Here is a 115,343-nt window from a genome sequence, read left to right as displayed (position 1 = left end):
TGTTTCGCTGCAAGTGCTTCAGACTCCTTGTTAGAGCCGCTGTTACAGGCAAATAGAAAACAAATTGCGCTGAAAATTAAGACGATCGATTTCATAGTATAGATTTTAGGTTACTCAATAATCTATATTAAGTCCTAAAATCATGCCAGCAGACTGCGATACGGAGCGAGATTGCCACGGAAAAAAACTATTTGAAGATTTGTAGCAATTCGTTTACGCATTTTTCAGCTTTTCGATGTCGAGTTTTTTCATCCCCATTACCTGCTGCATGACACGTTTCGCCTTCCCAGGATCTGAAATCAATTGTGGAAGTATGGCAGGAATAATTTGCCACGAGAACCCGAATTTGTCTTTCAACCAGCCGCACATGCTTTCTTCACCTCCATCTGCGGTCAAAGCCTCCCAGTAATAGTCAATTTCCGTTTGGTCCTGACAGTTCACAACGAAGGATACTGCCTCACTGAATTTAAAGTGCGGTCCACCATTCAGACCCATCACCCGGTTTCCATTTAATTCAAAAGTAACTACCATCGGCGTGTCGTCAAGTATTTTTGAATTTTTGAAAACGGAGCAGTAAAACTCAGCTGCGGCTTTTGCATTACCGTCGTACCACAAACAGGGATATATCTGATTATTCATTTTCATTTTGTTTAAAATACTTATTGATACAAGTTTATAGACTTATTCCGAAAAAAGAGGGGGGATAAAACGACTTTTTTAGGGGGAATTAAGACAAACCTGCCGTTAGCTCAAAACAAAGTAGATAAAACTAAGACGTTTGAGACGCTGCTTCGCTTATCGGAAATTTTTGTGGCTAACTGGCTGATTTTACGGTAAATAAGTAGTGTGCGACTTTTCAGGAATTTTAATTACTTCTTCTTTCTTTTGATATAGGTTTGGCGTACCACCTTTTTCAAAGATAACGAAATGTTAAAAGCTCTGATCAAATTTGATTTGGATCACGTCTCACAACGACCCCTTGTAAATTCGTCTTTTTCCGGATTTTATAAAAAAGGGGAGGCTGTAAATATTGCCAGCGCAAGATATGAGGAGAACGAAAAGTTATGGTATGTTCTCGAAAATGGTATCCAGATTGACTCCCATTTTGTGGAAGTCGAGCCTTATTCGGGCTTGGGGGAACAGGATAAAATCCAGTTTTTTCTCTGTTACAGAAATCTTGATGAGCATAATAATCCATCGCTGGATGACGAAACCGCGCCGGATCAACTGTATTTTGCACAGATTACCACGCCAAGCGATTCCCGTAGGTTTCTGGTAAATCATTGGGATGAAAACACCTTTGTTAACGCAGTGATGAATGCTGTGAAGCCGTTAGCGGCTGAAAGAAAACATGTGTTTATTTATATCCATGGTTTCGATTGGGAGCCTGGACTCAAACTGGATCTTCCGTCAACTTTCGTTCAGAGTTATATGAACCATTCTGCAAACTCGATAGCCAAGATCATCTATTTTGGATGGCCATCTACAGGATGGCGAACAAAGGCGGATGATAAAGCGATACAAGCGGGGGAGCATTTTACGAAAAAAAACTTTTTCAATTATTTCAAACAGCTTTCTGATGCTTTGAAGGCGGAGGGTAAATGTCTAAATCTAATTGTACATTCTTTTGGCCATCAGTTATTAAATGGAATGATTAATCCAGGCGCGGATCATGTCAAAAACATTCCGGAAGGAATTTTTGAACACATCTTTTTGATGGCTCCCGACATCACCCACCTTGCGGTTCAAAAGGATGGCGTTATACTCAGGAATATTAAAAAAACCAGAAAAGGGAAACATTATACTTACAATTTTACACCGTTAACAAAACTTGCTTCAAAAGTTCATATTTTCTATAACGAGCTTGATTATTTACTATATCTGAGCACGCAAAAATTCAATGGTAATAAGTCAACGGGTATTTTTAATTCAAAACCTGACGCAAAGGGTATTACCACCGACTATCGCAACCTGGGCAACTATGGCAGAGCATTATTTGATAAGCCTGGTTCAGGTCTGACCCCGGGAGATGGGTTTAATTTTGTTGATGTACAGGACCTTGTTAAAACGGAAATGGCCGCAGATCCATTATACTACCCATTTCAAAATCTCAAAGACGAAAGCAGGCTACGGGCAATTAAAGACATTAGGGAGAATTCCAACTACGAGGGGCTGGCACTACTGGACACTTTTTGGAACAGACATTTTCTGATGACCCACCACCAGTATCTGTTTACCTGTCGTCCAGTCGTGGATCACGTGCTTTCGCTGCTAAATAAAATATCCGAACCCGAACCGTCTGTGCAGAATCTTGTTGTTTAGCCTTTCCGAAGCCTTATTAATTCAAATAATGTCACAAATAGCTATTTGTGACAGAACTTTAGTTTGGGAATCGAACAGAAAATCGAAGCCAGATTATTGCGTTTTCTGAACATCTGCTATGGGATACAAAGCTCTTAAAGCGTTAAAGACGGCCTGGTGCGTTACTGTTGCGTGATCTTCATGCGGGAGATAGTCGAAATAGATCTTAACACGCGGACTTTTACCTTTTTTTAATTTCTCGGCCAGCAGATTTGCATCGACTTCCATCACATGAGGTGTATCACTCGGGGCAAGTCCTTCTTTCCCGACGGCAATATAAACGTCTGTTTTTGTGTTAAAGTTTTCCTGCAACAGCACCGCCGACTGTTTTAGCAGCGAGCCATTATCCCACCAAAGACTTGGACTTACGATAACATATTTGTTGAAAAGTAATGGCTTTTTTAGTAAAATTTCCGTAGCAAGCAGACCGCCTAACGATTGTCCAATCAGTGTTCTGGAACTGTTTGTTTTAAATTTTTTCTCTATATAAGGCCTTAATTCCTGCTCTAAAAATGTGATAAATTTTTCGGATTGGCCTGTGCTAGGAAATCTTTTTTTATCTGAATCTACTGTTGTTGGGAAAGTAAAATCCCGTTTACGGTCAACGTTTGCGATGCCAACAATAATGGATTTAGGTACGCGATTGATCCATGGAAAACTATTAAACTGAAAAAGGCCGGTGATGTGAATAAAGTCTTCGTCCGCTGCGCCATCGAGCAAATAAACGACTGGATATTTTGTCGTGTCGTTTTTACTGTAACCTTCCGGAAGATAAACATTGATTATTCTTTTTTCTGACAAGACGGTGGATTGGATTTCCTCGATGCTGCCCAGTATGAAAGGCTTGCTACTGGTTTGTCCGGAAATTTCAGTCTGGCCGTAAGAGGAAAAGGTTAGAAAAGTAAGGAATAAATAAGCAGCTAAAATTTTCATTCGGTAAGTTTGAGTGGTATCTGACTCAAAAGTATAAAATAATACCGTCCTGATGAAAACCCTTTATTGGTTTCATTTTGCTGACTTCATTGCCTTGACAACTTTTATTTCCTTGCTGTTGACGAATTTTTCATACTCTCTGGTCCCAAATGCATACATTGCAATTTTTCCATCCTTATCATGGTGAATGCCCCATCCATATCTTTTAGTAAGCGGAGATGCTCGTAGACAGGCCTGTCCCTTGGAAAAGAAATCCTTTCGGGCTTCTTCCAGCTCACTTTCAGTGAGATCTTTTCGTTCTGCATAAACATGAAACAGAACATCGTCAGAAGTAAATTTGTAAGGATGCTTGCTGACCATGTCGAACTGGATATTCGCTACCGTTTTTTTATCCTCTTTCACAGGGGGGATTTCTCCTTTGTTTGCAGTTGAATCTTCTGCAATTTCGATAAATGTATTTTGATAATTGGTGGTGTGTTGTTTCATGACATTGAAATTGGATCAAAATTTTGTCAACAGGCGAAGATACTTTACAAAAGCCAAAATGCATTGTTAGATAAGCTGCTAAGGCGCAGAAATGTGAAATTTTATACGGCTATCGTAGTCGGTATAATGTACATATTTTTTATTTTCCATCCACAACAGGACTGATTTATCACCAGGCTTTTTGTATCTGGGTATTGTAGGGCGAACATTGTCAAGTTTTGAGTTTCTGGTAACCGGGGTTATTTTCCAACTATTTCCCATATCACTTGTCTGGCCTTTTGAAATTTCGAACACACCGTTGATCTCATGTGAAAAGTAAACAATCGAGGGATCAAGTGGATCGATTGTAAAACCTCCCGAATAGTTTTGTTCTCTTTCCATTTTACCTTCCGGTGTTTGCGGAAACCAATTTCCGGAATCGATCAGGTAGTGGTCATTCCATTTTTTTCCATCGTAAACTGCGTAATAATATTGATGATTATCATTTGTAGGGTACCTTGTATATGCGACAACCAGGTTTCCTTTTTTGTCTACAACGATATCAAAAATCCATGCTTTTCCTGTCGTTGGGGTTGCTTGATAAACAATTGTGGCGTCAGAAGGATGAAAAGGCAATTGCTCAATCGTTGCAATTTTTGAACCGTCAGCCCGCCAAAAAGCACCATTTTCGTAGAAACAATAATAAACCGAATTTAGCGGTTCAGCATTGGGATGACCGTCAGTAAAAATTAAATGTATCCGCGATTTCCCATCGGAAAAATATTTTACATAGGGACGATTATTGGTATTAAGTTCTTTGGAGGTAATGATAACGACCGGGTCTGACCAGGTTTTGCCGTTATCAGTCGAAGTGACAAAATTAGGTTTGAAGCCAATCCATCTGCCAAAACTGTACAGTTTGTTATTTTCTGAACTCAGTAAAAAAGGATTCGCGTAGGTATAGGTTTCCCGTTTGAATCTGTCCAGAAGCTTTTGATTCGTAGGTTTTAAAACAACTGAATCTGAAAAAGTGCTGACTTTTGGTCCCTGGGTTGTTACGTTTTGGATAACACCCATCCCTTGTGCGCTGCCTCCATGCCAGGTATATTGGGTAAGAATTCGTCTGTCGGGCAACTCGAGAAATGCAGGATTATCATGGTCGTCCTTTTCCAGATTCGTGTATAATTTTTTCTTCTCTATTCTACCGTTTTTTATATCCAAAGAAGCCGCCATAATATCGCCCGAGCTTGTAACCCAGCCTGTGATCACCTGGCTATTTTTTTTACTTGAATAAATGGCTCTCGGATCGCTGAACCAGCACCATGCGCCATCTTCGGTCAACGTACCCGCTGACTGTCCGAAACCGGGCGTATAACAAATCAAAAAAACGTGAAAAATGGCCAGAAGATTTTTCATGATCATGCTGCAAAATTTTTCGCCTCCCTTCAAATGGAAGAGAGGCGAAAGAAAATAAGTTTTAAATACCGAAATTTTATTTTATTCCTTTGCCTGTAGCTGCCCAGTAAATACCTCCGTAAAGGTGGTCTAAAAATGACTGGTCGGAATATACAAGTCCAATATGCCCCAGGCCGGTATAAAATGCACGGCCTCCGTCATACTTATGATACCAGGCCATCGGGTGAACATCTCCCATGCCTTTTCCTTCATTCTCACCCCATTTGGTTTTGGCATCATACGTTTTTTCATCCAGTGTGATAAGGAATTTAAGGTCATTGGATTTATAAGGCTTTTGGTATTCATACCACTCGTCTGTCCACAACATTCTTTTTGGGAAACGTTCAAGTCCGGGGAAATTGCTATCGACAACATCCAGAAAGGCGGTTTGCTGCGCAGGATGAATTTTGAACATCATACCAACCATTTTTGTATACCAAGGCCATTCGTATTCGGTATCTGCCGCAGCATGTATACCAACCCATCCTTTGCCGGATTGGATAAATTTCTCAAAGGCGGCTTGCTGCTCCTCATTAAGAATGTCACCGGTTGTGTTTAAAAAAATTACCGCAGCATAATCTTTCAGCTGTTTCTCATTAAAAACCGAAGCGTTTTCCTGCCAGTCGACGGTGAAGTTATGTCTAGCGGCAAGGTTTCTTACGCCATCAACCCCCTCATGGATCGACTGGTGGTGAAACCCAGCGGTTTTTGTGAAAAGTAAAACTTTGAACTGCTGGGCGTTAGCGCAGGCTGCCGTGAAAATGACAAATAGAAGAGCCAGTGATTTTTTAAGCATGTTACTTTAAATTAGGTTTTATTTAATAAACGATTTTCAATGTACTAATTTCAATGAGATCTGTACCCTTGTGGAATTACATATCGGTCTATTTAATCAGTTATTCTTTGGCAATGCAATGGAAATATCACTTGCCCATTACCAGTCTGGTTTGCGCTCCGCCTCCTTCTGCATCAAGTAACTGAATTTTGAGGTTGGATTGCTTTACCAAATTTCGATCAAGTGACAGCGTCACTGCATGAATTCCCTGGGAAAGATCAGCCGTCAGGCTTTTATCGCCGAGTTTTCCGGCCTTCCCGTCTACCCATGCCTGAATTCCGGTTGCGTTGTTGAACGATAAACTTACAATGCCCTTGGTTACAACTTCTATTTCAAACCGAATGAAGCTAAACTTTTTACCGCCATTCAGTTCAATGACAGGAATTTCATTCAGGGGTAAATCGCCGGCCACCTTGCTGTAAATAGGATCAAATACAACTTTTGAACTTTCTTTCGCCAGGTAACTTACGCCTTCCGCTGCAAGCTTTTTTACGAGTTCCTTGTTTGAAGAGACAGTACTCCAACGACGAACAAACCGCGTAGTCGGAACACGGAAATTTCCCGATTCTCCTAATTTTGACAGAAATCCGATCAGGTTAATAAATTCCTGCTGGTCCAGTGATGCGGTCAAGCCAGGAGGCATTAAAGATCCTGGGACTTTTTCCGTCAGCTCAACCTGGCTTTTGGGTATTGAAATTTCTTTACCCGTAACGTCGCGGATCACGATTTCTGACGCTCCGTCACTGGCCAGATATCCCAGCATTTCACTGCCGTCTTTTTTCAATACGCGTTTTAGGTCATAACCCTCTTTAATAGATAAATTTGGATAAAGGACCGACCGAATAATCGTTTCGGCAGGTGAACTTGTCCCTAGGCTGCTAAGGTCGGGGCCTATGCGACCGCCTGCGCCACCGATTGCATGACAAGAGGTACAATTTACCTCAGCTTTTCTAAAAATCAGTTCGCCTTTTTCTGGATCTGCTTTTTCGCTGATTACTTTCGCCAGACCTGCAATATCGCGGTCATTAAGTTCCTGCGACATCTTCGCCGCAGGCATTGCTCCACCAGATTCTTCAAGCGCTTCTTTAAGCGCAAGCACGTCGGTCTGTCTTTGCCGGGTCCACATTACCCGGGTCTGTACAAGCTGCCGGCCTTTTTTTGCAATAACTTCCGGGATCTTTTTAGAATTGATTGCCGCAGTTAAGGCTTCTGTTCCGGCTTTGTTCCCAATTAGAGCAATGAAAATGTCAGACATATCTACATCCACAGGCAATGTTCTCATCAGTTCTGTACCGATACGGGCAGCTTCCGTAGGGTTGAAAGCAGACAATTGTGCGGTAGAAATGACTCTTACTTCCGGCGTATTTTTTGGGCCAGTCATAGTGGTAACCAATTGTAGTGCCTTTGCCTGGTCAATCGATGCCAAAGATGACAGTGCTGTTTTTTTCGAAGCGATATTTCCTGTTTTGATAAGATTTGTGAGACGTTCACTGAGTGATTCGAGTTTCCATAAGCCAATCAAGCGGATTGCTGCCAAACTTACGGTCTCGTCTTCATTCTCAATTAGTGTTGCAATGCGATCAGGATTTTTATCTGGTTGTAGTTTTCGTTGACGGGCAGCGTCTTCCAGTGCGTTCAACTGCAAGATCAAACTTTTATCTTTATTTTGAATTGCAAAATCCAATAGCATATTCAAATCTGCGACAGTGCCTGATTTGGCGATAGCGCTGACAACGTCTTTTTGATACTCCGAAGGAACCAGGCGTTTCTGATAAATTTTAATTAGCAAGGAAACTGCTTCGGGTGTACTGACCGATTTTAAAGCAAAAACGGATTTTTTCGCATCGGCAAAAAAATCGGGTTCCGCTTTCAATCTTGCCATCCATTGCGGCTGCAGGTCGCGAACCGTTTGCCAAAGGGCAAAGTCCAGAAATTCGTCCATCGGAAGGTCAAGAGCCTTTAATGCTGTACGGGAGGCTTCGGCCGTTTTCAATTTGCGAAGTGCGATAACAGCTTCCAGACGTACCTGGGCATGTTTGTCGCTCACCATTTTTTCAAGTATTGCGGGAACGTTGGCAATTTTTTCACCCCAGGCCTGGAGCGTGCGTAATGCAGAGGAACGGGCATTATGACTTTCAGCGTTTAAAAGGCTGGTCAACAGCGGTTCGTTTACCGTGTCAAGTGCTTGAAAGACCCATAGGGCTTCCAGTAAATTGTGCTCGTAGTTCGCCTCTTTCTTATCCAGATTGTCAACCCACTGTTGCAAGCCGGAAATGACCTGCTTTGCTCCGCGCTCTTTGAGTACCTGCTTCGCATTGGAACGGGTCAAATCCTCAGAAGCTTTCAGCGCCTCAAAAAGTGAAGATAGGGGAGCATTGTTCAGTTTCTGCACCTTCGTCAATGGACTTTTTTTGGCGGTTACGCGCCAGATCCGACCGTGCTCCTGATCACGTCTTGGATCAAAAAAGTCAACTTCACCATGCTGGATGATTGGGTTGTACCAGTCTGCAACATAAATTGCGCCATCCGGGCCAACATTGATATCAACCGGACGAAATGCGACGTTGTCGGTCCACATCAAATCTTCCATTTGTTTTGATGCATAGCCGCTACCTTGTTCTTCCAGCTTGAAACTGTTGATGCGATTCGCCCTGAAATCATTTGTGATCATTCTTCCCTGCCATTCCTTCGGCAAATGGCTTCCCGATACCACGTCCAGGCCACTATGTTTCGGTTGCCCCGGATTAAGGCCACGAATAATTCTTTCCGCACCTTGGGTTGCCGCAAACGCAGCGCCCGGAAAAGCATAATTAATCCCTTCCCCGCCAGCTCCATCCGTTAAAAACGACTGCCCCCAACGGTCAAATTGTAACCCCCAGAAGTTGATGCCACCCCTGGCATAGACATCCAGTTCAAGTGATTTCGGGTTTAGTTTCCAGACTCCACCAGCTTCCAGACGTTTCACACCAAATGGTGTTTCTACGTGGCTGAAAATATATATAGACTGATTGAAGTACATTCTTCCTTCTGGTCCCCAGCGAAACGTATGGATCAAATGGTGAGCATCACCCGTCCCGAAACCATGTAATATTCTACGTTTTTTATCAGCTTTACCATCTCCGTCTGTATCAGAAAAGTGTAGTATTTCCGTGGAATTGGCGACATAAACTCCTCCGTCTCCCGGTAGAATTCCTGTCGGAGTAAGAAGGCCTTCTGCAAAAACAGTAGTTTTGTCCGCCTTGCCGTCACCGTCAGTGTCTTCAATAACAAAAATCTTGTCGTTGGCTTCTTCGCCCGTTTTCAAATGCGGATAGGCGGTGCTGCTTACAACCCATAAACGTCCGTCTGCATCCCAGTTCATCTGAATTGGTTTGGCAACAAGTGGCTCTGCCGCCCAAAGTGTAACTTCGAACCCGTCTGCGACTTGGAAGGAAGCAAGTTCTTTCTGAATGTCGGGATCAGGATCTTCTTTTATAGATGCCTGCCGGACGGATGAAGTTGTGAGAAGAACCATGGGAATGATAATGGTTCCGTAAAGTGCTTTGGTAAATTTTAATGACCTCATATGTTTTGCTATTAACCGCGGCGAAATGTCCCGGCGTTGCTTTATTTAAAATAAATAGTGACTGTCTCCCGGAGACTTTTTGGTCTGAAACTTTCTGGTCATTTCAAAACGGAAAATTGATATACATGAGATTTGGGTAACCGTTCCAGGGCAATCTGACTTTCCAGGAATTTGATCAGAATGCTTTGATCGTCAAGATCTTTAACATGTTTCCCTTGTTCGTAAGCTCTGAATCCTATGATATAAGTTTCATTTATCGGCCGGTATTGAAAAAAGAAAAGGTCATTTTTTTTCTCAATCATTTCTTTTAAAAGGTTGGCCTGATTGAAATCAGCCCCGTTTCTAACTGCAACCCCTTTTTCCCAATCTTTTGCCGAGGCAGTGACCAGATCAAACCCATCTTCCTTAAGGGTATAAAATCCTTTTTTCAGACCCGAAATTCTAAATAACTGAGGCGTGTCACTTACTTGTTCTCCAGATTTCGGTGCAGGCAAGGGCAGGTAAGGCTGATTAATTGTGAATTTCAGCGCGGCGAGTTCATTTGTTTCGTTCAGCTTTTTGATGTTTGGAGAAGTTTCAATTGTCTGCTTCGAGAGAATAATTGAAACCGGCGTTTGGTTGGATTTCAACCCCAGACCATTTTCAAGAATTTTAGCCAGATAATAATATCCTGCTTCGTTGAGATGTATTCCGTTTTCTGTGATGACCGATTGCTTACTTATTTGAAGAATGGGATTGTACAAATCAACAAATTGTTTTCCCCGCTGTGAAGCAATCTTTGTGATTTCAGAAGCATACAATTCGATGTCAGCGTTACGTTTGGCCGCTCTAAGGGAAGAATCCGTACTCATGACGGGTATAGGTGAAAGTAAAATGGTTCTTGCCCCCAAAGAATCTATTTTATTAAGTAGGTTATTTAATCCGTCCTTAAAACGAGCGAGCCCTGCCTGGCCCTCCTGCGCTTCCACACCACCATAAGCCAGAAAGACGACTGTTGGCTGCGTTTTGACAATATTTTGAATTAAATGCTGATAAGCCGTCGGCGGATTTGTAAATGTACTCCTGGCATCTCCGAACACATTGTCTCCCGTCCAGCCTAAGTTTCTGAACGTTACAAATTTATCTGCAAAACGGGTTGTCAACGCGAGTTCCAGGTATCCAAATTCAAAGTCATTTTCAAAAACGGAGTTTCCCAGGAAAACCACCCGATCTCCATCTTTCAAACCGAAAGTAGAAACTGATTTTTCTCCCTGAGGTGAGGGCTTATTTTGGGCAACAACCGGCCCGACCAGCAGTGATATAAAAACTAGAAAAAAACAAGCAGAAGCGGTCGGAACTCTTACGTGTGTCATGCAAGGAAATTTAAATGTAAACTTTCGGCGAAAAAATAGAGAAACTAAAATATTTATACACAGCCAAAAGCCTTCATGATTATAATTCCTACTGTCAGGATTATGCCGTTTAACAAAATACAGTTGATTTGGAACTTGAATTTGTTCGCATAGACTAGCTAAAGTGATATTTAACAATTCAATAATGTTTGTAGTTAATGCTGTTCATATCCGGATTGTACATTCGCAGACCAACTACGAATAAAAACATGCTTTCCTATTTTACGAAAAACAGGTATAACAGACTCACGGTATGTGCTTTGTTTATTTTGGTCTTTTTCTGGACAAGTTCAGGATCAACCAGCGGTTCGGCATCCAGCCATTCCATTAAAGACTCAGCCCTGAAAAGCGCGGAAGCAGGCGAATTTTCAGTAATTACTTACAATGTGGCAGGGCTTCCAGGAATTATTTCCAGCGCCGTCACAGAACGATCTTCAAGCATTGCAGAAATCGGAAGGATTCTTAACAGGTTTGATATCGCGCATGTACAGGAAGATTTCAACTACAATAAATATCTATACGAAAAAGGAAATCTTCATCCGTTTCGAACGAGCACAAAAGGGAAAATTCCATTCGGTGACGGGTTGAATACGCTTTCGAAATATCCGGTGCATAAGGTCAGACGCATTAAATGGCAAGACTGTACGGGAGCTGACTGCTTCACACCTAAGGGCTTTTCGTACAGCAGTATTGAAGTGGCCAAGAACGTTTTTATTGATTTTTACAACGTACATGCGAACGCCTACAACCATCGTTCCGCCGCTGAGGCACGCAGAAAAAATATGCTGCAATTATCGGCCTATATCAAAAAAAATTCCCCTGAAAACGCTGTGGTCGTCATGGGCGATCTCAATGCTCATTATAGTTATTTCTATGATAACGTTGGAATTTTAAATACTGAAAATAATCTTGAAGATGTCTGGCTTTTAAAAAAGAACAGAAGTATATGTCATGAAATTTCGCGTGCGTTCCCCAATGATGATATTCTGTCAGTAACTGATTCCTGCGAAACCATTGATAAAATTCTCTTTCGGGGTAGTAAAGACCTGATCCTTAGGATACGGGATTACAAGCTCGAGAACATTTTATTTACCAACAAATCCGGTCAGCCCCTTTCTGATCATCATCCTGTCAGTGCCAGATTTCAATGGAGTCTGATTAAATCTGACGCTGTAAAAATCGATCCTTTACTGGCAGTGAAAAAGTCGGAGAGTTCTACGATTTTATCGGGTTTTTGACGTTTTTTATTACATAATCAGTTAAAATTGCAACACAATCCTAAATCCTTAAAAAATGGCTGTGCAATTTAACATGACTTATTCGTTTTTGGCAGAAAACGAAACAATTCCCCGAGGCTTCCATCCTGAATTCCTCAATCTATTTCGGTGACTAGAAACGGGCAGCGAGTCCGTTATATGGGACACAATTCGACGCTGGTAGATCACTTCGCAACGATATTAACAGAACGCCACGGCGCAAATCGGAAATATTTCGCAGACTGTGAAAGACTGACCTTCGTTTTGTCCATTCCCTTTCATCTTATCAGCATAAATTCACGATGATGTCCATGTACTGAGGTAAAAGTTTCGTCTTGATAAAAGTGCTAGCTGAGAGTCATTTTAAGCAGACATCTGGCTATGTAACATTTTAAAGAAATTATTAAAGGAAAAGTATGTTCAATATTTTGGGTTTGAGTAAAAAATATATTGGTGGGCTCATTCTTCTTATCATTCTACTGGGCTCAGGCTTTATCCTGACGGCTTACACCGATAAAAATAATTCAGGTACTGTACATGCAGACTCACTGCAACTTAATCCTTTTGTTGAGCCGGATTTTCCGTTCATTTCCACATCGCTTGATGCTCGAAAACTGGGTTCTCATTTCCCAAATGATAATATTTCAGCCCGGTCGCTAGCCTTACAGCTTGGTGACAGCGCGTATGCTTGCTTTGATACTGATCTGCTTCGCTGGTCTGTCGGCTGGACGGGCAAATTTCTCCCGATGGTACTGATGGCGCAGATTTCTTATAAAGACTTTTTTAATAAAAACAATAAAATAACGACCGTTACAGGAGACCCGAAAATCGCGACGGGTTCCTATGCAGGATGGTCTGAGGGGAAACCTGATTTTAAAGACCCTCGAGAGGAACCCGAAATAGCCAATGAAATTAAATGGGGCGCTATGCCTCCCGAAAAAGCGCGGTGGAACGGTGTGTACGTATATGGTAGAAAATCGGTACTTCACTACAATGTGGGAAAGGCTTCAATCTTTGAAATGCCAGAAAGTATGCGTTTTGAAAACGAAACGGCTTTCGTGAGAAAAATTCAAATTGAAAATGCGGATAAGGAGTTATATCTAACAGCCGCAGAAATCACTGACGCGTCTGCCGGTGAAGTAAAGGGGAAGATTGCATTCATCTATCACGGGTCCAGCAAAGATACGGTTACGGCTGTGGCAGTGCTTGGGAAGGGAAGTCTGGATATGCAGCCGGAGGTAAATAATAACCGCTACCTCACCGTTCGGATCTCATCAGCGTCTAAAAAAGAAGAGGGCACGATCCTGATCTGGAAGGGACCAGCCAGTAAAAAAAAGGCATTTGAAAAATTATGTAAAAAGAAACATACAGCGTTTCCCGATTTTAAAAAGGGCGGGCAGCCCCACTGGGCTCAAACGGTTACGACCTCGGGCGAAAGTGCTCCGGACACTGCCGCTTATGTTACAGATAAGCTGACACTTCCGCTGAATAATCCATGGAAAAGGAACGTCAGGCTGGCCGATATTTCGTTTTACGACAGTGGTCATGCCGCTGGGGTAACTTTTGAAGGAGATGTCTGGATGATTGAGGGGATCGATAAAAATTTGAAAAATATTCGCTGGAAAAGATTCGCTTCCGGACTGCACGAGCCGATGAGTATCGAGGTTGTGCGTGATACGGTTTATGTTTTTGGCAGGGAAGGAATTGTGCGGCTTCATGATTTGAATAATGATGGGGAAGCAGATTATTATGAGAACTTTTCAAATGTTGTTGTCCAGTCGCCCGAGTCTCGTGAATGGGCGGCGGATATGGTTTATGGACCGGATGGTAGTTTTTATGTTGCCAAAGGCGGGACCCAAAGTAATGGACCGGGGGTAACCTCACAGATTGCGAAAGGATTTAGGGCCGGCTCCAAACACAATGGAACGATACTGAAAATTTTGCCCGACGGACGAAGTTTTGAAGTTATAGCTACGGGTTTAAGAGGCCCGTACATTGGCATGCATCCGGAAAAGGGAACACTCACGGCATCGGATCAACAAGGTAATTTTGTACCGTCTACACCTATTTATCTAATAAAAAAAGGAGACTACTATGGTGTTCCAGCTTCGGCGCATCGAAAAGACAATCCACCCATTGCTCCGCCTCTGACCTGGATTCCTCACAGAGCAGACCGGTCAAGCATCAGTCAGGTGTGGATTACGGGAAATAAAATGGGACCATTGAATGAAAATCTGATCCATTTTTCATTTGCTCATCCGGGTCTTTTCCGGGTGCTGATCGATAGTGCGGCTAAAATCACACAAGGTGGAGTTAGTTTTATTCAGGCAGATTATCCTGCTCCGACGTCAAAGGGAGCGATGAATCCGGTCGACGGACAGTTGTATGTGACCGGATTTAACCTTTGGGGATCAAGTTCAAAAGGGATCAGCGCACTGCTGCGGCTTCGGTATACAGGAAAACCAATGTACCTGCCCAATCAGTTTCAGGCGGCCAGACAAGGGATTGTGCTCGGGTTTGATACGGCGCTGGACGCGAATTTAAGTGTCTCGGATTTTGCTGTTAAAAGATGGAATTACAAAAGGACCGAAGAATATGGTTCGGGACATTTTAAACTGGACGGAACTTCCGGCGAAGAAACACTCGATGTTGCAGGTGTCTACCTTTCTTCGGATCGTAAAAAGGTGTTGTTACTGGTGCCGGATATGCAGGAAGTTATGCAAATGGAAGTGGCCTATCGGATAAAGGCTTCCGATGGCAAAATAAGCAGCGATCGTTTCTGGTTTACCATTAATAATTTGTCCGATTTAAAGGCACAGGGAGGTGATTTTAAAAACGTCGACCTCTCGCTTCTGGAAAAGAAAAAAGGTCAGCCAGAGCCAGAATCAAGAAAAGAACTGACTGCTTCGGTGGAAAACGGAAAAGATATTTTTCAGAAAATGGCTTGTGCGGGCTGTCATTCTGCAGGACTTGTCACGAAGGGAATGTATGGACCTCCGTTTCAAAACCTTTATAAATCCGAGCGGCATTTTGAGGATGGATCCATCGGTATCGCTGATGAGAAGTATATAAGAGAATCTATTTTGACTCCTTCTGTGAAAATCGTGAAGGGGTATAACGAGGAAATGCCTTCGTTTGTCGGGATACTTTCTGAAACAGACATCGAGTCAGTGACTTTATATATCAAATCATTAAAAAAGCAGGACCCTGAGAAACGTTAAAATGTTAAATTAAGAAAGGCATGGTCATCAGGGCTTATCCTCCTGGGCAGCGCTCACATGCCGGTACTGAGACGGAGAAATTCCTTCCGACTTTTTAAATTGCCGTCCAAAATAATTCAGATCGGAAAAACCCAGTTGATAACATACATCTGAAATGGTCGCACGCGAATCAGATAAGAGAGATTTTGCCTTCTTAATTTTTTCTTTTAATATAAACTCAACCGGACTGATATTGAACTCCCTTTTGAAAGCCCGGTAAAACGAGGCTCGGCTCATACATGCTTTTTCACTGAGGTCTTCAACCTGAATTTTCTCTCCGATATTTGTCCTGATATAATGGATTACATACGCCAGCGGATTGTCGTGCTGTTGATAGGAGCTGTCCTGTACTGAATATAAATTCTGGGTTTGAATGATATGGACAACAAGCTCCTGAAGCGTCAGATCTGCCAGAATATCTTTTCCTAAGGAATTCCCCGAACAGATGTGGATCAATTTATTGATACTCTGAGCCAAATCAAGATTGTTCAGAAAATGATACTGATTGTGTTGCAATTGCCAGAATTGATCCTGCCCCTCGCGCGGATACTGCTCGTTAAGTCTGTCGACAATCTGTTGTATTTTGGCCTGATCAAGCGCCAGCGCAATACACTGTGTCGGGTTTGATTCAGTGGCTTCCGGAAAATCAATTTTCATAGTCACATGGGCAGGAACCAGAACCGTTTCTCCCGGCATATAGTCAAACCCGGGCTGGTCAAATAAGTGCATAACTTTTTTACCCCTCAGCATACTGGTCACTACAAAATCTGAAAAAGTAAGCGGGACCAGGGCCGATTCCTGCAAAGTTTCGAATACGTTCAATTCACAATTTTGAAGCGTGAATGCGCGCCGGTTTTCCACCAGCGTCTTCATCGACTTTTGAGGAGATATTTCAATTTGGTTTAACTTAAATCCGGATGGCATAGTTTGTAGAAGTGATGTAGAGAACAATTAAAATCAAAAAAGTGCTGATGCTTCCTGCGGTCACTGTGTATTTAACGCTGGGTAATTAAGTATAAATATAACAGAAATTTTATTTTTTTTGAGATTATTATCCTATTATTTGAAACAATAGTTCCAGTCCGGAATGGTAATCGAAACTAAGTTTGTATCAGTTATTAACGAATTAAAATTGATATATCTATGGATACGCTGGAAGTTGAAAACAAATCAGATAGTAGTTCAACCCTTGCCCAAAGACCTGCTTTTAAGGCACAATATGAGAATTATATCGGCGGGAAATTTGTCCCACCGGTAAAGGGTGAATATTTTGATAATCTTTCACCGATCGATGGGAAGGTATTTACCAAAGCGGCCCGGTCAGGAAAAGAAGACATTGAGCTGGCATTGGATGCGGCACACGAAGCATTTAAAACCTGGGGCAAGTCGGCAGCAACATACCGGAGTAATATTATGCTGAAAATTGCTCAGGTAATCGAAGACAACCTAGAGTATCTTGCGGTTGTGGAAGCCATTGATAATGGAAAGGCAATCCGTGAAACCAGAGCAGCAGATCTTCCGCTGTGCGTTGACCATTTCCGCTATTTTGCCGGGGTAATCCGAGCAGAAGAAGGGGGCATTTCTGAGCATGATGAAAATACTGTTTCTATAAATCTGCATGAGCCTCTGGGCGTTGTTGCACAAATCATCCCATGGAATTTCCCGCTTTTAATGGCGACCTGGAAAATAGCTCCGGCACTTGCTTCGGGTTGCTGTGTGGTTGTCAAACCCGCCGAACAAACGCCGACGTCGATTATGTGTTTGATGGAATTGATCGGTGATCTTTTGCCGGCCGGTGTCCTCAATATTGTTACCGGCTTTGGACCGGAAGCCGGAAAACCGCTGGCGACTTCGCCGAGAGTTGCCAAAGTTGCATTTACAGGTGAAACTACTACCGGCCGTCTGATAATGCAATATGCCTCTGAAAATCTTGTCCCGGTAACGATGGAACTCGGCGGAAAATCTCCGAATATTTTCTTTGCCTCGGTTGCTGATGAAGATGATGCGTTTTTTGATAAAGCGGTTGAGGGAGCAGTCATGTTCGCCTTAAATCAGGGAGAAGTCTGTACCTGTCCGTCCCGGATTTTGGTTCAGGAAAGTATCTACGAGAAATTTATGAGCCGCGTTATCGAGCGAACCAAAGCAATCAAATTGGGTCATCCATTGGACGCAACTACCATGATGGGTGCTCAGGCTTCCAATGATCAGTATGAAAAAATACTTTCGTATCTGAAAATAGGAAAAGAAGAAGGCGCCGAAGTGCTTTGCGGCGGAGAAGCCAATATATTTGAAAACGGAATTGCGGGCGGTTACTACATCAAACCGACTTTATTTAAAGGCCACAACAAAATGCGGATTTTTCAGGAGGAGATTTTCGGTCCCGTGGCATGTGTTACAACCTTTAAAACCGTTGAAGAAGCAATCGAGATTGCCAATGATACACTTTATGGGCTAGGTGCGGGCGTTTGGACACGCGACGCGCACGAAATCTATCAGGTGCCGCGTGCCATTCAGGCAGGTAGGGTCTGGGTAAATAACTATCATGCATATCCTGCACATGCACCATTCGGAGGATATAAAAAATCTGGCTTCGGTCGAGAAAATCATAAAATGATGCTTGGTTATTATCGCCAGACTAAAAATATGCTGATCTCTTATGATCGCAACAAGCTTGGTTTTTTCTGATAAGTACGTTGTTTTTTGCCATAGAATGCACGGAGGGGTTCGTGCATTCGTGGTTTTATTTCACTTACATTTCATCAACAACTTCTATTTTAACCTACCTGACGATATGAAGACACCTCGTGTTTTGATCACTCCGGAAGCGGACAAAGTGGTGGCCCAGCTTAAAGAACGTTTCGGTGAGTTGATGTTTCACCAAAGCGGCGGCTGCTGTGATGGTTCTCAGCCCATGTGTTTTGAAAAGGGGGATTTTAAAACCGGCGAAAGCGACGTGCTTTTAGGTGAAATTTCCGGATGCGAGTTTTTTATGAGCCGCGATCAGTTTGAGTACTGGCAGCACACACAGCTTACCATTGACGTAACTCCGGGCAGAGGTTCGAGTTTCTCACTGGAAATACCGATGGGAGTTAGATTTATTACCAGATCAAGAATGTATACGGCCGAGGAGGCGAATGAACTTGCAGAGGTTGGGTCAGGTATTCGGATTGACTAAATTCATTTTAACTTAACAATGCTAAGCATGGGGAATGTCCTGTGCTAATTTTTATATAAAAGATCTTTCAATTTAACAAGTTATCTAAAAAATTAGTAACATATTATCTATCCGGATTGTAAATAGAGCCGATCGCTCCTGATTAGCTGGATGCAAAGGTGCGGTTTTGCAAGTAGGATATACGGGTTTTGAAACTGATGCTTATTTGTTCAGGTCGAAAATACGGTTAATCAAAAAAAAATTTGTGGTTTTATGTGTTAACAAAGGTCCGGATACAGTTGACAAGCGTTATTCGTTCAATATTGAACAAAAAATGCCTGAAAGTTTCACGGGGGTGATATTGTCGGTGGCAGCAAATTTATGATGTATATTCAAACTTATCCTTGCAAACACAGCGGTGGAGCAAGGGGTCTTCATTTTTAAGGAATTAGTAATATTACTACTATTTTCGAAATGAGCTACAAATAGTCATCGTTGATCAGTCCGGCACAATCTGATCTTCCCGACTAATTATTTTTTATTGATGCATCAAAGTCTTGTCCTTTAAAATTGAAAAATGGTTGCTAATTTTAAAATAGGTGGCCGGGGAGTTTAGTATATCCGCCTTATGATTCAACGTTTTGTTGTGTTTTGTTGATCTTCCTGTTGCCAGGGCTGCGATAGGATCCCCGGCGAATTTAATCATTTGCCATATTCCATAAAGTCAGAAAGGCCAGCTGTGTTTGTTTGGTCAGCAGGGCATAATTGATCTTGTCTGGTGTGTCTTCCGGTTTATGATATTCTTTGGCAAATCCGCAGTCAATCCTTACAAATGGAACGCCCTTTTTATAAAATGGATATTGATCTGAGCCTCTTATTCTGCGCTGTGCAAACTGTGGCTGTTCATATCGGGTGTCCAGCTTTAATCTTACGTTATCATTCGCTTTGAAAAGTGCTGCCCGAAGCCCAATATTTAATGAATCTTTAACCAAAATATAGGCATATGAGCTGTCTGCTTTTTTGCCGCTGTAAATCGTGTCAACCCTTCCCATCATATCGATATTCATAATCGCCCGCGTTTTTTTAATTGGTGTTATGGGGTGATCGACGTAATAATAGGAGCCAAGCAAACCGCGCTCTTCTCCGGTAAAGGAAGCGAAAATGATCGTGCGTTTTGGCCGGAATCCTTTTTCAGAAGCTTTGTTCATCATCGCAGCCATTTCCATGATAGCTACCGTCCCGCTTGCGTTATCGACAGCCCCATAATAAATCTCGCTGCCGTTTCTTCCATCATGGTCATGGTGGGCGGAAACAACAATGCAGTCTGCATCTGGATCAGAGCCTTTTATCATGCCGATCACATTGGGAGCCTGTATTTTTTGAAATGATTTTTTGACTTCTGCACTCACCTTCGTTTTCAATTCAAGAATTCCTGACCGCGATGTTGTCTTGATGATTTCGTTATAAACTTTCACTGTCAGCGCATCACTTGCAAGAAGCTCGTCCATTCTTTCGGTCGTCAGAGAGAACGATCCTATCCGTAAATTTTTCCCGAAAGCTCCGGTACTATCAGTATACTGGGGAAGGAACGAATTCTTTTTGGCATATTCAGTAAACTGGTCCACCAAAGCTCCATAATTCATTGTCGCCACGATCCCCTTAGCTGACAGTTGGGCAAGAAATGTCTCGTTGGTTGCAGTTTTTTCCAGTAGAACTGATGGTATGACAAGTGTTTTTCCTTTGGTATCGATGTTGGAAAGTGCTTTCAAGAGGCTGTCCGGGTCAGAGAAAAATGGTAGTAAAACTCCCGTGTTTTCAGCTGACGAAAAATCTTTGGAACTCATCCAATTTCCGGGTTTGTCATAATTCTTCCCGTTGATAACCAGATTATCTTTTGAAGTGATTTTGTAAGAAGTGACAGCCTGGAAATAGCTTCTTCCATTTTTATAGGGAGCCACGAGCTTATTTATTTTAAACCAGTCTGCAATAAATATTGAAGCCAGCGTGTCGCCTTTGGTTGCCATCATCCTGCCTTCCATTTTGTCGCTTGCCAGATAAAAAAGGTTGTCCCTAAGGCTTGCCGTAGAAATTTCGGAGGCGATTTTTCGCACAGCCGCAGGTTGGGCGAAGGCAACTGAGGTTAGCGATAATAAAATAAGAGTAAGTCTTTTCATTGGTGTGACATGAAATCCAAAAGGGATATTTATATCTGTTCTTCCCCGTAAGATAGGGCTCATTTTTGTAATTATATTCAATGTAATTACAAAAAGCATCATGCAGGAAAATGATTGTATCTAAACTTTAACTCCCGTGTTGATTATTCTACAACATCGAGTTGTTTTAGCCGCTGGTCGGCTTAATTTTTATTTGAACCGTGCTGTTCATCAACAAAATAGAAATTATGAAAAAGACAATTGTTTTCATTCACGGAATGTTTCAGAATCCAAAAAGCTGGGAGAAATGGATTAATCATTTTACAGAACTCGGGTATAATTGCGTGGCTCCGGCATGGCCATATCATGAGGGAGAACCTGAAAGATTACGCGAAAATATTCCATCAGATCTTGGTGACCTGATGCTGGACGATGTGATTTCGACAATGGAAAACGCTGTGATTGCGGCAGGGGGTAATAATACTGAACTTTCTGAAAAACCAATTATTATCGGTCATTCGGTGGGTGGGTTGCTTGCTCAGATTTTTGTCAGCCGGAATCTTGCCAGTCTTGGTGTGCCGATCAGTTCGGTCGCACCAAATATGATGATGACGCTTGACTGGCCATTTTTTAAAAATGTTTCGGCAATCGCAAATCCGTTTAAGGGAGATGAACCTTTTTTGCAGACACCGGAAAGTTTTCACGAAAGCTTTTGTAATACATTAAGCGAAGCAGAAGCCAGTCAGGCCTTTCGTCAGACCGCTACGCACGACAGCCGGAATGTTCTTCGTGGATGTCTGGGTGAATCCGGGCAGATAGACCTGGATATGCCTCACGTTCCGCTTTTATTTATCAGCGGGAAAGAGGACAAGATTATTCCGACTGAACTGGTAGAAAAAAATTGTAAGGCATATACTGACAGTATTGGAGGAATGTCCAGCTACAAGGAGTTTCCAGATCGATCGCACTATATATGCGGAGAGCCCGGGTGGGAAGAGGTTGCTGCTTTCATTCAAAACTGGATCGAAACCCAGGAAATAAAAGCTGCGCAGCCTGTTATGTGAAGGCAAATAAAATCGGTAAAAGGCCAGAAGGTAATTGGCCTTTTACCGATTTTATTTAATCGTACTGCGTATATAGATCGCAGGTTTTTATTTAAAAATAGACCGAATTTCACAGCGGTGAGCCGAACTTATTCCCCGGGCGAGAATCATATGAAAGTCTTTGTGAATCTACTGGCATGATTATCTATTAGCCTTCCCCAACTAATTCAACACTTCATCAACAATTTAAAATACTGAATATGAAAGCTGCCGTTTTTCACAAGCCTGGTGATATAAGCGTAGATAATGTGCCCGATCCGCAGATTTTGGATCCGAGGGATATCATTCTAAGAGTTACTTCTACTGCAATCTGCGGCTCAGACCTACATATTCTGAGTGGTGCAGTTCCCCAAAAGGAGGATTTAATTATGGGACATGAGTTTATGGGAATTGTTGAAGAGACTGGTTCGGCTATTACCAATTTGAAAAAGGGAGATAGGGTTGTGGTACCTTTTCCGATTGCGTGCGGAAAATGTTTTTTCTGTACACATGAAGCGTCCCCCGCTTGCGAAAATTCAAATTATAAGAACTACGGGCCTGCTGGAAATCTGCTGAACCAAAAGGGAGCTGCACTTTTCGGTTACACGGACTTGTATGGTGGTTATTCAGGCGGACAAGCGCAGTATGTTCGGGTTCCCTATGCAGATGTCAGCCCTCGCGTAGTTCCCGAAAATATGACAGATGAACAGGTATTATTTTTAACAGACATCTTTCCAACGGGCTGGTCGGCCATTGACTGGGCACAATTGAAAGGCGGTGAAGTCGTTGCTATTTTTGGCTGCGGGCCTGTTGGATTGATGGCTCAAAAGGCTGCCTGGATCAATGGTGCAAGCCGTGTCATTGCAATCGATCCGTTGGATTACCGTCTGGATAAAGCAAAACGCGTGAATAATGTCGATACGCTTAATCCCAATAATGTGGATGTTGTAGAGGCAATTCGCCAGATGACAGGTGGGAGAGGTGCTGACGTTTGCGTCGATGCCGTAGGATTTGAGCCGGAAAGAAATTTTCTGGACAAAGCCAAGGCAGTGGTCAACTTTGAAAAAGGATCTATGAAGGTGCTGGATATGTGTTTCGAAGCAGTTAGAAGGATGGGGACAGTGTCGATTGTTGGCGTTTACGGATCTCCTTATGATAATTTTCCTTTGTACCGTATTTTTGATAAAGGTCTGACTATCAAACAAGGACAGGCGCCAGTTCTGAACTATATTGATCATTTAATCGATTTGGTGAAGGAAGAAAAGGTGGTTCTCGACGATATTATCACACATTCATTGCCATTGGAACAAGCTGCCCATGGTTACAAGATATTTGATGAAAAGCAGGAGGACTGCGTAAAAGTAGTACTTAAACCTTGAAATAAACTCCCCGTTGTGCTAAGCAACGGGGAATTTATTTATCAGCTTTTAGCGCTTAAAGTCCAGGCAATTTTCCCGGAATTTAATTAAGTCTGATAAAATCTGTATAAAAAAAATGATACTTATGGCTGCAAAAAATTTGCTAATACGCTGATATTTAATTCATTAAAATGTATTATGGGTTTGTTTAGTGTGATTTGTAACTCATTATTCAACATTTTTATGCTCCACTTATAATATCGTTGTAGCGGCACAATATGCCTGAAAAATACCTGCTGTCAATGGGAGTATTATGTCAGGAGACATCGGAGAAATCCTTAACCTCATCTGTAGTATATCCGGTCGGTGCCTGTGATAGGAATACCACTTCCTAAATGAAATATACTATGCGTGGGCCGCTGAAAACGAGCAAATTTTCTTTGGCGCGCTTTTTTACTTAATGAAATTTAATAATTAATTGTTTTTCAGAAACTTATCTATATCTATTTAGCAATTATGTCCGTAAATGGCCCAATAATCTTGATTGACGACGATGCGGATGATCTTTATTTAATAAGGAACATAATGGCTGATTTAAACATAGAAAACGAGCTGCGTTCGTTCGAAAATGGCCACCAGGCACTGGATTATTTGCTAGTGACGGTGGAAAAACCGCTGATTATTATCTGCGATATTAATATGCCGCTTATGAATGGAATTGAACTTCGGGATACGATCGATGACAATCCATATCTAAAGAAGAAAGCTATTCCGTTCATTTTTCTGAGCACATCCTCGAACCGTAGCCTGATTGAACAGGCGTATGGTTCGACCATTCAGGGCTTTTATAAAAAAGAGCATAATTACGAAACGTTTAGAACCCATATCAATTTGATTATTAACTATTGGAAAGAGTGTCTTCATCCCAATAATTTTTAAAATCAATTTCAATTAATTTAAATGCATGCACTTCTGGAACAGTTCTTTACAGTGTAGCAGCAATTCATCACAATAACAAACATAAGGATCAGAATCATGAAAAAGACATTCATCAATACAGCAATCTTCCTTTTGACACTATCTGCCGGTGCTTTCGCCCAAAGCACAACCATATCGACTAATCCTAATCAGACTATGGCGGATACCAGCAAAAATGCTAACAATAACGTCGCAGGAAAGCAGACTCCGGGTGAGAACAAACCAATTACCACCGGTCAGGCATCACGCGGAGATTCCGCATCAACAGGTGGCACAAAAGCAGCAGCCGGAACCGCGACTGGTGGAAATACAGCTAACACAAGTCAAAGTACTACTCAGTCAACACCGGCTAGCGAGGCAGCAATATCCAAAGGATTAGCAGCTCAAAAAATCGCAAATGACCAAAAAGGCGCGATTACCCGCACACCGCCTGATACTGTATTAAAAGACGGAAGCGGTGCCGGTACGAAAAATATGAAAAGTAAAACCGGAAAAACTGGTAACTATAAAGGGGAAGCGTATAAAAAAAGCAACCCGAGATAAGTAAAGGCCAAGGGGTATTTATTGGTAAACCAGATAAGTTTTAAGGAACAGATGGTGTAGGAAACTACTCATCTGTTCTTTTTTTGTAATGTGCAAATATGCCGCGGAATCCGGACTTTTTATCCATCTCTGAGCATTGCGAACTGATTGGAAATGAATCGTTTTATTAGGAAATATTTGTAATTTAAAGATTCTGGGAATACTCTAATTTTCTAAAAACGAAACTTATCGATGGCTACTGTTTCAATGGCGAGTTTGGAGGGCAAATGGCTGATGGCTTCGACTATACTGGCGTCCTCTATGGCATTTATCGATGGGACCGCGCTTAATGTCATTTTACCATCTTTGCAGAAAAGTCTGAATGCAAACGGAAGTGATCTTTTTTGGATTTTAAACTCCTATCTTCTGATGCTGGCTTCGTTGATTTTGATCGGCGGAACTTTGGGCGACAGGTTAGGGAGAAGAAAAGTTTTTATGATAGGAATCGCGGTCTTTATCTTGGGTTCTGCGGCCTGCGGACTATCTCCGAATGTTACTGGATTAGTAATTTTTCGACTTCTTCAGGGAATTGGCGGTGCGCTGATGATTCCAGGTAGTTTATCTCTAATTGCCTCTTCAATAAGTGAAAAAGAAAGAGGAAAGGCAATTGGAACCTGGTCAGCATTTACGACCGTCGTCACGCTGGGAGGCCCGATTCTAGGCGGAGCTCTGGCCGACTATGGACTATGGCGTTACATATTTTTTATAAACATTCCCATTGGCATCGCAGCGCTCGCTGTCCTCTCGTTGAAGGTTAAGGCCGCAGAGGAAGGCAGCCGAAATCAGCCAATTGACTATCCGGGCGCTGCACTGATTGCAGCTGCACTGGCACTGTTAACATTTGGTTTCCTGAGAATTCCGGAAGTTGGTTTGCATAATGCTCAAACACATCTGACCCTTGCGGCTGGTTTTCTGCTCATTATTGCGTTCGTTTTTGTTGAGTATAAGTGTGAATATCCAATGATGCCTTTGCGCATGTTTTCCGATAAGACATTTACCGGAGCAAATTTGCTGACCTTTTTTCTTTATGCGGGACTTGGTGGAGGTATGTTGTTTCTTTCCCTCAACCTGGTCCAGATCCAAGGATATAGCCAGCTACAATCAGGATTGACTTTCCTGCCATTTACAATACTAATGATTTCGCTGGCAAGGTATGCGGGCAAACTTGCTGACAAAGTCGGTTCCAGACTATTTCTGATTACAGGTCCGATTACGGCAGGCGCCGGACTGCTGCTCTTATCTTTTGTCGGAAAAACAAATGGGCCGCAAGATTATTGGACTACATTTTTTCCGGGAATTCTGGTTTTAGGATTGGGTATGGCTTTTACAGTTGCTCCTCTGACAACGGCGGTCATGGCTTCGGTCAGTGACCAACTGTCGGGAACTGCGTCAGGAATCAACAATGCGATGACACGCGTAGCGTCGGTTTTTGCCAATGCGATTTTTGGTGGTTTGGCTGTCTTATTTTTTTCTGGTGCCTTAACCAATAGTCTGGATTCCGATGGTTATTTGGAAAAAGATAAAACAGAAATTTTAAAACAAGCTGGTAACCTTGGCAATGCGCAGGTGCCTGAAAACTTTACCCATATACAGAAGAAACGAATTCAACAGCTTTATCATCAGAGTTTTCTTCATGCGTATGCGATCATTATGCGTATTTCCGCCTGTCTTGGATTTCTTGGTGGCTTAATGGCTTTGCTCTTTATTAAAGCCAGGGTTGAATGATGCTGGAATTTGGGGATACGGTTTTAAAAAACTTCGCCTAACGTAAGCTTGATACCGGAATAGTCCTTACTGAATCCGTAATTTAAAGCAATATTGGTACCCGAGCGTTTATTCATTTTGATGCGCAATCCCGCTCCCGCACCTGGATTCCAGCTGATCAGAAAAGTGCTTTTGGGGCCGCTTACGGTATTGAAATTTGCAAATACAACAAACCCAAGAAACCCGTTATTTGTGATATCGCGCCGATATTCTGCTTCCAGATAAAGCAAACTTCTTCCGCGGTACCGGTTCTGGTCAAAGCCCCGACCCGAACGATTGTAATCCTCCCAGCCGATACTAGGAAGATCCAGGTAAGGAATTTTTTTATCAAAAACTTTCCAGAGGTATCCCCAGACGGCAAGCATGTTTTGTTTTTCCAGACTGGGATTAAACCGGATATATCTTCGAAAATCGATGTAAACCGATTTCCACAAATTATCATTTCCCAGCCAGGTCGGGTTGACGCGGTATTGAATACTCGCATAATATCCATCCCAGGGGTTCAACGAATTGTTTCGAGTGTCAAAAAGCAGGTTAAAACTATAACCCGATGAAAAGCTGTTTAAGGATTGAGAAGTACCGTATTGGTATCCCGTATAATCCTGCAAGAGAGGGTCTTCACCCTGTGTTCTGACATTAACCCTATAATCGATATGATAGCCAACGCCCGCGAAAAAACCATGGGATATACGTTTGAGTGCAGTTTGGTAAAGCCTCAGATAAGAATAGTTCACGAGTAACTTGTCATCTTCTTCATATTGCCTTCCCAATCCCCAGGTATACTGTGGATACACCATAAGCCTGGTATCACCACTTATCACCCACTGATTTTGCTTTAACCAGATATAGGACCGGATTGGAAGTCCGAATCGTTTTTTAAAATTCCAGTAAGGTGTAAATGTTACACGCGACATGTATGTATCCTTGCGGTCGCCAAGATAAAAACCTGCTGTGGTCGATGTAACAATCGCAGTTCCCCCGCCTGGAACCTGAGTAGAAAAGGGCAATGCCGAAAAATAAATTGTTTTACCAGTACTATCAGGAGCTTTCGGCCGCTTGATATTAAAAAGCTTTTTACCGACATCGATCAAATCCATAAGCTTGCTCGTGTCACCTCTGACGGTCGAATCTCTTTCGAGAACATTACCGGGGCTCTGGGCAAAAAGGAAACAGGGAAGAAATGCGAGAACTAAAAAAAATGCTTTCAATGCGCCATTATTTCGGTACCACCTGCTATTCTCCGAAACTGTGATCGTCATGTTCGATACTATTGCTCTGATTATAATTTGTGCGCTAATCAAGCTATAAAATCTATACCAGGATCAGCACTTTTCATTTTGATAATGTCATCTAGTAACGCATTTAGTTAAACGAAGGTTCTTGGTTTTGAGATAGGACAGGGCCATGGGTGGCTTTTCAAATCATTTCGAATTCTCCGCAATCTATCCGGATATCTTCCGAATGTAGCCGGATGCTTAGCAGGTCACAGTATTTTATCCCCTTGCTAACAGAAAAATATTTGCAATTGTAACAAGTCCGCTGCACACTGATGATCTCAGCTTTATTTAATAAAACAATTAAACTGGAAATGTTTTCCCAAAGAATCAACTTGTCGTCTTCCATTGTTTTTTGGACCATTTCTTGCAAAGGATCAGTAAAATTCTCTGTTTCAAAGACTACCTTTTCACCAGTTTCGGTGAGTTGGATGGTGTAACTTCTACTATCACTGTTGTCGGTATACTTCCTAATCAGCTGCTTCTGTTCTAAGATTTTCACCGCATCACTAATCGTTGGCTTGGTTAAGTTGAACTCCTTTGCCAGGTAACTCACAGTCGTTCTTTCTGCTTTATGATAACGTATGAAAATAAGAATTTGAATCTGTATCGGGCTCAAGCCCTGCTGTTTCGCTTTTTCCCAAAGCAAAATCCTGAAAACCTGCGACAAGCGTTCAAGACCTGCGACAATTTTGTTGTCAAGATTTGAATTTTGCTCGTTTAAATTGAAAATAGACATTTGCAGTCGTAAAATAATTAATAAAAGCGACTTATACTTTCGCTAGGACGGATTTTGTTCATTCCAGTAGAAGCTGTCAGGATAGATTCTGTCACCGAAAACAGCGGTTCCAACCCGGACAATTGTTGCGCCTTCTTCGATGGCAGTTTCCAGATCGTTGCTCATGCCCATCGAAAGCTCATCAGGGGCAAAGTTAGCAAGATTTAGATCTTTGATCTCGGATTTCAGATTTCTCAGGAGCCGGAAGCATTTTCTTAAACGTTTCTGTTCTGCACCGAACAGCCCGATCGTCATCAACCCTTTTACTTTTAAGGTGTCATATTTTGAAATTTCACGAGCCAGACTAATGGCATTTTCGGGGCTGATACCAAACTTGCTTTCCTCGTAAGACGTGTTAACTTGTATGAAGATGTCCAGGTTTCTACCCTCGAATTGAAGTCTTTGATCTAGTTTTTGAACTAATTCAAGCCTATCTACCGATTGAATACAGGAGGCATATTTCAGGACCTGCTTTACCTTATTGGTTTGCAGATGTCCGATAAAATGAAACTCCGTACCGGTGGCTATTAGCTGCGAATGCTTTTGAGAGAGTTCCTGAACTTTATTCTCTCCCAAAAGATTTTTGTCAAAAATCAGCGCTTGTCGTATGGTCTCAGCAGATACTGTTTTAGTCGCCAGCAACAGCCGTACGCTCTCCGGATCGCGTCCGGAATGAATGCAGGCAGCTCTCATTCTGGCTTTTACAGTTTCGATATTTTCCCGGATCTTATTCACAGCCCTGCATTTCAATAATGTAGTAACCCTTGTCATTGATACTTTCAACCATTTCCGGCGAAGCCTGTGCAATATGGCAAAATCTGCATTCTCTGGAGGTAAGCTGCTGACTGGCCTGACCTTTTAATTGTAAATAATCCTTACCAAATGTATGAATTACTTCTGCGTTTTTTATGTGGTCGGGAGCTATAATATCGAAGTGCATGATGGCTCCGTCCTGGCGGGTTACGTAAGTATCCCAAACTGCTACTTTCATATTTTTCTGAGTTATAGGACGGATATGAGAATATCCGTCCAGTGATAGGATCCTAATAATACTTGATTAACCTTTCACATCTTGAATAGATGCTCCGAAATTGATATGCAGTACATTACCATTTGGAGTTACCAGTGCTGGTACTGACTTTACGCCAGCATGCTCAGCCTGAGCAATTTTGTCCGTATTATCGCCCAGGTGGATCACTTCAATTGTTGATGGATCGATAAGATTGAGAATGTCATGTTCTGCACTTAAACAAACCGGGCATCCGGCATGATAAAAAATTGACTTAGCCATATTTTTGCTGTTTGCGTTAAAAATTTATTTCGTTGCAAAAATAGTAAGGAATCCTAACTATACAAATTTTTCTTTTATTTTTTTGATTAAGAAAAAGACGCAGTAATGGGGGTGGTGGAAGAAAGATTTGATTTTTAAAAATAACAGATATAGCAGATAGTTCTGAAACCTTCGCCCAATCGGTTGAATGTTAAGAAATTATAACTCTACAATTACTTCTGACTTATTTGATTATCTTTGCAGTGAATCAAGCGGTTTGCTGACTGGTGAAATCGAAGTCAGCCTCTTATTTATTAATTGTTCATTATCAGCTAAATAAGGTAGTACATATACTTATTTAGCTTCTGGACTTAAAAAGCTGAACTTTGAATTTTAACGAATTTGAACTCCACGAAGACGTGCTAAACGCCGTGGATTCTATGAACTATCAACAAGCAACACCTATTCAGGAGCAGGCAATTCCCTATATTCTACAGGGAAAAGATCTTCTGGCTTGTGCACAGACAGGTACCGGAAAAACTGCGGCTTACCTGATCCCCATTTTGGATAAAATTGCAACAGTGCCAACTGGCCAGATCGGAGCGCTGATCCTGGTCCCGACGCGTGAGCTTGCTCAGCAAATTGACCAGCAGATACAAGGTCTTGGTTATTTTGTCGGCGCTACCAGTATTGCGGTTTATGGCGGAAACAAAGGTCCTGAGTGGGACCAGCAAAAGCGTGCGCTAACGCAGGGTGCTGATATCATTATTGCAACCCCAGGAAGACTGATAGCCCATTTACAGCTTGGTTATGTGAGTTTCGGATCGATACGCCATTTGGTTCTCGATGAAGCGGACCGTATGCTTGACATGGGTTTTTTAAGTGATATATTGAAAATTATGAGCTTTTTGCCTGCTAAACGTCAGACACTGATGTTTTCAGCAACGATGCCTCCGAAAATAGGAGAGCTGGCAAAAAGGATATTACAAAAGCCGGAAGAAGTTAGATTGGCTGTCTCCAGGCCTGCAGAAAGAATTGATCAGCAATTTTACATGACTACGGACGAGCAGAAACTTCCGTTGCTTGCGCATCTGCTGACTCAGGTCACTAATACCAGTATGGTGTTGTTTACTTCCCGGAAATCCACAGTTGAACCCATTGTGCGTGCATTGAAAAAACTTGGTCTTGATGCCCGGGGAATCTCGTCTGATTCAGATCAGGCCGACAGGGAAGTAGTGCTGCGTGATTTTAAAAACCGGGCATTCCCCGTTCTGGTCGCGACAGATGTTTTGTCAAGAGGTATTGATATAGACAATTTAAGTCATGTTGTAAATTACGATGTGCCGCGTGATCCTGAGGATTATGTTCACCGCATTGGACGCACTGCCAGGGCAGAATCCAAGGGGACGGCGATAACGTTTATTAATGAGCATGACCAGAAGTATGTGCTTAAAATTGAGCGTCTTTTCGAAAAAGAAGTGGAGAAACAATCCATAACGCAGGATCTGGGTTTGGGTGAAGCACCTAAGTTTGATCCAGGTAAATTCCGTAATTCAGCCCCTAGAAATAAAGGGACAAGTGGAGCCCGTAAGAGCCAGGCTCCTTCATCTAAAAAAAGGAGACCTAAGCAAAAGAAAGACGAAAAAAGTCCATTACAAAGCTAATTGCGCTTATCTTGCGGTCTGAAAAACAGAAAACGACAGTTACATGTTTGTTAGAAGTTCAAAAAAATAATGTGCTTAAAAGACGTTTAGAGATAAAAGTGGTATAATTTTTTTGAACTTTTCAAAAGTTACTTTACCCGTTTGTCTGTTTGTAGACGTTATGAATATTTAAATTAAAAACACTTGGAACGTATCCTTCAATGGTGGAAAAATTATCGTTTTAGCATAGCCGAACCTCCCATTGTTTCAATGGAAGGGTTATATCCGCTCCTGTTGCTCCTGGTGTTAAGTCTGGTTGCAGTTTTTTTTCATTTGGTTCGGATTCTTTTTAATGCACCGGTCGATTTTTCGATGGACTGGAACCTGTTCTTAAGCTGGATTCCTCTTATCGCTGCCTTTTTTATTAATAACATTACCAGGCGTTTTGGCAGGCTGCCGTTTCTGGTGATTATGGTTAGCCTTTTTTGGCTTGCTTTCTTTCCAAATGCTCCCTACATGATTACCGACCTGGCGCATTTAAGTGTGGATTATCAGCGTGACCTAACCTGGCATGATACGATCATGCTTTTCTGCTATGCGGAGGTGAGTTTATTTAATGGACTGGTATCGCTTTACTGGATTCATCAGACCTGGCGCAGAGTTTTTTCAAAGAAAGTCAGTACTTCATTTTTATTAGCAAGCCTTCCTTTGGCCGGTTTTGGAGTATACCTCGGCAGGATCCGAAGGATGAACAGCTGGGACGTTATTCATGATCCAAAAGTCATTCTCGAAAATCTTCTAAAAAGTCTGATTGACCGGACAGCACTTGTGATCAGTCTGGAAATTGGCCTTCTTTTAGGGATGCTTTATCTGGTACTTTGGGCGATTATCCGGTTCAGGGTACGTTATGGCAAAAAGGAAGCTTGAATTTGTAACAGAAAATCGCCGCTCTTCTAGGTGTAAATATTTGTGGGAAGAGATATTTGAAACTTTTATCCGTTAATTTGTAGCTCAAATACTTCCGGACTTCGAGGTATAAAAACAAGCGTGTGTAGAATGAATGTATCAGAGAAAGTAAAAGATTCTTATTCAAGCCAGTATGACGAAAAATCTGTGGCCTGGAGAAATTTGGGCGCAAAGTATAAGGCTCAGAATATAATAGAACTTGCTAAGAATATTACATTCGACAATGTGCTGGAAGTAGGAGCGGGCGAGGGGAGTATCCTTTCGTGGCTTTCCAAATGGAATTTTTCAAAGGATCTGAACTGCGTAGAAATTTCAGAAAGCGGCATTGAGCTGATAAAATCAAAAAATATTGAGAATTTAAAAAATGTCCTTCTTTTTGACGGATATAAAATTCCTTTCCCTGATAACCATTTTGACCTCGTTATCTGTTCGCATGTGATGGAACATGTGGAGCACGAGCGGATTCTTTTGCGCGAAATTAAAAGAGTCTCCAAAAATCAGATCTTCGAAGTGCCCATCGATTTTTCTTTTTATGTCGATAAAAAAATACAGCACTTTCTCGCCTACGGACATATTAACATCTACACGCCAGCGTTATTTCGCTTTTTATTGAAATCTGAAAATTTTGAGGTTGTTAAAGACAAATGCTATCTTTTTTCTAATGATGTCTTAAAGCCGCTTTATGAGCATAACAAAACCGGTTTTTACCTGATGAAATTGAAAATGTTCTTTCTTCGCATGTCTCCCTTTCTGCTTGGTATAAAGCCCAGCGCATATGTGGTGCTCACTTCGAAAACTGACAAAGACCTGTCGATATTTTAAGTTAAAATTGGAAAACGAATCAATTTATTCCATACCGGATCCAATCAATTTTCTGGAAATTATTTATCAGGACGAAATTCTGGTTGCGATAAATAAGCCCCATGGACTTTTGGTTCACCGGTCTCAAATTGCCGCCGATACGTCTGAATTTGCTGTGCAGATCCTCCGCGATCAGATCGGGCAGCGTGTATATCCTGTTCACCGGCTTGATCGTAAAACTTCTGGAGTTCTTCTTTTCGCGTTGAATGAAGAGATGAACAGTCAGATGCAAATTCAGTTTTCAGAAGCAAAAGTCAAGAAACATTACCACGCGATCGTGCGTGGATTTACGCCGGATGAGCTGGAAATTGATTATCCTTTAAGACGTGATGATGGCATCGTTCAGGACGCGTTTACTTATTTTAAAACGCTTAAAAAAGTTGAGCTTAATCTTCCATTTGGAAAGCATCCGACATCACGTTATTCTCTGATTGAGCTAATGCCGACAACAGGCAGGATGCATCAGCTAAGAAAACATATGGCTCATATTTTTCATCCGATCATTGGCGACCGTCCGCATGGATGCAACAAACAGAATAAATTCTTTCTTGAAAAATTTGAAATGAATTCCATGCTTCTGCACGCGGTCGAGCTGAGTTTTTTGCATCCTGTAACGCAAAGACAGGTTTCGATTCGGGCTGACTACCAACCTGAATTTCGTCGTATGCTGCAAACACTTCAATTTGTAGCCTGTTAGCTTTACTATTTTTGGAAGGATTGTGATAATTACTTTCATCGCTACGCAACCAGCTGTCGGGGCTGCCCGTATAAGCTATTGTAATTAACACTTACCCCTAACAAATAAAAGATGAAAGCTAAAAACTTTATCAATTCCATCGTCGTGATGGGATGTCTGGCCGTGGCTGGCTTGTCATGCAGCTCCGATGATGATGATGCGCCTGCGCTAGTAGTACCGCCAGCTCCAACCTTCGATATCTCTCAGAAATCAACTTCACTGGGAAATGTGCTTACCGATCAGAAAGGCAGGACGCTCTACTTTTTTACCAAAGATGTCAATGGAACTTCTGCCTGTACGGGTGGATGTCTGGACGTCTGGCCAATTTTTTCTGCCACTGCACCGCGTTTGGATACGGGTTTGGTCGCAACAGATTTTGCGTCTATCACAAGAGCTGACGGTAAATCACAGGTAACCTATAAAGGCTGGCCACTGTACTATTATGCATCGGACGTCGCTGCCGGAGATGTAAAAGGTGAAAATGTAGGAAAGGTATGGGTTGTGGCGAAAAAATCGTATTCGATCATGCTGGCCAATACCCAGCTGGTTGGAAATGACGGGAAAAGCTACACCGCTGATTACAAAGAAGGGACAGGGGACACGCAATATTTCGTTGATGCGAACGGCCGGACGTTGTACGCATTCAACAAAGACAAAAAGAATAAGAACAATTATACAAAATCAGATTTTAGCAATGACGCGACTTGGCCTATCTGGGTGACGGACTGGAAGGATGTACCTTCGGCACTGGATAAAAGCCTGTTTTCAACTATTGATGTTTTCGGGAAAAAACAGATAACTTATAAGGGCTGGCCATTATACTATTTCGGCCCTGATAATGCAACCAGAGGATTGACCAAAGGTGTTAGTGTTCCAACGCCGGGCGTGTGGCCGATTGTCCAGATAACGACTGCTGCGGCTCCAGAATAAAAGTTTAACCAGCAACGATCTTTTCGTAAAAGGGATCAAACCTGCAAATCGGTTTGATCCCTTTGTCATTTCTACATGATCAATTTATATCACATCCGGTCCAGTTGTTTGTCGATTTCCAGGGCAGCGCTGATTAATGCGAGGTGCGTGAACGCCTGCGGGAAATTTCCCAGGTGCTCCGCTTTATGACTTATCTGCTCACTGAAAAGCCCAAGATGATTGGCATATGCGATCATTTTCTCAAAACTGTCCAACGCTTTGGTAACTTCTCCGCTTTTAGCCAGCGATTCGATATACCAGAAAGAACACATATTAAACGTTCCTTCATCCCCTTGAAGGCCATCAAATTCGTCAGGACCGTTCCGGTATCTGTATAATAAAACATCCAGGCCAAGTTCGCGCTCGACCACTTTCATTGTCGAAAGCCAGCGCGGCTCATAAGGTGAAATAAAATGCATCAGCGACATCAGGAGTACACTTGCATCTACCTGTTCAGCACCTTTGTACTGCACCCATGCACCAAGTTTTTCATTCCAAAAGTTATGGTAAATGTCCTTGTAGATTTCGTTACGTATATTTTTCCATTCCTTCTCAGGGTAGGGGAATGATCTGTTTTCCGCAATTTTAATTGCCCTGTCCATGGCCACCCAACACATCAATCGACTATGTAGGAATTCTTTTTCAATGTTTCTGATCTCCCAGATTCCATGATCGGCTTTTTGCCAGTTTTCGATCACTTGTTCGATCTGGGTAACGATCGTTTCCCAAAATTCAAACGTTATGGCTGAATGCTGTTTGTTGTAAATGTAGACCGTATCTATCAGTTCTCCATAGATGTCAATCTGTAGCTGGTCCTGAGCGGCATTCCCTATTCTCACGGGCAGTGAGTTTTTATACCCCTCGAAGTGTTCCAGCTCTTTTTCAGCCAGATTGTGTTTACCATTGATTGTGTACATCAGATAAAGCTTGTCTTCGCTGGATCTGTCGTGAATCCATTTTAAAAAAGCAGTGGCCTCATCGGTGTAGCCAAGCCTTAAAAAGGCATACATCGTAAAGGCTGCATCCCGGATCCAGGTATAGCGATAATCCCAGTTGCGACCTGCACCAAGTGTTTCTGGTAGGCTGAATGTTGGGGCAGCAACTGTAGAGCCCTGCTCAATAGAAGTCAATAGTTTCAGCGTGATCGCAGAGCGGTTGATCGTTTCGCTCCAGCGCCCCTTGTAGGTTGATTTTTTTGTCCAGGCTCTCCAAAAATCAATTGTCTGCTGATATGTATTGTTTTTGTAAAAATCTATGGCGTTTGGCTTTTCATCCTGTCCGCATTCCAATACGATAAAAGCAACTTCCGACTGTTCCAGCGTGAATTCAGCATATCCACAATTATCCAGGATCTGTAATGGGATGTCAGAAATGAGCCGCATAATGGTCGGCTCTTGCTCCTGAGTTGTAAATCTGATTTCATTTTCTTTCAGGTCACATTTATGCTTCGCGCGGGCATAATTGAAGGCAGGGTCGCACTTGACTCGATATGTGATCGAGCCGCGAACCGTCTTGATCATTCTGACGATCGTGTTTGTCTTCTGGCTGCCCGGCAAATTGATCGGCATATAATCGGTTAGTTCGGCAATACCTTCCTCTGAAAAGAAACGGGTAAGCAAAACCGCCGTCGCTGGCAGATAGAGTTGCTTGGTTTTAAAGTCTTTTATCTGAGGTATTATAGAAAAACTGCCACCTTTTTGGTGGTCGAGTAGTTTTGCAAAAACTGAGGGAGAGTCAAAATCGGGATAACACATGAAATCTATTGAGCCTTCGATTGAAACCAATGCGACGGTTTTCATATTTCCGATTAATCCGTAATCCTCAATGGGTTTGTAGCCTTTATTAGTATCCTGCATCCGAATTTTTTAAAATGTGCTGGCATGATTACCTTAAAAATCCGGTTAAATAATCAGGCCAGCGCACATTTCAGACGGTTTTAAGATAAAGATCTTCCAACTCATTTGCGGATATACTGCCGGCGTCGAGAACTGATTGCAGATGGCCCTGATTCATAATTCCAATTCTTGATGCAACTTCCCGGGCTCTGAAAATATCATGGGTTGCCATTAGAATAGCTGTCCCGTGCAAGGTTAAATTTTTAAGAATTTCAGAAAACTCGTTTGACGCTTTTGGGTCAAGACCACTTGTGGGCTCGTCCAGGAGAAGCACTTTTGCTTTTTTTGCGACAGCAATTGCAATCCCCACTTTCTGGCGCATACCTTTGGAATATCCGCCGAGCCGCTGTTTGAATGCCTGATTCTGCAGACCAGCCGTTGCAAGGAGCTCAGACAAGTCTTGTTTTGAATAATCAAATCCTGCCAGGGATGAGAAGTATTCCAGGTTTTCAAGCCCTGTCAGATTAGGATAAAGCATGACTGTTTCAGGAATATAAGCCAGATGTTTTTTTGTTTCCTGAGGATTTTCAGCAACAGAAATCCCATTGATCAAGGCGATTCCAGAAGTAGGTTCGATAAAACCCAAAAATAAATTAATCGTGGTTGTTTTTCCGGCACCGTTCTGTCCAAGCAGTGCAAAAATTTCTCCCGGCCCGATCGTCAGATTCAAGTTATTAAGGGCTTTATGGCTTCCATAACTTTTACTTAGATTTTTTGCTTCAAGCATTTTGTTTATCTGTAATATGGATGAAATTTCTTTTAAATAAGACAGTGGAGGTAAAGAAAATCGCGATCGACCAAAGCAGCATGGAAACTATGCCTGAAAGAAGCGATGCAGTAACATAACCGGCCGGTTCATATTTCGGGTGCGCGTTCCAATCCAGATTTTCTGTTAATGTTTCCTGGAAAATACCAGGATAAAAGTATTCACGAAGTGATTTGTGATGCCGTTTTACTGATCGCAAATACTGGATATGATTCGCCAGATCTGTATTAGCGATTTTATTTAAATGCTGCTGTGCGGCAATCACCGGATTAAATTGTCCGAACAAGTCTGATAGATTTTGTCTTTGTTCCAGTTTTTTAAACAGTTCATCAGACGATTCGGAAGACTCAACATCACCCGCATACTGCATCGCATAATACCAGCCGGAAGAATATTTATCTTCGGGGATGGGATATTTTCGGTACTCAGGGTAAGATGCATAAAACGTTTCCATCGTAGGTTTTTTAGGCATATCCCATTTTTGATGATAGCCCTCGCGTTGTTTTATAGCGGTTTGCTGGGCTTCCGGTACGGGGATTTTATTGTCGATGATAATGTTTGCGATGCCTGGAAATAAAATACACAGAAATATCCACAGACAAACCAGTACCGTTGCGTTGAACGAGGAGCTTTTGCCAAAGGAAATGATCATCAAAGCCAGCGTAAACCAGAAAATTACATAACACAGAAGGACTATGCCAAGCTGCATACTGGGAAGCGAAAATGGCAAACTTAGATAGATCATTCCCATTAAGAAAACGATAGCGGAAGTTAACAGAACGACTGCAAGGCGTATTAGTAGTTTTCTTGCGATAACTGACAAGGTGTGCGAAGAGCTGATACGGACAATTTTCCACACGCCGCTTTCCTGCTCTTCAGAAAGTGTATTGTACGTAAATGCAATGATCAGCAGAGGGAAAAGAAAAATAAAAACAAAAGAGGCATCCAGGTTGCCGACCAGAAGCGTGAGTGGATTTGTCAGTTCGGAATCATGAAGCTGCCCTTCAATTCCCAGCATTTTTACTTTTAGATTAAAAGGGTTAACATCCCTTTGGCCAATTGAAAATTTTGCCCAGGGAGAAGGCGGATTCGTTGTATAAAAAAATGGGTAATAGGCTGTTGAACCAACCGTTTTGCCCTTACCGTGTTCGACAACAGTCTGAATATGGGCTGTTTGTACAGAAGGAATCTTAGCCAGAATCTGCTCTTGTCTTTCGATCACGTTATTTCCGTGAAAGAACCCATAGAGTCCAAATAACATCAGACTTACAAAGCCCCATAAAACCGTATTGCCCAGCAGGAAATTTTTCACTTCAAGGCTCCATACTTTATTATTAAAAATCATAACTGATATTTGCGGAGTGTTGAAATATATTGTAATACGAAAAAGCCGGATAGAGTCCATAAAATCAATGAAATGAAACCCCATAGGCTGTTTTTCATGGTCTGAGACAATGAGAAAGGTTTAAAACTGAACTCTGCCATTTGCTGCCAATTGCTCTGGCCGACCTTTTGGTCACGGTCATTTTTATAGTCAATCTGAGTCAGATGTATCTCATTCAGATTTTTAGTTTTATTAAAACGGTAATGTTCTGTCTGTTTTTGAAACTCAGAAAAAGTCTCGAAGTCAACCCCGCTAATGCTCATCGAAACGTTCCGCATGGCTAGGTACGGATCTAAAAAGCCGAGTATTGTGGCAATAGAATTTTGCGCTTTATACGTTTTTATTAATTGGTCAAAATGCCGGTTAAAGATACCCGAGCTGATATTTTCGCCTTCCTGCATCACCAACGCACCATAGTTTACCGGAAGGTTCTGGACTGAATCGACACCGTATTTTTTAAGCGTCTTATTTTTCAATTCAGCAAAATGAGGATCGTCCGGATTGTGACTGTCGCCTTCCTTGCTTATTTCTTCCTCTATCGAATGCTCGAACGCGATTTTATCCGGGGCCTGAAATAAATAATTACCAAGTGTCTGAGCACCTTTCGGTATAATTACAAAACATAAAATCCAGATCAATACGGAAACTACAAGCGAATTGGCTCCACTGCTGCTTAGCGCTGAAACTGCGACAACCATCATTGAAATAATAAAAAGATAAAGTCCGTAGCTGAATAGTAATATGCCAATATTTAAGCCTGTTTGCGGCGTTATATTACCATTGAGAAGGAAAACACCGCCAATAAGTGCGGTGAATAACAGGGGCAAGAACAAAGCCCAGCTTACCGCGGCCAGCCCAAGCGTTTTGCCGATGAGAATATCATAGTAAGAGGCACGCTGGCATAGCAGAATTTTCAACACGCCGTTCTGCTTTAAACCGGCAATCGTTTGAAAGCCAATGAAAATAATAAATAATGGGATAAGTAATTGAAAAACAGAAGCCATGCTCAGTTGACCAAAACGAAGCATTCCGTTTGAAAAACCGGCTTCACTCATGTTTACAGTATTTTGTCTGTGGGCCTCTAGAAATACCGAGTTCCCAACATAGCTGTCCAGTCCGAAATCAAAAAAACTTAAAGGAGATTTTTCCCGGAAAACCAGATAGCCGTAGTGGGCCACACGATGCGGATGACGGTTTGGCTGATTCATCCAGTGATCATGAACTTCCTCACGCGCCTGGGCTTGCTGTTTGTTAAAAGTATTAACGTATTGCCATCCGGTAAAGGTTGCCAGCAGCATAAGAGCTAGCAAAACGGAATAAAGGGCAAGCGGTGTTTTGATACGAAAAATTGAAAGCCACTCCTGTTTGGCAATAATCCTGATAAATTTGAAATGCATAGGTTTAACCTTGATTGAGACAAAAATATTTGCATCGATGTTGCAAATAAAACTAAATTTTTTTTATTTTCGCAACGTAGTTGCAATTAATCGAACCTCGCACCATTTATGAGATTGCGGATCAACTAAGCTAGCCGCATAGCTTAGCTGATCAGAAACGCCGCTTGTTTTTTATTTTTTAACCTTACTGAAAATGACACTTTCAAGAAAGAAATTTAACCGGCAACTCGGACTGATTGCGGCTGCTCCATCGTTTGCGGATCTTGCCCAAACGGACATTATCGAAGAAATTCACAAGGCCTCCACGAAACTTTCCAGTCCTGATCCTGTGGCGAACGCCGCGGATGAAAACTTCTGGCAAACGGTTCAGAAGGCGTATAATCAAAGCAGTGATTTTGTGAATCTTGAAAATGGGTATTATCTGCCTAGTCCGACCGTCGTGACTGACGCGCTGATTGAGAAGACAAAAGAAATAAACAGCCTCACATCCTTTTATATGCGCAAAAGGATGATTGACGAGCGGTATGCGGTCAGAAAAAAAGTCGCCGCATTTAGCGGTGTTCCTGTTGAGGAATTACTCCTGATGCGTAACACAACAGAAGCGTTGGATACTGTGATTTTGGGGCTGAATATTAAACCCGGCGATGAAATCTTGCTGGCCACGACGGAGTATCCAAACATGGTCGCCTCGTGGGATATGCGATCCAAACGTTTTGGGATCACACTTAAAAAGATTGTGTTGCCGCTGGCAGCGGGAAATGAAGAAATTGTCAAAGCGTATGAAAAGAACATTACTGCCAATACCAAATATATTCTGATCTCGCATATCATGAATGTCAACGGTCAGATATTGCCCGTAAAAAGGGTCTCGGATCTTGCCAGAAAACATGGAATCGAAGTGATCTGTGACGCCTCGCATTCTTTTGTGCATGTAGATTATAAACTACCGGATCTGAACGTGGATTACTTTGGCACAAGTCTACACAAATGGATGGGCGCGCCGCTGGGTTCCGGGTTTCTTCAGATCAAGAAAGAGAAGATTAAAAACGTCTGGCCTTTGTTTGGCGATAACCAGCGGGCTGACGACGATATTGAAAAATTTGAAACCATAGGTACTGCCCCCTGGGGTATCTACCTCGCGATTGAGGATGCGCTGAATTTTCATCAGACCATAGGTACAAAACGAAAAGAGGAGCGGCTGCGTTACCTGAAAAATTACTGGGTTGATAAGGTAAGGGATGTCCCCAATATCATATTTAATACTCCGTTTAATGCAGAGCAGTCCTGTGCGATCACCAATTTTACAATTCAGGGAAAAGATCCAAGACAGATCGCAGACTATCTCTTCGAGAAACATAAGGTTTTTACAGTCGCTTATGACAGGGCAGGAATTCAAGGCGTGCGGGTAACACCGAACATCCATAATTCTGTCCAGGATTTGGATCGCCTGGTCAATGCGATCAAGAGTTTTAGTCGTAGCTGACGTTTGAACAAGCACAGTAGGCAAATAAAATGAAAATTTATAATTTGTCTACTGTGCTTATTATCTGGCTTTTAGGTCATTGTTTAACGGCGTTAAATTAATTAACGATCAGTATTTTCGATGGTAAATTAGTACTTCATCCAAATCCATTTGGCGTTCACGTCTACGGAGAATTTCATCATCGAATGAATTATCTTTCCTCATCAGGATTAATTCATCTCTGAGATTTTTTAGAATTTTGTTAGTGACATCTACAAAACCTGCAATCTGCTCTTTGGTATACAGATCTGATTTTCCGAGTTGCGTATGAAGTTTTAAATCCCGTTCAAGCTCTGTTTTGTATTTGCTGAGCATTTCATTTTGTTGGACATCCCTGCTGTATTTTTCATTTAATTCGGCGAGTGCGATCATCAGTAGACGTTTGTTGATATCTGCTTCCTGAATCTTGTCAGCAGTGAGTTTATCGGTTTCTTCCACTTTCAGGAATTTCAAGAGCCAGGGCAGTGTTAATCCTTGAAAAACAAGCGTGACCAGAATGACTACAAACGTGATGAACAAGATCAGGTTTCGTTGCGGAAATACTTTTCCATTATCAAGAAACAAGGGTATCGACAGAGCGGAAGCCAATGAAACTACGCCTCGCATTCCTGCCCAGCTGATGACAAAGGCATTTTGCCATTTTTGTTTTTTCTGCGTTGTTCTAAATGTGGAGTAAAGCCAGCCAGGTACGTAGGAGGTGAAAAAAAGCCAGATCATCCGCACAATTATTGTTAGGATACTAATCACGATTGCATATTTTGTCGCATCGTAGAGCGAATAACCATGCAGACTAGCGATGACCACCGGCAGTTGCAAGCCAATCAAAATGAATACCAGACCATTCAGGATATAAACAATCACCGAACCGATGGCCGCTGAATGCAGACGTGAAAGCGCGTAATTGTGAAGTTTCATAGAACTGAAAGACATAAACAAACCGCCGCTCACAACTGCCATAACCCCTGAAAATCCGTAATGTTCAGCAATCAGATACATGAAATACGGCGCAATAACTTCCAGAGCAGCATTCATATTAGGCACTGCCGGAAAAAAGCGGTGAATCGCAAAAAATAGCACGGCGAGTGAAAGGCCAATGATCACGCCCATAAAGCCAACGACAAAAAATGCAACGGCGGCTTCTTCTTTCACAAACCGGCCTGTGATCACAGCTTCCAGAGCAAAGCGGAATACAATCAAGCTCGCAGCGTCATTTAACAGACTTTCTCCTTCCAGAATTGTAACAGTTCTTTTAGGCGCATTCAAATCCTGTAACACCGAACTGGCAGCAATTGCGTCCGGCGGAGAGATAACTGCGCCTAGCAGTAATCCCAGTGCCAAGGTAAATCCGGGTATGAAGGCATTCGAAAAGTAGGCAACAACGCAGGAGGTAAAAAGAACCAGGCCAAAAGCGAGCATTACGATCGAGCGTTTCCATTTCCAGAAATTGTTCCAGCAAGTCCCCCAGGCAGCCTGATATAATAGGGGAGGAAGGATGACCATAAATATCCAGTCCGGCGATATTTTGAAATCCAGGACCCCAGGCACGAAACTGAGTACAAGGCCAGCAAGAACCAAGAATATGGGGTAAGAAATTCTGAGTTTTTTACCCAGCATGATAATCATTGAAACTACAAAAAGTAACAAAAGGATAAGCAACAAATTTTCCTGAAGCATAAAAAGTTGAGGTAGGTTAGTAGCGTAAACCTATATCCATTCGTTCGGTACGTTGAAGTTCAATAATTAAATTGAGCGTGATTTATATTTGAAAATGAGTGAATTATCTCTTATTAGTTAAACTACGCCTGAGCAACAGTTTTGCGTTTAAGATAATCTGAAAATTGCCTTACGGTTTGAAGCTGCTGATAATCTTCATCAGGAATGGAAATATGAAAAAGATCTTCCATTTGCAAAACCAGATCAACGGTATCGAGACTATCCAGTCCCAGGTCTTTTGATAGATTTGCATCATCGGTGATCGCATTATAGGGTAGCCCGCAGTTGGCAGCAAGTAAGGCACGAAGTTGCTCATTCATATGAAAATCAATTTGGGTAAAGAGTAAAGTAGCATTTTCCAGTAAAGCTTATTTCATCGTGCCAGATGTGATTTAATGCAGATATATCTCCCGATAAGTATTTCTTATTATGCTTGTAATTACGGGCAAGGTATTGTTTCTGTGGCAATCAATCAAAACAATTAAGCTTTTTTAACCAAATCGAATTTACTATTTTATTTGTATAATTGCCGATAAAAATTATTATAACTTATTGTTTGTCAATTATTAACTCCAACGTGCAAGGAGTTCCTTAAATGCCTCCTTATACAAATCGCCGACCGAAATATCTATATTTCCCACGTGAACTGCATTCTTGCTGATTGAATCAATTTTGTTTACCGCTACAATAAAAGAGCGGTGAAGACGTAAAAATTTTCCAGGTGCAAGTTTTTCTTCAATAGCTTTCAGGCTGCTCAATGTCATTACCGGTTTTGCGGGAGGGGTAAGATGGATTTTAACATAATCTTTCAGTGATTCGATATAGATTATGGACTCAAAATCAATTCTGACGAGCTTGTAATCTGCTTTTACGAATAGATAATCTTCTCTTACCTCCACGTCGGGAACCGCATTACTCTCTCGAATCTGATCAAAATATCTTTTAGCCTTCATCGAAGTTTCCAGGAACTCTTCATATCCGAATGGTTTAAGCAGATATCCCAAAGCATCAACTTTATAACCTTCTACCGCAAACTGGTTATACGCAGTTGTAAAAATAATTTTGGTCTGACTCGAAGATGCAGTTTTGCTTAAGACCCGTGCCAACTCCATACCATTCAGATCGGGCATTTGAATATCCAGGAAAACAAGCTGTATGTCCATCGAATGAATCGCTTGCAAAGCCTGTACCGCATTGCCAAATTTACCGACTAAATTTAAAAAAGGGGTTTGGTCAACGAAAGCGCTCACCAGGCCAAGAGCAAGTGGTTCATCGTCAACAGTAATACAATTTAATGTCGTCATCAGATATTATTTTAAACCAGATTTAGTTTTAACAAAACCTGGTAGGTGTTGTCCTGATTATTTTCGTCAATCACAAGCTCATGTTTTTGCGGATAGAGAAGATCGAGCCGGCGTTGTGTGTTTACAAGCCCGATTCCGCCGGTTTCCATATTAAGCGTATCCTTGTCTCGAAAGATCTGGTTTTTTACCAGCATGGTAAGAAACCCATCACTTATGCTGATATCAACTCTAATATCCGCTTTCTGCATGACACTGATGCCATGTTTAAATGCATTTTCGATAAACGGTAAAAGAAGCATCGGAGCAACCGAGTATTCCTTGTCAGGCTTCGATTCCGTGAAAAATATTGTCGTATTACTTTGCAGTCTCAGTTTCATCAACTCCATATAGTCTTTTATAAATGAAATTTCCTGGCTCAAAAGCGAGGTGTCCTGTTGTGTTTCATAAAGCAAATAGCGCATCATCCGTGAGAGTTTCAAAATGGCGTCTCTGGAGACGGGAACATCCGTGAAAGTAAGTGCGTAAATATTATTCAGCGTGTTAAAAAAGAAATGCGGGTTGATCTGCGCTTTTAGCAAAGCAAGCTCGGTTGCGATATTTTGTTTTTCAACAGACTCCCGGATCTGCGCATCCTTCTGCCAGCGCTGAAGTACGGATAAACTTGTGCTTACACCCAGGACGAGCAATACAATCATCAGCAGAATGCCGTCTATTATTCCCCGAGGCCTTCGGCTGGGGCCATGATGGGGCATAAGTGCGTCCATTTGTTCATGCATGTGCAGCTGCTGATCAAAAACTTTGCTAAGAATAAGTAAAACTACGATTGACACAATAATCCATAGTGCAAACGCGGAAACATTGTTTTTTAACAAAAAAGACGGCACCATGTAGAGCATGTTGAAATAAAACAAGCCTGCAAGAAAAGCGATACTTATCGACTGTTTCGCCCAAAATACAAACGGAAGTCTGACGCCCCAGGAAAGAGGTTGGTAAAACATCAGCACAAATCCCAAAAGTGCCCATGCAAGAATGTGTACTCCAACGATAACCCAGCCTTTTGATTTCTCCTTTGACATTTTATAAAGTTAAGCTGCAAGAATAGAAGAAGTTGTAATAACATCAAAACACTTTCGACGTAAAGCCCGTTTATCGGGTTAAAAGAAAAAACTTTGACCGCCAACCATTTTTCTCTCCGGGTATTGAATTTAGCAGCATCATTGACCGGTTTAACGGCAAATTTTTGCTTTCCATCCAGACTTTCCCGCTCTCTGTCCAGCTGGTTTTCTTTTATAACCGCTTATTGTTCCCTTTGTTTGGAAAAATGACAAGAATCCAATAGTAAAAGTCTGGTCATACTTTTCGAGAAAGGAGTTACCAACACTAAATATATTTGCTGTGCTGTTCGGAAAAAAAATATCTTATACAGAAGATGACTTTCAAACTGTTGTCGATGCTTGCGTAGCTGGCAGTGATCAGGCGCAGCGTTATTTGTACAGGCAGTTTTTTGGATATGCCAAAAGTATCTGCTTGCGTTACACCTCAACCAGAGAAGAAGCCGAGGAGGTTTTGAATGAAGGATTTTTAAAGGTCTTCAAAAATCTGGGTGGATACGATCCTTCTTATCCGTTTAAAGTCTGGCTCAGGACGATTATGGTCAACACAGCAATCAGTAATTACCGAAAACAAAAGAAGCACAGTGAAGACCGGATCGCGCTTGAAGATGCCCCATACCTTGGTTTTGAGGAAGATATTGTCAGTCATATAACAGCGGAAGAAATTTTATCGTTGATACAACATATCAAACCTGTCTACAAAAATGTTTTTTTGCTCTACGTAGTTGACGGTTATAATCACCGGGAAGTAGGCGATCTCTTAGGGATTAACGAAGCCACCGTGCGGTCGCATTATGTGAGGGCCAGGGCACTGCTTCAACATTTGATCCGACAAAATTACCCGCATCTGTATCCGGGTTATCGTGTCGAAAAAAGATTGATTGAACATTAATTCTACGGATGATTAGCACAGCAGATCCGGCAGCTCAATCGCTCCATTTGTGCGAAGTTGTATTCGCCAGATGATCGGTTATCTTCTGTGATGGCTTTGGCTAGTGTATCAATAGTCGATCTGTGACAGGAGGGCATCACTTTATACCGTTATAATGCTGAAAAATTAGCCTGGCAAATATTGTGATGATCCAAAGTAAATTAACCTGGAAAATACGGGAGTTGAATTTCAAATAAACTTGAAGTGCCATCCTTGTAATGAGCCGGGAGATTATCGCAGCCTTGTAGTTTTACGATACCTTGATACTTAAAACCGCAGCTCTCGTAATAGGTATTTAGTTTTTCGTTACCACTTCCGGTATCCATCCTGATGAATTTCTTGTTTTTTTTCCTCGCATGTTCTTTTGCCCACTCAACGATTTTCCGGACAAAAAACTTTCCCCGGAAATCAGGGTTTGTCGCGATACGGTGAATGTAAATAGCCGGATCCTTGTTTTTTTCTCCCCAGATAAAAGGATCAGTATAGTCAATCGCGAAAACGCATGCAATTGTGTTGTCCATTATGATCTTATATTGCCGGCCTTCTGAAATTTCTTTTTCTACCAAGAACCGGTCAAACCCTCTCCAATGCTTTTTCGCTACTTTTTTTTGATGCTCGGTCCCCTTTTTATATAAATCGAAAATTGTATCGATATCTGTACAGATACTTTTTAATATTTCCATTTTGAACGCTATTTTCAGTCAGCAACTTTCGACCAAAGATCCTGAACAACTACAAGATATAACAGATGCAGAATATTAAATTTATTGCAGTACAGTTTATAAAAATCTGATCCGGGCAAACGCTGATGCTTGGTCCGGGTTTGAGAAAGTGTTAACACATCTTAACAAATTCATAATGGTGACGGATGGTGTCTGCTGCCGGGTCATAATCTTTGAACATCATTTCACTGACCTCGATATCCGGCCGGCCATTATGGCGCTGCGGCTTGAAATAATATTTAATATAAATCTGGTTGTAGTACTGGATCAATCTGGATTTTAAAACGCCGTCGACTACATCTTCTTGAAGTATTTTTATGAAAAATATTTCGCTTTGCAAAGTGTCATTTATTGAAATAACATTGGCTCCGTAACCAGTCTGCAGATCAAGTGTTCTGGTGTACCCTTCACTATCCTGGCTCAGTGTCCTGGTTGGGGTGGTCGTCTTAATCCATTTCCATTTGCCGGACAAAACATCAGGCTCAGGTCCAGGTTCACAGCCGCATCGGCCGCAGCTGAGGATCAGTCCTGAAAACAGCAATATTAGCATATTGACGAATTTATTTTTCATTGCATATATTTTGAGCAGCTTTTATTGAAGGAGTTAAAAAAGTCTGTAAAGGTTGTATGAGAATTGGAATTTTATAAAACTCGGCATGTTCGTCGCCGTTTAGGGATGTTGTACACATAAAGGCGGAGAAAAATTTCATTCCGAAGACCAGCAAAAGGGCAGATTAATCCGGCCAAATCAAGCTTATCAGAATGATTACGAAAAGTGAGCAACAGATCAATATGAAGGGATGAAAAAGTGGCATATATTATAATTCAGGTAAAAGAAAAAATCCTGGGAAGGATGATTTTTGAGGGAAATTGAAAACAAAATCCGGGTGTATATCCAAAAGAACTAAAATATGAAGCTAATTTTGAGCGAATCAATTATCCTTTCAGTATGCAGTTTTCAAAAGTTATTACCCACGACACCTCCTTTCATGCCGACGATGTTATCGCGGTTGCCCTGCTAAGAACTGCCGGTTTTCAATTTGAAGTGGTGCGTTCCCGAAATCAGGCTTTGCTTGCTGAATCGCTTGCTGATCCGGAAGTTCTTGTACTTGACGTCGGGGGAATATACAATCCGCTTATGCTGAATTTTGATCATCACCAGGATGCTTCGATGATGTCTGCCGCAGGACTGATCTATGAGCAATTCAAGGATGCAATTTGTCCTGCTGACGCTCAGCCATTCTTTGGGAATTTTATAGCTTCTATCGATGCTATTGACACGAACCGGGATAATATTTTTGCTGTCTGGAATACCCTGCCAAGAGGATTTCGCAATACTTCCAGCATCATAGGCGGCTTTAACCGTGAGGTAACCAATTCTGCTATTCAGGATGAGCAATTTCAAAAAGCAGTTAAGTTTAGTCTGGAAATTATAACAAACGAGGTATATAAGGCAGTAAAAAAAGCCAAATCGGAGGCAGAATATGCTAAGAGAACAATCCTTTCTAATAATGTAGCCGTATTTGATGAGTTTTCGACGGTTTGGAAAGAGAAGAATGAACACACTTTCGCCATGCTTCCGCACGCCAATGGATGGCAGATTCAGTCGATTGACACAACCGTTGCGAAGGTGCCAGAAAATATTTCCGAGTGCGACGGATTTGTTTTTCGCCATGCTTCGGGTTTCATGGCAGTCGTGAAAGAGAAAGAAGTAGCTCTTGCATTTGCTGAGACACTTTGATTTTACTTTTTAAGGATGTGCCGGTTCGTTTTTCGCAGTGGGATATAGGTTTATGGCATATCTTCCAGGTAGTAGCACGATTCCCTCGAGTTTCCAGAAGCGTAACAACATTAGTCTTCTTGATCTTTACTGCAAAAGAAGTAGGGCATTGTTTAATAATATGAAAAGCACAATCTATAATTACAGCATTCGAATTGTTCCAGATTCAATATTCTTTACCCAATTTTCTTGTTGCTGTGAGCTGAAAAGGGAATGGCTAAATTAGCCATTCCATGCTACCCTGTAAATTTCAATGACTGTATTAATTCATCTGCTATTTTCATATGATAGGTCAATACAATCGGGCTCCCCTCAAAATTTCCCGATGTTTCGGCCTTTAGAATGCTTTCGGTATCGTTTTCTTCAAAACTGAGAGGCTTTATTATGGCCTTGTATCGCTCGTTTGAATCCGCTATCCATCGCTCGATTTCTTTTTTTCCATTGTGCGTTTTTCCTTCATCAAAAACTACGGCTGTTTCAGAAAAACAGTCTGCGTACGCAACGCTATCAAAGCTGTTTTGCGTTTTTATTAAATCTGATACTATTTTGGGTAAGTCCATCGTTTTTAGTTATTAAATAGTAGGTACGGTTCCTCCGTCAATGATAAATTCTGTCCCTGTGAGATAGCTTGCTCTTGGCGAAACTAAAAAGCCGACAAATTCTGCAACTTCTTTAGGTTCTGCCGGTCTTCCGAATGGTATTCCACCCAACGCATCCATTACGCCCTGTTGCGCTTCTTCTACGGTACTATTCGCGTTTCTTGCAATTTCGCCTAGCCAGGCTTCCGATGCGGTCGTATTAATCCAGCCCGGCGAAACCGTCAGTACCCGGACACCCTTTGGGGCAACTTCGTTAGATAAACTTTTACTGTAATTTCTCAATCCTGCCTTTGCAGCTGCGTAAGGCAAAGTTGAATCGTACAATGGGAGCTTACCCTGTATTGAAGCTATGTGAATTATAACACCTCTTTTTCTATCAAGCATCTGCGGCAAAAAAACCCTGTCCAGCCGCACAGGAGCGAGCAAATTGGCTTGCAGGGTCGATTCCCAATCTTCATCAGTTAACACGGTAAAACCACCAGCGGGCGTTACTGAGGAACCAAGGTTGTTCACAAGAATATCCAGCTGCCCATAAGTCGATAACACTTCACTGACTACTTTTTGCGATCCTTCTGCCTTGCTTAAATCGGAAGGAATGAAATGCAGTTTGTTGTTTTCTTTTTCCGGTGCGTTTCTTGCAGTAATAATAACTGTTGCGCCAGCTTGTAAAAGCCTTTCTGCAATCGCTCTTCCTGTTCCTTTTGTACCTCCTGTTACTAAGGCAATCCTGCCTGATAACTCATTGTTGAAATCAAACTGTTCCATTTTATTGTCCTACTTTTAATGATTAACTATAGGACAAAATTGGAGCATAAAAGAAGTTTAGACAAGTACGGAATTACGATTCATATAGGGATAAATTGGTCCCCTATTGCACTAAGTGAGACATACGTATATATTTACAATATGTATGAAAGAAAAATAATCCCGAACTTAAATTGTGGACTTGATCTGATAGGTGAGGTTCTTTACGGCAAATGGAAAATCCGCTTATTGTGGTTTATCCATCAAGGGCATAAACGCCCAAGCGAATTGCAGCGCAAAATCCCGGATGCTTCACGCAGGGTTTTGAACATTCAGTTAAAAGAGTTGGAAGAACACGAACTGGTTACAAAGAAAATTTATCCCGTTGTACCGCCAAAAGTAGAATACAGCCTTACCGAATTTGGTAAGACAGTAATCCCTGTGATTGCCGCATTAGGGCAATGGGGCGATGAACACGAAGAGCGGTTGCGAGATGTGATTTTGAGGCAAGCTTTCAGTTCTGATTTAGACTCACCAATAGTTAGTTAATCTGTATGTCAATGCAATAGCTATAATCTGTGTCCAGCTTCATAACGATCTATTTATATGGGCCTTGTGATATATTTATCCAGATTACTTCAATATTCAAAGATGTCAGTAAGATTTACACATAGCAAACGTCTCACTATAAAAACAGCTCTGTTAGACAGGGGCACCTTTTGTTTATTCTTTTAAATTACGCATATTAAGCCTTACCATGCGTATCGAACTTTGCATTTTTCAAGTGACTTAAAGTACAAAAAGATAAGAAACTGACATAGAATATAAGAGGCGTGTTTCTTTCTATTAATTAGTTGGCCGGGCTTGTTTAGTACAATGTCCGTTAATATTGAAAACATGAAGCAAAGTACTCCGACAAGAATTTCAGCAGTCTTTAAGTAATAACCGTTATGCTTCCATTCACAAATCCTTAGTTTTCGTCCAGCATCATACCCATCTGCCAGCAGCTTGTCGTTTTCGACTGCTAACTTCATTTACACTTGTAGATTTCATCAGGTAAACAGCCTTATTCAAAAATAACCTCCAGAACGCGGCAGGGCAGTCTGGCGATTTATAATTTATTTAGATGGGACAAATTTAAAAGCCCACGAATTCATGCAATAACGTTTGCCAGTGGGTGCCGGGCCGTCATCAAAAACATGGCCCAGATGCAGTCCCGTACTAGCTTCCACGACCTCATCTCTGGACATGCCCAAAGAATTGTCGCTAATGATTTTGATTGCATTTGAATCAATTGGCTTAAAAAAGCTAGGCCAGCCCGTTCCTGATTCAAATTTGGTATCTGAGCTGAATAGCGGCTTTCCGGTCGCAGCACTGACATAAACACCTTTCTGATGATTATCCCAATATGGATTTTTGTAAGGAATTTCTGTTCCTCTGTTCACCATAATCCGGTAAGCTTCCGGGCTTAGGATTTTTCTCCATTCTTCGTCTGATTTTGCCGCAGGAAAAGAGGCTTTATCAATGACATCTCCTGATTTTTTCTGACGGTTCTGACCACAGGCACTTAATGAAAATATCATCAGCAGTACCCATATTAAATTTAACTTTTTCATAGTTTGTAATGACGTTATAAAATGATAACAAATTTTAATTCAGGAAAATTTTAGATAGTCTTAAAGTCCTGAGTAATAATCATATCCTCGCATAGCCCAGTAATCGGCAGGACGTTGGTTTGAAAAGGAAATCGTACCGATTCGTTTCAGATTTTTGATGCCATACTTCACTGGAATAATCAGACGCAGCGGCTCGCCATGTTGAGGAATTAGTGGCTGACCGTTCATCTCATATGCCAGAATCGTCTGCGGATGCATGGCACTCTCCATATCCAGACCAACGAAATATTTTCCGTCTGGTGTTTTCATGCCGACATAAGCCATGCCTGTATGGGCTTCAAGCCTAAAATGAGTAATGAAATCCGCAAATTTAACTCCGCCCCAGTGCTGGATCTGGTCCCAGCCTTCGACACATTTAAAATCGAAAACGATTTCTGTTTTAGGCAACTCCCTGAGCTCTTTCAACGAGATTTTTAGGACGTCTGTATCGCTCCTTAGAACAGACAATGACCAGTTTTCGGGGTTGAAATTTTTATCTGTCATACCAATATCGCTGTTCACCCTAACGTTTTTCGCTGCCCAGGATTTTGGATAGGTTTTAACAAGGTGATCAGGACTGAAAAACTGTTTGAAAAAAGATTCCGTTTTATTTAGCGCTGCCCGAAGCGGTTTTCTTGCCCGGCCCGTCACCCCTGGTGTCTCCGAAGGGGCGTGGTACAGCCACTTCCACCCCTCGAAAGCTGAAAGTCCTACCGTTAAAAAAGTTAAATACGCTATAAAACTCCGGCGTTTTATTTTCTTATCAACCGCGTTATTATCGCGTTTTTCATCGATCTGATTTTTCATAAAATCTTTTTTATAACAATTCACGCTGGATCGTCTGAGTTGTTCCCAGCTTCTCCATGAACTTTCTGACTTGTTTCGATCACTTCAAATCCTGAGATTACGGAGCTGAAATTCCGCCAGCCTGCCAGTATCACCTGAACTACGTGAATAAGGAAAAAGAAAACGTAGCCAATCGTTAAAGCGAAGTGTAGAATACGCGCGAAATGATACCCTCCGCAAAGCCAGCAGATCCAATAAAACTGAACAGGTTTATAGATTGCAAGCCCTGTAAACAACGAACCAAAACCCATTAGGATGATAGCAGTGTAAGCAATCCGTTGCGCCGCGTTATACTTGTTTTGAGCAGGCAAAGATCTGCGAATGTGCAGATCGTGCAAGATAACCTGCCAGGCCTCGGTAAAGGAATTTTTTTGGGGAATCAGCTGTCGCCATTCGCCTGAAATCAATGTATACAAGACATAAAAAAAACCGTTTAGAGCAAAAAACCACATAAAAAGAAAATGGAAAGCCATACCTTCTGCAAGTCTGTACGGAATATGCAAAAACGTGAAAAACGAATCCGGGAAGAAGCGAAAAAGGGTGAACCCGAAAATTGAAATGGAATACGAGTGATTGGCCCAATAAATCAAAAGTCCGCTCCAAATCATAATTCCCAGAATGGGAAAATTAATCCAGTGCGTCCAGCGCATCACAAGCGAATGTTTTTCCTTTATGATCTTCATACTCCACAAATTGCTGTTAGAAATTGTTTGGAAAATCAGACTGCTTTCCTACATAACGTTTCCCGTAAATCTAAGTTTCTAATCTATAAAAATTGACTGCTGTTAAAGACATACGGTAAAAGTCTGCAATCCGATCGGGCAGTCGAATTCATATTCTTAATCTACTCAAAATATCAAAATAATTTAGTTGCCGGTGTTGATTTAACCGTTAAGTAAATTTTTTAACGTTCTGTATATTAATTCGTTACGTCTTGTTAATTTGGTGTAGGTAAGAAAATTTACCCCAACATATCAACGAGAAGTTTCCAGCCCTTTAACATGAAAAGAATCATCACATGCAGTGACGGAACCTGGAATCTTCCAGGCGACAGTTACCAGGGAAAGCCCGTCAGGACAAACATCCAGAAAATCTTTGAGGGAATCTGTAATGAAGATTCAAGCGGCATCCACCAGCTCAAATACTACGACGAAGGAGTGGGAGTAGAAGGAACAGAATTGAAGCGTATGTTTAATGGTATGATCGGCGGCGGGATAGACAGGAATATTCTGGATATCTACAAATTCATCTGCTGGAATTATTCTCAGGGCGACGAGCTGTATCTTTTCGGATTTAGTCGCGGCGCGTATACAGCTCGCAGTCTGGCAGGATTGATCCGTACTGCCGGACTGGTGAAAAGCAATAACCTGACACTTATCAATCAGGCTTACAAGATTTACCGCGACCGCGCGAATGCCGGCATGCATCCGGAGGGGGATATTGCCAGTGAATTCCGTAAAGAATACAGCCAGCCCGATTTCAGAATTAAATTTATCGGCGTTTGGGATACGGTCGGTTCGCTGGGCATACCGCTGAAATTTGTTGGTAACAAGAAAAAATATGAGTTCCACGATACAACCCTAAGCAGCTACGTAGACTACGCTTATCAGGCGCTCGCCCTGGATGAAAAACGAAAAAATTTCGAGCCCGCCATCTGGAAGCAAAGTGCTAATGCCGGACTTGACGGACATTACCAGATTTTGGAACAAAGATGGTTTCCCGGAGTGCATTCGAACATTGGAGGCGGATATCCTGACGAAGGATTAAGTGATATTTCGCTGGATTGGATGATAAATAACGCAAGAGGAGCGGGCCTTTCTTTCGAAGAGCAGTACCTGGCAGACAACGTAAAACCTACTGTGACCGGGGAATTGTATAATTCGTTCAATTTCCCCTTTTCACTCGTTGGGAAATTTCAAAGACAGATTATGACCGATATCGATTCGCATGAGAATATTCATCAGTCTGTTTATGAACGTATGGAAAAAATAAAAGATTATGTACCTGCCAATATTCCAAGGCGTGAGCCTGTTTCCTGAAACCGTCTTCTCACTTTTTAACTAAATTGACATTTTTATGGATCCCTTAAAACGTGACTCCTCTGGCGCTGATGTAGTGCAATTACAGGAAAAATTAAAATCTCTGGGGTTCAATCCTGGGAAAATTGACGGCGATTTCGGGCCGGGGACAGAGGCTGCGGTTATCGCATTTCAGCGGAGTGAAGGGATTCTTGCAGATGGTGTTGCAGGTGTAAAAACATTGAAGGCGCTGGGAATCGAGCCGGCTCAGGCAGCGATTAAAGCCGTTTCCGTCATTGATAGAATTTCAGTGAACATGGTTTCGAAAATGTTTCCGTTTACACCACTGGATAATATAAAAAAACATTTACCGGATGTTCTTTCCGCGCTCGTTGAACGGGATCTGACCGACAAAAACATGGTGCTGATGGCTTTGGCAACAATCCGCGCCGAAACCGCAAGTTTCAAACCTATCGATGAAGGAAAATCACGGTTTAATACCTCACCGGGCGGAAAACCTTTTGATCTTTATGATAATCGGAGGGATCTTGGGAATAAAGGGCCTTCGGACGGTTCCTCTTTCAAGGGACGAGGATTTATTCAGCTTACCGGAAGGAGTAATTACGAGGTTATCGGAACTGAATTGAAAGTTAACCTTATAGACAATCCCGCTATGGCCAATGATTCTCTGATTGCAGCCAGAATCCTTGCTGTCTATATCAAGCGAAAAGAATTACGGATTAAAGAAGCACTAATTGAAGATGATTTGAAGCGGGCACGCAGGCTAGTGAACGGCGGAAGCCATGGGCTCGAACCTTTTGTTGAAGCGTTCAGAACCGGGGAGCGTTTGCTTGCGTGAAGAAGTAGACCTATTTGTTTCCGGTAACCTCTTTTTTGGCGATCCGCTGAGAGAGGTTTTTTTTGTGACTTTTGGTGAGAACTGTCCAATTCTGAAACACTCATTTGATATGATGTAAAAAGTGCTAAATTAATGACAATTTAACCAACAAGAACATGGACGAATTCATTTTGATTTTCAGACACGAAGATGGCGGCAAAGTGGCATCTCCGGAACAAATGCAGATTTGGATGAAACAGACAATGGACTGGATCGGCGGAATTGCTGCCCAGAATAAGTTTGTGTCAGGAACCGGACTTCCTTTTGATGAAAGCAACCGTGTGGTATGGCATAATAATGTAGTTACCAACGGCCCGTTTGGTGATATAAAAGAGACGATTGGAGGATTTGTGATCGTCAAAGCAGTTTCTGTGGAAGAAGCGGTAGAATTTGCAAAAGGCTCGCCTGTTTTGCTGGGAGAGGGCAACAGCGTCGAGGTCAGGAAAATTGCAAAAGAAGAGGATCATCAATGAAAACTACACGCGTCCGCTAAAACTGCGGACGCGTATATTTTATGAAACAGCAAGAGTTGATACCTCATTTATTCAGAACGGAATATAGCAAGATCACTGCGGTGCTTTGCAGACGTTTTGGATTTGAGCACATCGAAGTAGCAGAAGATATTGCAAGTGAAACATTTCTTGCCGCCATGGAAAGCTGGGCTTACAAAGGTTTGCCTGAAAACCCAGTGGCCTGGCTTTACACTGTCGCGAAAAATAAAGCAGCTACTTTTGTGAATAGGAATTCAATTTTTCAGGAGCATGTAGCAAAAGAAGTTGTAGGTACTGCCGAAGAGTACATGGAAATAGACCTTTCCGAGAAAAATATTACGGACAGTCAGCTGCAAATGCTTTTTGTAATTTGTAATCCAATCATTCCCGTTGAGTCTCAGATAGGATTATCGCTAAGAATTCTATGTGGATTTGGAATTGATGAAATTGCTGATGCTTTTTTAACCAATAAAGAGACGGTCAATAAGCGGCTTTACCGGGCACGCGAAAAACTTCGCCAGGAACGTGTGAAAATCGAATTGCCGGATGGGAAAGAAATCGAAAGCCGCATTCAGTCGGTGTTGCTGACACTTTATCTGCTTTTTAGCGAAGGATATTATTCTGAAAGTACAGACTCGGTGATACGCAAAGGTCTTTGTCTGGAAGCCATGCGGCTCACGTATTTGCTCTTAGAAAACCGGCAGACCAACTTGCCAGCTGTAAACGCGTTGCTGGCACTGATGTGTTTTCAAGCCTCTCGGTTCGACGCCAGATTGAATGTGAATAATGATTTTGTGTTGTATCACGATCAGGACGAAAATTTATGGAATCATGAATTGATCAACCGTGGAATTCTCTTTTTAAATAAAGCCGCGATCGGAAAAGTTTTGTCCAAATACCACATTGAAGCCGGAATCGCGTATTGGCATACAGTAAAAAATGATTCGATCGAAAAGTGGAAGCATATTTTGCAGCTGTTTAACCAGTTGCTCGTTCTTCAATATTCGCCAATTGCTGCCCTCAACAGAACTTACGCCTTCTCGAAAATCTATGGAAACCAAGCGGCGATTGCCGAGGCAGAAAAGTTAAATCTTACCACAAATCACTTCTATTTCACTTTACTTGGAGAGCTTTATCAGAGCGTCGATACAGATCGCGCCAAAGAGAATTTTGATCGGGCGCTGTTCCTGGCAAAGTCTGTCAGCGACAAGAAAATTATTCAGGATAAGATTGACAAGTTGATTTCAGACTGTGAGTGAATAAATATTTTCTCAGACGGATAATTTTCCCTTGCACTTCACATTCCCAGTCGTATGGTAATATCGAGCCTGAGCATGATTCTGCTACCCGTTTTTCCCGTAGCGTCAAGTATCAAAATCTTCTTATTTGTCAATTTCCCAGCATTTGTTATTTCAAAAATAGGTATAGGGTTTTGACAGAAACGAAACCGGCAGTGGAGTTTAAATAAAATAACTTACGATCTGAACTTTATTTATAAGTAAATGTTTATTTACTTATAACTTTATTTCAAGTGGAAATATAAACTGACTAAACAGCAAAGAGTAAAAGTGTATGAGACCAAAGAATCTTGAAGCAGAAAAAGCAATACGGTCTATTGCTCTTCGGATTATCGCAGAGGAGGGGCTGGAAAATCTGACCATGCAAAAACTGGCAAAAGAAGTGAATATCTCGCCGAGAACCATTTATTTAAAGTATGAAAACAAGGAAGATCTTCTCATTAAACTTTTTATCGACGAAGTTTTGGGAGCGTACGAAAAGGCTGTGCTGACCGGATTTGACGAAGAAATGAGTTTTTCCGAAGGAATGCAAAAACTTTGGACAAACACATTTCAGTACCTGAAAAATAACCGACACGCTTTCATGCTACTGCAACATGGAAAAACTTCTCCGCTACTTAATAAGGCATATCAGAAAGCGAATATCAAGCAGGGACAATTCTTTTCGCCTGTTCACCGGTTTTTAATGCAAAATATTGATCGGGGAATTATCAAAAAATTTCCCTTGGATGTCAGCAGGGCGCTGTTGTTTTCCCCGGTTTTTGATTTGGTAAATGAATATTTCGATTATCAGGAAAGAGAACATCAAATTATCACCGAAGCTGTTTTGACCGACTGCTGTTCAGTGGTGATTAAAGGAATTTTGAATAAATAAAAACAAAAAGTGTCAAATGAAATTACTTAAAAACAAAAATATAGCAATCGTCGGAGGCGGGCCTGGAGGGTTAACGCTAGCACGTCTTCTGCAAATGAATGGGGTGGAGGTAAAAGTTTATGAAAGGGATGAGCATAAAGATGCCAGGTCAAAAGGCGCCACGTTGGATCTTCATGAAGAATCCGGATTGAAAGCGCTCGGCCAAGCCGGTCTGATGGATGCTTTCAAAGCAAATTATCGCCCGGGTGCTGACAAGTTAAGAGTTGTAGATCAAAACGGGATTATCCATTTTGATGATAGTGAGCAGAGTATGGAAAATACTTACAGACCTGAAATTGACCGTGGCCCGCTTCAAAAAATTTTACTGGATTCTTTGACGCCGGAAACGGTAGTTTGGGATAGCCAATTCGTTTCCCTTAACCCGGAAGGAAAGTCTTTAAAAATTGCATTTAAAAACGGCAGGACTGTAGAGGCTGATATCGTTATTGCTGCCGATGGGGCCAATTCGAAAATTCGATCTTACATCACCCCGATTAAACCCTTCTATGCAGGCATAACAATTTTAGAAGGAGCAGTTAATGATTCTGCCAAACGCAGTCCAACCGTCCATAGACTTTTGAATGGAGGAAAGATATTTGCCCTTGGAAGTGAAAAGTCATTGATTGTCAGCTCAAAAGGAGATGGCAGCCTTGTTTTTTATACAGGTTGTAAGACCGAAGAAAATTGGGTAAATGATTGCGGGATAAATTTTTCAGACAAATCAGAAGTGATAAGCTGGTTTAAAAATACGTTTAAAGACTGGGGCGAAATCTGGCTTGAACTGTTTGAAAATACCAGTACTCCCTTTGTACCACGACCGCAGTACTGTATGCCATTGGATCAGAATTGGGAGGCGCTGCCAAACCTGACAATACTTGGAGATGCCGCACATCTAATGCCGCCTTACGCCGGTGAAGGTGTAAATATGGCGATGCTGGACGCGCTCGAGTTGAGTAATTGTCTGCTCAGCGACATGTTCCCTGACACTAAATCGGCTATTGCGATGTATGAAAAACAAATGCTTAATCGGGCATCTTTCGTTGCAAAGCAAACACTTGATTCTACAGATGCGTTACATGCTCCGGATGCTGTTTCCTGGATTATTGATTTGTTCAGTGAAGACTAAATATAGAAATCCGAAAGCTGCGCGCTTTCTTATCGCTGGAATGATCTTTGTTGATAGGCTGTAAAATAGAAACCTTAAACAAGATTTTATGGACAGCATAAATCAGCAACAACCTGAAAAGAATCATGAAGATCTTTTTGGTCATGAAGCAGGTGAAAAAATCAGAGAGCTCGCAAAAGCTGCAAATACATGCTTTTTCTGCTCAAAGATAACCTCCGGACAGGCTCTTCATACCAGACCCATGTCAATCCAGAAGGTGGATGATCAGGGAAATTTCTGGTTTCTGAGCTCTGATGATAGTCACAAAAATGAAGATATCCAGGCAGATCCGAATGTACAGCTGCTATTCCAGGGTTCAAAATATTCTGACTTTTTGAGCATTTATGGAACGGCATCCATATCAAAAGATAAAACGGTTATCAAGGAACTTTGGGAGCCAATTTTGAAAGCCTGGTTTACAGAAGGCGAAGACGATCCCAGGATTACCGTCATAAAGGTTGAAGCAAAAGAAGGATATTATTGGGACAACAAACATGGAAATGCGGTCGCACTGGCCAAAACCGTTGTAGGAGCTATTCTTGGAAAAACGTTAGACGACTCGATCGAAGGAAAACTTGTTAACCCCTGAATAATTTTTGTCAATTCGTTTTACATTTAAAAGATCCTTGACTTTGGCCGTCAGGGATCTTTTTTTGCATTTAAAAAATTATATTTGGCTGCTCTCTGACACGATCTAGTTTGTTCTACGTCTCTCAACTATGGTGTGATTGATATACCGATGATTGCCCAAAACCGATCTTTCTATTGACAATTTGTATGTTCCCCAGTCATAGTTCACCTCCGTTTCAATAATCTCTTTCTTTTGAAGTTGGCCGGAATTTTTTGTTTTTTTCAATAGCTCAATAACGGATCTTCCATCCATTTCCGGAGGTACGGGCAGGTTGTAAATGGAAAGGATAGTCGGCGCGATATCCACATTTGAAGTAGGCGAGGTAGTGATGTAATTTTCTTTAAAATCCGGCCCCCTGGCCATCAGGGCAATGTTAATTTCATAAGGACTAGAGCCGCCATGGCCTGCAACACCTGTTGCATAGTCAGTTCCGGCATATCCCTTGTCATTTTTTTCGTTGTTCCAGTTAACACTCACCAGAATGTCGCCTGCCCGTGGATGATCATAGTGAATCGTTTCGAACGACAAAGTCCCGTCGATTACCCCGGTCAGATCATTTTTATTTTTCGACCGGGTAAAAACTGCTCCGACCCAGTCCTGTTTATGAAGTGCGGCCACAATTTTTTTAATCGATTCCTCATTGTGGTCTTTCACATATACTGCGCCTTCGGCGACAACCACATCATCAGATTCGTTACTGATTTTTAGACCTTCATCTATCAGGAAGTTAGTAAGATTTAGTTTCCCGGCATGAGTGACAAAACCGTGATCGGTGGAAATAATGATGTTGTATTTCGATAATAAACCTTTGGTTTTCAGATGTGTCAAAATTCTGCCGAACTGCGCATCGACAAACCTGAGTGCCTCTACCGCTTCTTTGGAGCCAATCCCGTGACTATGGGCGGCGCCGTCAGGATCTGAAAACCAAACGGTGCTAACAAGAGGTCCCTTCGGCACCAGACCATATCGAAGCAGCGCATCTGTTATCCATTTATGACGGTTTTGATCTCCATAGGGTTGTTCTGTAACGGGTCCAAGCTCAGCGATCACCTGGTTTTTAAAGCTTTCCGGAAGTATAAGATCGGGATTAATGATTGCACCGCCGCTTATTTTTGGATTTTGCAGAAATGCCTGCCCTGTTGTTCCTGAACTAAAAACCATCATTTTTTCTCCCGCCCGTTGGAGGATCTCGCCCAGTGAAATGGATGTAAGTAATGGACCGGATATAGATGAAGCTATCTTGTTGAGTTCTGCGTGAGTCGTTCCTATCGTTTTGCCGGGATAAACCTGTGGGAGATACACCGTATTGCCGAGTATTCCGTGCCTTGCCGGATAAGAACCGGTCGAGTACGAAGCAGCGTTAACCCGCGTCACTGTTGGAAAAACGCTGTGATGATGTTTTACCTGAGATGCTGTCTTTTTAAACCGATACAAATTCGGCATAAGTGAATCGGTGATATAATCTGGGCGAAGTCCGTCAAAAAATACAATTAATGTTTTGTTTTTAGCGTCTGTGGTTTTGGACTTTCCCGATTTTTGCCCGAAGCTTTGGCAGGTATGGAAAACGCTGAGCAGTAAAATTACGGCGACTGTAAATCTTATTTTCATATACCGGGTTTAGTCTGTGCGCCAGACAGATACTGGCGGCAGCAAGTTATAAAAACCAAGTGTAAGTATATGCAAAATCCCGGCAGCTTCATTATTAGCTCGCCGGGATTTTGTAAAAATAAGTGGTTATGAAGTCTATTAGCTCCTTTGATTGATACGTCTTGTAATTAATACGTCTTGGCAGCCCACAATGAAACAGACCCTCCGTTTACTTTAAAGTCGGCCCAACCATCTTCTCCGATTGTAATCTCTTCCTGAACGTTATTTAAAAAGTCAACAAAAACTTTACCGGCGTGCTGCAAGCCCATTTCCATACGCTTTAACCCTTCGTCTCCATTGGAAATAATGACGGCACAACCCGAATTTTCGTGCTCATCGTCGCCTTGTCTTGTCCAGCCGATGCAATTTGGATGATCGAAATAATCTGTTTGTAGGCCATAAGAAATATGTTTTCTGCAGTATAACATGTTTTCCAGGCCCTCCATTTTTGCCAGTGTAATTTCGTGTTCTTGTCCATCATTTCCGGTATCCTTATATTTGGAACCGTACAAATCGGTATAGAAAATACAGGGATATCCCGCCTCACGGAAAAGAATTAAAGCATATGCCAGTGGCCTGAACCACTCATCCACAGTTTGTTCCAAAGATTGAAGTGGCTGTGTATCATGATTTTCCACAAGTGTCACAGCCAATTCAGGATTAACCTGAACGAGCGTTTCATCAAAAATTGTACAGAGATTAAAGTCACTGTGTTCTTTTGAGGCTTTGAAGAAGTTAGCTTGAAGCGGCGCGTCGAACAACGATACTCTTTTGTCGGTTGCTTCGATATATGCAAGCATTGATTGAAGATCATAGGGCGCCCAATATTCGCCTACTGTGTAGAATTCTTTCTGATATTTGCCTCGAAGATGATCAAGCCATTCATTATAAAAATCAGCAGGCATATGTTTGATTGCGTCCAGTCGAAATCCGTCGAAGCCCAGCGTTTCATAAAACCATTCACCCCAGCGTTTAAGCTCTTCTCTCACATGCGGATTTCTAAATTCAATGTCAGATAACATTAAATAATCATAATTTCCGTTTTCTAAATCGAGCACATCCTGCCACCCTTCGCCGTACTGGTTCTGAATACTGTAAATTGCAGTTTCCTGTGTTGAGGCATTATAGTCTACGCCGGAAAAACATTGATAGTCCCAAACGAAATCCGAATATTTTCCAGCCCGTCCGGGAAAAGTAAACTTTGTATAAGCTTCAATCTGAATGGGCTCACTGATAAACTCGTTGCGATTTTCAGGTTCAACTTTCTTTACGGTCACCAATTCTTTTTCATCGGCACCGCCCATGTGGTTTAAAACAATGTCCGTATAAACTTGTAGACCGGCTTCTTTTCCCGATTTGATCGCGTCTATAAGTTCTTGCTTTGTGCCATATTTCGTTCTTACAGAACCTTTCTGGTCAAACTCTCCAAGGTCATAAAGGTCATAGGAATCATATCCCGAAGCCTGATCTCCGGCCATTCCCTTGTGTGCAGGAGGAAGCCAGACAGAGTCAATTCCAATTGATTTCAGTCGGCTTGCTTCATTTCTAAAATGTCCCCATAACGTCCCGTCTGCCGGATAATACCATTCGAAGAACTGAAGCATTGTAAAATTTTCCATTATAGATTTTAGTCCAGGTTGTAGTTAAAATGATTGTTGATGTCTCAGATAGTTTCTGATTGTAACATTCGAATACAATAACTGTGCCTTAGAATGGAGACTAACCTATGAACGGGAATTTTCTGAGCAGATCTCAACAGTTGCGTTACATAAAAAAGTCCAATCGCTGATTTTGGCGATCGGACTTTTTTATGCCCTTGTGAAGGAAATTAATCTATTCAACCGGTTCTATATGAATCAAGACGTTTCCCAGTTCCGGGATTTTCTCCCTTAGTGTATCCTGTAATTTGTGAGATAAATAATGCCCTTCTTTTACCGAGATACTGGCGCTTACCAGCGCGTGGAGGTCAACATGGTAGCGCATGCCGGATTTTCGAATGAAGCATTTTTCTGTACCTAAAATTCCGTCCACAGTGGCCGAAACCTTCCGAATTTGTTCGATCATGTCATCGTACAAATTTTCATCCATAATTTCGCTTAAAGCCGGCCTGAAAATCAGGTAACTATTATAAAGAATAAATCCGGAAGCGAAAAGAGCTGCCCAGTCATCAGCAGATTCGTAACCGTCGCCCATAACCAAAGCGATTGTGATTCCAATGAAAGCGGCCACAGAAGTAATTGCGTCACTGCGGTGATGCCACGCATCCGCTTTCAAGGAAGAGCTATTCGTTTCCTTACTCCTCTGAATTACAAGACGGTAGGATATTTCCTTCCATATGATAATACCGGCCAGAATAATCAGCGTGTAAGGTTTTGGCAAACCATGAGGAGTCCGGATATTTTCGACACTTTCATAGGCAATTACTGTCGCAGAAGTAATCAGAAAACCCACCACCAAAAATGTTATCAGAGGCTCTGCACGCCCGTGTCCGTAGGGATGATTTGCATCAGCAGGTCTGTTTGAATATTTAATTCCAAACAGCACCAAAAAAGATGAAAATATATCGGAAGTTGATTCGATCGCATCCGCAATGAGGGCATAAGAATTACCAAAATAGCCCGCAAGTCCTTTAATTATAGCTAAACTAGTATTTCCGATGATACTGAAATACGTCGCTTTGATAGCCTTTTGTTCATTTGTCACTTCGGCCATATTCAGTACAAAACATCTTTAAACAATACAGGCCAACAAAATGCTATTTTATTACCCGGCTGCAAAAGTAATCCAATTTGACAGATGTTACTAGAAAGACATCAAATACATCCCTTATCTATCATAATAATTATAGTATGCTATGATTCATCTTATTTTAATGATAGTCGGCTGCCGTTTACCTTTGTATTAAGGAAAATTAAAAGAGTTATATAAATGGAAACGCAAAAAATATTTGTCATTAACGGTGGCCAGGTCTTTGGACATTCCGGCGGACGGTTTAATAAAACAATATTCGACGAAACGATTAAATTTTTTAATGCACAACCAGGCTTTGAAGTAAGATCAACCGATATTAATCATGCCTATGATCCAAAGCGGGAAGTTGAAAATTTCGTTTGGGCAGATGTCATTATTTATCATACACCGATCTGGTGGTTTCAGGTTCCTAATGGATTGAAAAAGTACATTGACGTGGTATTTACTGAGGGACATCAAACAGGAATCTATAATAGTGATGGGCGTTCATCAGCCAATCCTGACATCAATTACGGTACCGGTGGAACATTACATGGAAGGCGGTACATGGTAACGACTTCTTGGAATGCTCCTGCGGCTGCTTTCACATTACCAGGTGAGTTTTTCAACGAAAAAAGCGTGGATGAAGGCCCGCTTTTCGGATTTCACCGCATGAATGCTTTTGCAGGAATGAAGCCATTGGAAGGAATTCATTTTCATGATGTGGAAAAGAATGCGGATATTGTCGCCGACATAAAACGTTACCAGTATCATCTGAATGAAGTTTTTAACAATAAATCCTTACAAAATGAGTATTTTTCTAACAGCATTCGTTAAGAGTAAACCGGGCAATTCGGAAGCTTTGAAAAAACAGCTTTTAAATTTGGTTGCTCACTCTACAAAAGAAGAAGCTTGTCTGCAATATGATCTGCACCAATCCCAGGAAGATCCTAACGTCTTCATTTTTCATGAGGAATGGGAAAGCCAGGCAGGCCTTGACATACATAACGCAAGTCCTTATATTATCGCTTTTGTAGCGCTGGCCCCTGAATTGATTGAGGGTAGTATATCCATTTACAAAACGGAAAAAATTGCTTGATTGATTGAAAAATCATAGCCCCTTGTTTACTTCAACAAGGGGCCTTTTTGTGTGGGTAGTGATGTTTTGGGTGAAAACTGTTTTTAGCGCACTACTTCGTGATACGTTCTCTGAGCTTCTGGAAGTATCGAAAAAATTCGTGCTCTTCTTTTAATGTTTTTTCAATCAGTTCTGAAATTTTCTGGTGGTTGAACGCTTTCGCCATCGCATTAAGCTTCTCATATATTTCGATCTGATACAGGGCAATTTCGCATAAGCCTTTTATGATTACAGAATCCGCAGTTGTCGACATTATTACGCGATTCTCTGCATTCTGCTCACTTTTTTGCATTACATCTTTCAGGACTGTATCAATTTTCCCTCGCGTTTTCTGAGCAAGTATTTCAAAAATATTCTCAATATGCTGAACATGTCCGGCTGTCATAAGAATATAGTCTAAAACCGACTTTCTTAGTTCCTGAGAATGTGCCAGTAATGCCCATCTGGGAAAAGTTTTCAGCTGAATATTTTCAGCCCAGTACGCATTTTGAATGCCGTTCAGAAAGTGATGGAAATTGTCTGGATGGTCGCTTAATTCATAATCGAGGTTAAATTCAGATTTGGAAGAATCAGTGTTCATTGCTGGGTTAAGTTGTTAAATGTCTTATTAGTGCTGGTTAGATAGATTATGTCCAAAACGATTTCTCTTGGCAGGTACGCCTCCCGAATACAGTGTAATGGATTTTTAATATTTTGTCTGCAGTTATAGTTAACTGTATGCCAGACCTTTGCGAATTCTATGCCAACAACTAAAAGAGGTAGTGTAGAGCCAAAAGGAGTGAAGGTAAATAAAATTAATATAATTATTTTTATAATTAGTTTATTTATTATTGGCGTTCAACGATTAACATATTGTTAGTAAGGGAATTGCTTAGTTTGTGCTTAAATTCAAATATAATTATACTAATTTTTATTAAATGGTGACTTTTCCTACAAATGGGGAATGTAGTTCGTCAAATTATATACGTATAAGACTCCCGGTTTATGATCGGATCTTAATTATTACAATGCGGTCAGATTAAAAACCCATCATCCTGGTCTTCTTTAAGAACAATATAAATCCTTGACCAGCTTTCTTCACCAAGTACTTTCCATTTATGACCAGTTCCGGTTACATCTTTTGCAATCAGGACATCACCTGGCGCAATTACAAAACTGCTTCCATCTGTAACAGTAAATTCAAGTGTTCCGCGTAATGTAATTACATACTGAGCACGTGGAGCCGGATGCCAGTCGAATTCTCTTCGCTCAGGAGAATCTTCCTGAAAGAAAAAATATGCGGCCTCCAGTTGGAGTAAATCTTTAACGGTACCTTTTTGAAAGGCAGAGTTGCCCTCGCTGGTATTATAGAGTCGATAAGCGTTCATTTGATATACTGATGATTAAAAATTCAGTTGGTTAACATCGGCAAGTTAAAAGAATGGCTGTTAAATTTGTCCCTCATCAGCCATTCTCCAAAAATTCTATTCAAAAAAGGTGTTTTTGGGCGATCAACGAAGGGTTTTGGCTGAATGCGGCGTTAATATCAAGCTCACGCCGAGGATTTCTGAATCATGTGCGAACGGTTATTTTTTACTTTAAACTCAAAGTTTGTTCCTTCCCCAACGTTAAATAAATCTGCACACCGTTGGTATTGGATGCAACTTCCGGGATTCTTTCCTGGAAAAGTTTCTGGACAATTGCACCAATAGAGGTTACCCCCATAGATGGCAACTTTGCTCTTAATTCGTTTAATTGATCAATGAAATAAACATCATTATTTTCTGCTTCTGCGAGCATGAGCAGGACGTTAGCTTAGTGCATAAATACGATCTTGTTAGAGGTATCAATATCAATTTCTGAAAACATAACACAGGGCTCATGGCATTTATCATGTCCTTGCCTAGGCCTGTTTTTAAGGCACCGAAACTATTTCGGACTAAGGGAGAAAAGACATTGGTAAACTCATTTTTAATATTTCTTCCGCCTCCTTCCAGAGTATTGCTCTGACTTGATTTTGAGACACAAGTTGTCTTTCATTAAATTTTGTTATTTTGATAATTAATAAAAATCATATTTACGGTAATGAAATTTTGCTACTTGATCGGCACGTGCTTAATCATAAGGCGTCCAGTCAAAATGTTACCAAGATTTTTTTAATTTTAAAATTATCGTTAGCTAGAATTTAAACCTTTTCCTTATGCCGGAATTAGCAGATTTGGAAGCTTTCAGTAAGACGCTGAACAGAAAATTGAAAGAGGCAAAACTTCATGAAGTGCGTGTCTTTCAAAAAGAGAAAATTCACGCGTCTGAAAAGGAGTTAAACGCTACTCTTTCCGGGAAGGCATTGAAGGTTGTTTATAGAGAGGGAAAGCAATTATTTTTTGATTTCGGAAAAGACGCTGTTTTCTCAATGCATCTAATGTTAAACGGAAAACTGCAACTTAATGAATCAGAACCGCCAAAATATCCGGTCGCTTCTTTCGAATTTGAAAATGAGAATGTGCTTGTTCTAAGTGATTTTCAGAAAATTGCCAATATTACGCTGAATCCAAAACCAATGGAAGGTGTGGATGCGTTGTCGGATGAATTAACAGGAAAGTGGATTTTTGATCGGATACGGAAAAGCAAGGCTTCAATCAAAGCTGTACTAATGGACCAAAAAATTATCGGAGGAATAGGTAATGCCTACGCTGATGAAATTTTATGGGAAGCGAAAATTCACCCGGAATCAATTACAAATAAAATTCCGGAGAAAGAAGTCGATATACTTGTTAGAGCAATAAAAAGCGTTTTCGAGCATGCAATCAAGGAAATATTGAAGTCAAGCCCTGACATTATCAGTGGAGAAATCAGAGACTTTATGGTTGTGCACAACAGTAAAAAGAAACAAACGCCTGCCGGAGACAAGATTCATAATACGAAGATAGCAGGAAGGGTTACCTATTATACGGACCAGCAGATTTTATATAAATAATATGGTTCACATATCAATTAAACTGTGTTTTACGGCAAAGACAACCAGGCTTACTGAATTGGCAACACCAGTTTTAAGCAGCAGATTTTTTCTGTGACCTTCAACAGTCCGGTAACTTATAAAAAGTTCTTCTGCGATTTGCCCGGTATTATAGCCCTTGCAAATAAGTTTTAGGACTTCCATCTCCCGTTCGGTCAGCACAATATTTTCTGATTCGATAACTGTGCTTTTTTTAGCATTTCGTCTTTCAGTAATTTGGAGTGCTTCGCGAAGGACAGCGGCGATCTCATCGTCCATATAATGTCCTTTGGAATAAACCTGATCGATTGCTTCAACAAGTTTTTTCTGATCAATATCTTTTGGTAAGTAGCCATGCACTCCGATCTTCATCATTTGCCTGATATAGTCATGCGAATAATTCATTGAGAGAATAATAATTTTCATGGCCGGATGTTCTGTCCGTAAAATCACGCTGGCTTCCTGTCCGCTCATACCTTTCATATTCAGGTCCAGCAGCACTATGTCGGGCGGGGTAAAGCCAACTTTTTCCAACAACTCCTCACCTGACGCGGCCTCAAAAATGACTTCATAATTATCGAATTTTTTTAGGATCTGAATAAGGCCCTGACGAAATAATTTATGGTCGTCTACAACGGCTAATTTCAAAGTAGTCATGATAACGTTTGTTTTTTTGTTTAGGATTGCACAGGTATTGTAAGTTCGAGTTTTGTTCCGGTTTGGGCAGAGGAAGTGATTTCGAGATGTCCGTTGACCAGCCCGGCTCTTGCTTTTATACCGCTAAGCCCCATCGACTGAGATTTTCCGGAAGCAGTTTTTTGATAATCGAAACCGGTTCCGTTGTCAGAAACCGATAATTTCATTATGCGGTTTTCTTGGGTAATACTGACTTCAATGAGACTGGGGTTTGCATGTTTTAACGCGTTTCCGGTGGCCTCCTGAACGATGCGGTACAGACCTAGTTCTGTTTCTTTGTCAAGTTGTGTACTGAAATCTATGTGACATTGCGTACGGATACCTCCGGATTGAATACGTGTAAGCAGCATCTGAATGGCTTGTGAAAATCCAAAATTTTCCAAAATCAATGGCGAAAGATTTTGCGCAATCTGCCGGATATCCTGAACAATATTTCCAATGATGTCACTGGCATCAGTTGCTAGCTGAACCATTTCATTCGCCGAGGTCTCATACTGTATCTGATTGATATACAGTTTTGCAGCGGATAACGATACACCGATTTCATCGTGCAGATCACGTGAAATCCGATCACGCTCACTTTCCTGTGATCTTACAACAAGGCTGGTCAGCTCTTTTTGATACGCGATTTCCTGATCATGCATTTTTTGAAGCTGACTATGCAATTTGCGCTGATACAGCAGTATAAAAAGAACAATCGCCAGCGAAAGGAATAGAACAAAGGCGAGTCCGCCGTAAAGCAGCTGGGTAAATTCTAGTTCTCCTGGCGTCTCCATAAAACAAATGAATAAATTAAATAAAGAATACAATTAAGAAAGGCGTGAATCAGCCATATCTGATAATTGAGCTTTTGGGAATATTGTAAAATGAAGTTTATAAAAAGGAATATAAAAAAGTTGCCTGAAAAAAATATTAGCAATCCGGTAGACACACAAAACATTGGAATCGACCATAAGTTTGCCATCGGCTGCTCCTTATATATTTTGTAATAATGAAATAAAATGATCACGATCAGGCAAATACTTTCAACGAGTCTGCCACTGTTGTCTATCAAATTTATTCTGCTTGAAATCTGTAAAGTCTTGTAGGTAAGATATACGCCAAAAACGGCGATCAGCCAGACCCTGGCTTTTATCAATAAATTACTTTTCAGTTCGATGCTGTATATCCAGATTAAAAAACCAAATTCTACGGTGACATAAACCGGCCAGAGAAACAAATTTGAGATTTTATAGAGCCATAAAATTCGTGAAACTGATTCGACGATAAGCGCGAAAAAAATAAGATAGGTCAGGATTTTCAGTGTTTCTGAAAGTTTTTTTAATCGGATGGCGCCTATAACAGAGGCCAATAATACCGGTAAAAACGCGAAGAAAATGATAAGCTGCTCACTCGAATAAGGCATGATCGGGTTATAGAAAAAATACGTCGCAAAGTTGAATTGTTTTTGCTGAAAAACATAAGACAGATAATCTAAACTCTTACTGACTCACAGCAAAAACAATTCTCTTTACTGCATACCCTAGCAGGTTCTAGGGCAGGGAGCTGTTAAATCGTAGTATGATTCGTCGTCAGCGGTAAGACCAATATCCTTTTCTGATTTTTGACCTTGTAAAACTACACCAAACGTTGACGTAATCTGTTGTGTAGCGATATAATCTACTCCGTAATATTCATGAAGCACAAAAACGACGTTGATGTTTGGAGCCTTGTCAAACGTGAAAAGTGTTTCGATAAATTCTTTCAGGGCGTAATTGTATCCTCTTGTAAATCCATAAGGCGTAATAAAATTATTTTTGGTGACAGCGCCCTTTCCTGCTGTAACTAGCCAGTTGTTTTTCCATTGTCTGATCAGTTCGGTAGGAACTTTTCCTTCTCCCTGTCCCAGCTCCGGCGATATTTGTTGATAGTTTTTCTTAAATGGTATATAGTAAGGTGTCAGTGTTTGCCCGGTAGTATCGGTGCCAAAAAGAATAATTTCAAAATTGCTGTTCTCAGCATTATACCCAAATCTTATCTTGATTGTACTGACGCCCGTTGTTGATAATAATGAACTCATGCTTTTGCTGTCAAACACGACGCTGACAATTAATTCATCACCTTCCTTGAAAAAATCGAAAGGGGCTGAATTGAATTCCAGCTGTTGCCATGCATAAGACCAGTTTTCAAATGTTTGTTGGGAAATAAGGGGGGCCGTTGATGGTTTATCGCTCATAATCGTAATGGGTTGACAGTATTTCTACTGCTAAAAAGTGAATGGTTAAACAAGAAAAGATTAATACAATTTTTGCAAAAAAGGCGAGAAGCTGGAGAACTCCGCAGACGGGTTTCAGTCGGTAGAATTCGCGGGCTAATGTAGAGCAAATTCTATAAAATCGCAAAAAAAGTATAATTGTTTTTAGTTTTCGGTTACATACCCCCGTAAAACACTTGGTTTTACAAAACACGTGTTTTACGGCTTTCAGCTGGGTTTTTATTGTCTGAACTTTGTAATGCAAAAAAGGAAAAGCTCAACGTTTTTATCAAATTTTACTCTCTTTAAGTTATGGAAGTCCTATTCAATGAAATAAGCTCAAACTCGACCTAGCCTCAAAAATTCAGATGTCAAAATTGCATGTATTTGAAAGGTCTTTCGATGGGATGCCGGTCTCGGCAGTCTTTCCCGGAAGGCGAACCACGAGCCAGCTTATGACAGCGTTAACCAGCAAATCACTTGGCAGATTGTTTACTGTACCGGAGAATGATTGGACAGCGATTAACAAGCGGGTGGGGGAAGCTGCTGCCGGGGCAGATGTCGCCCAGTATATCTCTGAATATATCCCGGAATTTCCTGTGCTGGTCACGGTTTGTAAATTATGGCAGGATCAGACGTTCGAAAGCTTGATCGAACAGTCGGCTGCGGTTAGTTTATATGCTGGAAATGCTATTTATGGATTTCAGGAGTTATTAAAAGAAATAAGTGTGATGGACAGATCTTCGGGGAAAATCCCTGACCGGATCATCCAATTAACATATTTACAGTTCGACAATCTCAATCAATCTACCCTGGCATTAAGTAAAATTGTGGCGTCCGTAGGTGTGAGTATTTCAGATTTTCTTTATGTGAATCAGGAAGTTGATATGCGGATTGCACGCTACACAAATAAGTTGGGGATTTACTGGGAGCCTCTGGGGCAAACGATCATTAATGTTAATTCGGCAGTTGAACAATCCACGGGGGATTGGTTTGCTCTCACACATACCATGCAAAGAATTTTAGATAGCAGGCCTGAAATCACAATGCCTTTATTATTGAACTTAGAGATTAACGCGGCAATAAACTGCTGGCGAAAACTTCAACTAGAAGCTGATTTGTTCAATTCCTTTTCTGAAAATCAAGTGCATTACTGGTATTGATTTGTATTTACCCAACCAAATTTGCAAAGTCAACGTCAAAAAATATACCTTCCTCACACCTGAAAAAAGTCCGGCAACACATTACGCGGCGTGCGCTGTGTTGCGGCGGGGCATTACAACGAACCGTCCTACTGCATTGCGGTGGGATGGTTTATTTAGTTATAGTATTTAACATATTCAATTTTTAGGCTGTAACCCGTACAGCTGAGCTATATTTTTTTTCTTGACTTACCGCTTTTTTAGCTTTATCATTTTCCGCCAAATCCGGAATCTTGTAATCGGAACAATTGTGGTGAAAATACAGGTGACGTAATAAAGTATTCCCGAAAATGCACCTAATAACTCTCCCTGATTTTAGCATCGCATTTGGTCTTGATATCTGAATCTCAGACTTTTTTTTAGCTTTTCAGTTGGGCTGTCGGCTAAGATGCGATACCTGTAATTTGGAGAAGCAGCACCGTCAATGCCTCAGTTCTGGTAGCAGATCTGTGAGAGAAATTCACAAAAAAGGCGAGAATATCTCGCCCTTCCTGATTATGATATTGATTTTCTAAACTTCGACCGAACTTATTTCCTGTACAACCTGAGAGAATAGCTGGTACGATTTAATGCGTGCATTATGATCGAAAATATGCGAAGTGGCCATGATCTCATCCACTTGCGTTTGTTGAAGGAAAACCTTGATTCTTTGTTTCAATTTCTGGGCACCTCCAATGAAGGAATAAGCCAGCATTTGCCCGACAGCATGTTCTTCCTGAATCCCCCATATTTCATCCATATTTTCAACGGGCGGTTGTAATAGTTTCCTTTGTCCACTTACCACACCAAGGAAAAATTGTAAAATGGAAGTGGACAACCATTCTGCTTCAGCGTCTGTGTCAGCGGCGACAACATTTACACAGGCCATCACGTATGGTTTATCCAGATACTTCGAAGGGCGGAAGTTTTTTCTGTAAAGCTCAATGGCTTCCAAAAAGTAAGCCGGCGCGAAATGGCTGGCAAAGGCATATGGTAGTCCCATCGCAGCGGCGACGCGTGCGCTGTCAGTGCTGGAACCAAGAATCCAAATTGGGATATCAAGTCCCTCACCTGGAATTGCACGTATCTTGCTGTTATAATTGTCGGCAGAGAAGAATTTTTGAAGTGCTTGTATATCACTTGGAAAATTGTGAACAGCGTTGAAATTTTCCCCGCGGATCGCTCTTGCAGTCACCTGATCTGTTCCCGGCGCCCGGCCCAAACCAAGATCGATGCGATCCGGGTATAAAGAAGCAAGCGTTCCGAACTGCTCAGCCACCACAAGTGGGGCATGATTTGGCAGCATAATACCGCCAGAACCTACACGAATCGTTGATGTACCGCCGGCGATGTAACCGATCAGGACAGATGTGGCCGAACTTGCCACGCTAATCATGTTATGATGTTCTGCAAGCCAATAGCGTGTAAAGCCAAGTTTTTCAGCTTCCCGGGCCAGTTCAAGACTTGTTTTAAAGGTATCGGCAGGCGTTTTCCCCTCAATCACAGTGGCGAGATCAAGCACAGAATAGGCCACAGGTTTTAATTCTTTTGTATTCATTGTATCAGATATTTATCAATGAACATCTTGCTTAGACGTCCAAATTTCGAAATAATACAAACATCAAATCGATATAACTGGTGATTCGATACATGTAACAATTAATATAAACAACAAAAATTGACGGATAGTTGAATAATCGTTCAAAAATTATTGCCCAAATTTTCTTTGGTAATGTATGATCATCCAGTTATTACCTAAACACGCTCTTAATCTGCCAGTTAATTTTTGAAACATCCGGCGAAAGTTCGGTCTGTATGTCAAAAAGTACAAAGTGCATGCCATTTTAAGTAATTTCAGGGAACAAAATGCAGAAGGGGGAACCAATCGGTTGCTTTCAGGTTTTTATTTTTATCAGAACTATTTTACGCTACGTATGGACATCGCGAAAATTTCAAAGTAACTTTGCGCCATAATAACATACCATGATTTATTTCTTTTCCAACGACCACAATACCGTTTTTGCTTTACAGATAGAGCGAACTCTCACCGAGCCGGATATTTCTAAATTGAGCTGGCTATTTGGCGGTGCAAAACTTCTGCCTGAAACTGTCCTGACTGATTTCTATGTTGGCCCTCGTGCTGCGATGATCACGCCGTGGAGTACCAACGCCGTAGAAATTACCCAGAATATGGATATTCAAGGTATTGTAAGGATTGAAGAATTCACGCCGGTGGAAGCTGAGTTTAACGGCTTTGACCCGATGTTATCTCAAAAATATTCTGAGCTAAATCAGAATATTTATCTGATCAGTCTTCAGCCGGAACCGATCATCGAAATTAGCGATGTTGCTGAGTATAATCAGCAGGAGGGTCTTTCGCTGAGCGAAGAGGAAGTTGATTATCTTAATAAGTTATCAGACAAATTAGGCCGGAAACTGACTGATTCCGAAGTGTTCGGTTTTTCTCAGGTGAATTCGGAACACTGCCGTCACAAAATTTTCAATGGTACGTTTGTCATTGACGGAGAGGAGCAGCCAACTTCTTTGTTTAAGCTGATCCGCAAAACGTCCGAAACAAATCCTAACGGAATCGTTTCTGCATATAAGGATAACGTTGCGTTTGTGAAAGGGCCCCGCGTACAGCAGTTTGCTCCAAAACGCCCGGATGTTCCTGATTATTATGAAATCAAAGACTTTGATTCGGTTATTTCTCTGAAAGCCGAAACACATAATTTCCCGACAACGGTTGAGCCTTTCAACGGCGCAGCAACGGGTTCGGGAGGAGAAATCAGGGACAGACTTGCCGGTGGACAAGGATCTCTTCCTTTGGCTGGAACTGCCGTTTACATGACTTCTTTTTCGCGGCTCGAAGAAAATCGCCCATGGGAAAAAGGCGTACAGGAGAGAAATTGGTTGTATCAGACGCCGATGGATATCCTTATAAAAGCTTCCAACGGAGCTTCTGATTTTGGAAATAAATTCGGTCAGCCATTGATAAGTGGATCACTGCTTACATTTGAGCACGAGGAAGATGCAAGGCTTCTTGGTTTCGATAAAGTAATTATGCAAGCGGGTGGTATTGGTTATGGAAAATCAGATCAGGCCAAAAAAGAAAAACCGGAAGCAGAAGATAAAATTGTCGTTTTAGGAGGCGAGAATTATAGAATCGGAATGGGTGGTGCTGCTGTTTCATCTGCGGATACCGGTGCTTTCGGTTCGGGAATAACGTTGAATGCAATCCAGCGTTCAAACCCGGAAATGCAGAAAAGAGTTGCCAATGCCGTTCGCGGTATGGTAGAAAGTGATAACAACACGATTGTTTCAATCCATGATCACGGCGCAGGGGGGCATTTAAACTGTCTCTCTGAACTTGTCGAGGAAACGGGCGGGAAGATCGATCTTGATAAATTGCCGGTAGGAGATCCTACACTTTCAGCAAAAGAAATTATCGGAAATGAGTCGCAGGAACGTATGGGTCTTGTGATCAGCAAAGAAAATATTGACACGCTGCAAAGAATCGCAGACCGCGAAAGGGCACCGATGTATACGGTAGGAGAGGTAACTTCTGACCACCGGTTTACATTTGAATCAGCCACAACGGGAGCAAAACCAATGGATCTTGAAATGGATGATATGTTTGGAAGTTCTCCAAAAGTGGTCATGCACGATAAGACCGTTAAAAGAACCTATGCGGCTGTTGCCTACGACAAAGCCAAACTAGCTGAATATCTTGAGCAGGTACTTCAACTGGAAGCTGTTGCAAGTAAGGACTGGCTTACTAATAAAGTTGACCGTTGTGTTGGCGGCCGCGTCGCGAAGCAGCAATGTGCGGGTCCGCTGCAATTGCCATTGAACAACTGCGGTGTGATGGCACTTGACTTCCAGGGAAAAGAGGGGATCGCAACTTCAATTGGCCATGCGCCACTTTCAGCGCTTATTGATCCGGCAGCAGGAAGCAGAAATGCGATCGCTGAGTCACTTTCAAATATTGTTTGGGCACCGCTGCAAGACGGTCTTGCGAGCGTTTCGCTTTCTGCAAACTGGATGTGGGCTTGTAAAAATGAGGGAGAAGATGCTCGTCTTTATCGTGCAGTGGAAGCTTGTTCAGCATTTGCGATCAGCCTGGGGATAAATATCCCAACGGGTAAGGATTCGCTTTCGATGAAACAAAAGTATAAAGATGCGGAAGTTATCGCACCGGGTACTGTGATCATTTCGGCAGCCGGACATTGTGACGACATCAAAAAGGTTGTCGAACCTGTTCTTCAAAAAGATGGCGGCGCAATTTATTATATCAACCTGTCGGCGGATACGTATAAACTGGGCGGTTCTTCTTTTGCCCAGATTCTGGGAAAGATCGGAACTGAAACACCGGATGTACTTGATGCTGATGGATTTAAAAATACATTTGATACGCTTCAAAAGCTGATTAAGGAGGACAAAATCCAGGCTGGTCATGATGTAGGAAGTGGTGGCCTGATCACAACGCTCCTGGAACTTTGTTTCGCGGATCGTGATCTTGGAGCTGATATTGATCTTTCTTCTCTTGGCGAACAGGATATTATTGAAAAACTTTTCGCAGAAAACATAAGTGTTGTCTTCCAGGCCGATGAATCTGTCGAAGCGATTTTGGAAGCGAATAACGTTATTTTCCATAAAATCGGTACGGTAAGTTCATCTTCAAATGTTTCTGTTAAGGATACGTCAGGTAGCTGGAATTTTGATATCGATCATCTTCGTGATGTATGGTTTAAAACTTCCTACCTTCTGGACAAAAAGCAAAGTGGTGACGTTAAAGCGACTGAGCGTTTTGATAATTACAAAAACCACGTTCTACGATATAATTTCCCAGCGCAATTCGATGGAAAAAAACCAGCTTTTGATGAGTCAAAACCAAGACCGAAGGCAGCAGTTCTTCGTGAAAAAGGAAGTAACTCGGAAAGAGAGCTTGCCAATGCGATGTATCTCGCTGGTTTTGATGTCAAAGATGTTCACATGACAGATTTGATTTCGGGACGTGAGACGCTTGAAGATATTCAGTTCATCGGAGCCGTTGGAGGATTTTCAAATTCTGATGTTTTGGGTTCTGCCAAAGGCTGGGCGGGTGCATTTTTGTATAACGAAAGAGCAAAACTTTCGTTGGAAAACTTTTTCAAGAGAGAGGATACTTTATCCGTTGGGATCTGTAACGGTTGTCAGTTGTTTGTTGAACTTGGCCTGATCAATCCAGATCATGAGGAAAAACCGAAAATGCTTCATAACGAAAGTAAAAAGCACGAAAGTGGATTTACTTCGCTGACCATTCAGGAAAATAAATCGGTGATGCTTTCTACGTTGGCAGGAAGTACGCTGGGTGTCTGGATCTCACATGGAGAAGGGAAATTCAAACTTCCGTATGCCGAAGATCGATATGAGATCGTTGCGAAATATGCTTACGAGACCTATCCGGCCAATCCAAATGGTTCGGAATATAACACAGCGATGATGTGTGATAACTCGGGCAGACACTTGGTGATGATGCCGCATATTGAGCGTTCTTTGTTCCAGTGGCACTGGGCAAATTATCCTGCCGGAAGAAACGACGAAGTTTCGCCATGGATCGAAGCTTTCGTCAATGCCAGAAAATGGATTGAAGCTTCTGAAAAATAATCGCTTAGGATTTTATATAACAAAAAGGCTGTCGGAAGGCAGCCTTTTTGTTTCTGAAGATTATATACCGGTTAGATTTTTAAAAAACTTACGGGCAATCATCGCATATTCCAAAGGATTTGCAACCGCAGGATCCTGTTCAGCTTCCAGAACAATCCAGCCCTGATAATCGCTTTCCTTGATTACCTCGAAAAGCGAAGGAAAATCAATACAGCCTTCCGAATCACCCGGCACAGTAAAAACACCCTGTTTCACTGCCGTCAAAAAGCTGAGTTTCTCATCATGTACGCGCTGCAATACATTTGGCCGGACATCTTTTAAATGGATATGAGCGGTTCTTCCAATGTATTTTTTCAATGCTGCCACCGGATCTTCGCCTGCAAAATAAAAGTGGCCGCAGTCATAGTTTAAATAAACATTTTCCGGATCTGTTTCAGCCAGCAGGCGGTCCGTTTCAGCGATGCTTTGAATACAGGTTCCCATATGATGATGGAAAGCGAGTTTCATTCCACGTCCTCGTGCAATCTTGCCTAATTCGTTTAAACCGTCAGTGAACGATTTCCATTCTTCATCGCTATTCAGCATTCCTTTCCCCTCAAAAACGGGTACCGTCATTTGTCCCTGGCAACTATTTCCAACTTCTCCGCCACCAATGACTTTCGCCCCCATGGTTTCCAGAAAATCCAGTAACGCTGTGAAGTTATTAATATTTTCCTCCAAAGATTTTGTGGTCAATTCGTAGCTATTCCACTGGTTGCAGATTTGCAAACCGCGAAGTCCCAGGGCTTTTTTCAGAACGTCTGTATCACGCGGAAATTTATTTCCAACCTCGCAGCCTGTAAATCCTGCCAAAGCCATCTCGCTGATACACTGCTCAAATGTATTTTCACCGCCAAGTTCCGGCATATCGTCGTTTGTCCAGTTGATAGGAGCGACGCCTAATTTTATATTTTCAAAATTCATTTTAGTCAGATTATGGAAATTAGTTCATTCAAGCTGATTAGTGAAAATTCGTGTATTCGTGGCTGGAAAAATCAGATATTAGGCCCGATTATCTAGCCATTATAGAAAAATTCGCTGCGATTTTTTGTTCTCGACATATGTATTGTAGGCTTTCTGAACAGATGCAGATTCAGAAACTTCCGCAATCGGAACTTCCCACCATGCGTTATAACCTTTGACCGTACGATACAACGAAGTTTCAATATAAATCACAGTCGTTCTGGTATTGATTTTAGACTGTTCCAAAGCTGCTTCAAGTGAAGTTCTGTCCGTGGCTTTTATAACAATAGCACCCAGGCTTTCCGCATTTTTCGCTAAATCAACAGGTAAGAAATCACCAGACAATTGCCCTGAATCTTCGTCACGATAATTATACATCGTTCCAAAACGCTCACTTCCGATACTTTCAGAAAGGCCGCCGATGCTCGCGTAACCATTATTATTCAATAGCAAAATCGTGAATTTTAAACCTTCCTGAATGGAAGTAACGATCTCATGATTGTTCATCAGATAACCTCCATCGCCACAAATTACATAAACCTCACGTGTCGGATCAGCCATTTTCGCGCCTAATCCAGCGGCGATTTCATAACCCATGCAGGAGAAGCCATATTCCAGGTGGAAGTTTTTAGGATCTGTTGCACGCCAAAGCTTATGCAAATCTCCCGGCGCACTTCCGGAGGCGTTAATCATCACATCGCGGCGGCCCATGAAATTATTTAACGTACCGATGACAATCGCCTGATCGATAGGAGGAACGGTGCTGTTTCCTTCCATATAAATCTGCGTAACTTCTTCGTCCCACGCGTGGTTATAATCAGCGATTTTTTTGCGGTATTCAGCGGCAACTTCAAAGTCACCTAGTAAATCGGAAAGTTCCTCCAAAATCACTTTTGCATCACCGATAACCGGTAACGCAGCGTGTTTGAACGCATCAAATTCGCTGATATTAACATTGATGAATTTAACGTCCGGGTTCTTAAATATTGATTTTGAGGCCGTTGTGAAATCACTATATCGTGTTCCGATACCAATGACCACATCAGCTTCATTGGAAATCTCAATCGCATATTTTGTACCCGTTGCACCAAGTCCGCCAATGCTGTAAGGCTCATCAAATTTAACTGCGCCTTTTCCGGCAAATGTTTCTCCAACCGGAATACCGGTTTTGGTTGCAAAGTCATGCAGAACTCCATCTGCACCACTGTAAATTGCTCCACCTCCGGCAACGATTACCGGTTTTTTAGAAGCACGAATCCATTCAGCCGCTTTTTGCAAAGTTGGAAGATCGGGGCGTGGTCGACCTACGTGCCAGACTCTTTTCTTAAATAAATCTTCCGGGAAATCGTACGCGTGTGTCTGCACATCCTGAGGCATAGAAAGGGTCACGGCGCCCATTTCTGCCTGTGAAGTAAGAACGCGCATAACTTCCGGCAAGGAATAAATCAGCTGTTCCGGGCGGTTTATCCTGTCCCAATATTTGGATACAGGTTTGAAACAATCATTCACAGATATATCCTGAGTGGACGCACTTTCCAATTGCTGCAAAACCGGATTTGGCTCACGGGTTGAAAAAATATCACCCGGTAATAACAAAACAGGCAAACGATTAATTGTCGCCAAAGCTGCGCCCGTGATCATGTTTGTAGCTCCGGGCCCAATGGAAGTTGTACATACAAAAGCTCCTAGACGGTTTTTGATCTTGGCATAAGCCACGGCGGTATGCACCATGGATTGTTCATTACGGCATTGATAATAGCGGAAATCCGGATTTTGTTGAAGCGCCTGACCTAATCCAGCCACATTTCCATGACCGAATATGCCGAAACACCCACCGAAATAAGGTTCTTCAATACCATCGCGTTCGATGTATTGATTTTTTAGAAATGTTATGGTAGCCTGGGCTACGGTTAATCTTCTGGTCATGGTTTAAGGGAATATTTTTGATGATTTTAATGAAGTGTTGGGTGGAATAATATTGGATTTTTTGTTGTTAAAATCGGTGAGGATTACGGTGCGCTGCACCTTGTCAAATGGACAAACATTACGGAATTCTACAAATATTTGGGTGCTCTGCACCATTCATTGACAGGTGCAGAGCACCTAAATATTTGAAGAGCATGGCACCAATTTGATTATTGTCCAAGGTGCAGCGCACCGTAATAATTCCTCCGTTAATCTTCGATGTTAATCTTTAAATCAATCTAATACAAAAACTCATCCGACTTCCCAACACACCCGAACAATTCAAATTTCTGTAACATAAAACGCTTATACTCTTCCATAAAAATCTTCCCGGGTGTTGTTGGTGCAAACTCATCGGGATGATCTCGGAAAAACTCACGGTTTACCATCGTCCATAATAAACGGATATCGGTCGCGATGTTGATTTTACAAATCCCCAATGGGATTGCCTTCAAAATCTCATCTTCCTGCACACCTTTTGCATCGGTTTTAAGATTTCCTCCTGCCGCATTGATCCGCGTCACAACTTCTGAACTCACATTGGAACCACCGTGTAAAACCAGCGGAAATCCAGGCAAACGTTTCTGAATTTCTTCCAGAATGTGAAACTGTAAACCTTGTCCTCCGGAAAATTTGTAAGCGCCGTGACTGGTTCCAACGGCGATCGCCAAACTATCGCAGCCGGTGGCATTAACAAAATCGACAACTTGCTGAGGATTGGTATAAGACGAATGTTCAGCATCAACCGTCAAATCATCTTCAACACCAGCCAAAACGCCCAGTTCAGCTTCGACACTAATTCCATGGGCATGTGCTCTTTCAACAACTTCCTTTGTTCTGGTGACATTTTTTTCATAATCATCATGAGATGCGTCAATCATTACTGAACTGTATCCACCACTTCCGATTGCATCCCAGATATGTTCTTCAACCCCATGATCAACATGAACGGCAAAAACTGTTTGCGGATACAATCTGGCTGCCGACTGGATCATGGAAAGCAGCATATCAGCCTTGGCGTAATCCCTTGCAAAAGGCGTGGTTTGTACGATAAATGGAGCATCCGCCTCCTGTGCTGCGGCAAATAATCCATGTATTTCTTCCATGAAAAATACGTTGACCGCAGGAATTGCGTAGCGGCCGTAGCATTTATCAAAAAGTTGTTTGGTCGTCAAAAGCATAATCTATCAATTAATAAATCCGCAGTTATTCCGGCAAATCCAGTCTTACCAGAAAACGGTATACAAAGCACCAAGAATACCAAAAATCAGAATTGAGGTGATCATAAATCCAGTGCTCACCTTGAACATGGAACGGTCAATTTCAAGTCCTTTTGGATTGTTTTTACTCTTTGGATCAAGCAGTGTTACCAAAACAATAACCGCCACCAGAATTAAAAAGATAATTCCCATACGGTTCAAAAACGGAATTTCTTCATACCAGAATTTAAAGGCTGTTGAGAGCGGGATTGTTAAAAGTGCCGCTATCAAAGCCGCATTTCCAGTTGTTCGTTTCCAGAAAAAACCAAGGAAGAAAATCGCAAAAACACCTGGGGTTATAAAACTGGAATATTCCTGAATAAACTGATAGGCTTGTTCCAGAACGCGAAGTTGTGGTGCGATCAAAGCTGCGATACCCATGGAAGTCCAGATTGCATAACGTCCAACGCGGATCAGGTGCTTTTCTGTGGCGTCCGGTTTGATATATTCTCTGTAAATATCGAGCGTAAAAATCGTGGAAATACTGTTTGCTTTTCCTGCCAGTGAAGCAACAATTGCTGCTGTTAAGGCAGCAAAAGCCATTCCTTTCAATCCTGATGGAAGAAGATCAAGCAAAACCGGGTAGGCGTGATCTGGTTTCACGATCCCGTTCGCATCAAGCATTTCTGTTTGAAACATTCCGTTTTGAAAAAGCACATACGCTGCGATTCCTGGTATTACTACGATAATAGGGATGATAAGTTTCAAACCCGCGGCAAACAAAAGTCCTTTTCTGGCGGTAGGAAGACTAGCCCCAAGCGTACGCTGGATAATGTATTGATTACAACCAAAATAGTTCAGGTTATTAATCCACATCGCTCCAATGATCACAGATAACCCTGGCAGATCTTTATAGTATGGATTATCTTTTTTCAGGATCATGTGAAAATGCGGTTCGGCTTGTGCCTTCAAAGTGCCAAAAGCACTGAAAACATTAGGATTTCCAAATTGTTTCGCCACCAGATCCATGGCAAGATAGGTTGTCACTAAACCACCCGCAATGAGTACAACCACTTGAATAACATCCGTATAACCAATTACTTTCATCCCTCCGACCGTGATGATGATCGCAAAAACGGCTAATGCTCCAATCGCCCAGGTAAAGTCAATGCCGGCTGTAACCTCCAGCGCAAGTGCACCGAGATAAAGTATTGAAGTCAGGTTGACAAATACGTATAACAGAAGCCAGAATACCGCCATTGTGGTTGCTACCACCGGATTATACCGCTGCCGTAAAAACTGCGGCATGGTATAAATCTTGTTTTTCAAATAAATCGGAACGAAGAAAACTGCTACTACGACCAGCGTTGCCGCTGCCATCCATTCGTAAGATGCTATGGCCAGGCCGATTGCAAATCCCGACCCTGACATGCCAATAAAATGCTCTGCCGAAATATTCGATGCGATCAACGAAGCGCCAATAGCCCAGAACGTTAATGAACCTTCTGCTAAAAAGTAATCGGTAGAACTGGATTCTTTACTTGATTTCTTTTTGTAAATCCAAAAACCGTATGACGAAACACCGATAAAATAAATGAAAAATACGACGTAATCAAGCAACTGCAGGCCTTGTTTCATGGGGTTGGTTTAGGGTATAATCTTCTTACACCAATGTATGACTAATAACTTCTTCCAACTTCACCGGTCTTCCTTCCTGGAGGGATTTCATGGCTGCAATTCCAATTGCAGTAGCCATCAATCCATCATGCGCGTCGACAGGGGAGGGAGTGTCATTGAGCACACAATTAACAAATGATTTCAGACAAACACGGTATGCCGTTTCATATCTTTCAAGGAAAAAATGTAGTGGGAGCGAGATATTACCGCCATTGCTGTCGAAATGTACCAGATTATCAGCAGTGTTATTCTCTGCTTTGGCCATTCCTTTTGAGCCAAAAATTTCCAGTCGCTGATCGTAGCCATAAACCGCTTTCCGGCTATTGTCAATCACACCGATCGCTCCGTTTTCAAAAGTCAACACAATTACAGCTGTGTCTATATCTCCGAATTCTTTAATTTCCGGGTTGATCAGCGCATCGCCTTTTACAAAGATTTCAGTTACTTCTGAGCCAACAATATAACGGGCCATGTCAAAATCATGGATCGACATATCAAGGAAAATCCCGCCGGAAGTTTTCAAGTATTCAATTGGTGGCGGTCCCGGGTCACGGCTGGTGATACGCAGAATTTGCGGATCTCCGATTTTATCATCCGCCACGATATTTCGTACATTGGTAAAATTCGCATCGAAACGACGGTTGAACCCAAGCATCAATTTTACACCATTTTCACTGACCGCTTTTTGTGCAGCATAAATGGCATCCAAAGTGACGTCCAGCGGTTTTTCACAAAATACATGTTTCTTTTGATTCGCCGCAGCTACTGTGTAAGGAACATGAAAAGGAGTGGGAGAGCAGATGATGACGGCTTCGACATCCGGATGATTGATAACGTCATACGCATCTGTTGTAACTTCTTCAACACCAAGATTTTTGGCAAAAGCGTGCGATTCCGGTGAAAGGTCCGATGCGATCACCACTTCCACGCCGGGAATGTGGTGCATCAGATTGCTCAGGTGTATCTGCCCGATACGACCTAATCCAATCACCCCGATTTTTAATTTTTTTGACATGTTTTTTAGGTTTTAGCGGTCAACATTTAGCCGCGCGGCGGGCCGCCGTTGGCCATTGTTAATCCAAGCTTGGTTAGTTTCTTATTTCAATTTTTTATGGTGTCAATCTCAATTATCCAGGGAAAGCCGAAAGCCGATCGCCGACAGCCAAAATTAGAATTTCCTGTTCCACTCCTTCAGCCAGCGTTCAATCACCACTTTTGTCTGGGTGAAAAATTCCACCGCATGGTTTCCTTGCCCGTGTAAATCGCCATAAAAACTGTCTTTCCAACCCGAGAATGGGAATTGTGCAACCGGTGCGGCAACACCGATGTTGATACCGATATTTCCAGCTTCGGCTTCATGACGGAACTTTCTGGCGTTTAATCCGCTGCTAGTGAAGATACAAGCCATGTTTCCGTAGCGACCAGAATTGATAAAGCGGATCGCTTCTTCAATAGTATTGATATGGACAAGGCTTAGTACCGGGCCGAAAATTTCAGTCGCGGCCAGCTCGCCGTCCAATGGAATGTCTTCAATAATGGTTGGTTCGATAAAATTACCATTTTCAAAACCAGGTACTTTTGCATTACGGCCATCCACCAGTAATCTGCCACCCTCGCTTAATCCTTTGTCGATTAAGTGATGGACGCGGTTTTTACTTTCAGCAGTAATCACCGGACCCATTTGAACGTCACTTTCAAGTCCGAATCCAGTCTTACGATTTTTAGCGGATTCAACCAGACTTTCTGTGATATCTTTATGTTCCCCAACAGTTATAATCGTTGAAGCAGCAAGACAACGCTGACCAGCACACCCATAAACGCTGTCGATCACAATCTGCGTGGTCATATCAATATCCGCATCCGGCAGTACGATGACAGGATTTTTCGCTCCTCCTTGTGCCTGGACGCGTTTGCCATGGGCTGCGCCTTTGGAATAAACATATTTGGCAACATTGGAAGAACCCACAAAACTAATTCCTTTGATAACTGGATGCTCTAAAAGTGCATCCACAACCTCATGACCACCCTGAATCAAATTCAAAACTCCGTTTGGCAAATCAAGCTTCTCCATCAAAGCGACGATTTTCGTCATTGTCAACGGTACCTTTTCTGAAGGTTTTATGATATAGCTGTTCCCGCAAGCAAGGGCATAGGGCAAAAACCAGAATGTGATCATCCCCGGGAAGTTGAATGGAGCGATACAGGCGCAAGGTCCAAGCGGCTGCCGAATCATGTATTCATCAATCCCTTTGGCTATATCTTCGGAAAATTCGCCCTGCATCAAGGCCGGCATACCGCATGCATTCTCCACGTTTTCAATAGCCCTGACCATTTCAGCTTTTGCTTCAAGAAAAGTTTTTCCGGATTCTAGCGTGATCGTTTTCGCGATATCGTCGATGTTGTCTTCCAGTAAGGTTTTCAATTTGAAAAGATACTGCACACGTTTCGAAACCGGCGTACTTCTCCATTCCTGAAATCCTTCGTGGGCAGCTTGCGCCGCATCCGCAACATCCTGCGCATTCCCGGTCGGAACCTGCATTAGTATTTCCTGCGAAGCCGGGTTTAAAACGTTGGTAAATTCACTGGAGTGGCTATCCACCCAACGGCCATTAATATAATTCTGTAACTTCTCCATCTTATTTGTTGTTAAACGCAGAGTTCCGGAAGTTATCCGCAGAGTTGCGCTGTTATTTTTAATATGTTTATGCTATTAAACGCAGAGTTAGGGGAGTTGCCTCGCTGAGTTTCGCTGCTGTCTTTTACTGTTAATAGTTAGAAGAAAAAACTCTGTGTAACTCCGCGCTAAAACTTCCATTACCTCTGCGTTTAATACCCGCCTCGGCTTTCTACGAACTCAGTTACCTCCTCCAACGTTGGCATGAAGTTCGCGCAGCCTTCTCTTGTGACGATGATCGCGCCGCAGGCGTTTCCCATTCTTACGCTTTTGTATAAATCCCATCCGTTCAGGATTCCGTAGGAAAATCCCGCGCAAAATGCGTCTCCGGCGCCTAACACGTTTAAAACTTCCACCGGGAAACCAGGAACTTTCACTTCTTCTTTTCCCGGCTGGAAAATTGAAGCGCCGTCTTTTCCTCGTTTTACGACCAATGTTTCAACGCCGGATTTTAAGATCTCCTCGATCGCAGTATTAATATTACCTCTAATTTCAGGCGCGGAAATCTGCTGGTGTTTGATCAAAAGCTGTTCTTTGTCTGTCAGGTAGGTTGCCAGGATTTCTTCTTCTGTACCAACTACCATGGTAAAACTGCTTAACGCTGCCCTCAGTGTCACACCAAAAGCGCGGGGATCGTCCCACTGATCGGCTCGGAAATCGATGTCCAGAAGCGTTTTTAAGTTTTGTTTTTTAGCAACTTCTAGCGCATAAAACATAGATGTTCTGCTGGGATCTTTGCTGAATGCCGTTCCGGAAAATGCAACTGCTTTAAATTCCTCGAACGGAATGGCGTTCACGTGGTCTATGGTCAGGTTGATATCGGCGCAGTTTTCACGGTAATATACAAGGGGGAATTTATCCGGCGGTTCAATTCCTAAAATTACTGCTGAGCTGCGGGTGCCTTCAATCGTTGGGATGTATTCCGTAGCAATTCCTTCTTCATCCAGAAAATGTTTGATGAAATTTCCGACCTGATCATTGCCGATTCCGGTAAGGATGGCGGTGTTCAGGCCAAGTCGTTGTGCGCCGGTCGCGATGTTCAGCGGACAACCACCTACAAACGCGTTGAAGGCACTTATTTTTTCAAACGGACTTCCAATGTTTGCAGAATACAGGTCAATGGAAGAGCGCCCGATGGTTAAAAGATCGTGTTTAGGCATGGAAAAAAAAATGTTAGCCAGGTTACTTGATAACGGATTGAATTCGTGTTTACTAAAATTATTTTGTATTGTTCATTTCCAAAGTAACAATCGGAAGTCTTGGGTCCTGCCCTTTCCATGAACCATAGATCCAGTCATGATCCGGGTCAGAAGTATTGGCCAGCGACTGATCGCTGCCAGCCAGAAAGTTCAGGTAATAAACATTATAGCCATGCGCCGCCGCTACGGGATGATATCCTTTTGGTACCAAAACAGCCTCGTTATTGTGTACGCGTACAATTTCATCCAGCGAACGGTCGTCTGTATAAACCTGCTGAATGGCGTAACCCTGCGGTTTGTCAAATTTGTAGAAATATATTTCTTCCAGATTTGCTTCGATCAACGTTCCATCTGCATTTACTTTTCGCTCGTCATGTTTGTGCGCAGGGAAAGATGACCAGTTTCCCGACGGCGTATATACCTCCACGCAAACAATTTTGTGGCAATCAAATCCTGGTTGCAATAAGCTGTTAATCTGTCGGTTGGCATTGTCTCCGCCACGGTATTCAATGGCTGCTTCTTCCGGGCGTTTCATGTATGGCGGATGATCTTCATCGGTTGCAACCCAGCAGATCGCAATATCAGTTTTGTCGGTTTGGGCGGTTAATGTGAATTCAGTATTCCTCGATAGATACATGGCGTGACCAATCCCGCTGAAAACATCCTTCCTTCCGTTTCCTGTTTCCCATGTTCCCTCCGCCGTTTCAACTTTAAAATTACCACCTAATAACGCGATGCAGTATTCGTAATCTCCTGTGTTCAGTGTATATTGTTCGTTCAGGTCAAGAATCTTGGCTTCGAAGTTTAAATAAGTCCAGCCAGCTTGTTCACTTGTGAGGGAATGATACGTTTTTTGATCCGTTTTTGGTTTTACCAGTAGGTCGCTCATCGTTGATTTTCTATTACATTTGCACAATGATAGCGTGGTATAAATTAAATACAAAGTGTAAATATGTTTATATCGAATGCAAACGTTTGAAAAAATTTTAAATATTTAATTGTAATTATCCTACTCATGAATTCCTCTCGCCCGGTTACGATAAAAGACATTGCCCGCCGCTTCCGTTGCTCTCCTTCGACGGTATCCAGAGCGCTCAATGATCATCCGGCTATTAATGAAGACACCAGAAAAAATATCCAGGAATATGCCAGAGAGGTTGGTTATCAGCGTAACGAAGTGTCTTTAAGCTTGTTGAATAAGAAAACAGCAACACTGGGCGTGGTGGTGCCAACGATCGGAAATTACTATGAAACTGCTGTCATAGAGGGACTTCACACAATTTTGCAGCCATTGGGTTATACGCTCAATATTTGTGTAACAAACGAAAATTACCTGCTTGAAAAGGAATATTTATCAAAACTGCTTTCCAACCGTACCGAAGGAATTTTCCTGTCCGTTTCCCAGGAAACCTATGACGCAGGGTATTACGAACATCTGGAAAGTGTGATCCAGAGAAAAACCCCGCTGATTTTTATCGACAGGGAATATGAAGATTTTGAAACAAGCCGGGCAACGGTTGACGATTACCACGGCGCGTTTGCTGCTGTTGAACATCTGCTCACCATCGGATACAAAAACATTGCACATTTGAAAGGTCCAAACGGACTGACAGTTTCCGAACAGCGGTTTAAAGGGTATCGGGATTGTTTAAAAAAATATGATATTCCGATAAAAGAGGAATTGATCATCAATACCAACTTCAAGGTTGAAAGCGCCATTGTGCCCACCAAAAGATTGCTGGATCTGGATTCTCCCCCGGACGCTATTTTTGGTGTCAATGACCAGGTTGCGATAGGAGCGATGCGGGTTATTCTGGATCGCGGTCTGAAAATCCCGGGTGACGTTGGTATCATTGGTTTTGACAATTCTCCAATTTCCGCTTATACCTATCCATCACTCACGACAGTTCACCGCCCGGGCAGAAAAATCGGAATGGAAGCTTCCCGTTTGTTTTTAAATCAGCTGAATGGATCAGGGGATTTTGTGCATGAGAATATTGTGTTGCCTACGGAGTTGATTATAAGGGAGTCTTCGCTAAGGATTTCTTAGCGTTTTCATGGGGAAATAGCTCGATAGAGCTTCCTGTTTATGTAAAATGTGAGAGGATCTCGAGAACCACGCTCCTTGGGAGCCTCCTGTTATTATTAAAAATGTACAGCTTATTCTTGTATTGCTAAATAATTTTTTAATTCATATTTAATGAAACCAAACATTTTTGCCCATGCCACGAAGGAATTATCACAAGACGCATTTTTTGCTTGGTTATTAGAATGGGCTGATTACAGGAACCAAGATTTCGATCACGAACTTCATGAAGTTGCAAAAGATTTTATACGTTTTCTACTAGATAAAGAAGATTATGCAATAACCAATGTAGAGGTTCTTAAGCAATGGCAAAATATGGATATCACGGTTACAGTTAATAATGAATACTTCATCGTGATTGAGGATAAGACCAATACTGGCGAACATTCAGGTCAACTGGAAAGGTATGCAAAAATTGTAAAGTCGCATGATAAGAGCAAAAATCTTGAACCGGTGTTTATATACCTAAAAACTGGGAATGAAAGCCAGTATACCCAGCAATATGTCAAAAGTCAAGGATTTAAACCTATTGATCGTAAAAGTGTTCTTGACGTTTTACGGAGAAAAAATGTAGACATTAAAAATTCAATTTTTACAGATTTTGTAGCCTATATGAATGTCCTGGAACAAAGTACAAATGCTTTTCAAACTTTACAAAACATAACCACAGATTGGAAAGCCGCAGAGGGTTTTTATATGCTGCAGGAAACTAAAATTTCTGATGCCGGATAGGGGAATGTGTCAAATCAATCGGGTGGTTTTCTTGGGTTTTGGTACCATGGGATCGAAGCAGAAGATGGCAAAATTTATATCCAAATTGAAAATACTGTTAACGGAAATCTCGATATTGAAAATCGAATTAGAGTTGTTTTAAAAATTTCTGGATGGGATCAAAATTTGCAGCGACTTTACGTAAATTTTGAAGCGTTGCGGATAATTGGTCTTACCAATGGACTTCAGTTAGTGAAACCTAACAAATTCCGGGTCGGGGCAACATCTACTATTGCCGTTTTAAAAAATGCGTTTTCCAATAATGAGGGAGAAATTTTCAGTATGGATGATTTTCTTCTTATTCTAAAACGTCTGGAACAAACTTGTGATACATTTGCTAGTAATAATCTTCCCAAAAAAATATTTACAGATTTAATTGAGTAACACGAATTAAAAGAATTTATACATTGAAATTAGACATCACCCACAACTACAAAATCGGCCACGACACCTTCATCCACAGCTTCTCACCAACCCAAAATTTCGGTGTGGCTTTTGAAGATGATATGACGACCGGCGTTTTTTATGCAATTAATAAATCAGAACAGCCGGAAGTTTTGGATGGGCTGCATATTTATAATGTTGCTGATATTATTGAAAAAACATTGCCCACAGAGCTGCAAATCGGATGGAGCGATGATGGCTGGAGTGCTTTTCTGATCATCAATAAACATTATCATGCTATTTTTGATTTTGGATTGAGAGCGGGATATTGCAGAAATGGTATTCCGGAAAATACAGGAGAGTGGACTTTAGTTAATGAACGGCAGCTTACGGAAGAGGTGATGGCGAAATATTTGGCGCCGGACGAGCAACGCTCCTAAAAATGGCCTGCATGTGGCAGTCCCTGTTTTAGTCCCGGATTTTACTTTTGAATATGGTCAAACAATATCTCAATATTTCAGACATCAAAAGTCTGGTGGATAAGTTTTTGTCCAAAACGCTTCCGGACGACGAATGGACACATTTTGCTCATCTTACAGTCGGGCTTTGGTTTGTCTCGAATCATGGTTTGGAGGAGACGTCAGTACTGATGCCGACTTACATTGCAGAATATAATGAATCGCTCGGAAAGGAAAATACAGATTTCAGCGGTTACCATGAAACGATTACGCAATTCTGGATCTGGCTTTTGGATGGGTATTGGAAAGAGGTTCAAAAAGAAAAATCATTGTTAAATGCAGCCAACGACTTAGCAAATAGTCCTTATGGAGAACCTTCCAATTTCCTTAAATTTTACAGTCGCGGGCTTATATTTTCAGTTGAAGCAAGGAAGAGGTTTGTAAAGCCTGATTTAGGGGATTTGGATTTTCGGTTGATTGGATAGGGTACAGCTAAAAGGAATTTAAACGTTACTTTCCACAATGATTTGAAAGATATATCTCAATAATTTGGTTGTTGCACGGATCAGTTTAATTTATTGTGAAGATTTTCCTATGTTATAAAATATAATCGTTATTTGAATATTCGAACAAGGAATTTTTGAGATTGCGTAAATTTTGCTTATTTGCCAAGAGTTACATCTAACCTTCCTTTTTATGCATACACTTATCAAATCATGCTTAGTTACACTTCTTTTTTGTCTAATCAAGTTTTCATCTTTTGCGCAAACCTGGACGGGGGCAGTCAGCTCCGATTGGAATGTTTCTGGAAATTGGCTCCCGGCAGGCATTCCTAACAGAGATTCGGATGTTGTGATTCCCGGGACAGGTGTTACTAATTGGCCATTTCTATCTGGAAATATCTCTCTTGGGTTATTACAAATGGAGCGTGGCTCGCAACTTGACACGCGTGGCTTCAAGATTTCTGTTGGAAAGATTGTGGCCTTGAGCTTAAGCTTGAACGGTGCTTTGATAAAAAATACCAAACCCGATACAGATATCTTTATTTACGTTTTCAGTATAGCGACGATTACAAATTGCACTTTTGAGGGTAACACGGAAATCATTTACGAAGGAATGTTTTTGGATCGCACTCGTATTGATTACGCGTTTGAGGGATCAAATCATTATAAAGGTAATTTAAAGGTTACGGAAAACGGCAATGCTCACTTTTCACTGTCATTTTCAAGATCAGTTTTTGATGGTGATGTGGAGTTTATAAGAGGAAGTTTCGGAGGGCTAACGAGTGGATTGTACACGCAACAATCAATACTTTTCTCCGGTGGAGCTACTATTCTCGGTAATTTTAAATATACAAATTTAGCTGGAGGACAACTGACAATAGGTTCTGACCAATCGAATACCAACATTGCCGGAAACGTGGAAATCGTTCATAGTGGTCCTGTTATTCCCAGCCGCAACATCACGATCGGTGGCACAAGCAATTTTAAAGTCGTTGGCGATTTCAGAGCATTCATTTATTTTGGCAGTGGCTTTTCTCCTTTTGTTTTTAAAAACCTAGAAATTGCGAAGACTGGACTGGAACCGCTTGGTATTAGTAGCACTATTACTATACCGGGTCATTTGACGTTTACAAGTGGTTATATTAATTCTACCTCAGTTCCGATTATATTGGCTGATGGAGCGACTGTTTCGGGTGCGAGCAATACAAGTCATATCATTGGGCAGGTACAAAAAATAGGTGACGACGAATTTACCTTTCCGGTTGGAGATGGAACAAAACTTCTGCCATTAACCATAAGTGCACCATCAGTGTCGACAGATAATTTTGGTGTTAGCTATAAACAATTCTATTCATATGGAAATCCTTACAGCCTAAGTTCCAAAGATTCTTCGCTATCGAAGGTAAGCAATAAAGGATATTGGGATCTTTCAAGGTTATCTGGCACAAGTAACGTTCAAATTACACTTGGGTATAATGAGGCTGAGGGAAATGTAAAAAATCCTTCGCAGCTGCGCGTGGCACATTGGCAAGGGACCCGATGGGAAGATCTCGGCAATGGCGGGACGTCAGGGTCTTTAACAGAGGGTAATGTTTTGTCTGCTGGTGCAGTATCCAGTTTTAGTCCCTTCACGCTTGCCACTTTTGGATCAGAAAACGCGTTACCGGTGACACTAACTGATATTTCGGTCCAGAATGAAAATCAAACAGCGTTATTGAAATGGAGCACTGCAAATGAAATTAATAGCGATAAGTTTGAGATTGAGCATAGTTTGGACGCCAAGTCCTGGCGTAAAGTAGGAGTAACTAATGCGGCTTATAACAGCAAGTCAGTAGTTAATTATGAGTTTATTCATAATAATCCCGTGCAAGGAATGAACTACTACCGACTGAAAATGATAGATCGCGATGCCACTTTTGCATACAGCAAAATTATTGATTTAAAATTCACAAGTAAGGCATTATTGACAGTATACCCTAATCCGGTGGCGAAGAAAGTATATTTAAAAACGGAATTTTCGTTTGGAATAAAACACGTAGAATTAATTAACAATTTAGGGCAAATTATAACTAAAGTGGAATTGTATGATTCAACAAAGGGTATTGACGTATCTAACCTTTCCGAAGGCTCCTATTTGGTTAAAGTTAAGCTATCTAACGGGCTTCAGGAAACGCATCGAATTTTATTGACGCCGTAATTTATTTATTGAGCAAATTCCCGCGACTGCGGGGATTTGCATATTGACGGTGCCTATTTTAAATGCAATAGGCGTACAGTCAAAATTTAGATTATAGGAGAAGTGTAACGTGAGGTCATTTACTTAAAACAAATTGAAAACTTCCCCACATTTAAACTAAAACGCCATTTTAACCCCAAAAGATAAATTCCCAATATCCGAAAGTTTGAGGTATTCTCTGTTCTGAACATAACTGATCATGAGCAGGTCGTAACTTCCCAGCTCATAATAAAATTCAAATTGTCTCACCTGATTTTTAATGACCATATTACGTCCAGCTTTTCCGCCAACAAATGCCCCGGGACGGAAAGAAGTGGCCCACCAGTAATATCCCGCAGGATAATAAGATGGCCATTTCGTATCAAACTGCGGCCCGAAAGTGTAACTCAGATAAGCCCCAATAGAAAACGGACGTATGTAGTAACCGTTTTTCAGGGGGATCTTCCATGGAGAATAGGTAGTTTTTGCCGAAATCGTGATCAACGCATCTCCTCCAAATTTCTTTGGGAGAAAACCGAACAGAAGATCTGTTTCGAGCGTTTTATTGCGGGATACATAACCAGGCCCGCCCGATAGAAAACCGATATTGCCTGCAAAATGCAATTTCAAATGATCAGGAATATACCATTTTCTGGATTTGAGACCAGGCTGGTCATCTTGTGCCAAGACAGCAAAATTCACTGATAAAAGAAGTAGTAATAATATTTTTTTCATAAAGATTAAAATTGAACGCGCTCCACCTTTTGTCCATCTTTCCAGCAGGTAATGATCAGATAACCCCTGTCTCCCATGCTGGTAGTCTGGTAATACTGAACTCCATCATTGTAATATTCACCTTCCTTAAAAGCGTGCTGATGGCCATAAAGTGTAAATTTTAGGTTAGGATCCGCTGCCAGGGTCGCGGCATATTCCTTTTCCAGATTTTTGTCGAAATCTGCATCAAAAGGCGGGACATGGCCAATGACAATGGTCTGTTTTTTATCCGGATTGTCGGCCAGCTGCGATTTCAGCCAGGGGATGTTAGGCGTGCTTCCGTCCAGTCCGTATTCCAGAGAATTTGTATTGATAAATATAAATTTGTAGTCACCATAGCCGAACGTATAATCCAGTGGGCCGAACATTCTGACATAAGCATCCGAACCATTTGCCACAATATCGTGATTGCCGATTACGGTGAGATAAGGGTATTTTAAATCCTTCATAATGTCGTTGATCCATTTCAGCTCTTTCGTAATTCCAAAGTCTGAAATATCGCCGGCATGCAGTACGAAATCAATGGCGCGCTGCTGGTTTGCACTTTTAACAAAGTGCGTCGTTTCGTCATACCACCGCTGAGAATCACCCATAAAGATGAAACGCAGTGTATCTTTTACAGGAATTTTAACTATTTTCTCAATATTCTTTCCGGTCAGATTTCTCTGGCTTTCCTTTAAAACAATTTCATTAGGATTAAACTGAAACAGTCCGTCGCATGAAAAGAATGAAATTCCGAGAAGTAGAATTATCAGTTGCGAAAAAATTTTCAAAGTGAATTCGTTTTGTTGTTACGTTACCAATCTATACCTAACGGCCATTTGAAAAGTAAAATTCCTGCCATAGTCTTTGGCCTTTCTTCTCTGCCTTTTTATTTTTTGTATTAGATTAAGAGTAAGTCTTTTAAATGGTATCAATTTTATTTGAAAAAAATCTATTGCTACGGAACATATCGCCTTAAAACCCAGATTCCAGAGACGATTGCACAAAGCCTAGTCTTTCGATCAATTACAAACTTTGGTGTCCACTGCGATTTGCATCTGTGAAAATTTACAATAGAAACCATGATCCGGACAACTGAAAGTTATGGCTCTGATGATCTGGATGTTGTACATTCGTCTAGTGAAAATTCGTAATAATTTTGCCGTCTTTTTAAACTTTATCCTATGGAAATTTTGTGCTATTGTCTATGGCAGATTTTAAGAAAAAAGGAATCTGTTGTTGCTAATTTCCAAAAAGCGAAAACGTTGTCTCTTAATATCTGTAAGTAACAAAATGAATATGTTTCAGATAAAATAGAGACTTAAGCATGACGGCAGGGAAATTCATGAATGATTTCTAACAGGTTCAAAAATCTGAAACTTTTCAATATGGTCAACGACCTTTTTATGATGATACAGATCGCTAGCCACGATCTTATGAATGTTGCGGGAAAAGGCGCAATCTCCAAAAGGGGAAAAACATCACCTGAGATGTTTTTAAGTGTGGAAATCTCCCAGTAAGCAGGAGAATAATACTTGTTATGAGGCCTAAGATGTAACCATTTTGCGGTTCTAAGGAATTTTTAATTGGATATATCCTTTTTACCATATGAAATTAATAATGAATTATATTGAGTTATTCTCTTTTGGCATAATATTATTGGGAAAAACACTAATAATCTGAAATATAGATTCGTAAACTTTCTACCTGGTTCATACTATAAATATTAAACTATTAGCGACAATGATACACGAAAAAACATTTATCTTGGCCGTAGACAGAGAGGCTAAAATTGTGATGAAGGGCAATGCCGGCAAAAACAGCAGACAAGTAAATATTGATTTCGAGTTTTTGATAAAGGAGAAACATGATAAGTTCTTCCGGGCTCCAATTGGATTGAACCATCCAAAATATTGGAAACTTCAAAGGTTAACTCCTGAAAAATCGCAGTTAATGCAGCTTGTGTACAGCGGAATCTCCAAAAAACATTTGGATGAAGCAGTTAAAGAATTCAAGCAGTTTTTTGGCGCAGGATATATTTTCAGTGATGCGATCAATGTTGCAGAACGTGTAAAAACTTTAAGGGGAATCCGGCTGACAGATATGAGCAGAAGACTGGCAATGGCTGTTTGATTCTGAGCGGAAAAATATAGTTCATCAACAAAATATGTAGGTCTTTCGACGGCAATGTCTGCGGTTGAAAGACTTTTTTTATGGCGTTTTGGCATGTTAAACGAAAATACTTGCCACATTGGCACGAAAAAAATTGTGGTTAATAATTTGTTATGGTCATGGGTATATAAACGATACAGACATGGACACATTTTCGAGCATGATCATAGGGGCTGTGGATAAAATAAAAAACGCAGTCGTAAAAATAGATGTTTATAAAACAGATAAAGGAAAGCTCCGTCAGGCTGGATCCGGATCAGGATTTGTATTTTCTTCTGACGGTTTCATCTTCACCAATTGTCACGTTGTGGACGGTGCTGAGAAAATCATGGTCAGTCTTTTAAATAACAATGAGATTGAAGCAGAGCTGATCGGAAAAGATCCTGATACCGATATCGCGATTTTGAAAATTTATACCCAGGGATATTCCGTTGCTAAACTGGGAGATGCGGGCGAGTTACAGATTGGACAGTTTGTGATCGCAATCGGAAACCCGTATGGATATCAGCATACAGTGACGACGGGAGTGGTGAGTGCGCTTGGCCGGTCACTTCAGACGCAGTCGGGAAGATTCGTGGATAATGTTATTCAGTCAGATGCAGCTTTGAATCCCGGCAATTCCGGCGGCCCGATGATTAATACTGAGGGGGAAGTCGTGGGAGTAAATACCGCGGTGATTCAGGGCGCACAGGGCCTAAGTTTTTCCGTTGATATAAATACTGCAAAAGAAATTGCGAGACAGCTTATCAAAGATGGAAAAGTTTTCAAAGCGTACCTGGGACTTCAATTGCAGGATGTGCCCGTAAATGAAAAAATCCGGCAGCATTATAAACTGCCGAATCATAGGGGTGTTTTCGTTACCCAGATCGAAGCAAATTCGCCTGCGTCTCGTTCTCAAATTCAGGAAGGAGATATTATCATTTCTTTTAATGATAAACCGGTAGCGAGCAGCAACGATCTTTTCAAACAATTAACCCACAGGGAAGTGTTATCGATCACGAATATTTCAGTAATTCGACATACTGAATTATTGAATTTTATTATCGTGCCGGCAGAGAAAAAATAAAGTTTTAAACGCGGAGATGTAAGGTTTTATCGCGGAGCTGCGAAGGAAATGAAATCTTCCAGCTACGCGATAAACTCCCAAGACCCTGCGTTTCTACGTTATTTTTTAACGACTGGCAACACGATTTTGGATTGATATTGAGCGTTATGAAATATTTTGTTATGTGCGATTATTCCTTTTGATTCGTCATAATTATTGCCGCCAGTATTCAAGTTACGTTCAAACCGTGGAAAATTGCTGCTCGAAATTTCTAATCGTATGCTGTGTCCGGGCGCAAAGAAATTACTCGTCGACATAGGGCTTAACGTCAGCTTGTAAACTTGCCCGTTTCCCATCATTACTTCTTTGTCAAAACCTTCACGAAAACGTGCTCGAAGGATAGTTTCGTCCAGATTGTAAGCGCGGCCATCAGGATAAACGTCTATCAGTTTAACGGTAAAATCTGTATCCTTCGCATCGGAAGCAACGTACAAAGTCGTCTCGATTGACCCCGTTAATTCAACGCCATCTTTGAATGGATCGGTTGTGTAAACCAGAATATCCTGGCGGGTTTCCATCTGGTGCTGATCAAAAGAACCACCCTGAATGGCAGTCCCGGTGCAACATACATTTCCGCCATACGAAGGAACAGGAAATGCCGGATCATAGGTAAAACTGTCTGGCTTTTGGTCTTTACCAACAGCCTTGATGGTTAATTTTCCGTCTCCATACAGACTATTCGCTCCGCCTTTGCTGGACAAATAATACGTGGTCGGTTCAATATTTGCAGGCGGCCACGTGTCCGAGTATTGCCATTTATTTGAACCCATGGTATAGTATTGAACACGCGGCGTCTTTTTAAGCATGTTATTATCTTCCCCTTTTAGCCAGTAATCAAACCATCCATAGATCAGTCCGTCGTAATCAAGCCGCGCGTCGCCGACACTTCTTTCACCGACAATGGTATTCTCAGTTGCACGTTTATAAGCGCAGTGCAAGGTTGGAGCAATTACCAAAAACTGGCCATCCTTCACCTGCTGATCAGTACCGTTTTTTCTGACATGATTAAAAAGGGCAAGATTGGGACCCGTTGAAACATCGTACCAGGAAACAAACCAGTAGCTCGGAACGGCAAAAGGCATATTGTCATGATACAAGCCTCCTTTATACCACTCAGGATCGGACGGTTTTCTTACAATCATTTTTTCGTACGTTCCCTTCGGGCCATTCACATTCTGGATAATATCCTGAACTGGTAGATGTTTCAAACCTAGCGCCCAATCAACTTTTGGCATTTCCGGTGCCAGATCATAAAATCTTGAAATCCGGGTCAGGTCTTCGCTCGTGGCTGTTTTAGGAAACAACGGCCGGGCCATGTTGTCTGTTTCTGTTCCATACAGCCAGGTCGTGAAAAGCATTTGCTGCGCTCCACCACGGTACCAGTTCCCTTGTTCAACAAACTCGCCGACTTTTCCGACGCCTGCTCCAAAACCCATCGGCACCATTGCGGCATGCGACGGATGGTCAAGCGCAGCAACGGCCATTTGCCATTCCGCCGTTGACGAACATCCTAATGTGCCGATTTTTCCATTCGACCAGGGTTGAGCTGACATCCAGGAAAAGGCATCATATCCGTCCGTTGTCGGCGGACCGAGGATTTCCCAGTTTCCTTCGGAGAAAAATTTACCTCGCTCGTTTTGAACCACATAGGCATAGCCGCGCTTTACAGCGTCAAGCGCATCCTGATAAGTTCTTGGTTTTAATTCACCGTCGCCCCAGGAATTAAAATTATAAGGTGTTTTGGAAAAAATGATCGGTACTTTTTTATCTGTTTTTGGTCTGTAAATATCCGTTGCAAGGCGAACGCCGTCGCGCATCGGCATCATAATCTTTTGTTCAATGACCGCAATTTCTTGTAATTGTTTTAAAACATCCTGTTGTGATAAAGCCGGGTTGAAGGCGCTTAAAAATGTTAAAACAAAAAATAATGTGGGAGTAATCTTATTTTTCATAAAAAGGCGATTGGTGGCAGGAAGTGATCTTGAAGCTAGGAATTTTTTTAGAAAATCAGAATATTATTTGAGAAGAATTTTAAGTAACTCAAACGTAGGGATCGGGCTAATAAAACTTAAAGCAGACCTTTTGAGCCTGCTTTAAGTTTTGATTGTCAGTTTATAATCTTTATTTTTTCTGCTGAGACAGGAAAGTAATTAACGAAGCAAATTCTTCATAAGATAGTGAATTTGCAAGTCCGGTCGGCATCATCGAATCTTCCAGTTCCCTTCGCGAAATGATATCAGCTGTTTTGATAGTATAAAGCTGTCCAGTAATGTCACGCATGACAACTTTTGCAGCGGATTCCTGCGTGATAAAGCCCATGTAAGTTTTATCACCTTTGGCTTCAATCACGACCGACGCAAAACCCTGAGAGATAGAAGCGTTCGGTTTAAGGATAGATTCGGCAATTTGTTCACGGTTCATAATCGAGCCGATTTGCCCCATGAACGGACCTTTCATCGTTTCTCCTTTGGTTACACTATGGCATGCAATGCAGCCTTGTTTTGTGAAAAGTGTTTTTCCCAATGCCGGATCGCCGTTAATTTTCGCCATTGCCAACATCACATCTTCAATCGAAGCTTCACCAACCTGCCCTTTTTTGTTTCTGATTTTGTCAAGATCAACCTTTACTTCTTCCTTTGCCGCAACTACTTCGTCTCCACCAAATTCGGTGATTTCCATCCGGTGCCTGCTGTTCAGGTCTGCGAAAAATTGTTTTCCTGCGGCATCAGATTTATTGAATTCTTCTGATAAGATGGCTTTGATCGCTGGAGAAGATTCCCAAGTGATCGCCTTGTAATAGGGGCCATGTGAATCTGGTCGGGTACTCCACCACCACGAGCCGTCGTAATCCGCTTCTTTTTTATACAGTCGGGAAAGCGTTACCAAAATTTGCTTTTTCAGCACTTCATCTTTCGATTCTTTGAAGGCAGCGATCAGTCCGCTTACTGCTTTCGGATCATGCATGTAACGCAATGCCCACAAAGCGATTGTTGAATTTTCTGTCCCAATCGCGCTTACGCAAGCGTCAACCGCATTCAGGCTGACCAGCGAACGAACAGCGAGGTGCGGAGGAACAATGGCTGAGTTTGGCGTTGCATGCGGACCTTCCACGTCTTTTGCCGGAGCAACAAAGGAAGAAGGAACTTTTACCTGCAATAAGGCAGGAGCAGCCTCGACCCGTCCTAAACGGCCCAACCCAATTGTTGCAGCAATCTGCACGCGTGGAGAAGGATCTTTCAGTGCTTTCAAAAATAATTCTGTCGGTACATTTTTAAGATTTCCCTTACGGTCCGTCACAGCGCGCAAAGCATATTCACGCATTGCGTCTTCATTCGTTAATTTCAAAAGATTTGCAGTTCCTTCTGCGCCTTTTATTTGAGCATAGGTGTACATTCCGGCAACGCGATTTTGCAGCGGCAACTCTTTGTCCGCAGCGATTTTCCAGGAAAGTTCCGCCGCCTGTTTTGCAGGGCGCGTCAATAATTCCTGCTGTGCATCCAAACGCGCCACTGCGCTCCCTGATTTCAGCAGTGCACCAAGTTCCTTAACAGATGCCTTTTTTACATTGGGATATGCTTTATATTTCCAGTTTTGCGGTACTGCACGGACGATAAATCCTTTTGCAGGGCTTCCGGAATATCCTGCGCCATCCCAGGCTGAAAGGTACAGTCTTCCGGAACCGTCAACATCAAGATCAGTAATTTGAGACAATTTTATAAACTCTTCATCCTTTTGTGTGAAAGTTGCCTGATCCGGCGTCACGCGGTGAATAAATAACTGGCTTCTTCCCCAGTCGGCCATCATCGGCACTTTGTTATATTTTTCAGGCCAAGTCGCTTCGTCCATATATAGTGCGCCCGTTCCTGACCCGCCGCCAAGGTCAACCAAAGCCGGAATGATTTCGTCTGTGAAATGTTGAAATAAAACCGGATAACCGTATTCTCCCGACTGGATCTGATTGCTGAAACGGATGTTCCATCCACCGCCATCGTTTGTGTTTCCGCGTGTGAAAATATTCATGAAGGGATCAATCGCGACATCGTAAATATTTCGCATACCATGGGTATAAACCTCCATTTCAGTGCCATCAGGTCTTACCCGAACAATTCCACCACCAAGCATAGTCATTTTTTTTCCTGTTCTGTCTATTGCGTCGTGGAAACCGAAATCCCCGACAGCAATATAGATCCAGCCGTCGATTCCCATACGGATTCCATTCGTAGCGTGGTCGGTTCCGCGGCTTTGCAGGAATTTAGGTGAGCTGATATGCTCGATTAACGGTTTTGACGGACCATCTGCCACGCCATCGTGGTTTTTATCTTCAAAAACAACAAGATCCATTCCTGTTGCAATTTTCGTTTCAGGTGAAAAAATGGTGTGTAAAACAAAAACCTGATCTCCCATGGCAATGATTCCGCGAGGATTATCTGCCATTGCGAAAACGGTATGTTTGTCAACTTTCCCGTCGTTGTCGGTATCGGTCAATTTTATGATACTTCCTTTTCCTGGGTCTTTTCCAAGTGACCCGATCATATCAACACCAACAAAAACTTCGCCTGTTGCCGCAACAGCCAGACAGGAAGGACTCGGTGTTAGATCGGAACCTGCAAAATGGTTAATTTTAAGTTCGCTTGGCCAGCTGCTTGCGTTCGGAAGCGAATCAGCGCGATAGAGGGATTCTGAATTTTTTTGTTCCGGAGCATTCAGATGCTGCGGACCAAACCACATAAGCATCAGAAAAGCCGAAACAAGGCTAAAGGTAATTTTTAACATGATCGTGTTTAGAGATAATTGGATTCAGGATTTGTAGAAAATCTTCAATTGAAGCCGAAAAATAGGAAACAATTCCTTTAAATCCATGTGCTATCGTATCACAAAGAGTAGAATTTTGACCTTTAAGATTGATATTTTGAAAATTGAAGTTAAAATCGATTCAGAAATGGTTAAAAAATACTTAAAAGTGCTTTTGAGGAACATTTAATATACGTTAATCAATAACTTCGTTCCTGTTTTATTTTGAAAAAAATGTAATCCAATCTCAACAAATTTATTCGAAAAAGAGAAACTATATGTCTGGTAAAATACTGGTTATTGGAAGTTCAAATACCGATCTGGTTATAAAAACAGGAGAGTTTCCTAAACCGGGGGAGACAGTGCTTGGACAAAAATTTTTGATGAATCCGGGAGGAAAAGGTGCTAACCAGGCAGTGGCTGCAGCGAGGCTGGGAGCGGATGTCCGATTCGTGGCAAAAACAGGAACTGATGTTTTTGGAAAAGAGGCGTTAGAAGGTTTTAAGAGAGAAAAACTGGATACGCAATATATTCGGGCAACAGAACATTTCCCCTCCGGCGTTGCATCAATTATTGTTAATGGTCATGGAGAAAACCAGATCATTGTAGCTTCCGGAGCAAACATGGATCTCAAACCTTCCGATCTACCGGATGCAATCTTTCAGGATGTTGAGATGGTATTGATTCAGCTTGAAATTCCGATAGAAACTTTATCTTATGTTATTGAAAAATGCCGGGCTCTTTCGCTGAAACTGGTGCTGAATCCCGCACCGGCGCAAAAATTGACAGACCATTTATTAAAAGGTATTTATTTGATTACACCAAACGAAACGGAAACTGAAATTCTTACCGGGATTTTTCCTGAAAATGAAGATACGTTAAAACAGGCAGCCCTGTTTTTTCGGGCGAAGGGGATTGAAAACGTCATTATCACACTAGGGAAAAAAGGCGTTTACTTGCACAATGATCAATATGATCAGATTATTCCGGCTGAGGAAGTAACCGCTATTGATACAACAGCGGCCGGCGATGTATTTAACGGTGCCATTGTAACGGCACTTTCAGAATGTAAAGACTGGGTTGAAGCCTGCCAGTTTGCCTGTAAGGCTTCCGGGATTTCCGTCACACGTATGGGAGCACAAAGTTCTGCTCCCTATCAACATGAACTAAAATAACCATGAAAAAATTACCAATTATTATTGACTGCGATCCAGGACATGATGATGCTTTGATGCTTATGCTGGCATTCGGCAGCGGGATGTTTGATGTCAGAGCCGTTACGACATCAGCGGGAAATCAGACTCAGGAGAAAACCCTTGCCAATACGCTTAAAATTCTCTCCTTAATTGGTGCGAACGTTCCGGTTTATCGGGGATCAGATACTCCGTTCTTTAGAAATCTAGTGATAGCAGAATATGTTCATGGAGAAAGTGGTCTGCACGGCGTGGACTTTGCCGAGGCAACTTTTAAAGCAGAAAGCATAATGGCTGTCGAAGGTATCGCCCGCATATTGGCTGAAAGTGAAGAGAAAATAACGATTGTTCCAACCGGACCACTCACAAATATCGCAGCATTTCTCTTGGCATTTCCGAACCTGAAACACAAAATCGAACGGATATCGCTTATGGGCGGAGGGATATTCAGAGGTAATATGACACCTCTGGCCGAGTTTAATATGTATGTGGATCCGGAAGCCGCCTCTGTCGTATTTAAAGCCGGAATCCCTATCACCATGTGCGGACTTGATGTAACGCATAAAGCTGTGGTATATCAAAAAGATATTGATCTTTTCCGATCTATAGGAAATAAAACAGGAGCCGCCGCAGCAGGGTTATTGGAATTTTATTCTGTTTTTTATCGGGAAAACAGAATCGAACTGGAAGGCGGAGCCGCACTTCACGATCCGTGCGCGATCGCATGGCTTATTGATCCCGGTATGTTTACTTCCAGAGCGTGTTTTGTGGAGGTCGAAACGAAAGGAGAATTAACATCCGGTGCCACGGTCGTAGATTTTTACAATGTCATGAACCGAACTCCGAATGCCGAAGTCTGCTATGACATTAATAGGGAGAATTATATCGAACTGTTAGCCGCTGCGATTAGAAATCTTCCTTAAACTTGCTTTTTTTAACCGATATTTATCAATAATTGGTAAAACAAGTAAATAGTCTGATGTATTCCCTGCAAAGTGTGATACTTTTGGAGCGTTAAACATTTATACTAAATCGTTAAATAAAATTCCGACCAGAATTTAGTGTATTATGCGGTTGGATAATGAGGTGAAATTAAATTTTATGAAGGAGCAGTTGAGAAAAGAGCAGGCACTGGACTATCATGCCAAAGGCAGGCCGGGGAAAATCGAGGTGATCCCTACAAAAGATGCAAAAACCCAACGCGATTTATCGCTAGCGTATTCGCCGGGCGTTGCCGAACCCTGCATGGAAATTTTCAGAGATGTAGAAGATGTTTATAAATATACGGCGAAAGGAAATCTGGTAGGTGTTATTTCGAACGGGACTGCTGTGTTAGGTCTTGGAAATATTGGCCCGGACGCCAGCAAACCGGTGATGGAGGGAAAAGCGGTTTTGTTTAAGATTTTTTCAGATATCGACGTTTTTGATATCGAAATCAATGAAACTGATCCTGACAAATTTATCCAGATTGTGTTGGCTCTCGAACCGACGTTTGGAGGGATCAATCTGGAAGATATCAAAGCACCGGAATGTTTTTACATAGAAAAACAGCTTCGTGAAAAGATGAAAATCCCGGTAATGCATGACGATCAGCACGGAACTGCGATTATCAGCAGTGCAGCTTTATTAAATGCTTTGGAATTGCAAGGGAAAGATATTACCACTGCAAAATTTGTGGTAAGCGGGGCAGGAGCTGCGGCAATGTCTTGCGTACTACTTTACAAATCACTTGGCGCGACGGCTGAAAATTTTACGCTGTTTGACAAAGATGGCGTTTTGCATAGCCTGCGTACAGACCTGGATGATGACAGAAAACAGTTTGCTGTCTCGGCAACACCGGATATGACGCTCGCTTCAGCAATGAAAAACGCGGATGTTTTCCTTGGATTAAGTGTGGGAAATGTGGTGAGTCCTGAAATGATCCAGAGCATGGCGCCAAAGCCGATCGTTTTTGCAATGGCGAATCCAAATCCTGAAATTTCTTACGAAGCGGCGACAGCTGCGCGTGAAGATGTGATTATGGCAACCGGTCGCAGTGATTATCCTAATCAGGTTAATAATGTCCTTGGATTCCCCTTCATATTCAGAGGTGCTTTGGACGTCCGTGCGACACAGATTAATGAGCAGATGAAGCTTGCTGCGGTTAAGGCGCTGGCAGATCTTGCAAAAAGTGCAGTTCCTGACATCGTCAATCTTGCATACAATGAGAAGACGATTTCGTTTGGCAAAGACTATATTATTCCCAAACCGCTGGATCCTAGATTATTGTCCACGGTTGCGCCGGCAGTTGCGCGCGCTGCTATGGAAAGTGGTGTTGCGAAAAAAGGGATACAGGATTGGGATGCATATAAAGAGGAGCTGGATCACAGACTAGGCCTTGATAATCAATTGCTCCGCGTGATTGGGAATAAAGCCCGCCTTGATCCGAAACGTCTGGTATTCGCTGATGCCGATAACTGGAAAGTGTTAAAAGCGGCGCAAATTTTATTCGACGAGAAAGTTGCTTATCCGATTCTACTTGGCGAGGAAACTAAAATAAAATCGGTTGCAGCAGCGAATGGGATCGACCTGGACGGCATCACGATCATTGACCCCAGAAGTGATAAACAGGAAGCAAAAAGAACACAGTATTCGGATCTTTATTTCAAAAAACGTCAGCGCAAAGGTATAAACGAATATGAAGCGATTAAAGCCATGAACGACCGGAATTATTTCGGTTGTATGATGGTGGAAACGGGTGATGCGGACGCGATGATTTCGGGGCTTACTAAAAATTATCCGGATACGATCCGTCCGGCGCTTCAGATAATCGGAACGGAAGATGGCGTTAAGAAAATTGCGGGTATGTATCTGCTGATTACGAAAAAAGGCCCCTTGTTCCTGGCCGATACAACTGTTAATTTCAATCCGACTCCGGAGGAAATCGCAGATATTACAAATCTTGCTGCTAGGGAAGTTCAGAATTTCAACCTGACCCCGCGTATCGCTTTATTAAGTTATTCAAATTTTGGCAGCAGCGATTCGCCGGAGGCAAAGGTTATGTCAGACGCCAGAAAACTGGTCAAAAAACGATATCCGTCGCTGATTGTAGATGGCGAGATGCAGGCAAGCGTAGCGCTCAATCCGCAAATGCTGAAAGATAGCTATCCATTTAGCGAGCTTGTTAATCAGGATGTAAATACTTTAATTTTTCCTAATCTTGCTGCAGGTAACATTGCCTACAACTTGCTGAAAGAGGTTGGTAACGCTGACGCAATCGGCCCTATTTTGCTAGGTCTTAAAAAGCCTGTTCACGTTTTGCAGCTGGGAAGCTCGGTGCGAAGTATTTACAATATGGCGCTCGTTGCAGTCATTGACGCTCAAATGAAAAGCAAAACGAAGAACGCCGAAATAGTCGGAAAAATATGATTAAACTACGCTTAAATCTAATAAACTCCTGTTTTAGTTAACAGGAGTTTATTTATTTTTATGACTTTTGTGAAGATATAATGCAACTTAATGTATAATTTCGTCGTAATAATTCTGGAAAACCGCTAGGTAGATTTCTATCCGGTTAATAGTTTTTTATTGCACGCTACAACGCTTTTAGCATAATTTGTGTCGTGAAAGTTATAGAACGATACCAATTGATTTTTCACATTACATGAAATACGCTGTAAAAAATTTACTTAATACATCTAGGAAATATCCACTTTCGATCTCTTTAAAGGTCTGTCTGTTAACGATTTTCATTCCTTTCGGATTGTACGCACAGATCAATCTCACTGCTCCATTAGAGCGTGCCGTTTATCAGCGGGAAAACGGTGGATCTGCTGATGTCACAATCAGTGGAAGTTATTCGATAATACTTGATAAAATTGAAGTACAAGCTACTCCTGTGAATGATAATCAAGGAAAGGCCGTAGGGTGGACCACCTTGCAAGACAAACCTACGGGAGGAGCATTTAGCGGAACACTGCGTCTGGTAGGCGGCTGGTACAAAATTCAGGTTCGCGGTATTCGAGGCGGAGTTATGGTTGGTAATAGTCCAGCTGTCGAACGCCTTGGTGTTGGAGAAGTGTTTATTATTTCAGGACAATCGAATGCCCAGGGAATGGATTATTCAAGTCCTGTAGCTAATGATGACCGCGTGAATTATGTCAGCTATAATAATGAAATCGGAAATGGTTTAGGAGATCTTCCTGCGCCAACCTTTTCCCGAATGAATAATTCGAATATTACCATGGGACTTCGAGGCCATGGTACTTGGTGCTGGGGGATTTTAGGCGATTTGCTTACTCAGAAATTAAACGTTCCGGTCATGTTTGTGAACACAGGCTGGGACGGGACTTCTATACGGAACTGGTGGCAAAGTGCGCAGGGAATTCCAACAGCTAGTGTTTACAGCAATCCGCAGCTCCCGTATCCAACCTTAATGCCTTATGCTAATTTGAGATTGTCAGCTCAACATTATGCCAAACAGTACGGAGTGCGTGCCATACTTTGGATGCAGGGAGAAACGGACAATTCGCCGTTGAACATGAGTTTTGGTGAGTACAAAAATAGTTTGCAATCGTTGATCGGCAAGTTGAATTCAGATATTAACAGACAGGTTCCGTGGGTTATTGCACGTACATCTTATGTTGATTACCGCAGCAATTCAACAATTATCGCTGCTCAAAACTCGGTAATCAGTGATTTGCCCGGGATCGCTTTTGCCGGACCGGAAACAGATAATTTGCCCGTGCAGAGGGTTGATGGAACCCATTTTTACGGCTCAGTTCAGTTAAATACGCTAGCAAATGCATGGGGTGAAGCATTAAGCCTTAACTTTTTCTCAACTGCGAACCCAGTGCCGATTAGTCAGGAACCAAAAATAACAAGTACTTGTGCTACCGATAACAGTTCGCTTAATTTGTCTCTGCCGGAAGGTTATTTGAACTATGAATGGTCACTATCCGTCAATGGGAATACTGAATACCGCGGAGCGAGATCGATAACTGTTTCAAGCCCTGGGACATATACCGGAAAGGTCAAAGATTCAAACGGGAATACGCTTCGTTCGCAGACAATGATTATCAACACAACCGTTAAACCGGTAAAGCCGACTATACGTGAAATTGGCTCACAACAGGCTTGTGCTGATTCATCTTTTACTTTTTCAATTAATGGCGGAAGCGATCTCTACAACTGGTATCGTCAGGGCGCTAATAATTCTTTACTTACAGGAACGTCCTTAACTGTGAATGAAGGAGGCTCTTACTATGTAAGGAGTGAGAACGCCTTTGGCTGCTTATCTGACAATTCAGATGTGTCGACACTGCTATACCGGCCCCAAGTTCCTACACCGCTTATTGAAAAAGTTGGCCCCTTCACTGCGGAAGCTTCAATAAATCAGACCGGATTAAATGAAAAATATGACTGGAGACGTGATGAGCTGATGCTTACAACTTCGGTAACAAACACGTTGAGAACAACTCAGACCGGTTTATATTCAGCAAGGGCTAATGTGACTTATGTTCTTGGAAGTAATTTGCTTACCTGTTATTCTCCTTATTCAAATCAGTTACAGGTGATAACCGAAGGAGAGTCTGATATTGTTGTTTTTCCAAATCCCGGAGCGAGAGACAATGTATATGTTGAGTCGCGGGATGATATTGACAATGCAGAAATCATCGTCTACGATATGTATGGAAGAGTTGTCGTGACACAAACTCAGGATATGAAAAGTCGCGTAAAGATTTTGGTTAGAAATCTGCCATCAGGAAAATATATTGTAAGGATAAAGGGTGCAAATCTGGATGTGAAAAAGCAACTGGTGGTATTATAATTTAATAGAAGCTTTTAATAAACGGGTAGGTCATTCTTGGCTTACCCGTTTTTATTTAACAATAACAGCCGAAAACTACGATAACCCAATGATGGCAAACATGAAAGTTAAAATCGGTTAATAACTTATTAATTACAGAAGAAAATATTCTGTTAGTTCCTTCTAAATTTGAGTTCGAGTATTCTCCTAAATTTTCTTTTTATGACTTCTTTTTTTCCGATTTTAGTGAAACGGAACTTAACTCAAATTTTATTATTTTTTAGTATATCCTTTCTTGTGATTCTGGCTGGCTGCAATAAATCTGAGTCAGGTGGATCAGACGCCAGATCGAATGAATTATTCGAAAAATATGCAGCATCCTTTATTGAAGCATTGTGGAAACAAAATCCGGATTGGGCCACGAACGCAGGTTACCACAAATATGACAGCGTTTTGGTAGTGCCAGACTCAAAGTCTGTTCAGTCCTCTTTAAAGTTTGCAAAGCAACATCTGGATTCTTTGGAAGGCTTTAATGCTGAGGAATTATCTCCTTCGAATAAAACGGATTTTTATTTAATCAGGAACCTGCTGAAAGAAAATCTCTGGTCATTAGATACCTTGAAATCATACCAGTGGGACCCGTCGAGTTTCAATGTGAGCAGTTCTTTTGCTTTTATATTGAATGAAAAATATGCGCCGCTGGAAGAGCGCTTATTGAGTATTAAGGCAAAACTTATCAATGTTCCTGATTATTACAAAGCCGCAAAAAAATCAGTTTCTAATCCCGTTCCGGACCTTTTAACATTGGCCATCGAGCAAAATCTTGGAGGGGTGTCTGTTTTTGAGAAGGATCTTGTAGACTCGGTAAAAGTTTCGTCGCTTGCTGAGGGCGATAAAATTCAGATCATCCAGCGCGCCGGCGCAGCAGCTGCGGCGATGAAAGATTATGCAAAATGGTTAAAGGAATTAAAAATTGAAAAGCCGCGAAGTTTTCGCTTAGGAAAAGATTTGTATGCCCGAAAATTTGCGCATAATATACAATCGGCATACACAGCTGATCAGATTTACGATTCAGCAGTGGCAAGAAAAGAGGAAGTACAGTCAAAGATGGCTGTGATCAGCAGACAATTATGGCCGAAATATTTTGGTACGAAACCAATGCCTGCTGATTCTTTGGAACTGATCGGTAAAATGATCGATACATTATCTGTGAACCATGTTAAACAGCAGGATTTTCAAACGGCAATTTCAGATATTATCCCGAGCCTTATCAGGTTTATCAATGATAAAAAACTGATTGATCTTGATCCGACAAAGCCTTTGATTGTCAGGAAGGAGCCCGCTTACATGGCAGGCGTTGCAGGTGCCTCTATCAGTGCGCCGGGGCCGTATGATAAAGGCGGAAATACTTATTATAACGTAGGAAGTATTGCAAACTGGCCGAAAGATAAAGCGGAGAGTTATCTTAGAGAATATAATCATTACATTATGCAGATTCTGGATATTCACGAGGCAATACCCGGACATTACACGCAGCTGGTGTATGCAAACAGATCTCCAAGTCTGATTAAATCACTGTTAGGGAACGGGGCCATGATTGAAGGTTGGGCTGTATACACTGAACAGATGATGCTTGAAAATGGCTTCGGAAACAATCAGCCTGAAATGTGGTTGATGTGGTATAAATGGCATCTACGCGCAGTTTGTAATACAATTCTTGATTACAGTGTTCATTCGGGGCAGATGACAAAAGAAGAAGCGCTTCATCTTTTGACAAAGGAGGCTTTTCAACAGCAAGCAGAAGCAGAAGGAAAATGGCGCAGAGTCAGTGTCAGCAATGTGCAATTAACCAGCTACTATACCGGATACAAGGAGATCATAGATTTGCGCTCAGCTTATAAAGCCAAAGCGGGAGACAAGTTTGACCTTAAATCCTTCCATGAAAAATTTCTGAGTTATGGTAGTGCTCCGGTTAAATATATCAGAGCGCTTATGTTAGGAAAGGAATAGTAGTGTTATTTTAAAGTAATTATATTAGGAAATATTAACTGATTGAGGAATGTTTAGTGTTGACATATACAAGCAAAGGCGGAATGCTCTAAAAAAAGCAGTTGGAAAAGGAATTATTCTTTTTTTTGGAAATGAAGAAGTGGGAATGAATTATAAGGATAATACTTATCATTTTCGACAGGATAGTTCATTTCTTTATTTTTTTGGATTGGATAAGCCTAATCTGGCGGCAGTCATCAATATTGATGAAGATCTGGAAATATTGTTGGGTAACGAACCAACCATCGACGATATCGTATGGATGGGAACGCAGCCATCAGTCACCGAGATAGCGGCTCAAACAGGAATTTTTAAAGTAACCGGGTTAAGAGAACTTGGTGTTTTAGTAAAAAAATCGGTTGCAAGCAGACAGGAAATTCATTATTTGCCGCCATACCGCTCAGAGACAATTATCAAGTTAAGTGAAATTTTAAGTGTTCCGTTTGATCAGGTAAAGGGCGGAGCGTCTGCCACATTAATAAAAGGTGTAGTTGCGCAGCGTTCTTATAAATCGGACCTGGAAATTGCTGAAATTAATAAAGCTGTAAACATCAGCAATGAAATGCATTTAGCTGCAATGCGCCATTCAGCTGAGGGGGTTACGGAAAAGTATGTCGCAGGAATAGTTGAAGGACTTGCACTAAGTGCTGGCGGAAATATTGCATATCCAGTTATTTACACTGTAAATGGACAAACACTTCATAACCATCCTACGAATAATAAGCTTAAAAAAGGTCAGCTTGTCTTATGTGATAGCGGTGCGGAAACGCCAACGCATTATGCAGGTGACCTGACAAGAACTTTTCCTGTCAATCAAAAATTTTCCCAGCTGCAAAAGCAGGTTTACCAGATCGTATTACAAGCGGAGGAAGCTGCGGCAAATTCTTTAAAACCGGGTATACGTTTTCTGGATGTTCATCTTATTGCTTGTGAAAAACTTGTTGAAGGACTAAAAGACCTGGGTTTGATGAAAGGAGATGTTAAAGAAGCCGTAAGCAGGGGGGCGCATACCTTATTTTTTCAATGTGGCTTAGGACATATGATGGGCCTTGATGTTCATGATATGGAAGATTTAGGTGAACAATACGTGGGTTATTCGGAAGGGATGATAAAAAGTAAGGAGTTTGGTTTGAAATCGCTCAGACTGGGAAGGGAGCTTGAATCTGGGTTTGTATTAACTGTGGAGCCTGGCCTGTATTTTATTCCGGAGCTTATGGATATGTGGCAGGCAGAGGGTAAATTGAAAGATTTTATAAACTATGACAAGTTATCGGCATTCCGTGATTTTGGAGGTGCGAGAGTGGAGGAGAATTTTCTAATTACGGACAATGGCTACCAGTTATTGGGCGAACCTTTAATTAAGTCGGTCGTGGATATCGAAGGTTTGAGTAGATTTTAGTTTATTCGATAAAGGATAATTGACAGGGAATAGACTTTGGTTTATTCTCTGTTTTTTTTTAAGCAGAGAATTTTTGCTAGCGTTGGGCATATTCTCCAGGCTACTCCAAGCAGGTTTGGCCTCAGAGCGGCGAATGTCGGAGAAAAGCCGAGGAACAAGTAATTATCATTTTTTAGTGCCACCTTGCACAAGACGAAGGAATCCAGATGAACCCTTCCAAAGCCGCTCTGATATCTTCGATTTGGTACACATGCTCCTGGAATTGCTCATTCCCCAAAAAAACTCCAAAAAACTTCACTATAAAGCCTCTTGAATTTCAGTATGTTATAAAATAAAGTAAAAAAACTTTTAAAATACTTTTGCCTTATACTTGCGCAGTAAAAAAAAAGGCTGCACTTTTGCACTCCCAATCGGGGATAACGGCGGTGAAAACGATCACTGCGACAAGTTTCGGAATTTTCGGAGCACCGTTCTTTGACATGATGAAGAGAGTAACAAGATAGTTCGTTTAAGAAGATTCGGTCCTATTTTATAGATAGAGGTCACAAAAAAATTTACAATGGAGAGTTTGATCCTGGCTCAGGATGAACGCTAGCGGCAGGCTTAATACATGCAAGGCGAGGGGGCAGCAATGTCACCGTCGTACGGGTGCGTAACGCGTATGCAACCTACCTTCAACTGGGGGATAGCCCGGGGAAACCCGGATTAATACCGCATAATACAGGGGTGCCACCTGGTACTATTTGTTAAAGATTTATTGGTTGAAGATGGGCATGCGTTCGATTAGCTAGTTGGCGGGGTAACGGCCCACCAAGGCGACGATCGATAGGGGAGCT

The 115,343-nt window shown here is 41.7% G+C and carries 98 protein-coding genes and 1 rRNA gene (1 of these 99 running past the window's edge); 46 read left to right on the top strand and 53 right to left on the bottom strand.

The genetic code is table 11. The features are described from left to right. Together BMY70_RS00505 and BMY70_RS00500 are read right to left on the bottom strand one after the other, a co-directional pair. Positions 1-95, bottom strand: partial view of a YMGG-like glycine zipper-containing protein gene (locus BMY70_RS00505; RefSeq protein ID WP_090330676.1) — the beginning only. The gene continues 349 nt to the left of window position 1, outside the view; 95 of the gene's 444 nt are visible here — the first part of the coding sequence; the start codon lies at positions 93-95; its stop codon lies beyond the left edge, outside the window. A gap of 118 nt (positions 96-213) precedes the next feature. After that, the gene (locus BMY70_RS00500) at positions 214-639 is read right to left on the bottom strand and encodes a VOC family protein (protein WP_090332528.1); all 426 of its coding nucleotides are present in this window, start codon (positions 637-639) and stop codon (positions 214-216) included. A 288-nt stretch (positions 640-927) separates the two neighbouring features. Between BMY70_RS00500 and BMY70_RS00495 the strand changes: the two genes are divergently transcribed. Continuing rightward, positions 928-2,322: an alpha/beta hydrolase gene (locus BMY70_RS00495; protein ID WP_090330673.1), complete on the top strand. Its 1,395-nt coding sequence runs from the start codon at positions 928-930 to the stop codon at positions 2,320-2,322. 93 nt (positions 2,323-2,415) lie between these two features. Here the strand turns inward: BMY70_RS00495 and BMY70_RS00490 are convergent, their stop codons facing one another. The 6 genes from BMY70_RS00490 to BMY70_RS00465 form a co-directional block, all read right to left on the bottom strand. Further along, positions 2,416-3,294: an alpha/beta hydrolase gene (locus BMY70_RS00490; protein ID WP_090330670.1), complete on the bottom strand. Its 879-nt coding sequence runs from the start codon at positions 3,292-3,294 to the stop codon at positions 2,416-2,418. A 72-nt stretch (positions 3,295-3,366) separates the two neighbouring features. Continuing rightward, entirely contained in the window at positions 3,367-3,780 is a 414-nt protein-coding gene (locus tag BMY70_RS00485; protein ID WP_090330667.1) for a DUF6157 family protein, read from the bottom strand. A gap of 78 nt (positions 3,781-3,858) precedes the next feature. Next, positions 3,859-5,175: a BNR-4 repeat-containing protein gene (locus tag BMY70_RS00480; protein WP_177196921.1), complete on the bottom strand. Its 1,317-nt coding sequence runs from the start codon at positions 5,173-5,175 to the stop codon at positions 3,859-3,861. A 76-nt stretch (positions 5,176-5,251) separates the two neighbouring features. Further along, positions 5,252-6,010: a ThuA domain-containing protein gene (locus tag BMY70_RS00475; RefSeq protein ID WP_090330661.1), complete on the bottom strand. Its 759-nt coding sequence runs from the start codon at positions 6,008-6,010 to the stop codon at positions 5,252-5,254. Positions 6,011-6,137: 127 nt separating this feature from the next. Beyond that, a complete protein-coding gene (locus BMY70_RS00470) occupies positions 6,138-9,614 on the bottom strand; it encodes a PVC-type heme-binding CxxCH protein (protein WP_229209430.1) in 3,477 nt (1,158 codons plus the stop codon). A gap of 98 nt (positions 9,615-9,712) precedes the next feature. Continuing rightward, positions 9,713-10,966, bottom strand: a complete 1,254-nt coding sequence (locus BMY70_RS00465) for a GDSL-type esterase/lipase family protein (RefSeq protein ID WP_090330658.1) — start codon at positions 10,964-10,966, stop codon at positions 9,713-9,715. Between the two features lie 197 nt (positions 10,967-11,163). On the opposite strand from BMY70_RS00465, the gene BMY70_RS00460 reads away from it, so the two are divergent. Next, entirely contained in the window at positions 11,164-12,243 is a 1,080-nt protein-coding gene (locus BMY70_RS00460; protein WP_177196920.1) for an exonuclease/endonuclease/phosphatase family protein, read from the top strand. A gap of 434 nt (positions 12,244-12,677) precedes the next feature. Further along, complete coding sequence (locus BMY70_RS00455; RefSeq protein ID WP_090330651.1) at positions 12,678-15,482, top strand: DUF6797 domain-containing protein; 2,805 nt, start codon at positions 12,678-12,680, stop codon at positions 15,480-15,482. Positions 15,483-15,509: 27 nt separating this feature from the next. Here BMY70_RS00455 and BMY70_RS00450 read toward each other — a convergent pair whose 3' ends face one another. Then, complete coding sequence (locus BMY70_RS00450; protein ID WP_090330649.1) at positions 15,510-16,445, bottom strand: AraC family transcriptional regulator; 936 nt, start codon at positions 16,443-16,445, stop codon at positions 15,510-15,512. Between the two features lie 219 nt (positions 16,446-16,664). On the opposite strand from BMY70_RS00450, the gene BMY70_RS00445 reads away from it, so the two are divergent. Both BMY70_RS00445 and BMY70_RS00440 read left to right on the top strand, forming a co-directional pair. Next, entirely contained in the window at positions 16,665-18,206 is a 1,542-nt protein-coding gene (locus BMY70_RS00445; protein ID WP_090330645.1) for an aldehyde dehydrogenase family protein, read from the top strand. Between the two features lie 106 nt (positions 18,207-18,312). Next, positions 18,313-18,696, top strand: coding sequence for a DUF779 domain-containing protein (locus BMY70_RS00440; protein ID WP_090332523.1), 384 nt, complete (start codon positions 18,313-18,315; stop codon positions 18,694-18,696). Between the two features lie 677 nt (positions 18,697-19,373). On the opposite strand, the gene BMY70_RS00430 is transcribed toward BMY70_RS00440, so the two are convergent. Continuing rightward, on the bottom strand, positions 19,374-20,849 hold the full coding sequence (locus tag BMY70_RS00430; protein WP_218148542.1) for a M28 family metallopeptidase: 1,476 nt from the start codon (positions 20,847-20,849) through the stop codon (positions 19,374-19,376). Positions 20,850-21,076: 227 nt separating this feature from the next. Here BMY70_RS00430 and BMY70_RS00425 point away from each other — a divergent pair, with 227 nt between their 5' ends. The 5 genes from BMY70_RS00425 to BMY70_RS00405 all read left to right on the top strand — a co-directional run bounded on the left by BMY70_RS00425 (position 21,077) and on the right by BMY70_RS00405 (position 26,553). After that, positions 21,077-21,892, top strand: a complete 816-nt coding sequence (locus BMY70_RS00425; RefSeq protein WP_090330634.1) for an alpha/beta hydrolase — start codon at positions 21,077-21,079, stop codon at positions 21,890-21,892. A gap of 239 nt (positions 21,893-22,131) precedes the next feature. Next, complete coding sequence (locus BMY70_RS00420; RefSeq protein ID WP_090330631.1) at positions 22,132-23,289, top strand: zinc-dependent alcohol dehydrogenase; 1,158 nt, start codon at positions 22,132-22,134, stop codon at positions 23,287-23,289. Between the two features lie 495 nt (positions 23,290-23,784). Then, a complete protein-coding gene (locus BMY70_RS00415) occupies positions 23,785-24,207 on the top strand; it encodes a response regulator (protein ID WP_090330629.1) in 423 nt (140 codons plus the stop codon). A gap of 96 nt (positions 24,208-24,303) precedes the next feature. Continuing rightward, positions 24,304-24,789: a hypothetical protein gene (locus BMY70_RS00410; protein ID WP_090330627.1), complete on the top strand. Its 486-nt coding sequence runs from the start codon at positions 24,304-24,306 to the stop codon at positions 24,787-24,789. A 231-nt stretch (positions 24,790-25,020) separates the two neighbouring features. Continuing rightward, positions 25,021-26,553 carry an MFS transporter gene (locus BMY70_RS00405; RefSeq protein ID WP_090330624.1) on the top strand — a complete coding sequence of 511 codons (1,533 nt, stop codon included), beginning with the start codon at positions 25,021-25,023 and terminating at the stop codon, positions 26,551-26,553. A gap of 23 nt (positions 26,554-26,576) precedes the next feature. Here BMY70_RS00405 and BMY70_RS00400 read toward each other — a convergent pair whose 3' ends face one another. The 5 genes from BMY70_RS00400 to BMY70_RS00380 form a co-directional block, all read right to left on the bottom strand. Continuing rightward, entirely contained in the window at positions 26,577-27,851 is a 1,275-nt protein-coding gene (locus BMY70_RS00400; RefSeq protein ID WP_143072022.1) for a BamA/TamA family outer membrane protein, read from the bottom strand. Positions 27,852-28,008: 157 nt separating this feature from the next. Continuing rightward, positions 28,009-28,605 carry a MarR family winged helix-turn-helix transcriptional regulator gene (locus BMY70_RS00395; protein WP_090330622.1) on the bottom strand — a complete coding sequence of 199 codons (597 nt, stop codon included), beginning with the start codon at positions 28,603-28,605 and terminating at the stop codon, positions 28,009-28,011. A 42-nt stretch (positions 28,606-28,647) separates the two neighbouring features. Continuing rightward, positions 28,648-29,379, bottom strand: coding sequence for a YggS family pyridoxal phosphate-dependent enzyme (locus BMY70_RS00390; protein ID WP_090330619.1), 732 nt, complete (start codon positions 29,377-29,379; stop codon positions 28,648-28,650). Continuing rightward, a complete protein-coding gene (locus BMY70_RS00385; protein WP_090330617.1) occupies positions 29,372-29,635 on the bottom strand; it encodes a DUF2024 family protein in 264 nt (87 codons plus the stop codon). Before BMY70_RS00385 ends, BMY70_RS00390 begins: the two co-directional genes overlap by 8 nt. Positions 29,636-29,701: 66 nt before the next feature. Next, complete coding sequence (locus tag BMY70_RS00380) at positions 29,702-29,935, bottom strand: thioredoxin domain-containing protein (protein WP_090330615.1); 234 nt, start codon at positions 29,933-29,935, stop codon at positions 29,702-29,704. 419 nt (positions 29,936-30,354) lie between these two features. On the opposite strand from BMY70_RS00380, the gene BMY70_RS00375 reads away from it, so the two are divergent. The 5 genes from BMY70_RS00375 to BMY70_RS00355 all read left to right on the top strand — a co-directional run bounded on the left by BMY70_RS00375 (position 30,355) and on the right by BMY70_RS00355 (position 35,050). Beyond that, on the top strand, positions 30,355-31,578 hold the full coding sequence (locus BMY70_RS00375; protein ID WP_310590627.1) for a DEAD/DEAH box helicase: 1,224 nt from the start codon (positions 30,355-30,357) through the stop codon (positions 31,576-31,578). A gap of 183 nt (positions 31,579-31,761) precedes the next feature. After that, positions 31,762-32,484: a DUF1361 domain-containing protein gene (locus BMY70_RS00370; protein ID WP_229209428.1), complete on the top strand. Its 723-nt coding sequence runs from the start codon at positions 31,762-31,764 to the stop codon at positions 32,482-32,484. A 129-nt stretch (positions 32,485-32,613) separates the two neighbouring features. Further along, on the top strand, positions 32,614-33,345 hold the full coding sequence (locus tag BMY70_RS00365) for a class I SAM-dependent methyltransferase (RefSeq protein ID WP_090330610.1): 732 nt from the start codon (positions 32,614-32,616) through the stop codon (positions 33,343-33,345). Positions 33,346-33,352: 7 nt separating this feature from the next. Continuing rightward, entirely contained in the window at positions 33,353-34,081 is a 729-nt protein-coding gene (locus tag BMY70_RS00360) for a pseudouridine synthase (protein ID WP_229209427.1), read from the top strand. Between the two features lie 111 nt (positions 34,082-34,192). Beyond that, positions 34,193-35,050, top strand: a complete 858-nt coding sequence (locus BMY70_RS00355) for a hypothetical protein (RefSeq protein WP_090330603.1) — start codon at positions 34,193-34,195, stop codon at positions 35,048-35,050. Between the two features lie 89 nt (positions 35,051-35,139). Here BMY70_RS00355 and BMY70_RS00350 read toward each other — a convergent pair whose 3' ends face one another. From BMY70_RS00350 to BMY70_RS00335, 4 genes are all read right to left on the bottom strand, one after another. After that, positions 35,140-36,945 (bottom strand): glycoside hydrolase family 15 protein, encoded by a 1,806-nt coding sequence (locus BMY70_RS00350; protein ID WP_090330600.1) that lies wholly within the window; start codon positions 36,943-36,945, stop codon positions 35,140-35,142. A 70-nt stretch (positions 36,946-37,015) separates the two neighbouring features. Then, positions 37,016-37,711, bottom strand: coding sequence for an ABC transporter ATP-binding protein (locus tag BMY70_RS00345; RefSeq protein WP_090330597.1), 696 nt, complete (start codon positions 37,709-37,711; stop codon positions 37,016-37,018). After that, on the bottom strand, positions 37,704-39,095 hold the full coding sequence (locus BMY70_RS00340) for an ABC transporter permease (RefSeq protein WP_177196918.1): 1,392 nt from the start codon (positions 39,093-39,095) through the stop codon (positions 37,704-37,706). The genes BMY70_RS00345 and BMY70_RS00340 overlap by 8 nt, the downstream gene beginning before the upstream one ends. Then, positions 39,092-40,531, bottom strand: coding sequence for an ABC transporter permease (locus BMY70_RS00335; RefSeq protein ID WP_090330592.1), 1,440 nt, complete (start codon positions 40,529-40,531; stop codon positions 39,092-39,094). Before BMY70_RS00335 ends, BMY70_RS00340 begins: the two co-directional genes overlap by 4 nt. Before the next feature lie 193 nt (positions 40,532-40,724). Between BMY70_RS00335 and BMY70_RS00330 the strand changes: the two genes are divergently transcribed. Beyond that, positions 40,725-42,014 carry an aminotransferase class V-fold PLP-dependent enzyme gene (locus tag BMY70_RS00330; protein WP_090330590.1) on the top strand — a complete coding sequence of 430 codons (1,290 nt, stop codon included), beginning with the start codon at positions 40,725-40,727 and terminating at the stop codon, positions 42,012-42,014. A 108-nt stretch (positions 42,015-42,122) separates the two neighbouring features. Here BMY70_RS00330 and BMY70_RS00325 read toward each other — a convergent pair whose 3' ends face one another. From BMY70_RS00325 to BMY70_RS00310, 4 genes are all read right to left on the bottom strand, one after another. Beyond that, complete coding sequence (locus BMY70_RS00325; RefSeq protein WP_090330588.1) at positions 42,123-43,727, bottom strand: Na+/H+ antiporter; 1,605 nt, start codon at positions 43,725-43,727, stop codon at positions 42,123-42,125. A gap of 122 nt (positions 43,728-43,849) precedes the next feature. Continuing rightward, positions 43,850-44,086: an acyl carrier protein gene (locus tag BMY70_RS00320; protein ID WP_090330585.1), complete on the bottom strand. Its 237-nt coding sequence runs from the start codon at positions 44,084-44,086 to the stop codon at positions 43,850-43,852. Between the two features lie 246 nt (positions 44,087-44,332). After that, positions 44,333-45,070, bottom strand: coding sequence for a LytR/AlgR family response regulator transcription factor (locus BMY70_RS00315; protein ID WP_090330582.1), 738 nt, complete (start codon positions 45,068-45,070; stop codon positions 44,333-44,335). A gap of 11 nt (positions 45,071-45,081) precedes the next feature. After that, entirely contained in the window at positions 45,082-46,146 is a 1,065-nt protein-coding gene (locus BMY70_RS00310; protein ID WP_090330579.1) for a sensor histidine kinase, read from the bottom strand. A gap of 319 nt (positions 46,147-46,465) precedes the next feature. On the opposite strand from BMY70_RS00310, the gene BMY70_RS00305 reads away from it, so the two are divergent. Further along, positions 46,466-47,074, top strand: coding sequence for an RNA polymerase sigma factor (locus BMY70_RS00305; protein ID WP_090330576.1), 609 nt, complete (start codon positions 46,466-46,468; stop codon positions 47,072-47,074). Between the two features lie 200 nt (positions 47,075-47,274). Here BMY70_RS00305 and BMY70_RS00300 read toward each other — a convergent pair whose 3' ends face one another. Together BMY70_RS00300 and BMY70_RS00295 are read right to left on the bottom strand one after the other, a co-directional pair. Continuing rightward, entirely contained in the window at positions 47,275-47,796 is a 522-nt protein-coding gene (locus BMY70_RS00300; RefSeq protein ID WP_090330573.1) for a GNAT family N-acetyltransferase, read from the bottom strand. Positions 47,797-47,947: 151 nt separating this feature from the next. Next, entirely contained in the window at positions 47,948-48,406 is a 459-nt protein-coding gene (locus tag BMY70_RS00295) for a hypothetical protein (protein ID WP_090330571.1), read from the bottom strand. 378 nt (positions 48,407-48,784) lie between these two features. On the opposite strand from BMY70_RS00295, the gene BMY70_RS00290 reads away from it, so the two are divergent. Then, positions 48,785-49,576 carry an MYG1 family protein gene (locus BMY70_RS00290; RefSeq protein ID WP_090330569.1) on the top strand — a complete coding sequence of 264 codons (792 nt, stop codon included), beginning with the start codon at positions 48,785-48,787 and terminating at the stop codon, positions 49,574-49,576. A gap of 275 nt (positions 49,577-49,851) precedes the next feature. Here the strand turns inward: BMY70_RS00290 and BMY70_RS00285 are convergent, their stop codons facing one another. Next, the gene (locus tag BMY70_RS00285; RefSeq protein ID WP_090330566.1) at positions 49,852-50,175 is read right to left on the bottom strand and encodes a hypothetical protein; all 324 of its coding nucleotides are present in this window, start codon (positions 50,173-50,175) and stop codon (positions 49,852-49,854) included. Positions 50,176-50,187: 12 nt separating this feature from the next. Further along, the gene (locus tag BMY70_RS00280) at positions 50,188-50,979 is read right to left on the bottom strand and encodes an SDR family oxidoreductase (RefSeq protein ID WP_090330563.1); all 792 of its coding nucleotides are present in this window, start codon (positions 50,977-50,979) and stop codon (positions 50,188-50,190) included. A gap of 141 nt (positions 50,980-51,120) precedes the next feature. Here BMY70_RS00280 and BMY70_RS00275 point away from each other — a divergent pair, with 141 nt between their 5' ends. Next, positions 51,121-51,507 carry a winged helix-turn-helix transcriptional regulator gene (locus BMY70_RS00275; protein ID WP_090332516.1) on the top strand — a complete coding sequence of 129 codons (387 nt, stop codon included), beginning with the start codon at positions 51,121-51,123 and terminating at the stop codon, positions 51,505-51,507. 569 nt (positions 51,508-52,076) lie between these two features. On the opposite strand, the gene msrB is transcribed toward BMY70_RS00275, so the two are convergent. The 3 genes from msrB to BMY70_RS00255 are packed head-to-tail and all read right to left on the bottom strand — an operon-like array spanning position 52,077 to position 54,142. Then, positions 52,077-52,574 (bottom strand): peptide-methionine (R)-S-oxide reductase MsrB, encoded by a 498-nt coding sequence (gene msrB / locus BMY70_RS00265; protein ID WP_090330558.1) that lies wholly within the window; start codon positions 52,572-52,574, stop codon positions 52,077-52,079. Positions 52,575-52,634: 60 nt separating this feature from the next. Beyond that, a complete protein-coding gene (locus BMY70_RS00260) occupies positions 52,635-53,420 on the bottom strand; it encodes a molybdopterin-dependent oxidoreductase (protein ID WP_090330555.1) in 786 nt (261 codons plus the stop codon). Between the two features lie 20 nt (positions 53,421-53,440). Then, positions 53,441-54,142: a cytochrome b/b6 domain-containing protein gene (locus BMY70_RS00255; RefSeq protein ID WP_177196917.1), complete on the bottom strand. Its 702-nt coding sequence runs from the start codon at positions 54,140-54,142 to the stop codon at positions 53,441-53,443. A 318-nt stretch (positions 54,143-54,460) separates the two neighbouring features. Between BMY70_RS00255 and BMY70_RS00250 the strand changes: the two genes are divergently transcribed. From BMY70_RS00250 to BMY70_RS00220, 7 genes are all read left to right on the top strand, one after another. Then, positions 54,461-55,498 carry a T6SS phospholipase effector Tle1-like catalytic domain-containing protein gene (locus BMY70_RS00250; protein ID WP_090330552.1) on the top strand — a complete coding sequence of 346 codons (1,038 nt, stop codon included), beginning with the start codon at positions 54,461-54,463 and terminating at the stop codon, positions 55,496-55,498. Positions 55,499-55,535: 37 nt separating this feature from the next. Beyond that, the gene (locus tag BMY70_RS00245; RefSeq protein WP_090330549.1) at positions 55,536-56,336 is read left to right on the top strand and encodes a peptidoglycan-binding protein; all 801 of its coding nucleotides are present in this window, start codon (positions 55,536-55,538) and stop codon (positions 56,334-56,336) included. A 155-nt stretch (positions 56,337-56,491) separates the two neighbouring features. Continuing rightward, entirely contained in the window at positions 56,492-56,848 is a 357-nt protein-coding gene (locus tag BMY70_RS00240; RefSeq protein ID WP_090330546.1) for a YciI family protein, read from the top strand. 41 nt (positions 56,849-56,889) lie between these two features. Next, positions 56,890-58,125, top strand: a complete 1,236-nt coding sequence (locus tag BMY70_RS00235) for an RNA polymerase sigma factor (RefSeq protein WP_090330543.1) — start codon at positions 56,890-56,892, stop codon at positions 58,123-58,125. A 313-nt stretch (positions 58,126-58,438) separates the two neighbouring features. Further along, a complete protein-coding gene (locus tag BMY70_RS00230; RefSeq protein WP_090330536.1) occupies positions 58,439-59,038 on the top strand; it encodes a TetR/AcrR family transcriptional regulator in 600 nt (199 codons plus the stop codon). A gap of 16 nt (positions 59,039-59,054) precedes the next feature. Then, the gene (locus BMY70_RS00225; RefSeq protein WP_090330533.1) at positions 59,055-60,203 is read left to right on the top strand and encodes an FAD-dependent oxidoreductase; all 1,149 of its coding nucleotides are present in this window, start codon (positions 59,055-59,057) and stop codon (positions 60,201-60,203) included. A gap of 88 nt (positions 60,204-60,291) precedes the next feature. Next, positions 60,292-60,831, top strand: coding sequence for a pyridoxamine 5'-phosphate oxidase family protein (locus BMY70_RS00220; RefSeq protein ID WP_090330530.1), 540 nt, complete (start codon positions 60,292-60,294; stop codon positions 60,829-60,831). A gap of 105 nt (positions 60,832-60,936) precedes the next feature. Here the strand turns inward: BMY70_RS00220 and BMY70_RS00215 are convergent, their stop codons facing one another. The 3 genes from BMY70_RS00215 to BMY70_RS00205 all read right to left on the bottom strand — a co-directional run bounded on the left by BMY70_RS00215 (position 60,937) and on the right by BMY70_RS00205 (position 65,232). Further along, entirely contained in the window at positions 60,937-62,481 is a 1,545-nt protein-coding gene (locus BMY70_RS00215) for an alkaline phosphatase family protein (protein WP_090330528.1), read from the bottom strand. A gap of 167 nt (positions 62,482-62,648) precedes the next feature. Beyond that, complete coding sequence (locus BMY70_RS00210; protein WP_090330526.1) at positions 62,649-64,139, bottom strand: alpha-amylase; 1,491 nt, start codon at positions 64,137-64,139, stop codon at positions 62,649-62,651. A 214-nt stretch (positions 64,140-64,353) separates the two neighbouring features. Then, positions 64,354-65,232: a cation diffusion facilitator family transporter gene (locus BMY70_RS00205; RefSeq protein WP_218148538.1), complete on the bottom strand. Its 879-nt coding sequence runs from the start codon at positions 65,230-65,232 to the stop codon at positions 64,354-64,356. Between the two features lie 216 nt (positions 65,233-65,448). Here BMY70_RS00205 and BMY70_RS00200 point away from each other — a divergent pair, with 216 nt between their 5' ends. Both BMY70_RS00200 and BMY70_RS00195 read left to right on the top strand, forming a co-directional pair. Next, on the top strand, positions 65,449-66,087 hold the full coding sequence (locus BMY70_RS00200) for an NAD(P)H-dependent oxidoreductase (protein WP_090330523.1): 639 nt from the start codon (positions 65,449-65,451) through the stop codon (positions 66,085-66,087). Further along, positions 66,059-66,349 carry a putative quinol monooxygenase gene (locus BMY70_RS00195; protein ID WP_090330520.1) on the top strand — a complete coding sequence of 97 codons (291 nt, stop codon included), beginning with the start codon at positions 66,059-66,061 and terminating at the stop codon, positions 66,347-66,349. The genes BMY70_RS00200 and BMY70_RS00195 overlap by 29 nt, the downstream gene beginning before the upstream one ends. A gap of 91 nt (positions 66,350-66,440) precedes the next feature. Here BMY70_RS00195 and BMY70_RS00190 read toward each other — a convergent pair whose 3' ends face one another. The 3 genes from BMY70_RS00190 to BMY70_RS00180 all read right to left on the bottom strand — a co-directional run bounded on the left by BMY70_RS00190 (position 66,441) and on the right by BMY70_RS00180 (position 68,167). Continuing rightward, positions 66,441-66,968, bottom strand: a complete 528-nt coding sequence (locus BMY70_RS00190) for a DUF892 family protein (RefSeq protein WP_090330517.1) — start codon at positions 66,966-66,968, stop codon at positions 66,441-66,443. Positions 66,969-67,401: 433 nt separating this feature from the next. Further along, positions 67,402-67,755: a cupin domain-containing protein gene (locus BMY70_RS00185; RefSeq protein WP_090330514.1), complete on the bottom strand. Its 354-nt coding sequence runs from the start codon at positions 67,753-67,755 to the stop codon at positions 67,402-67,404. 205 nt (positions 67,756-67,960) lie between these two features. Then, positions 67,961-68,167, bottom strand: a complete 207-nt coding sequence (locus BMY70_RS00180) for a hypothetical protein (RefSeq protein ID WP_090330511.1) — start codon at positions 68,165-68,167, stop codon at positions 67,961-67,963. Positions 68,168-68,567: 400 nt separating this feature from the next. Between BMY70_RS00180 and BMY70_RS00175 the strand changes: the two genes are divergently transcribed. Continuing rightward, a complete protein-coding gene (locus BMY70_RS00175; RefSeq protein ID WP_090330508.1) occupies positions 68,568-69,344 on the top strand; it encodes a DNA-formamidopyrimidine glycosylase family protein in 777 nt (258 codons plus the stop codon). A 6-nt stretch (positions 69,345-69,350) separates the two neighbouring features. Here the strand turns inward: BMY70_RS00175 and BMY70_RS00170 are convergent, their stop codons facing one another. The 4 genes from BMY70_RS00170 to BMY70_RS00155 form a co-directional block, all read right to left on the bottom strand. Continuing rightward, on the bottom strand, positions 69,351-70,019 hold the full coding sequence (locus tag BMY70_RS00170) for a response regulator transcription factor (RefSeq protein WP_090330504.1): 669 nt from the start codon (positions 70,017-70,019) through the stop codon (positions 69,351-69,353). Between the two features lie 20 nt (positions 70,020-70,039). After that, on the bottom strand, positions 70,040-70,834 hold the full coding sequence (locus BMY70_RS00165) for a sensor histidine kinase (RefSeq protein WP_090330501.1): 795 nt from the start codon (positions 70,832-70,834) through the stop codon (positions 70,040-70,042). Next, a complete protein-coding gene (locus tag BMY70_RS00160; RefSeq protein ID WP_090330499.1) occupies positions 70,813-71,463 on the bottom strand; it encodes a hypothetical protein in 651 nt (216 codons plus the stop codon). Before BMY70_RS00160 ends, BMY70_RS00165 begins: the two co-directional genes overlap by 22 nt. Before the next feature lie 117 nt (positions 71,464-71,580). After that, positions 71,581-72,273, bottom strand: a complete 693-nt coding sequence (locus tag BMY70_RS00155) for a hypothetical protein (RefSeq protein ID WP_090330496.1) — start codon at positions 72,271-72,273, stop codon at positions 71,581-71,583. Positions 72,274-72,659: 386 nt separating this feature from the next. Between BMY70_RS00155 and BMY70_RS00150 the strand changes: the two genes are divergently transcribed. Beyond that, positions 72,660-73,454 (top strand): hypothetical protein, encoded by a 795-nt coding sequence (locus tag BMY70_RS00150; RefSeq protein ID WP_090330493.1) that lies wholly within the window; start codon positions 72,660-72,662, stop codon positions 73,452-73,454. Positions 73,455-74,004: 550 nt separating this feature from the next. On the opposite strand, the gene BMY70_RS00145 is transcribed toward BMY70_RS00150, so the two are convergent. Continuing rightward, positions 74,005-75,030, bottom strand: coding sequence for an LLM class flavin-dependent oxidoreductase (locus BMY70_RS00145; RefSeq protein WP_090330488.1), 1,026 nt, complete (start codon positions 75,028-75,030; stop codon positions 74,005-74,007). A 425-nt stretch (positions 75,031-75,455) separates the two neighbouring features. On the opposite strand from BMY70_RS00145, the gene purL reads away from it, so the two are divergent. After that, positions 75,456-79,121: a phosphoribosylformylglycinamidine synthase gene (gene purL, locus BMY70_RS00140; RefSeq protein WP_090330485.1), complete on the top strand. Its 3,666-nt coding sequence runs from the start codon at positions 75,456-75,458 to the stop codon at positions 79,119-79,121. A gap of 60 nt (positions 79,122-79,181) precedes the next feature. Here purL and iolE read toward each other — a convergent pair whose 3' ends face one another. From iolE to iolB, 8 genes are all read right to left on the bottom strand, one after another. Next, entirely contained in the window at positions 79,182-80,084 is a 903-nt protein-coding gene (gene iolE, locus BMY70_RS00135) for a myo-inosose-2 dehydratase (protein ID WP_090330482.1), read from the bottom strand. 99 nt (positions 80,085-80,183) lie between these two features. Continuing rightward, positions 80,184-82,049 (bottom strand): 3D-(3,5/4)-trihydroxycyclohexane-1,2-dione acylhydrolase (decyclizing), encoded by a 1,866-nt coding sequence (gene iolD / locus BMY70_RS00130; protein ID WP_090330479.1) that lies wholly within the window; start codon positions 82,047-82,049, stop codon positions 80,184-80,186. 278 nt (positions 82,050-82,327) lie between these two features. Continuing rightward, positions 82,328-83,269: a class II fructose-bisphosphate aldolase gene (locus BMY70_RS00125; RefSeq protein WP_090330476.1), complete on the bottom strand. Its 942-nt coding sequence runs from the start codon at positions 83,267-83,269 to the stop codon at positions 82,328-82,330. 45 nt (positions 83,270-83,314) lie between these two features. After that, positions 83,315-84,925 (bottom strand): sodium/sugar symporter, encoded by a 1,611-nt coding sequence (locus tag BMY70_RS00120; RefSeq protein WP_090330473.1) that lies wholly within the window; start codon positions 84,923-84,925, stop codon positions 83,315-83,317. Positions 84,926-84,950: 25 nt separating this feature from the next. Further along, positions 84,951-85,979 (bottom strand): inositol 2-dehydrogenase, encoded by a 1,029-nt coding sequence (iolG, locus tag BMY70_RS00115; protein WP_090330470.1) that lies wholly within the window; start codon positions 85,977-85,979, stop codon positions 84,951-84,953. A 153-nt stretch (positions 85,980-86,132) separates the two neighbouring features. Further along, complete coding sequence (locus BMY70_RS00110; protein ID WP_090330467.1) at positions 86,133-87,599, bottom strand: CoA-acylating methylmalonate-semialdehyde dehydrogenase; 1,467 nt, start codon at positions 87,597-87,599, stop codon at positions 86,133-86,135. Between the two features lie 191 nt (positions 87,600-87,790). After that, the gene (iolC, locus tag BMY70_RS00105; RefSeq protein ID WP_090330465.1) at positions 87,791-88,798 is read right to left on the bottom strand and encodes a 5-dehydro-2-deoxygluconokinase; all 1,008 of its coding nucleotides are present in this window, start codon (positions 88,796-88,798) and stop codon (positions 87,791-87,793) included. 58 nt (positions 88,799-88,856) lie between these two features. Further along, positions 88,857-89,726 carry a 5-deoxy-glucuronate isomerase gene (gene iolB / locus BMY70_RS00100; RefSeq protein WP_090330462.1) on the bottom strand — a complete coding sequence of 290 codons (870 nt, stop codon included), beginning with the start codon at positions 89,724-89,726 and terminating at the stop codon, positions 88,857-88,859. Between the two features lie 126 nt (positions 89,727-89,852). Between iolB and BMY70_RS00095 the strand changes: the two genes are divergently transcribed. From BMY70_RS00095 to BMY70_RS00070, 6 genes are all read left to right on the top strand, one after another. Beyond that, positions 89,853-90,887: a LacI family DNA-binding transcriptional regulator gene (locus BMY70_RS00095; protein WP_090330460.1), complete on the top strand. Its 1,035-nt coding sequence runs from the start codon at positions 89,853-89,855 to the stop codon at positions 90,885-90,887. Positions 90,888-91,037: 150 nt separating this feature from the next. Continuing rightward, the gene (locus BMY70_RS00090; RefSeq protein ID WP_090330457.1) at positions 91,038-91,655 is read left to right on the top strand and encodes a PD-(D/E)XK nuclease family protein; all 618 of its coding nucleotides are present in this window, start codon (positions 91,038-91,040) and stop codon (positions 91,653-91,655) included. A gap of 6 nt (positions 91,656-91,661) precedes the next feature. Continuing rightward, the gene (locus BMY70_RS00085; protein ID WP_090330455.1) at positions 91,662-92,078 is read left to right on the top strand and encodes a hypothetical protein; all 417 of its coding nucleotides are present in this window, start codon (positions 91,662-91,664) and stop codon (positions 92,076-92,078) included. 23 nt (positions 92,079-92,101) lie between these two features. Then, entirely contained in the window at positions 92,102-92,518 is a 417-nt protein-coding gene (locus tag BMY70_RS00080) for a DUF2251 domain-containing protein (RefSeq protein WP_218148535.1), read from the top strand. Positions 92,519-92,571: 53 nt separating this feature from the next. Then, positions 92,572-93,021, top strand: coding sequence for a hypothetical protein (locus BMY70_RS00075; protein ID WP_090330452.1), 450 nt, complete (start codon positions 92,572-92,574; stop codon positions 93,019-93,021). A gap of 367 nt (positions 93,022-93,388) precedes the next feature. Beyond that, entirely contained in the window at positions 93,389-95,236 is a 1,848-nt protein-coding gene (locus tag BMY70_RS00070) for a T9SS type A sorting domain-containing protein (RefSeq protein WP_177196916.1), read from the top strand. 156 nt (positions 95,237-95,392) lie between these two features. Here the strand turns inward: BMY70_RS00070 and BMY70_RS00065 are convergent, their stop codons facing one another. Both BMY70_RS00065 and BMY70_RS00060 read right to left on the bottom strand, forming a co-directional pair. After that, positions 95,393-95,989, bottom strand: a complete 597-nt coding sequence (locus BMY70_RS00065) for a hypothetical protein (RefSeq protein ID WP_090330446.1) — start codon at positions 95,987-95,989, stop codon at positions 95,393-95,395. A 5-nt stretch (positions 95,990-95,994) separates the two neighbouring features. Continuing rightward, positions 95,995-96,801: a metallophosphoesterase family protein gene (locus tag BMY70_RS00060; RefSeq protein WP_090330443.1), complete on the bottom strand. Its 807-nt coding sequence runs from the start codon at positions 96,799-96,801 to the stop codon at positions 95,995-95,997. Positions 96,802-97,753: 952 nt separating this feature from the next. Here BMY70_RS00060 and BMY70_RS00055 point away from each other — a divergent pair. Continuing rightward, positions 97,754-98,143 (top strand): hypothetical protein, encoded by a 390-nt coding sequence (locus BMY70_RS00055; RefSeq protein WP_090330441.1) that lies wholly within the window; start codon positions 97,754-97,756, stop codon positions 98,141-98,143. A gap of 181 nt (positions 98,144-98,324) precedes the next feature. After that, positions 98,325-99,248, top strand: a complete 924-nt coding sequence (locus BMY70_RS00050; protein ID WP_090330438.1) for a S1C family serine protease — start codon at positions 98,325-98,327, stop codon at positions 99,246-99,248. A gap of 98 nt (positions 99,249-99,346) precedes the next feature. Here the strand turns inward: BMY70_RS00050 and BMY70_RS00045 are convergent, their stop codons facing one another. Both BMY70_RS00045 and BMY70_RS00040 read right to left on the bottom strand, forming a co-directional pair. Continuing rightward, on the bottom strand, positions 99,347-101,239 hold the full coding sequence (locus BMY70_RS00045; protein WP_090330436.1) for a CocE/NonD family hydrolase: 1,893 nt from the start codon (positions 101,237-101,239) through the stop codon (positions 99,347-99,349). A 169-nt stretch (positions 101,240-101,408) separates the two neighbouring features. After that, positions 101,409-104,060 (bottom strand): DUF7133 domain-containing protein, encoded by a 2,652-nt coding sequence (locus tag BMY70_RS00040; RefSeq protein ID WP_090330433.1) that lies wholly within the window; start codon positions 104,058-104,060, stop codon positions 101,409-101,411. Positions 104,061-104,356: 296 nt separating this feature from the next. Here BMY70_RS00040 and rbsK point away from each other — a divergent pair, with 296 nt between their 5' ends. The 7 genes from rbsK to BMY70_RS00005 all read left to right on the top strand — a co-directional run. Then, positions 104,357-105,253: a ribokinase gene (gene rbsK, locus BMY70_RS00035; RefSeq protein ID WP_090330431.1), complete on the top strand. Its 897-nt coding sequence runs from the start codon at positions 104,357-104,359 to the stop codon at positions 105,251-105,253. A 2-nt stretch (positions 105,254-105,255) separates the two neighbouring features. Further along, positions 105,256-106,194 (top strand): nucleoside hydrolase, encoded by a 939-nt coding sequence (locus BMY70_RS00030; protein WP_090330428.1) that lies wholly within the window; start codon positions 105,256-105,258, stop codon positions 106,192-106,194. Between the two features lie 178 nt (positions 106,195-106,372). Continuing rightward, the gene (locus tag BMY70_RS00025) at positions 106,373-108,679 is read left to right on the top strand and encodes an NADP-dependent malic enzyme (protein ID WP_090332501.1); all 2,307 of its coding nucleotides are present in this window, start codon (positions 106,373-106,375) and stop codon (positions 108,677-108,679) included. A 235-nt stretch (positions 108,680-108,914) separates the two neighbouring features. Next, positions 108,915-111,080, top strand: a complete 2,166-nt coding sequence (locus tag BMY70_RS00020) for a sialate O-acetylesterase (RefSeq protein ID WP_090330425.1) — start codon at positions 108,915-108,917, stop codon at positions 111,078-111,080. Positions 111,081-111,281: 201 nt separating this feature from the next. Then, positions 111,282-113,069 carry a DUF885 domain-containing protein gene (locus BMY70_RS00015; RefSeq protein WP_090330423.1) on the top strand — a complete coding sequence of 596 codons (1,788 nt, stop codon included), beginning with the start codon at positions 111,282-111,284 and terminating at the stop codon, positions 113,067-113,069. Positions 113,070-113,118: 49 nt separating this feature from the next. Beyond that, on the top strand, positions 113,119-114,507 hold the full coding sequence (locus BMY70_RS00010) for an aminopeptidase P family protein (RefSeq protein WP_090330420.1): 1,389 nt from the start codon (positions 113,119-113,121) through the stop codon (positions 114,505-114,507). A gap of 556 nt (positions 114,508-115,063) precedes the next feature. Beyond that, positions 115,064-115,343: ribosomal RNA gene (locus BMY70_RS00005) — 16S ribosomal RNA — on the top strand; the annotation flags it as partial.

The sequence above is a fragment of the Dyadobacter koreensis genome (genome assembly GCF_900108855.1).
GTDB lineage: Bacteria > Bacteroidota > Bacteroidia > Cytophagales > Spirosomataceae > Dyadobacter > Dyadobacter koreensis.
Note: the sequence above shows the minus strand (reverse complement) of the source record. Positions and strands in the feature narration are given on the sequence as shown.

Coding starts and splice junctions, on each gene's coding strand:
- BMY70_RS00030 (WP_090330428.1), top strand. CDS start 105,256: ATGAAAAAATTACCAATTATTATTGACTGCGATCCAGGACATGATGAT.
- BMY70_RS00260 (WP_090330555.1), bottom strand. CDS start 53,420: ATGAAAAATCAGATCGATGAAAAACGCGATAATAACGCGGTTGATAAG.
- BMY70_RS00315 (WP_090330582.1), bottom strand. CDS start 45,070: ATGACGACATTAAATTGTATTACTGTTGACGATGAACCACTTGCTCTT.
- BMY70_RS00020 (WP_090330425.1), top strand. CDS start 108,915: ATGAAATACGCTGTAAAAAATTTACTTAATACATCTAGGAAATATCCA.
- BMY70_RS00425 (WP_090330634.1), top strand. CDS start 21,077: ATGAAAAAGACAATTGTTTTCATTCACGGAATGTTTCAGAATCCAAAA.
- BMY70_RS00495 (WP_090330673.1), top strand. CDS start 928: ATGTTAAAAGCTCTGATCAAATTTGATTTGGATCACGTCTCACAACGA.
- BMY70_RS00455 (WP_090330651.1), top strand. CDS start 12,678: ATGTTCAATATTTTGGGTTTGAGTAAAAAATATATTGGTGGGCTCATT.
- BMY70_RS00330 (WP_090330590.1), top strand. CDS start 40,725: ATGACACTTTCAAGAAAGAAATTTAACCGGCAACTCGGACTGATTGCG.
- BMY70_RS00480 (WP_177196921.1), bottom strand. CDS start 5,175: ATGAAAAATCTTCTGGCCATTTTTCACGTTTTTTTGATTTGTTATACG.
- BMY70_RS00065 (WP_090330446.1), bottom strand. CDS start 95,989: ATGAAAAAAATATTATTACTACTTCTTTTATCAGTGAATTTTGCTGTC.
- BMY70_RS00365 (WP_090330610.1), top strand. CDS start 32,614: ATGAATGTATCAGAGAAAGTAAAAGATTCTTATTCAAGCCAGTATGAC.
- BMY70_RS00160 (WP_090330499.1), bottom strand. CDS start 71,463: ATGCCTTATTCGAGTGAGCAGCTTATCATTTTCTTCGCGTTTTTACCG.
- BMY70_RS00485 (WP_090330667.1), bottom strand. CDS start 3,780: ATGAAACAACACACCACCAATTATCAAAATACATTTATCGAAATTGCA.
- BMY70_RS00075 (WP_090330452.1), top strand. CDS start 92,572: ATGGTCAAACAATATCTCAATATTTCAGACATCAAAAGTCTGGTGGAT.
- BMY70_RS00345 (WP_090330597.1), bottom strand. CDS start 37,711: ATGCTTGAAGCAAAAAATCTAAGTAAAAGTTATGGAAGCCATAAAGCC.
- purL (WP_090330485.1), top strand. CDS start 75,456: ATGATTTATTTCTTTTCCAACGACCACAATACCGTTTTTGCTTTACAG.
- BMY70_RS00400 (WP_143072022.1), bottom strand. CDS start 27,851: ATGACGATCACAGTTTCGGAGAATAGCAGGTGGTACCGAAATAATGGC.
- BMY70_RS00215 (WP_090330528.1), bottom strand. CDS start 62,481: ATGAAAATAAGATTTACAGTCGCCGTAATTTTACTGCTCAGCGTTTTC.
- BMY70_RS00230 (WP_090330536.1), top strand. CDS start 58,439: ATGAGACCAAAGAATCTTGAAGCAGAAAAAGCAATACGGTCTATTGCT.
- BMY70_RS00440 (WP_090332523.1), top strand. CDS start 18,313: ATGAAGACACCTCGTGTTTTGATCACTCCGGAAGCGGACAAAGTGGTG.
- BMY70_RS00460 (WP_177196920.1), top strand. CDS start 11,164: ATGCTGTTCATATCCGGATTGTACATTCGCAGACCAACTACGAATAAA.
- BMY70_RS00045 (WP_090330436.1), bottom strand. CDS start 101,239: ATGAAAAATAAGATTACTCCCACATTATTTTTTGTTTTAACATTTTTA.
- iolD (WP_090330479.1), bottom strand. CDS start 82,049: ATGACCAGAAGATTAACCGTAGCCCAGGCTACCATAACATTTCTAAAA.
- BMY70_RS00250 (WP_090330552.1), top strand. CDS start 54,461: ATGAAAAGAATCATCACATGCAGTGACGGAACCTGGAATCTTCCAGGC.
- BMY70_RS00420 (WP_090330631.1), top strand. CDS start 22,132: ATGAAAGCTGCCGTTTTTCACAAGCCTGGTGATATAAGCGTAGATAAT.
- BMY70_RS00235 (WP_090330543.1), top strand. CDS start 56,890: ATGAAACAGCAAGAGTTGATACCTCATTTATTCAGAACGGAATATAGC.
- BMY70_RS00125 (WP_090330476.1), bottom strand. CDS start 83,269: ATGCTTTTGACGACCAAACAACTTTTTGATAAATGCTACGGCCGCTAC.
- BMY70_RS00165 (WP_090330501.1), bottom strand. CDS start 70,834: ATGGAGACGCCAGGAGAACTAGAATTTACCCAGCTGCTTTACGGCGGA.
- BMY70_RS00355 (WP_090330603.1), top strand. CDS start 34,193: ATGAAAGCTAAAAACTTTATCAATTCCATCGTCGTGATGGGATGTCTG.
- BMY70_RS00280 (WP_090330563.1), bottom strand. CDS start 50,979: ATGGAACAGTTTGATTTCAACAATGAGTTATCAGGCAGGATTGCCTTA.
- BMY70_RS00445 (WP_090330645.1), top strand. CDS start 16,665: ATGGATACGCTGGAAGTTGAAAACAAATCAGATAGTAGTTCAACCCTT.
- BMY70_RS00185 (WP_090330514.1), bottom strand. CDS start 67,755: ATGAACGCTTATCGACTCTATAATACCAGCGAGGGCAACTCTGCCTTT.
- BMY70_RS00245 (WP_090330549.1), top strand. CDS start 55,536: ATGGATCCCTTAAAACGTGACTCCTCTGGCGCTGATGTAGTGCAATTA.
- BMY70_RS00350 (WP_090330600.1), bottom strand. CDS start 36,945: ATGCAGGATACTAATAAAGGCTACAAACCCATTGAGGATTACGGATTA.
- BMY70_RS00470 (WP_229209430.1), bottom strand. CDS start 9,614: ATGAGGTCATTAAAATTTACCAAAGCACTTTACGGAACCATTATCATT.
- BMY70_RS00450 (WP_090330649.1), bottom strand. CDS start 16,445: ATGCCATCCGGATTTAAGTTAAACCAAATTGAAATATCTCCTCAAAAG.
- BMY70_RS00150 (WP_090330493.1), top strand. CDS start 72,660: ATGTCAAAATTGCATGTATTTGAAAGGTCTTTCGATGGGATGCCGGTC.
- BMY70_RS00255 (WP_177196917.1), bottom strand. CDS start 54,142: ATGAAGATCATAAAGGAAAAACATTCGCTTGTGATGCGCTGGACGCAC.
- BMY70_RS00010 (WP_090330420.1), top strand. CDS start 113,119: ATGTTTAGTGTTGACATATACAAGCAAAGGCGGAATGCTCTAAAAAAA.
- BMY70_RS00475 (WP_090330661.1), bottom strand. CDS start 6,010: ATGCTTAAAAAATCACTGGCTCTTCTATTTGTCATTTTCACGGCAGCC.
- iolB (WP_090330462.1), bottom strand. CDS start 89,726: ATGAGCGACCTACTGGTAAAACCAAAAACGGATCAAAAAACGTATCAT.
- BMY70_RS00275 (WP_090332516.1), top strand. CDS start 51,121: ATGTATGAAAGAAAAATAATCCCGAACTTAAATTGTGGACTTGATCTG.
- BMY70_RS00410 (WP_090330627.1), top strand. CDS start 24,304: ATGAAAAAGACATTCATCAATACAGCAATCTTCCTTTTGACACTATCT.
- BMY70_RS00320 (WP_090330585.1), bottom strand. CDS start 44,086: ATGAATGAGCAACTTCGTGCCTTACTTGCTGCCAACTGCGGGCTACCC.
- BMY70_RS00300 (WP_090330573.1), bottom strand. CDS start 47,796: ATGGAAATATTAAAAAGTATCTGTACAGATATCGATACAATTTTCGAT.
- BMY70_RS00380 (WP_090330615.1), bottom strand. CDS start 29,935: ATGGCTAAGTCAATTTTTTATCATGCCGGATGCCCGGTTTGTTTAAGT.
- BMY70_RS00465 (WP_090330658.1), bottom strand. CDS start 10,966: ATGACACACGTAAGAGTTCCGACCGCTTCTGCTTGTTTTTTTCTAGTT.
- BMY70_RS00090 (WP_090330457.1), top strand. CDS start 91,038: ATGAAACCAAACATTTTTGCCCATGCCACGAAGGAATTATCACAAGAC.
- BMY70_RS00290 (WP_090330569.1), top strand. CDS start 48,785: ATGCAGTTTTCAAAAGTTATTACCCACGACACCTCCTTTCATGCCGAC.
- BMY70_RS00170 (WP_090330504.1), bottom strand. CDS start 70,019: ATGACTACTTTGAAATTAGCCGTTGTAGACGACCATAAATTATTTCGT.
- BMY70_RS00190 (WP_090330517.1), bottom strand. CDS start 66,968: ATGAACACTGATTCTTCCAAATCTGAATTTAACCTCGATTATGAATTA.
- iolE (WP_090330482.1), bottom strand. CDS start 80,084: ATGAATTTTGAAAATATAAAATTAGGCGTCGCTCCTATCAACTGGACA.
- BMY70_RS00050 (WP_090330438.1), top strand. CDS start 98,325: ATGGACACATTTTCGAGCATGATCATAGGGGCTGTGGATAAAATAAAA.
- BMY70_RS00205 (WP_218148538.1), bottom strand. CDS start 65,232: ATGGCCGAAGTGACAAATGAACAAAAGGCTATCAAAGCGACGTATTTC.
- BMY70_RS00375 (WP_310590627.1), top strand. CDS start 30,355: ATGAACTATCAACAAGCAACACCTATTCAGGAGCAGGCAATTCCCTAT.
- BMY70_RS00015 (WP_090330423.1), top strand. CDS start 111,282: ATGACTTCTTTTTTTCCGATTTTAGTGAAACGGAACTTAACTCAAATT.
- BMY70_RS00220 (WP_090330530.1), top strand. CDS start 60,292: ATGGACAGCATAAATCAGCAACAACCTGAAAAGAATCATGAAGATCTT.
- BMY70_RS00025 (WP_090332501.1), top strand. CDS start 106,373: ATGAAGGAGCAGTTGAGAAAAGAGCAGGCACTGGACTATCATGCCAAA.
- BMY70_RS00405 (WP_090330624.1), top strand. CDS start 25,021: ATGGCTACTGTTTCAATGGCGAGTTTGGAGGGCAAATGGCTGATGGCT.
- BMY70_RS00225 (WP_090330533.1), top strand. CDS start 59,055: ATGAAATTACTTAAAAACAAAAATATAGCAATCGTCGGAGGCGGGCCT.
- BMY70_RS00295 (WP_090330571.1), bottom strand. CDS start 48,406: ATGAAAAATAAATTCGTCAATATGCTAATATTGCTGTTTTCAGGACTG.
- rbsK (WP_090330431.1), top strand. CDS start 104,357: ATGTCTGGTAAAATACTGGTTATTGGAAGTTCAAATACCGATCTGGTT.
- msrB (WP_090330558.1), bottom strand. CDS start 52,574: ATGAAAAAGTTAAATTTAATATGGGTACTGCTGATGATATTTTCATTA.
- BMY70_RS00195 (WP_090330520.1), top strand. CDS start 66,059: ATGAGTATTTTTCTAACAGCATTCGTTAAGAGTAAACCGGGCAATTCG.
- BMY70_RS00415 (WP_090330629.1), top strand. CDS start 23,785: ATGTCCGTAAATGGCCCAATAATCTTGATTGACGACGATGCGGATGAT.
- BMY70_RS00335 (WP_090330592.1), bottom strand. CDS start 40,531: ATGCATTTCAAATTTATCAGGATTATTGCCAAACAGGAGTGGCTTTCA.
- BMY70_RS00145 (WP_090330488.1), bottom strand. CDS start 75,030: ATGAATACAAAAGAATTAAAACCTGTGGCCTATTCTGTGCTTGATCTC.
- BMY70_RS00200 (WP_090330523.1), top strand. CDS start 65,449: ATGGAAACGCAAAAAATATTTGTCATTAACGGTGGCCAGGTCTTTGGA.
- BMY70_RS00385 (WP_090330617.1), bottom strand. CDS start 29,635: ATGAAAGTAGCAGTTTGGGATACTTACGTAACCCGCCAGGACGGAGCC.
- BMY70_RS00175 (WP_090330508.1), top strand. CDS start 68,568: ATGCCGGAATTAGCAGATTTGGAAGCTTTCAGTAAGACGCTGAACAGA.
- BMY70_RS00430 (WP_218148542.1), bottom strand. CDS start 20,849: ATGAAAAGACTTACTCTTATTTTATTATCGCTAACCTCAGTTGCCTTC.
- iolG (WP_090330470.1), bottom strand. CDS start 85,979: ATGTCAAAAAAATTAAAAATCGGGGTGATTGGATTAGGTCGTATCGGG.
- BMY70_RS00395 (WP_090330622.1), bottom strand. CDS start 28,605: ATGTCTATTTTCAATTTAAACGAGCAAAATTCAAATCTTGACAACAAA.
- BMY70_RS00240 (WP_090330546.1), top strand. CDS start 56,492: ATGGACGAATTCATTTTGATTTTCAGACACGAAGATGGCGGCAAAGTG.
- BMY70_RS00055 (WP_090330441.1), top strand. CDS start 97,754: ATGATACACGAAAAAACATTTATCTTGGCCGTAGACAGAGAGGCTAAA.
- BMY70_RS00210 (WP_090330526.1), bottom strand. CDS start 64,139: ATGGAAAATTTTACAATGCTTCAGTTCTTCGAATGGTATTATCCGGCA.
- BMY70_RS00490 (WP_090330670.1), bottom strand. CDS start 3,294: ATGAAAATTTTAGCTGCTTATTTATTCCTTACTTTTCTAACCTTTTCC.
- BMY70_RS00095 (WP_090330460.1), top strand. CDS start 89,853: ATGAATTCCTCTCGCCCGGTTACGATAAAAGACATTGCCCGCCGCTTC.
- BMY70_RS00180 (WP_090330511.1), bottom strand. CDS start 68,167: ATGCTCGCAGAAGCAGAAAATAATGATGTTTATTTCATTGATCAATTA.
- BMY70_RS00500 (WP_090332528.1), bottom strand. CDS start 639: ATGAATAATCAGATATATCCCTGTTTGTGGTACGACGGTAATGCAAAA.
- BMY70_RS00155 (WP_090330496.1), bottom strand. CDS start 72,273: ATGAGCGATAAACCATCAACGGCCCCCCTTATTTCCCAACAAACATTT.
- BMY70_RS00110 (WP_090330467.1), bottom strand. CDS start 87,599: ATGGAGAAGTTACAGAATTATATTAATGGCCGTTGGGTGGATAGCCAC.
- BMY70_RS00285 (WP_090330566.1), bottom strand. CDS start 50,175: ATGGACTTACCCAAAATAGTATCAGATTTAATAAAAACGCAAAACAGC.
- BMY70_RS00120 (WP_090330473.1), bottom strand. CDS start 84,925: ATGAAACAAGGCCTGCAGTTGCTTGATTACGTCGTATTTTTCATTTAT.
- BMY70_RS00340 (WP_177196918.1), bottom strand. CDS start 39,095: ATGATTTTTAATAATAAAGTATGGAGCCTTGAAGTGAAAAATTTCCTG.
- BMY70_RS00040 (WP_090330433.1), bottom strand. CDS start 104,060: ATGTTAAAAATTACCTTTAGCCTTGTTTCGGCTTTTCTGATGCTTATG.
- BMY70_RS00310 (WP_090330579.1), bottom strand. CDS start 46,146: ATGTCAAAGGAGAAATCAAAAGGCTGGGTTATCGTTGGAGTACACATT.
- BMY70_RS00325 (WP_090330588.1), bottom strand. CDS start 43,727: ATGCTTCAGGAAAATTTGTTGCTTATCCTTTTGTTACTTTTTGTAGTT.
- iolC (WP_090330465.1), bottom strand. CDS start 88,798: ATGCCTAAACACGATCTTTTAACCATCGGGCGCTCTTCCATTGACCTG.